Origin of the sequence: Synechococcus sp. W65.1, from assembly GCF_047461615.1 — a bacterium.
Lineage (GTDB): Bacteria > Cyanobacteriota > Cyanobacteriia > Thermostichales > Thermostichaceae > Thermostichus.
This window is the reverse complement of the sequence record NZ_JANSHI010000001.1, coordinates 1-93,432: the sequence shown is the minus strand read 5'-3', so window position 1 is coordinate 93,432 and position 93,432 is coordinate 1. Positions and strand designations below refer to the sequence as shown.

The window sequence follows — 93,432 nt, the reverse complement described above, 5'->3', positions numbered from 1 at the left end:
CAACCTGTGAGCCCTCTTTCCCTGACTCCTTTCATCGCTAGCTTTAACGCACCAAGTCCAGAAAGCCTCTATGGACTATTTTCAGCTCTTGTTGCCCCTGCGATCTCAATAATGCAGCTCCACCTTCTTGGGTCTAATCCTAAGCTACCATCCGCGATGAAAGCCAGATCATTACTTTCTTTATGAGTTTGATTAGCTTACTTAAAGTAAGCCAGGCCTTCCGCTGGCAACGGGATAGATTTCTTTGACTTTCTTCACATCTTCCTGGGAGAATCCCCCACCTAACGACACCAGCCCCCTTGGCAGGCAGCTGGGAAAGAGACTCCCTGGCAGCCAGGAGGACTAGGAAACGGTCGTCAGGGAAGGCTGCGGCTTCTTGGTGATTACCTGGTCGATGATGCCGTATTCTTTGGCCTGTTCTGGGGTCATAAAGTTGTCGCGGTCTGTATCGCGCTCGATACGCTCCAGCGGCTGGCCCGTGTGGTAGGCAAGCAGACTGTTGAGGCTGTTTTTGATAAAGAGGAGCTCCCTGGCCTGGATCTCAATGTCGGTCGCTGGACCCTGGGCTCCCCCCAGAGGTTGGTGAATCATAATGCGGGCGTGGGGAAGGGCAATGCGTTTGCCCTTGGCACCCCCTGCCAGCAAAAAGGCTCCCATGCTGGCGGCCAAGCCAATGCAGATGGTGGAGACGTCTGGCTGGATGTGCTGCATGGTGTCGTAAATGGCCATACCGGCATAGACAGAGCCGCCAGGAGAGTTGATGTAGAGGTAGATATCTTTCTCAGGGTCTTCGGATTCCAGGTAGAGCATCTGAGCCACAATTAGGTTGGCTACGTCGTCATCTATCGGCGTGCCCAAGAAGATAATCCGATCTCGTAGCAAACGCGAGTAAATATCAAAGGCGCGCTCGCCGCGTGCAGATTGCTCGATAACAGTGGGAATCATGCCAGTCCAAGCGATGGGTTGCTACCATAGTGTAGTTTAAGCCACGGGATAACTGCCCCCTGCAGAGGAGTTGCCTGGCTCTGCCTAGGTAGCCTGCCGCTGGGATCCTCATTATCAATCTATCAATCTGCGGAGATGAGGTGTAAATGGATGTGATCCCGGATGAACCCCTTGTGATCGCCGGATTGCTGGGTCTGGCTCTCCTGGGACTCTTGATCTTGGCCGGGGTAGGATGGGGGGCGGGCGACGGTGACTAGCAAGAGATTCAAGTTGACAGAGTTAAACCTGCCTCCTTACAATCAAGATCGCTTCGTTTGGAGATGCCCCCATCGTCTAGAGGCCTAGGACACATCCCTTTCACGGATGCGACAGGGGTTCGAATCCCCTTGGGGGTATAGAGGAGAGGTAGCGACGATGCGTAGTTTCGCCGGCGCATCTTCTGCCTTGACGTGGATTAACTAAGCCAGTAGATGAGCAGCTGCATTTCTTCGGCTAGGCACTTTGCCTAGGCTAAAGTCAGCTCCGTCTTTAGCCGGTGTGCTCGATCAAGAGCAAGGAGCAACTCCCCTCAGCTCGATGGGAAGTGACACCTGCGGAGATCCCTCTGGTGGGGTAGTGGAGGTGAACTCTGCTGCTAGCTATAGGTCGTGGAAGCAGGAAGAAAGGCTCAACCTGGAGCAAAAGTCTGCTTTTGTCCGAGGTTGTATAGGTCTTTCAGACGCGGATCAACGGCTATGGGCCAGAGCTTCTGCTGGTGCAGCGCTAGCAGCTAGATCGTCTTTGATTAGCTCTACCAGATCCTGAAGCTGACGAATGGCCTCCGCTCCTTCTAGTTTCATCAGCTCCCGCTCATCCCGCATCTCCGTCCAACTGATGGAGCACTCGGAGACTAAAAAGCGAATCAGATGCCCTTCCCGCAAGCTGACCATGAAGGAAGCGCTCTCAAAGGAGGTGCCGCAGGTGTAGCAGGAGGCCGGGTAGCCCCGCTTCTCCAAAGCAATGGCCAGCGCCTGCAAACTCATCACCAGATCCTGAACGTAGCTGCGGTATTGTTCCGCCAACCGTTTGAACATCACACTCCTCCTCACTCCTCGGCTCAGCCAGGCCCTCTTCTGGCCACAGACAAGCCGCTTAGTAATAAATACCTATGCTCGGCAGTTAAGTTCATATGTAGCACAGCAATCGGCAATCCTCAAGGAAGGAGCTCAGTCCAGGAACCAAAACTGCCCAGCGCCAAGCAGGATGATAGGCAAGGCCCAGGTGGTTCAGATGTCGTATTTAACACTCCTCTCAAAACAAACACCAAAGTTTACTCTAGTTCAAAACTCTTGCCTCTAGGGGGGGAGCGGATCCTCAGCTCAGGACGGGAAGGGGAATAGTTGCTTTTCGTGGTTGTTTTCCAATTCTCAGAAAGGCTTCTCTTATTTCCGAGGCCTCCTTATCTGCTCTTTCGAGCTGCCGAGAGTAACCCCATTTGTTGTCCGTGCCTTAGCACCACTCGTGAAGATTTCCTCGAGCAACTGCTGTGGCGCCTGATTGATCGGGGGTGCTGCCTCCAACCTACCTTGGCCTAAGCTAGCCGTTTGGCAAGCCCCCTTAGCAACCCCTTAAGAAAATATTAAAAACGGGATTAAAAATACAGAGACAGCGGCCTCCTAAGAGGAGAAGGAACTAGAATTGAAGTGGGCAAGGTGTATTGCAAACGCCTGAAAAAAGAAACATCAGAGTTGCTAAAAGTTCTCCCTTGCACCGGTGGCTAGATCGTCCCTTTGGCAAAGATGCCAGCAGCCCTTAGCAGTAGCTGAGGAGAGGTCTTGCTCTAGGTCTAGCCTGTTGCATAGCTGTCAGGCCGAATGGCCAGGGGGATTGCTATGGTAGTGAGCGCCCAGTCTTCTGTAGCTTTGCCTACAGAATTCACAAGTAAACAACATAGCTTGAGGGATTTCGTGCCTGGGCGGTGGCAGCGCTGCATCGACGTCCGAGATTTTATTCAGCGCAATTACACGCCTTACACGGGAGATGAAAGCTTCTTGGCGCCGGCCACCGAGCGCACGCAGCAGCTGTGGGCCAAAGTTCAAGATCTGATGGCCTTGGAGCGGAAGCGTGGGATCTTGGATGCCGACACCGACCTTCCTTCCAGCATCACTAGCCACCCGCCAGGCTACATCGACCGAGAGCTGGAGCAAATCGTAGGGCTACAAACAGATAAGCCCCTAAAGCGCGCCATCCTGCCCTTTGGCGGCATCCGTATGGTAGAAACGGCCCTCAAGGCCTATGGAGCTGGATCCCCGCGTTAAGGAAATCTTTACCAAGTATCGCAAGACCCACAACGACGGGGTTTTCGACGCCTACACGGAGGAGATGCGCCGCTGCCGCCGCTCTGGGATCATCACCGGCTTGCCGGACCCCATCATCGGTGACTACCGGCGGGTACCTCTCTATGGCGTGGATCGGCTGATTGAGGACAAGGAGGCGCAGAAGGCCAGCCTAGAGGTGGACACGATGGATGAAGAAACCATCCGCCTGCGGGAGGAGCTCTCAGAGCAGATCAAAGCCCTGTACGAGCTCAAGGAGATGGGGGCCAGCTACGGCTTTGATCTAGGCCGCCCCGCAACCAACGCCCGCGAGGCCATCCAGTGGCTGTACCTAGCCTACCTAACGGTGCATGACCTACATCCCCACCACTTCCGGGACGGGATCCAAGGTGACACCCTTTGTGGTGGTGACCAACGACCGGGTGGGGATCAAGTACCCCCTGGCGGACTACGCCCTCACCCCCAGCATGGCCATCGTGGATCCGGATCTCACCCTGAAGATGCCCAAGAAGCTAACCGCCTACAGCGGCATCGACGCCCTCACCCATGCTTTGGAAGCCTATGTCTCGGTGATGGCCAGCGAGTTTACCGACGGCCTGGCGCTGCAGGCGATTAAGCTGCTGATGACCTACCTGCCGCGGGCCTACGAGAGGGGGGCCGAAGATCCAGAAGCGCGGGAAAAGGTCCACTACGCTGCCACCATTGCCGGCATGGCCTTTGCCAACGCCTTTTTGGGGGTGTGCCACTCCCTGGCGCACAAGCTGGGATCCACCTTCCACCTGCCCCACGGCCTGGCCAACGCTTTGATGATTACCCACGTCATCCGCTACAACGCCACCGACGCTCCCTTCAAGCAGGCCATCTTTCCCCAATACCGCTACCCCAACGCCAAGCACCGCTATGCCGAGATTGCCGATTACCTGCAGTTGGGCGGGGCCAATGACGATGAAAAGGTCATGCGCCTCATTGAGGCCATCGAGGAGCTCAAGCGGAAGCTGGGGATCCCGGCCAGCATTCGCGAGGCCCTTAGCGAGAGCGAGCAGGCGTTCTACGACCGTCTGGAAGCGATGGCGGAGCAGGCTTTTGACGACCAATGCACCGGCGCCAACCCCCGCTACCCCCTCATCCAGGATATGAAGGAGCTGTACATCTTGGCCTATCGGGGCTGCCGGGTAGAGGCTGCTCTCTACCACCAGCCGGAGCCGGCTCTGGCCTAAGAGCCGCCTTTTTGCTCCCAGCCAAAACGTGACCCCCACCCTGGCAACGGCTATGGCTACGCTGCACCGCCCCGATCCCAGCCTCGACATCTGGAAGGCCAGATCCCACCCCTTAGCTCCCATTTTTCTGCCCCGCTCGGTGGCCGTGGTGGGGGCAACAGAGCGCGAGGGCAGTGTTGGGCGCACGGTGCTGTGGAACCTCATTAGCCATCCCTTTGGCGGCACTGTCTACCCGGTCAACCCCAAGCGGCACCAGGTGTTGGGCATCCGGGCCTACGAGCGGCTTTCCGCCTTGCCCGAGCCGGTGGATCTGGCCATCATCGCCATCCCGGCAGCCGGGGTGCCGGCGGTTATCCAAGAATGCGCCGAGGCCGGAGTCAAGGGGGCCATTGTCCTCTCGGCAGGCTTTAAGGAAATCGGCCCGGAGGGGTTGGCCCTGGAAAAGACCATCCAACAGGCCGCCCGCGGCAAGTTGCGCCTAATTGGCCCCAACTGCCTGGGGATCCAAAACCCCCACACTGGCTTGAATGCCACCTTTGCCGCCCAGATGGCCCGACCCGGCAACGTGGGGTTTATCAGCCAAAGCGGGGCCCTCTGCACTTCAATCCTGGACTGGAGCCTGCGGGAAAATGTGGGCTTTAGCGCCTTCATCTCCCTGGGATCAATGCTGGATGTGGGCTGGGGGGATCTGATCGACTACCTGGGCGAGGATCCCCATACCCACAGCATTGTCCTCTACATGGAATCCATTGGAGATGCCCGCTCCTTCTTATCGGCAGCCCGCGAGGTGGCGCTGAGCAAGCCCATCATCGTCATCAAGGCGGGACGCACCCAGGCAGCAGCCCAGGCAGCAGCCTCCCACACGGGATCCCTCACCGGCAGCGACGCGGTTTTGGATGCGGCCTTACGCCGTTGTGGTGTGCTGCGGGTGGATCGCATTGAAGATCTCTTCGACATGGCGGAGGTGCTGGCCAAACAGCCTCGTCCCCAAGGGCCCCACCTCACCATCCTCACCAATGCCGGCGGGCCGGGGGTGCTGGCCACCGACGCCCTCATCCGCGCCGGTGGATCCCTGGCCCAGCTTTCTCCCCAAACCCTGGAGCAGCTCAACCAGATCCTGCCGCCCCACTGGAGCCACGGCAACCCCATCGATATCCTGGGCGATGCCGGCCCGGAGCGCTTTGCCCAGGCGCTGGAGATCGTGCTGCGGGATCCCGCTAGCCAGGGCTGTTTGGTGATCCTCGCCCCCCAAGCCATGACGGATCCCACGGCCACGGCTGAGAAAGTGGTGGAGACCTGGCGGCGCAGCGGATCCCGCCAACCCATCCTGGCCAGTTGGATGGGGGGAGCCCTGGTGGATGCCGGCGAGCAGATCCTCAACCAGGCCGGGATCCCCACCTACCGCTACCCCGACCAGGCGGCGCGGGTGTTTAGCTACTTGTGGCGCTTTAGCGACAACCTCAAGGCCCTCTACGAAACTCCCACTTTGCCCCCTGCAAGAGCGGTCGAGCGGGATAGGGTGCACCAAATCCTCAGCCAAGCCCGGCAGCAAGGTCGCACGCTCTTAACCGAGGTCGAGTCCAAGGAGATCCTAGCCGCCTACGGGATCCCGGTGGTGCCCACACGGGTGGCAGCAAGTTCGAAAGCAGCGGTGGAAGCTGCTGAGGCCATAGGCTACCCGGTGGTGCTGAAGCTTTACTCCCACACTCTCACCCATAAGAGCGACGTAGGCGGCGTGCAGCTCAACCTGCCCGATGCCGAGGCAGTGCGGCGGGCCTACCAGCAGATCCAGACTAATGTTGCCGAAAAAGCCGGATCCCAGCACTTTCAAGGGGTGACGGTGCAGCCCATGGTTCCCACCAACGGCTACGAGCTGATCCTAGGCAGCAGCGAGGATCCCCAATTTGGGCCGGTGTTGCTGTTTGGCAGCGGTGGCCAACTGGTGGAGGTGTTCCGGGATCGCGCCATTGGCCTTCCCCCCCTCAACACCACCTTGGCGCGGCGCTTGATGGAGAATACCCTCATCTACAAGGGCCCTCAAAAGGGTGCGGGGACGCCGGGCCGTGGATCTGGAGGCACTGGAGCAGCTTTTGGTGCGCCTCAGCCAACTGGTGGCCGAGCAGCGGGAGATCAAAGAGATCGACATCAACCCGCTGTTGGTCTCTGGCGAGAAACTGCTGGCTTTGGATGCCCGCGTCATTTTGCGCTCGGACCAAGAACCACCTGTGCCGCTGGCTATCCGCCCCTACCGTAGCCAGTACAGTTGGACCTTCCGCGACGGCATCACCATCCGCCCCATCCGTGCCGAAGACGAGCCGCTGGTGCTCGAGTTTCACCGCCACGTCTCCGACTACAGCCTCTACCTGCGCTACTTCCACCCCATCCAATACAGCGCTCGCACCGCCCACGAGCGCTTGGTTCGCCTCTGCTTTAATGACTACGACCGCGAGATTGCCCTGGTGGCCGAGCGGCAAGACCCAGAACCCCAGCTCCTTGGCATCAGCCGCCTCTCCAAAAAACACGGCCTTCCTCAGGAAGCGGAGTTTGCCCTCTTGGTGGCGGATCCCTACCCAAGACAGGGGATCGGCACGGAGCTCTTGACCCGCCTCATTCAGGTGGCCCGCTGCGAAGGGATCCAGCGCCTGGCCGGCGAGGTGCTCAGCGAAAACGAGGGCATGCGCCGCCTGTGTAGGCGCTTGGGGTTCCAGTTGCTCCCCTCCCCAGAGGATCCCGGCCTCCTCAGGGCCACGTTGGATCTTGCTGCCGATGCAGCGCTCCCCACGCCCTGCCTAGGGAGCCCTGGCTCCAAAAACGGTTTACCGACCGGCTTACCGTAGAATAGATCCCTGACGCCCAACCTTCCCTCGTCTTCGGGGAGAGGGTTGAGGATGAGAAGCTTTTGGGGATGGCTGTGAACAGATTACCCATCGCGGTGGGCTGGTCGGCGAGAGTGGGGCGGTGGCTGGGGCTGGGATCCCTGGTTCTAGGACTTCTGCTGGGGCTGGGTGGCTGCGGCGGCGGGGCGGGATCCCAGGGGGAAGTGAGGATTCTGCTAGCTTCTTTTGCAGTGACCCGCGATGCCTACCGGCAGATCATCCCTGCCTTTGAGGCCCACTGGCTGGCCCAGACTGGACAACGGGTGCGTGTAGAAAGCAGCTACGCTGGCTCGGCAACGCAAGCGCGGGCGGTCATCGAGGGGCTGGATGCCGACGTAGTAGCCCTGGCCCTGGGCCTGGATGTGGAGCGCATTGTGGCTGCCGGCCTGATTCGGCCGGGTTGGGAAAGTCGCACACCCAACCAAGGGATCGTCACCCGTTCGGTGGTGGTGATGGTAACGCGGGAGGGCAACCCCCACGATATCCGCTCCTGGACGGATCTGGCTCGGCCTGGCTTGCAGGTGGTTACTGCCAACCCCAAAACCTCAGGGGGTGCCCGCTGGAACTTTTTGGCCCTCTGGAGCGCTGTCCCTGAGCCGCAGGCCCTAGCCTTCACTACTCAGGTCTACAAAAACGTCCGCGTCCTGCCGCGGGACTCGCGGGAGGCTACGGATGTCTTTTTCCAAAAAGGGCAGGGGGATGCCCTGCTCACCTACGAACATGAGGTGATCCTGGCGGGCTTGCGCGGCCAGCCCTTGCCCTACGTGGTGCCGGATCCCAACATTTCCATCGACAACCCGGTAGCGGTGGTGGATGCCAACGTAGACCGCAAGGGCACCCGCGCCGTGGCCGAAGCCTTTGTGGACTACCTCTTTACTCCCGAGGCGCAGCGGGCCTTTGCCGAGGTGGGTTTTCGGCCGGTGGAGCCCACGGTGGCGCAAGAGTTTGCCTGGCGTTACCCTCCTGTTGAGAAACTGGTAACCGTTGCCGACCTAGGCGGCTGGGAGACAATCCAAAACCGCTTCTTTGCCGATGGGGCTTTGTTTGACCGCATTCAAGCCGAGTTGTAGGGGGGCTCCCTTGTTTTGGATTCCCATTCAAGTTATTCTGGGAGCTGTATCAACGGTTTGTTGACAGGTTTACCGTAGATTAGGTGGGCGTTTAACTTCCCTCAACCTTTTGAGAAGACTCAGCCGGCAACCAATCCAGCAACTTCTCAGGCAAACCACTAGCTAGGCAGAGCCTATGGGCATCACCATTGCAGGGGTATCGAAGCGTTTCGGCGAGTTTCAGGCGCTCTACCCTACCGATCTCACCATCCCCACGGGATCCCTAGTGGCTTTGTTGGGGCCGTCGGGTTCTGGCAAATCTACCCTGCTGCGCCTGATTGCCGGCCTGGAGAAGCCAGACACGGGGCGGATTTTCCTCACCGGGCGGGATGCCACCCACGCCAGCGTCCAGGAGCGCAACGTCGGCTTTGTCTTCCAGCACTACGCCCTGTTTAAGCACATGACGGTGCGGCAGAACATTGCCTTTGGCCTGGAGATCCGCAGGCTGCCAAGAGCTGAAATTCGGGCACGGGTGGACGAGCTGCTGGAGCTGGTGCAACTGTCGGGGTTTGGGGATCACTACCCCTCCCAGCTTTCGGGGGGGCAGCGGCAGCGGGTGGCCCTGGCCCGTGCTCTGGCGGTGGAGCCGCAGGTGTTGCTTTTGGATGAGCCCTTTGGAGCCCTGGATGCCAGGGTGCGCAAGGAGCTGCGCCAGTGGCTGCGGCGCCTACACGACGAGGTGCATGTCACCACCGTCCTGGTTACCCACGACCAAGAAGAGGCTATGGAGGTGGCCGACCAAATTGTGGTCATGAACCAGGGGCGGATCGAACAGGTGGGATCCCCTGCCGAGATCTACGACCATCCGGCCACCCCCTTTGTCATGAGCTTTATTGGCCCGGTCAACGAGCTCTCGCCCCGCTCCGTATTATCCTGCCAGCTCCCTGAAGCGCAGGCCGGCCCGCATCGGCTTTTCTTGCGCCCCCATGATGTCCAAATCGAGCTCAGCCCCACCAGCAGCGGTGTCTCGGCTTGGGTCAAAGAGATCATCCACCTAGGGCGGGAGATCCAGGCGGAGCTGGTCTTGAGCGATGGCGGATCCCTTTGGGCCCACCTTAGCCGCGAGCAATACGCCAGCCAGCCCCTGCACATAGGGCAGCAGGTTTACGTGCGCCCCAGGGTAATCAAAGCCTTCCCCATCAAGAAAACGGAAATGACAGCCATGGCGGTGGGAGCTTAGGGAACCTTGCTGCAGGCGGTGTTTCCAGTGTCTTGGCCATGGTGGCTGACCCTGGGCTATCTCTTCCTGATGTTGGTCTTGCCACTAGCTGCCTTGGTTGCCAAGGCCAGCACCTTGGGTTGGGCAGAGTTTTGGCGAATTGCCACCGATCCCCTGGCCCTCTCTGCCTATGAGGTTACTTTTGTAACCGCCTTGCTGGCGGCCTTAGTGAACGGTGTGATGGGCACTCTGACCGCCTGGGTGTTGGTGCGCTACGCCTTCCCTGGGAAAAAGCTCCTCGAGGGGTTGATTGATCTGCCCTTTGCCCTGCCCACGGCTGTGGCCGGCCTCACCCTGGCGACCGTCTACAGCAGCAACGGCTGGATAGGATCCCTGCTGGCTCCCTTGGGAATCCGCATTGCCTTTACCCGCTGGGGGGTGGGGGTAGCAATGCTGTTTATCTCTTTTCCCTTTGTGGTGCGAACCGTGCAGCCGGTGCTGCAGGAACTGGAACCGGATGTGGAAGAAGCCGCCTGGAGCTTGGGCGCCTCCCGCTGGCAGACCTTTCGCCGAGTGGTGCTGCCGCAAATTCTGCCGTCTATCCTAACGGGGGTGGCGCTGGGGTTTTCTCGCGCTGTCGGTGAGTATGGCTCCATCGTCATTATTGCCGCCAGCATTCCCTTCCAGGATTTGATTGCAGCGGTGCTGGTCATCCAAAGACTGGAACAGTACGACTACGCCGGCGCCACGGTGATTGGGACGGTGATGCTGGTGATCTCCTTCCTGTCGCTGGCGGTGATTAACCTTCTGCAAGGCTGGGCAAGTCGCCATGAGACCTAAGGGAGTTGCCGAGGTTCAAGGGAAGCCACCCGCCAACCCTTGGCTGGCTGGCCTGCTGATTGGGATCGTCTTGCTCTATGTGGGGCTGCTCATCGGGATCCCCCTGGTGAATGTCTTCTACCAGGCGTTGCGGGAAGGGATCCCCAGTTTTTTTCAGCACCTGGGGGAGCGAGAGTTTCTCAGCGCAGCCCGCTTGACTTTGCTAACTGCCCTGGTTGTCGTGCCTCTCAATACTCTTTTTGGCCTCTGCGCTGCCATAGCGCTAGCACGCCGCCGCTTTCCAGGGCGGGCCTTGCTGCTTAGCCTCATTGACCTGCCCTTTTCCATTTCGCCGGTAGTAGCCGGCCTGATGCTGGTGCTGATCTTTGGCCGTCAAGGTTGGCTGGGATCCTGGAACCTGCGGGTCATTTTTGCGTTTCCAGGCATTGTGCTGGCCACGGCTTTCATCACCTTGCCCTTTGTGGTGCGGGAAGTATTGCCGGTGTTGGAAGAGGCCGGCACCGAGGAAGAAGAAGCCGCCAAAACTCTGGGGGCCAATTCCTGGCAGGTCTTCTGGCGGATTACCCTGCCCAACATCCGCTGGGGCCTCTTGTATGGAGTCATCCTCACCAATGCCCGCGCCATGGGGGAGTTTGGCGCTGTGGCGGTGGTCTCGGGCAACATCGTTGGGCGCACCCAAACCCTGCCTCTGTTTGTGGAAGATGCCTATCGCAGCTATGCCACAGGATCAGCCTATGCAGCCGCGGTGGTGCTTTCTTTGCTGGCGGTGGTGACCCTAGTGGCCAGGGAGCTGCTGGAGCGGGGATCCCCTTCCCGCCGCATCTTTTAGGTTCCCTCTCTCTCTAGGGAGCAAGGTCGGGGGTGAGGAGCTCCGGCAGCGGTACCCCAGTTCCCCCCAGGCCGCAGTAGCCGCGCGGGTTTTTGGCGAGGTACTGCTGGTGGTAGTCTTCGGCGTAGTAGAACTCTGGAGCCTCCAGGATCTCAGTAGTGATGGGGCCGTAGCCATGGGCGCTCAGGACTTGCTGGTAGAGGTCGCGGGTTTTTTCCGCCAGCTCCCGCTGGGTCTGGGAATAGACGTAGATGCCGGAGCGATACTGAGTGCCCACATCATTGCCCTGGCGCATCCCCTGGGTGGGATTGTGGTTTTCCCAAAACACTTTCAAGAGCTGGAGGTAGCTAATCTGGCTGGGATCGTAAACCACCCGCACCACCTCGTTGTGGCCAGTTAAGCCGGTGCAGACCTCTTCATAGGTGGGGTTGGGAGTATACCCGCCCGCATAGCCCACTGCAGTGGTATACACCCCAGGCAACTGCCAAAACCTGCGCTCCGCTCCCCAGAAGCAGCCCATGCCAAACATGGCTAGCTCCATCCCCTCGGGAAAAGGGGGCTTCAGGGGCGTGCCCTTGACGTAGTGCCGGTTAACGATTGCCATTGGCTCGGAGCGGCCCGGCAAAGCCTCCTCCGGGGTGGGCAGGGTCAGTTTCTTGCTCAGTTTGCCGAAACCAAAGAGCGCCATGGCGGCAGCCCGATACATTCGTTAACGTCTACCAGCCTAGCGTAGATAGCCGCTGTTGTCTCAAGGGAGCAGCTTAGGGTTTTAGACTGCCAGCTCCACAACCACAGGGGCATGGTCGCTGGGCTTTTCTGCCCGCCGCGGCTCGACGTCGATCCAGCAAGCCGTAGCTTTGTCCTGAAGCAGGGGGGAAAGGTAGAGGTGGTCAATGCGCCAGCCCCGATTCTTCTGGAACCCCCCGGCCCGGTAGTCCCACCAGCTAAAATGCCCAGGGTCCGGGTTAAACTTGCGAAAGGCATCCTCAAAGCCCAAAGCCAGGATCTCCCGTAGGGCCTGCCGCTCCGGCTCAGAGGCCATGATTTCTCCGGCTTTGCCGGGATCGCAGATATCCCGATCTTCCGGGGCGATGTTGAAGTCGCCACAGAGCAGAATAGGCTGCCCCTGGTCGAGGGCCACCTGGAGGTAGTCTTTCAGGCAGGCCAGCCAGCGCAACTTGTAGGCGTACTTGTCAGATCCCACCGCCTCGCCATTGGGCACGTAGAGGTTGAGGATGCGGATGCCGTGGTAGAGGCCGCCAATAAGCCGCTTTTGCTCATCCAGCTCTGCGGCTGCCGGCAGCAGGGCAGCAAAGCCCCGCTCCACCTTTTCCGGCACCTCCCGGCTGATGAGGGCAACGCCGTTGTAGGCTTTCTGCCCGTACACCTCCACATGAAAGCCCCGCTCCTCGAAGGGGGCACGGGGAAACTCCGCATCCACCACCTTGGTCTCCTGCAGGCAGAGCACATCCAGGGATCCCTGCTTGTCCAGCCAGGCCAAAACCTGGGGCAGGCGGCTGCGGATGGAGTTGACATTCCAGGTGGCTACTCGCATCCCAGAAGGTTCTCTCAAGCCACAAGCTTAGCTAGGCCCAGGGGGCGGATCCCTTGCGGCGAAACCTCGACCCGGTAGGGCAGCACCTCAACCCCCGCCTGCAGGGCCTGGTGAAACAGACGGGCATAGCGGGGATCCCGTTCTGCTCCGGGGGCAAACTCGGTGCAATCGGCGCGGTTAATCCAATACAGCAGCAGAGCCCGCTGACCCTGTCGGCGGATCTCCATCAAGTCTTCCAGGTGTTTTTGACCGCGAGTCGTCACGGTATCGGGAAAAAGGGCACAGGAGCCAACAGCCCAGGTTGTATTTTTAACCTCCAGGTAGGCACAGCCGCCCGGCCCCTCCAAAAGAAAGTCCACCCTGCTTTTGCCCCAGACCACTTCCCGCCGCCAGCGGGAAAACTGAGCCAGTTGGGGGAACCAGCCCTGCTGCAGCCCCCATTCCACTAGGCGATTGGGTAGGCCAGTGTTGATCCCTACCCACACCTCCCCCACTTGGATCATCTCCCAGGTGTAGGCCAGCTTGCGCCTGGGATCGGGGTGATAGGAGAGGCAAACGGGTGCCCCCACCTGGCAAACTCCCGTCATCGGGCCGGTGTTGGGGCAGTGGGCAGTTACCTGTTGCCCATTTTCCAGCTCCACCTCGGCAAAGAAGCGCTTGCAGCGGCCGCGCAACACGCCTTTGAGTAGGGGAATGGGGAAACGATAGGGTAGCGGGCCCTCCTGCCCAGGCATCTGCAAGTGCCCTCCAGCTAAGTATTTTTCTTTAGGATTTTGGAAGTCTTCCAGGGGGGAGCGATCTTCTACGCTAGGGTAATGGCGTAAGCTAGGGCTCTCATGGGCCGATGCCTTGCTCCCCTGATTTTAATATCCTACCTTTTCTATCCCTTGGCCAAAACTTGGAGAAGAAAACTCGAATGTTGCGTCTTGACCCTGACCCTGGCTTTCAGCTTCCGGAGCCTTTTCAGGACAACCGCGGGCGCGTAGCCATCTTCATTGACGGGGCCAACCTCTTCTACGCTGCCCTGCAGATGGGCATTGAGATTGACTACACCCGCCTCCTGAAGACGCTCACCGGCCGTTCTCCCCTTCTGCGCTCCTTTTTCTACACCGGCGTCGACCGCAACAACGAAAAGCAGCAGGGGTTTTTGCTCTGGATGCGCCGCAATGGCTTCCGTGTGGTTACCAAAGAGCTGACCCAACTCCCCGATGGATCCAAGCGGGCCAACCTAGATGTGGAGATTGCCGTGGACATGTTGTCGCTGGTGCGCTGGTATGAGACAGCGGTGCTGGTAAGCGGAGACGGGGACTTGGCCTATGCCGTCAATGCTGTCAGCTACCAGGGAGCACGGGTAGAGGTGGTTAGCCTGCGCTCCATGACCAGCGATCAGCTCATCAACTTGGCGGATCGCTACATCGACCTGGAGTCCATCAAGGACTACATCAAGAAAACCAATCGTTCTTCTTACCTCTACCGAGGGGGGGTTAGCAACGACGAGGAGGACGAGGGCTAGAGCCCTAGGAGGCCCACCACTTCCCAGCCCTCCTGCCATTCTAGGCAAATGCCCGCCTGGCTTCCTAGCCCCTCTGCTGGGAAGCTAGGTTACCTCCTAGACCCCCTGTCCATTTAGAAAGAAAGTTACAGTGGTACTTTTGGCTCATTAGTGCTCCAGAACCTCCCTTTCCATGAGCTACTTGGTTATTGACACCGAGGGCAACCCTAACCTCGAAGAGATTGCCATTGTCGACAGCAGCGGTAAGCTTGTTTACCACGCCCATACCCAGGAATACTCGCCTGGCCACCCCCAGCCCAAGCCTTTAGCCCAGATTGTTGCAGACCTGCGGCGTTTGGCCCAAGGTAAAACCCTCGTTTTCCACCGCGCAGAGCACGACCTAAAAATCCTTAAACAAGCCTTTGAGCAAGCTAACCAAGAGTGGCTTCCTAACCCCGTTTTTTGCACTTGGCTAGCTGCCAAGGAATGTTTCCCCAACCTCCCCAGCTACAGTCTAGAGTATCTTAGCAAACATCTTGGTATCCAACTGGAGAGCGGCTATTTCAACTCCAAACTGGCCCACGACGCCAGCTACGATGCTCTTTTTACCTATCACCTCTATCGCCACCTCACCCACGCTCAGCTCAAAGCTCAGAATATTCCCAACCCCTTTGCCAGCAGTAGAGTTGACAATCCCTTTCAGAGTTACCCCGACGAGGCTACCATCTATCAGTCTCAGTACCAGCAACTCACAGCCGTTCTCCAGGACATTCAACGGGATCCCAACCACCAGAGCCGGGGCGTTGTCCTACTGGGGGAACCTGGATCCGGCAAGACTCACCTAATCATGCGGGTGGCCCAAAACCTGCTGCGCCACAACCGTCTCCTGTTTATCCCTCAGCCCACCCATCCCGACAACATCTATCACCACATCTACAGCCACACCCTGGAATCCCTGCGAGAACAAGTTGATGCTCGTCACCATACTCAGCTTGATTATCTCGTTGCCAAAAGCTTTGTGGAAATCTTGAAAACTTCCCCCAAACTTCAAAAAAATGAGGAGCTTCTCTCTATTCTCACTGCGGATCCCCTTAATCTCTTTCATCGCCTAGGAGCAGAAGGCAGCGAGCGTCGTCGTCAGCAATGGCAAGCCATTGAAAAACTGGTTCTGCGCTGGTGGGCAGAGCAAAACTTCCTTACCGGTTCCACCGAAAACATTCTCAAGGGCATCATCAAATACTGCAGCTACAGGGATCCCAACCGCCGTCACCAGATCATCCGCTGGCTCAGCGGTACCGACCTGGATCCTGAAGAAACCAACTTGATTGGGTTGCCCCCTTGGAGTGCAGATCTGGATCGCAACACCTTTGCCCTAGAAGGGATGAAAGTCATCGGCAGGCTTTCGCTGCTCGACCAGCCCCTGATCATTGTCTTCGACCAATTGGAGGCTCTGGGCCGAGAGGAAAATCGAGATATCCTTCTCAACTTTGGCGATGCCCTGAAAGAGCTTTTTACCCGTATCCCCAACAGTCTGTTTATCCTCAATCTGTTCCCCGACCGTTGGCAACATTTCCAAACCCAATTTGACCGGGCCACCGTCGATCGCCTCTCCCAAACCGTCCTCTCCCTAGATCTCCCCTCTCTTCCCCAGCTTCAAGCCCTTCTCCAGAGCCGCCTGCCTTCAGGGATCCACCTCCAAGCTCTCTTTACCGCCGATGACCTCAGCGATATCCTCAGCCAACCCTCCATCCGCGCCATTCTCAACCGAGCCTCAGCCTACTACCGCCACTACATCAACGGGATCCCTCTCCCTCCCCAGGTGCAAGTTGTACCCACTGCCAGCAATCTAGCCGCCCGCGTCCAGCGCCTCGAGACTGAGCTGCAAACCCTCAAACAACTGCTCATCCCCCTTCTGCCTGCCCACGGCCCCTCCATCGTTCTATCTCCACCCCTTCGGGATCCCAGCCGATCTGCCGATCTTGTTGAGACGCTGGATCCCTATCTCCGCACCACTGAGGCTCAGCTCCGCGCCGCCTATCCTCAAGAGGCGATCATCGACAGCACAGCTGATATCGGCAAATTGCGCACCATCGTCAATGCCCTGCAAGGGATCCATCCTGTCCCCATGAGTGCCCTGAAGCTGGGCAAACGCAAGCTTCCAGATCACCTCTATTTCCCCAGCCAAAAGCGGGTGATTGCCTTTATCCAAGTGGCTGCTGGCAGCATGTATTGGCAGGTCAATAACTTCAACCAATTGGTGATTGCTCACCCTGGGCTTCAGTTTCTCTTGCTGCGGGACGCCCGCCTCAAGCCTCCTTCTCCAACAGCTACTGCCACCCAAGCGGCCTTGGCTGCCCTCAACAACAGCCCTAATGGCAAGTATAAGCTGCTCACCAAAGAGGATCGCATTCACCTGGAGCTGATGTACAGAATGATCACCGACATCCAAAACCGCGACTTGGAGCTGGACCTGACCTCAGCCGTTCGGTACTATCTTGAGCATAGGGATCCCCCCCTTATCGCCTGGATCCTAGGCCGTGCCTAAGCCTTCCCTGAACTCTCTCCCATTCAGTTGAGGGCTTAGTGGAACTTCGAGGTGGAAGGGATTGCTTGCAGCAGGTAAACGGGGTTAAGGGGGGAAAAGCGAGTGCCCTCAGCCAAGGCCGTGGAGCGGGAGATCTGGACATGTTCCACTCGCACCTGCCAGCCCTGTGAGCGCAGCCACTGCAGGGTTTCGCTGCAGGTTTCTAGGGTGGCGAAGTTGGCCACCAGGATCCCTCCAGGCCGTAGGCGGGGCGCCACTGTGGGCAGGAGCTGGGGGATCCCCTTTCCACCCCCTCCCAGCAACACCCGATCCGGATCCGGCAGGTCAGCCAGCACCTGAGGCGCTGCCCCTGGGATTACCTGCAGGTTTTCCAGACCAAAGCGTTGGCGGTTGCGCTGGATGAGACAAATGCCCATGGCGTTGCGCTCGATGGCATAGACCTGGAGCTGGGAAGAGAGGCGGGCGATCTCCACGGCCACTGAGCCCGTGCCAGCCCCGATATCCCACACCACCCCCTGTCGCGGCAATTGCAAGGCTCCCAGGGTGAGGAGGCGGATGGGCTGCTTGGTGATTAGGCCGGGCTGGTCGGGAAAGGTGTGGAACTGGTCGTCCGGGATCCCAACCAAAGGCCAGCGGCTGGGATCCGGTTCCGGCTCAACGCGCCGCAGCACCACCAGGTTAGGGCTGGGGAAGGCAGAGTTCTCCCCTTCCTGCAGGGGCACGATCTGCTCCTGGGGGGATCCCAGTTGGCTGCATACCCAGGCCTGGTAGCGCACTGGCAGCCGCAGGTCGGCAATGAACTGGGCCAAGCTGGCTGGTGTGTGCTCTGGATCGGTGAGCACTACAATCACAGGGGATCCCTGTTTGAGAACGGGTTCCAACTGCTCCATTCCCCGCCCATGTAGGCTGAGGATAGTGGCCTCCTGCCAGGGGATCTGTAGGCGGTTGAGGGCCAACTGTACCGAGCTCACCTGGGGATAAAAAGCCAACTGCTCCCTCGGGAAATACTGGGTCAGCAGGCGCCCAATCCCGAAAAACAGGGGATCCCCGCTGGCCAACAAGACCAGAGATCCCTGCGCTAGCTCCTGCTGCAGAAGCGGGATCCAACTTTCCACTGACCCGGTCAGCGGGATCTTGCGGGCTGGATGGTCAGCAAAGTGCTGGAGTAGGCTAGGAGGCCCGGCCAGGACTTTGGCCTGCGAAAGGGGTGGGATCCCCCAGGAAGCCACCGAGCCATCTCCGGCTACCCCTACAACTGCAAGCTGAGGCAACTGGCTCGCCATCTAGCGTTCGACAGGCGGGTGTACTGGCGTATGGGGTTTCCTGCATTTCTATCGCGGCGAGATTCCTGGATGGCCTTCCCAGCTCGTCCCCAATTCTAGTCCCGGCGGGCAGCCAGCAGCAGGGCATTGACAATGGCGGCAGCCACCGGGGATCCCCCTTTACGGCCCTCCACCCGAATCTGGGGAACCTCTGTCTGGGCCAAGGCTTGCTTTGCCTCTTCTACTGCCACAAAGCCCACCGGCACCCCAATCACCAGGCTGGGCCGGACCCGCTGCGCCCGAATCTCTTCCACCAGCGCCAGCAGGGCTGTGGGCGCGTTGCCGACAACAAAGATTGCCTCCGGGTGACGGCGGGCCACCTTGATCATCCCTTGAGCGGTGCGGGTTTGCCCCACCTCGAGGGGCTCTTCCACCCAGTCCAAGGCGCAGTGGAGCGGAATCCCCTGGGCCTGCAGACCAGCTTGGATCCCGGCGGCTACCATCCTCACATCCACCACCACTGGCCGTTTTTGCCGCAGAGCTGCCAGCCCCGCCTCAACCGCCGTGGGGCTGAACACAAAGCGATCCCGGAGCTCGAAGTCGGCCGTGGCGTGGATAGCGCGGCGCACGATCTCATAGGGGATCCCCTGCCAGGGGTGGGGGCCGATCTCTTGGTCAATCTGGCGAAAGCTGGCTGCTGTAATCGGGTCTATCCAGGCCGTCTCGTCGGTTTTCTCGCTCATCGAATCTGCAAGTAGAGCTCAAGCGAAGACTGCTGGCGGGCGGAAGCTGGGCGGAACCTCTAGTCCCCAAAACGCCCCGTTAGTCCACTCTAGACGCTCCGAAGAAGCCGCTGCGATTGGTCTATTCTGATGGAGGTGGGCTTGTTTACTCCTTCCTTGCACACACCCAGCTCCCTTTCTACTCCCTCTGTGCCCGGATCCCTGTCTCCCCCGTTCCATCTAGTCGACAGCAGGGATCCCCTCTCGGGCCTGCCTCGCTACGGCCACTCTCAAACCTGGCTTTGGCGCGGCTGGCCGGTTCACTTCACCTACACTCCTAGTCGCGCCCAAACTCCTGCAGGCCAGGTAAACTTGGTGGCAGCGCCGGCTCTTTTAATCCACGGCTTTGGCGCCTCCGTCGGCCACTGGCGCCACAACATCGTCCCTCTAGGATCCCAGCGCCCTGTCTACGCCCTTGACTTGCTGGGATTTGGCAAGAGCGCCAAGCCGGAGATCGCCTACAGCGTCGATCTCTGGGTGGAGCAGGTGTACGAGTTTTGGCGCGTCCACATCCGCCAGCCTGTGATCCTGGTTGGCCACTCCCTTGGCGGGTTGGTGGGGGTGATTGCGGCTGCCCGCTATCCCCAGATGGTGAGGGGCCTATGCTTGATTAGCTGCGCCGACGGACCCCATCCAGAAGAACTGCCCCCTCCCTGGGACGCCCTAGTGCGAGCTTTCTGCGAAGGGATCCTGGCGCTGCTGGGCCCTCACCTCTTTAATTGGCTGCGACAGACTAAGGTGCTGCGGGCTTGGATCAAGAACGTCTACAAGCGCGATGAGCAAGTGGACGATGAGCTGGTGCAGATCTTCCAAACGCCAGCTTTTGAGCCAGGAGCAGCCCACGTGTTCTTGGACAGCCTCAGGGCCATCCTCTGCCGCCCCTTCGATAGCCCCAAGCGCCTCCTGCCCACCCTCAAAATGCCCATTCTCCTCCTCTGGGGTCAAGAAGATCCGGCGGTACCTAGCTTTTTGGCGGATCAGTTCAAGCGCTGGCAGCCAGCTCTTACGTTGGTGAAGCTACCGGGGGTGGGTCACTGCGCCCACGACGAGCTGCCTCACTGGGTCAACACCCTCCTCGGCGAGTGGGCCGCCAGCCTGGAGACATGTACCAGACTGCCGCGCCGTCCGGCCAGGGATCCCTTCCTGGCCTAGCTAGATCACTGGGGGAGGATGTCAATCTTGCTGCTCGATGGGCAGCTGCAGAACTATCCTCCTGAAAGTGGGATGGCAAGAAGTATGTCAGGATGGAAGAGTGCAGCTTTGTAGCCTAGAGGAGGCCGCTTCCTTTTCCTGGAGCAGCAAGATGGCAGTTTACGAGGGGAATTTTACGCAGACAGGCGATCTGCGTCTAGCTATCGTCATCAGTCGGTTTAACGATTTGATTGTGGGCAAGTTGTTGGAGGGGTGCCAGGATGCTCTGAGGCGGCATGGCCTGGATGTCAGCCCCGAGAGTCGCCAGGTGGACTACTACTGGGTGCCTGGCAGCTTTGAGGTGCCGCTGGTGGCCCACCAACTGGCCCAGTCCCGCCGCTACGATGCCATCATCTGCCTGGGGGCGGTGATCCGAGGGCAGACCCCCCACTTTGACTATGTGTCGGCAGAGGTGGCCAAGGGGATCGCGGCAGCAGGCTTTCGCACTGGCGTGCCGGTCATTTTCGGGATCCTCACGGCGGACACCCTGCAGCAGGCGCTGGAGCGAGCCGGGATCAAAAACAACAAAGGCTGGGAGTACGCCATGAGCGCCCTGGAGATGGCTACGCTCATGCGTCAAGTGGCTCCCCTTCTCCAAGAAAGTAGAAACGGCGCTGGCCCTCGTCCCCCCTTGCCTGGGGCAGCAGAAGCCCTGCAAGCAGGGGCAAGCTGGGAGAGTGCTGCCTACTGACGGCGGGTAAGCCGCGTCAGCACCTCGTTAGAGCGCTGCACGAAAGCCCGCGCCGCTGCTGGGTCGAAGCTTTTCTGGGTAATCAGCGCTAGGTCATAGATGTGGTTGCAGATAAGATTGACCAGCTCCGGATCCCGGCCCTCCTCGGCTAAAGCTTGCAGGTTCTGAATGAGGGGATGGGCAGTGTTGACCACTAAGGTGTGTTCTTCCAAAAACTCCATCGGCTTCTGTTGCAGGATGGCATTGAGCTCCTGCAAGCGCCGCAGGGTTTCCGGCAGCAGGATCATCGCCGGCACAGACTCGGACTTAAGGGCCTCAGCCTTGATCTGCAGCTTTTCTTTCCCCAGCGCCTGACGGAAAAGATCTACTAGCTTTTCACTACGGGTTTTCTGAGTTAGGGGGTCGACAAGCTCAGCAGCTTTGTCTTTGTTGATCAGGGCTTCATCCAACTCCGAGTCCACCCGCTTAAATTGGATCCCCTCTTCGCGATACTCTCGCTCCAGGAAGCTGCTGAAATGGCTGTCGATCCAGCTATCTAGCATGATGACTTCTAGGCCCTGGGAGCGGTGCAGGTCAATGTAGGCGCTCTGGGCTGCCTCGTCCGTGGCGTAGTAAACCCGCTTGTTCTGTTTCTCTCGCGTGCGCTCTAGGTATTCCTTGAGGGTCACGTACTCGGGTTTGTCGGCAGGGGATCCGGCCACTCGGAAGATGAGAATGTCCTTAATCTGGGCAAAGAATTTGTCGCTATTCATTGCCCCAAACTTCATAAATAGGCTGATATCGGGCCAGACCCTGACGTACTTTTCGTAGTCTTCTCGGTAGAGCTCGTTGAGGCGATCCGCCACCTTTTTGGCTATGTGATCCCCAATGCGCCTGACAGTGCGGTCGTTCTGTAGGAAACTGCGGGAGACGTTGAGAGGAATATCAGGGCTGTCGATGGCACCGCGAAGGGGCAGGAGGAACTTAGGGATAACTTCCTCGCAGTTATCCTGGACAAAAACTTGGTTGCAAAACAGTTTAACTTGGCCCTTGGTGGGATCGATGTCCGGGCGCAGTTTGGGGAAGTAAAGGATCCCTTGCACAATGAAAGGATAGTCCGTGTTGATGTGAACCCAGAAGTGGGGATCTTCCTGGAAGGGATACAGGTAGCGGTAAAACTCCAGGTAGTCCTCGTCTTTGAGCTCTGAGGGAGAAATCTTCCAGAGGGGCTTTTGCCGGTTGATGACTTCTCCATTGAGCTTGATGGGAACGGGAATAAAATCGCAGTACTTGCGCACCAATTCGCGGATGCGACTTGGATCCAGGTACTCCTCGCTATCGGGGGTTAGGTACAGCGTGACGGTGGTGCCGATAGCAGAGCGCTGGGAATCCGAGAGGGTAAAATTGGGGCTGCCGTCACAGGACCATTTCACAGGGTTGCTGCCGGGCTGGTAGGAAAGGGTGTCGATCTCCACCCGCTGCGCCACCATAAAGGAAGAATAAAAACCTAGGCCAAAGTGGCCGATGATCACCTGGTCAGCACCCTTGTCTTTGTACTTTTGAATAAACTCTTCAGCGCTGGAAAAGGCCACTTGGTTGATATATTTTTTCACCTCTTCGGCAGTCATGCCGATGCCAGTGTCGCTTACGGAGAGAGTCTTTGCCTCTTTGTTGAGCGCAATAACAATCTCTGGTTCTGGAGGCTCCGTCACTTCGCCGGCCAGCTTGGCCATTTTCAGCTTGGCAATAGCGTCAGCAGCGTTAGAGATCAGCTCCCGCAAAAAGATCTCGCGATCCGAGTAGAGAAACTGCTTGATGATGGGAAAAATGTTCTCCGTGTGGACAGTGATGGCTCCTTGCTCCAAGACGGCCATAGGTAGCTTGTCACTCGAACCAGCTTAGTTCCAATTTACCAAGAAGACTGAGCCTCAAGCCTTGCCCACTACTATGCATGACCTTCGTAGGCCCCAGTAGAGCGGCCTTGTGCTCTGCCGTTTAGGGCAGCAGGGCAATAAATCTGCACTCAAACCAGCTGGCCCTAGAGGCTCTGAGCTTGGTTCCTACCGAGGGTAAGCTGCTCCGCCCAATCTCGACCTAGGCGAATGGTGACGTCGGAGTTGAGAACTCCCGTGGACTCCACCCGCACCTCTCCTAGCCCAATGGCAGCGCGAACCTGCCTAGCCCCCTCCCGGTCCCCACTTTGGGCAAGGATCTCGGTGCGCGGCAACACCTGGGGGCTATCCTCGACGGCAAAAGCTTGGGCATAGCCCTGTCTAACCAGTTCTTGCACCATGCGGCGGGCCATCCCCGGCTTGCCGGTAGCGTTTTGCACGGCTATGCGCAGGTGTTGCGGCGGGATGGGGGTCACTTCCGCCTCTAGGCCAAAATGGGTGGCGGCCACACGGCGGATCCCGGCCAGATCCGGCAGCCAGTAGCTGGTGGCAAATTCTCCCGCCTGGCTGAAGCGGCCCGGCAACAGCACCAGATCCATGCGATCCCCGCCGTAGGTGAGAAGGAATTTGGCCAAGCTCAAGACTTCTGCCCAGGTGAGGTTGGTATCCAAGTGGGTGCGGACAACCTGCAAAACCTTTGGGATGCGCGGCCAGACGGCGGGGGAGAGCAGTTCCCGGCTGAGGGCCCGCAGCAGCTCCTGTTGCCGTTGCACCCGGCCAATATCTCCTAACCCCAGCTGGTCGTGGCGAAAGCGGGCAAAGTGGTGGGCCTGTTTGCCGTTGAGGCGGTGCCAGCCGGGTTGTAGGGTAATGAACAACTGCTGCGTACGATCCACGTAGTGCATGGGCTCCGGCACGTAGACCTCTACGCCACCCACCGCGTCAATCAGCGCTTCCAGGGCTTCGGTATTGAGGCGGACGTAGCGGTCAATCGGGATCCCGCCCAGCAACTGGCTTACCACCTGAGCTGTTAGGGCGGGGCCTCCCACCACGTTGGCGGCGTTGATCTTGGCCACGCCGAAGCCGGGCAGGCGCACGCGGGTGTCGCGGGGGATCGACAACACGGTAATCCGCCGCGCCTGGGGGTCAAAGCGGGCCAGAAGAATGGTATCAGAGCGGGTGTTGAAGCGGTCCTGATCCCCTGTTCCCGAGAGGGCGGGATCTGGCCTGTCGAGGCCCAGAATGAGGATGTGCAAGGATCGATCTAGAGCAGCAGCGCGCAGGGCATCCGGTCGAAAGGCTGCCTGTTCCTCAGCACTTAGAGAAGGAGGAAGGATCGGGCGGGGCAGTATGGCCGCCAGGAAGGCCCCAGCGGAGCCGGACAAAATAGCCGTAAAGCCCAGCAACAGCCAGAGGATCCCTTGGCAAATGGCCTGTTGTCGAGCAGCGCGAACAGGGCCGGGGCGGGGTGGGTAGTGAAAGGAAGACATTAGCTCGAGCCGGGCCTTGGGAACACGTCTAAAGGAAGTACTGTCTAGGTGGTGTTGCCAACCACGCCAGCTCAAGGCCATGTTACCCCATTCGCAACCTCTCGAGCTGTCTAGGTCTCAAGAGGGTGGAAGGGTAAGATTGCGGCAGCCGCTGGTGGAGCTGGAAAAGCCGGAGATCCACCTGTGGCTACAGGCAGTGCCCCCTCTGGAGGTGTTGCTTCCTCGGCTTGAGCTGCTCTCCCTCGAGGAACGGCAGCGGGCGGGGCAATTGCAACTGGTGGGGGATCGGCGCCGTTTTCTGGCTGGCCGCTTGTTGCTGCGAACTTTGCTTAGCCACTATAGCGGCATTCCGCCTCAAGCCATCTCCCTCGACCGCACGGCTAACGGTAAGCCCTACTGGCGGGATCCACCTCTACCGCTGCAGTTTAACCTCAGCCACTCCCACCAGTGGATCCTGGTTGGCTTGGCGCTGCACCGTCGAATTGGCGTGGACTTGGAGCAGATCCGACCCGTGCCCCGCTGGCAGCGCATTGCCCGCCGCTACTTTTCTGCTGCCGAGCAAGCTTACCTCCTAGCCTGCCCACCGCCAGAGCGAGATGCGGTTTTTTTGCAGATGTGGACCCAAAGAGAGGCCCTCCTAAAAGCCATGGGTGTGGGCCTGGCTGGTGCCAAAAGGTTGGCCAGGGATCCCGGCTGGCTAACCTTGCCTCTGGGGGTTGCCGATGGCTACGTTGCAGCGGTAGCGGTGGAATGGGAGAGGGGAACAGCCGAAGAGGCGCCCCCAACTGTGCGGCTTGGTCAAGTACCCCCTGGCTAAAGTTGGGGGTTGCCTGCCCCGTTTTTCGTGAATTGCTATCTTAGGTTTCCAGGCGGAGTTTCCCTGTTGGGTATGCTGCGTGGGCTGCGCTATCTCCTGCTAGTGAGCTTTTGTCTGTGGATGTTGAGCAGCGGGATCTCCTGGCCGGCGTGGGGACGGGATCTGTCGCGGCAAACGCCCCAGGACAGGGCAGTCGAGCTGGGCACGGTTGACAACCAGTTGGTATTTGCGCCTAAGGAGCTCTTTTTTCGCAATGGCAACCTCTACCGATTGCGCTTGAGCAACCCCAGCCAATTGAAGCACTACTTCAGCGCCAAGGACTTTGCCGATGCTGTTTGGACACGCAAACTGGAAGTGGCTGGCGTGGAAATTAAAGGGCAGGTCCGAGAAATTGAGCTCAAGCCGGGCGCGTCGGTGGAGTGGCAGTTTATCCCCCTCAAATCTGGGGTCTACTCTCTGGCTTGCACCATCCCTGGTCACGCAGAAGCCGGCATGATTGGCCAGATCACCATTGGCGACTAGGCGGCTCCCTGGGCTGGCCGGTTAAAGGAGAGAAAGACGTTGCCGAGCAAATGATGAACAATCCTCTCCTGCCTAGAGTGCGACGCTGGATGCAACAACCGCAGGCGGCGTCTGCTCGCAAAGCCCAGCCCTCTCTTTCTGAGCAGCTCCCCTTCACAGCTGTCCACGGGATCTGCTGCTACAACGAGCCACAGTTGACGGTTGGCAGCCGCTCGCCGCAAACGTTTATCGCCCCTGCAGTGGAGGCGGTTGGCAAGAGGCCGGCCCCCTGCCCTACGTTTCGGTTCAGTTGCTCTCTCTGCCCACCCAGCTCTACCTGCGCCAACTACCGCCCGCAGATAGCAACGGGGCAGAGGGCCCTCTGCAACCCCTTGGCGGCTTAGCCATGGCGCAGCTCCTCCTCGACTGGCAGGCCAAACAAACGCTCATCGAGGCTTGCGAGAGCCCAACTCTGCCGCGGCCTAGATCCCGCTCCCTTCGACGGGATCTTCCTAGGCAAGCTGGGCATGTGGGGAACTGTCTAGCTCTGGGGGTTATCCCCCGATAGGATAGGGGATTAGCGCTTTGGTGGCGCGGAGCGGTGTTTCCGCGCTCCTGCTTAGGATTCTCCTCGATGTTTTTTGGATGGCCTGCTGAATGCCTCAGGGAACTCTTACTTCGTCCAACCATCCGCAAGCTTCGACAGTCCCTATTCAAATCCCGCCGCTCTCTCAGCCCACCTCTGTCCAGCTATCGCTGGTTGTTCCCACCTACAACGAGGCCTCCAGCATCTGCAGCCTGATCCGGCAGTTGTGTGCCCATCTGGACAAAATCCTACCTGGGGCCTACGAGCTGATCGTGGTGGATGACAATAGCCCCGATTACACCGCCAAAGTGGCCCAGGAACTGCAAGAGGAATTTCCCCAACTGCAGGTTATCTGCCGAGACCACGAACGGGGGCTGGCCACGGCGGTGTTGCGGGGATGGCAAGCAGCCCGCGGCGAGGTCCTGGGGGTGATGGATGGGGACTTGCAGCACCCGCCGGAGATTGTTCTCAAGCTGTGGCCTGCCATTCAAGAGGGAGTAGACCTGGTGGTGGGCAGCCGCTACGCGGAGTCGGGGGGAGTGAGCCACTGGAACCTGGGCCGGCGCCTCGTCTCCCGGGGGGCCCAGTGGATTGGGCTGATGCTACTTCCTGGGGTTTTTAGGCGGGTGTCGGATCCTCTCAGCGGGTTGTTTCTAGTTAGACGCCAGGCTATTGCCGGGATCCCGCTCAGCCCCAAAGGCTACAAGCTGCTAGTTGAGGTGCTGGCGCGGGGCCGGGTGAGGACCATTGCTGAAGTCGGCTACATCTTTCAGGAGCGCCAAAACGGTGAGAGCAAAATCCAACTGCAAACCTGCCTCCAGTATCTCCACCACCTCATTGCGCTGCGCTTTTCGCTAGGTCAAGTGGGATCCTTTTTGCGCTTCAGCATGGTTGGACTGTCCGGTACGTTTGTGGATATGACGTTGCTGTATCTGTTCCACGATCCCAACAACTTAGGGTGGGATCTGGCTATCAGCAAACTTATCGCCTCTGAGGTGGCCATCCTCAATAACTTCCTCTGGAACGACCTCTGGACCTTTCGCCATGTCACTCGGCTACAGCCAGGCCTCTGGAATCGTCTGCAGCGACTGGTCAAGTTTAATGTCATTTGTTTGATTGGCCTGCTGCTCAACTCTTTGTTGTTGATCTTGCTAAGCGAGCGCCTGGGCATTCACTATTTGCTCGCTAACTTGATCGCAATTGGTATTGTTGTATTTTGGAACTTTTATCTCAACGCTAAACTGAGCTGGCGGGTGGCAGCACCAAGGTCAGATGCCCATGGCAGCCAGTCCTGATCCCAGCCTTTTCCTATGGGGAATTGGGGCGGATCCCTTCTAGGGCAATGATCTCCTGGATCACCGAGCGAACCACGGGAGCTGCTGTCGTCGATCCAAAGGCATCTTCCCCCTTTGGCTCGTCGATCACAGCCAAAATCACATACTGAGGACGAAGGGCTGGGAAATAGGCCACAAAACTGGTGATGCGCTTGCCGGGCAAGTAGCCCCCTTGCGGCCCAACTTTCTGGGCTGTGCCCGTTTTACCGCCAATCTCATACCCCTCGATCTTGGCCGACTGCCCAGTGCCAAAGTCCACCACATCCCGCATCTGGATGCGCACTGCCAGCGTGGCCTCTTCCGAGAGCACCCGCACTGGCGCTGGCCGGGAGGGGCCCCAAACCAGGGTGTCGGTATCCCTCTCCACTAGGCCGCGCACCACATGGGGCCGCACCTTTAACCCGCCGTTGGCGATGATGCAGTGCAAGGTGGCTAGCTGCAGAGGAGTGAGGGCCAATCCCTGGCCAAAGGCGACGGTGGCCCGCTCCACTGGCACGGTTACAAATTGCCGCAGGGGCTTCAGGCGGCTGGGCGGCTCGAAGGGCAGATCGACACCGCTGCGCTCGTTCAATCCCAGCCGTAGGAGGGCATGGTGGTACTGGCGGGGATCCAGCTTTTGCATCAGGTGCACCATACCCACGTTGCTGGACAGGCGCAGAATCTCGGTAACGCTTAGCCAGCCATGGGCACCCCGCTGGCGGTAGTCGTGGTTTTGGATGGGCCAGCGGCCAATCCAGATCCGCCCTGCGTCGTAAACCCGCTCGTTGGCGGTGAAGGCCCCGGCATCGAGCCCAATGGCGATGTTGATAGGCTTGAAGGTGGATCCCGGCTCGTACAAGTCTGTAACGGCCCAGTTGCGAAAAAGGGCAGGGTCGTACTCGAAGTAGCGGTTGGGATCGTAGGTGGGCTCGCTCACCAAGGCGAGGATCTCGCCAGTGTGGGGCTGCAAAACAATCACCGTGCCCCGCAGCGCCTGAAACCGTTCCATCTGGGCTTTCAAAGCAGCGCGGGCAGCCCGCTGCAGGCGCATGTCTAAGGTCAGTTGCAGCACCGTCTCGCCGGATTGCAGCAGCCTTTCCGGCACCTCGGCAGCCAACAACTGGCCGTAGCCATCTCGGGGAATGGTAACTGGCTGAACTGTCCGCTCCAGCAGTGCCTGTTGAGAATATTCCACTCCTGCCTGGCCGCGGTGGTCTAAATCCACATAGCCCACCACCTCGGCAGCCATCTCCTTTTGGGGATAAACCCGCTGCCGCTCGCTCACCAGCTCCAGGCCGTCCAGGTACAGAGCCTGAATTTGCTCCGCCACTTCTGGCGCCAGCCAGCGCTCCAGCCGCACCGCATGGTTAGCCGACAACTGCTGGGTCAATTGCTCAACTGGCCGCCGCAGCAGAGGGGCTAGAGCCGTGGCAATCTCCTGCGGAGTGCGCCTGCCAAAAAGGCGGGGATGGGCCCAAAGGGTATAGGCAGGGCGATCTACGGCCAACAGCTCCGCCTGCTGCCGAGCTACGGAGTGGCGATCCACGATCGAACGGCGAGGGAGGAAGGGTCGGAGGTGGGCCCGCTGCTGAGCCTCGGCCCGCTGCTGTAGGGTTGGCCCTTGGTAGTGTTGCAAGTAAACCAAACGCGCCCCCGCTCCCAAGAAAGCGGCGGCCAAAGCCAAGCCCACCGTCGCAAGGCGAAAGTCCAGTTGTCGGGCCGTCGGGATCCGATCCTCCCAAAGCCACGCCAGCTGCCGTTCCTTAGCTCGGTGGCGGCGCCAGCGGGCAAGTTGCCGGCTGCTCTGGCTATTCTGTAAAGGCTGCCGGCCCAAGCCAGTCCTCGACTTGTCTTCCACTGCTGCCTTTGGGTAGATACCACCGTCAGTTTGACGCCCATCTCCTCCTCTGGCCAGCGTTTTACCGGGCGGGTGTCGGGATTAGGCCAGGGGGCTCTCGTTTGCAACACGGGTGCGGAGCACTTTGCTACTTTTGTGGCACACTGGACAGCGTTGCCAACAAATCTTCTGACTTAACGTGGAGTAGCTGAGCTAGTGGGCCGGCAGCTACCTCTCTTCGGTAGGTATTTTGCCTAAGCTAAGGTTGGCATCAAGAGCAAGGGGCAACTCCCGTCAGCTCGACAGGAAGTGACGTCTGTGGAGACCCCCCTAGCCGGCTGGTAGGTGTAGAGTTACTACCAGCTACAGGTCGTGGAAGCAGGAAGAAGGCAGAAACGCGGCAAGCAATGCCCTGCCATAAATTTTGTTATCGTTTCGCATTGTTATCGTTTCGCAGGTCTTTCAGGGCGGCGGAATACCATGCTCAAAGCCTACACCTCTGCTGGCCTGCGCCTTGGGGTTGCCGCTGCCTTGCTGCTGGGGAGCCTGGCCAGTTGGCACCAGGATCGCCTCTTGGCGGTGATGGGCCTGGCCAGCGCAGCGGCGATTTCTGCCTTTACTCGCCCGGCCATCTTGGCCTACAACCGCGCTCGCGAACGGTGGCTCAACCGGGATCTGCTAGGGGCCCTGCAGCAGCTTACCCTGGCGCTGCAACGGGATCCCCGTCTAGCCAACGCCTACCTCCTGCGGGGACAGATCCGCCTCGAACTGGGTCAGCTTGCCCAGGCCCTGGAAGACTTCGACCAGGCTGCCCAGTTGATCCCCCGTCGCTCGGAACCCTGTTTCTACCGCAGCCTCATTTACCAAGCGCGAGGGGATCTGCAGGGGACAACCGCCGAGTTGACCAAGCTAGTACAGCTGCATCCCAGCCCTACTTACCATCTCCGCCTAGCTGAGCTGTACCTGCAGCAGGGATCCCTACCTTCAGCGCTGGCTCACTTGGATGAGGCAGTTGCGCGGGATCCCACCTGGGCGCCCGCCTATACCTGCCGTGCTCAGGTGTACGGCTACCTGGGGGAGTGGGAGGCGGCTGTAGCCGACTGGTCCCAGGCCATCCGCTGGGATCCCTGCCCAGCCCATTACTACCGGCGGGGGATCGCCTACGCCTGGGCCGATCGCTACCTCGAAGCGATTGCCGACCTCAGCTGTAGCCTAGAGGCAGAGCCCGGCCAGCCCTGCGCTCTCTACCTCAGGGGCAATCTGCTCTACGAGCTGGGGGAGCTTAGGGCAGCCCTCGACGACTATGACCAGGCCTTTCGCCTGGAGGCCAGCGGCATTCCCCTTGACCTTGCCGACGAGTACGGCCTCTACGCGAGGGGACTGGCCTACCGGAATATGGGAGACCTCAAGACCGCCATTGCCAGCTGGCAAGCCGCCTTGCACCTTGGCCGCCAGCGCCACAACCGGGTTCTGCAAGAGCAGGTGCAGCGCGCTTTGCGCCAACTCCAGGATGAAGAGGGAGATCCTTAGCACGGCTGAGTTCAATTCGGCAAGGCTCGAGGATCCCTCCTGGCAGCTGCGGAATTGGCGTAAGATTTGTACAAGGCCATCGCCTACTTCCAGCCACTCTCCTCTGCGGTTGCCGTGAGACATACCCTTAGCGCTCTTGTGCAGGATCAGCCCGGCGTCTTAACCCGCATTGCCGGCATGTTTGCCCGCCGGGGCTTCAATATCGACAGCCTCACCGTTGGCCCTACTGAACGGCCTGGGATCTCCCGCATCACCATGGTGGTGCAGGGAGACGAGCACGATGTGGAGCAGCTAACCAAGCAGCTCTACAAGCTCATCGAGGTTCTGAAAGTAACGGATATTACCCACGTCCCCTGTGTAGAACGGGAGCTGATGCTGGTCAAGGTCAATGCCAGCATCGAAACTCGCTCTGCCATCATGGACGTGGCGCAGATGTTCCGGGCCCGCATCGTCGATGTGGCGGAAGAGTCTTTAACTTTGGAAGTCACCGGGGATCCGGGCAAAATGGCGGCCATCATCAAAATGTTGACTAGCTTTGGCATTCGCGAGATTGCCCGCACGGGTCTAGTGGCGCTCACCCGCGAGTCGGGAGTTAATACCGAATACCTAAAGCAGCATCCCAACGCTGCTATGGTCTAACAGACTTGGCCAAGCTGCCGGGAAGAGGAGATGCCTAGGGAGAGGGCCACGGCAAAAGCAGCAGGCAACTGTGGCAGGCGTTGTCTACTCAGCCTCCTGGCCCTTGCCCTGGTGGGGCTCCTAGCAGGCTGCGCTCCCCGGCCACCCCAGTCTGTTGTCCAACAGGCCCTGACCTACCAGATTGCTCACCTGTCGGGGCCGGTTGCCTCGCTGGTGGGCAGCGACCGCTTGGCAGCCCATCTGGAAGTGCAGGATGTCCGCATTCGCCGGGATCGCCGGGAGACGGGGCTGCGGGTAGCAACCGGGGAAAAACTAGAGATCCACCACCTCAGCGGCACCTATACTCTAAGGGTGAAGCCACCGGGATCCCGCCGCCCCTACCGCCGCAAAGGCGATCCCTTTCAGCTCACCTTGGCCCGCCAACAAGTCCAATCGGCGGGGTCTCAAGGCCTAACTGAGCGATGGCTGTTGGCCTCTAGCTCCCCCGATGGCAAGGGGTGGGAAGTCGTCGACTTCTTGCCCCCTGGGCAAGCAGAGGCACCCTCCCCTGCGTCAGCTGCGTCTCCAGCCGGTCAAACGGCGTCGCCTGCTGCCACTCCTGCCGTGCCTCAGAGGGAGCCAAACTAGGTGCCAGGGCGGGCAAAGCGTTGCCGCCAATTCAGCATGGGCCAGAGCGGCTCCCAACGCAGCCAGCCCCGGTTCCGCCAACCAGCTCGGGGTAACCCTGGCATGGGCAAGAGACCTTCCCACCTCTGGATTCCGACGTCCATTGCCAGAGCCCTGCCGAAAATGGCAGGGTGGAATGGGTGCGCTGCTCGGAGAAGGCCCCATGGAGTTGCTGCTGGCCGGAGATGTTGGGGGCACCAAGACCAGCCTCAGTCTGGTCAAGGCCGAGGATCCCGAGCACAGCCTCTACAGCCGCCGCTACGCCAGCCAAAATTACTCCAGCCTCACCCCCCTGGTGCAGGAGTTTCTGGCCCAAGCTCGGCAGGAGCTGGGGTGGGATCCGCAGCCGGCTGCTGCTTGTTTTGCCGTGGCCGGCCCAGTGGTGGAGGAGAAAAGCGGCGGACAAAGGGCCAAAATCACCAACCTGTCCTGGAGCTTGCACTCAAGCCAGTTGACGGCAGAACTGGGGATCCCGCGCCTGGCCTTGATCAACGACTTCAGCGCCGTAGGCTATGGCGTGCTAGCCCTGCACGATGCGGAGCTGGAGACTCTGCAAGCGGGGGAGCGGCAGCCGCGGGCACCCATTGGCGTCATAGGGGCGGGCACGGGGCTGGGGCAGGCTTACCTCACCTGGGGAGAAGGCGGCTACCAGGTCTATCCCAGCGAGGGAGGCCATGTGGATTTTCCCCCGCGCACTCCTCTGGAATGGGAGCTGCTGCAGTATTTGCAACAGCGATACGGGCGTGTCTCCACCGAGCGGGTGGTCTCCGGCCAGGGGATCGTAGCTATCTACCAGTTTTTGCGGGATAGTCGCCGGGCTCAGGGAGAGGAGCAAGGGTTAGCCCAGGTTGCCGCCTGGGAAAGAGGAGCCAGTGGGATTGATCCAGCCGCCCAAATTGCTCATGCCGCCCTCGAGGGAGGGGATCCTCTAGCTATGGAGTGTTTGCGGCTGTTCGTTAGCCTCTACGGAGCGGCTGTTGGCAATTTTGCCCTGCACCTATTGCCCCGGGGTGGGCTGTTCCTTGCCGGTGGGATTGCCCCCAAGCTCTTGCCCCTGTTGCGCCAGGGGGAGTTTCTAGCGGCGTTTTTGGACAAAGGGCGAATGCGGCCGCTGTTGGAACAGCTGTCGGTGCAGGTGGTGCTTAACGAGCAGGTGGGTTTGAGGGGGGCCGCCCGCCATGCTGCCACCTTGCTGTAGTCCTCCTCTTTCGCTGCGGGGGATTAGCTCCCAGCGGCACTGACCCCCTTTTCCGAGGCCAAAAACAGCTGAGCCCGCCAAAAGCAGGCAATGGATTTGCTGTCCAAATCGAGGCCAAAACGAGCTTTCTCTGTAAGTTCAGCCGGGGAAAACTCGACAACAGTAATGTCTTCGTCTTCATCCCTTGCCGGAGGAGAGTCCAGCACTTCCAGATCCCGCGCCAGATAGGCGTACATAATCTCGCTGGAATAGCCGGGGCAGAGATAAAACTGGCCAAGTGAATCCCAGCGGTGGGCCCGCAGACCGGTTTCTTCCTCCAGCTCGCGGCGAATGGTTTCGTCCGGATGTTCTCCCGGCTCGACCGTACCCGCTGGAAATTCATAAAGGTAGGAGGCGACGGCAAAGCGATACTGGCGAATGCAGACAAACTTGCCCTCGGCAGTCACTGGCACAGCCACCACGCCCCCGGGGTGGATGAGGTACTCCCGCTCCCCCTCTGTGCCGTTGGGAAAGCGCAGACGCTGGCTGACGAAGGTGTACTTGTGGCCCTGAAAGCGCAGGCGCTCGCGGAGGACTTGCGATGGGATTTGCATGGCCAAGATTTCCCAAGAGTAGAGCCGCTCCTAGCTTAGTGGTTTCCGGCCCTGTTGCCAGGGATCCACTGTGGGATACAGTCGGGGAAAGCAGGGATCCCACCTGGCAAGCCATGATTTACCCTCCCCTGAAAGAGTTTCTTGCCCTCACGGGTCAGGGCAACTTCATCCCGGTGTACCAGGAATGGGTGGCGGATTTGGAAACGCCTGTCTCTGCCTGGTACCGCGTCTGCGCCGGGCAGCCCTACAACTTTCTGCTGGAATCCGTGGAGGGAGGGGAACAGGTGGCCCGCTACAGCTTCCTCGGCTGCGATCCCCAGTGGGTGCTGGAGGTGCGCGGGGATCAGGCTTGGCAAATCCACCGCGATGGGCATCGGGAGCAGCATCGGGGGGATCCCTTTGCCATCTTGGCCCGCTGCCTAGAGCCCTATGAGCCGGTGCACCTGCCGGAGTTGCCCAGCAGCATTGGCGGGCTCTTTGGCTACTGGGGCTATGAGCTCATCCGCTGGATTGAGCCCAAGGTGCCCATCTATCCCCTGCAGCCGGGGGATCCTCCCGACGCCATCCTGATGCAGGTGGACAGCATCCTCATCTTCGACCAGGTCAAGCGCAAGATCTGGGTGGTGGCCTTTGCCGACACGCGCCAGCAGCCAGCGGAGCAGGCCTACGCCCAAGCCTGCCAGCGGGTGGAAAAGTTGGTGCAGCAGCTCAGCGCCCCCCTGGCGCTATCCCACCTCAGCCTCAACTGGAAGCCCCACTTGCCGGATCAGATCCCTCCCAGCACGCTCAGCCGCGACGCCTACTGCCAGGCCGTGGAGCGGGCCAAAGAATACATCCGCGCCGGCGAGATCTTTCAGGTTGTGCTCTCGCAGCGCTTCACCACTCCCTTTGCCGGCGATCCCTTCCGGCTTTATCGCTCCCTGCGGCTCATTAACCCCTCTCCCTACATGGCATTTCTGCAGTTTGGCGATCTTTGCCTTGTCGGCTCCAGCCCAGAGGTGATGGTCAAGCTCAGCCGCGTTGGGGAAGAGCGCCTTGCCACCGTTCGTCCCATTGCCGGCACCCGCCCTCGCGGCGCTACCCCTGCCGAAGACCGCCAGTTGGAGCAGGAGCTGTTGGCGGATCCCAAGGAGCGGGCGGAACATGTGATGCTGGTGGACTTGGCCCGCAACGACCTAGGCCGGGTCTGCCGCCTGGGATCCGTGCAGGTGGACGACCTAATGCAGATTGAGCGCTACAGCCACGTGATGCACATTGTCAGCAACGTGGTGGGGCAGTTGGATCCCCACTACAGCGCCTGGGATCTGCTGCGGGCCACCTTTCCTGCGGGCACGGTTACCGGCGCTCCTAAGATCCGCGCCATGCAGATTATCCACGAACTGGAAGGGTGCCGCCGCGGCCCCTACGCTGGCGCCTACGGCTACTACGACTTTGCCGGCCAACTGAACACCGCCATCACCATCCGCACCCTCCTGGTTCACCGCGGCCAGGTGAGTGTGCAGGCGGGGGCGGGCATCGTGGCCGACTCGGAGCCGGAGCGGGAGTACCAAGAATGTTTGAACAAAGCGCGGGGCATGCTCATGGCTGTAGCCAGTTTGCAGGAAAGCCAGGGTGGCGCAGGGCCGCTTTAGCGCTGCTGTTAAGCGCAAGGGCGAGAAACCCAAGCCAAGTACTCCTCCTTCACCTCCAGCCAGCCACCGCCGGGGTAGTCGGGGCTGCGGCTGCGGCGACCTGCTTTGAGGAGCCGAACCCCGGCTTCCACCTGCTCAAAGGTGGGGTGATGGGGGAGCAGCAAGGACAAGAACTGAAACAGGACTTGCCGCTGCAGCGCAAGGGGAGCAGCTCGCAAGGGATCCCGCCGCAACCCCGGCAGGGCCGGCTCATACACCTGCGGCCATAGCTGGGCGGCTTGGGCTACCACCAGTTCATGTTCTGCTTGTAACAAGATGGCGGCCCGGTTCAGGGCTTTTTCCACCTGGGGATTGAGGTGCCGCTTGAGATAGGGTATCACCTCCAGGCGGAGCCGGTTGCGTCCGTGCGCCAAATCTTGATTGCTGCGATCCGGCCAGACCGGCAGCTGGTACTGCCGGCAAAACTCCTCTGTTTCCCACCGGAAAAGGCCTAGGAGAGGCCGCACCAGCCAGGCGGAGAAGGGATCCCGCTCGTCCAAACGCCGCCGCCAATCCAGACTAGCTAGCCCAGCTGCCCCTGTGCCCCGCAGCAGGTTCCACAAGAACGTCTCCGCGCGGTCACTGGCGGTGTGTCCCGTAACCACTGCCTCGCAATTCCAGGTGCGCGCCCATTTGTCCAGCTGTTGGTAGCGCCAAACTCGGGCCCCCGCCTCATCCCAGCGGATGGGATCGGCAGTTTCAATGGCATGAGGCAGGCCCTGCTGCTGCAGCCACTCTTGCAAGAAGCAAGCACACGCCGTTTCATCCTCCGACCAGCGGTGGTTACAGTGCAGGACAAAGATCTGCCAGTTCCAGCGCCGCTGCAGATCGCGCAGGATCTGGAGCAGACAGAAAGAATCTTGCCCGCCGGAAAAGGCCACTAGCAGCCGCTGGCCGGGGCGCAGCAGTTGCCGCTCGCGGATGGCACACTGAACGCGTAGGTGAAGAGGGGAGAGTCTGGCCACGGTGGGCGATTGCTCTTGGGAACTTGCACCTAGACTTCCTAGGCCAGAGCCCGCGTGAGATGGGAGGCCACCGTCTGCACTGCCGCAATGCTCCGCTCGTAGGCCATCCGCGTTGGCCCCAGCACGGTAACCGTCCCCAGCGGCGCCGAGCGACGGCGGTAGACTGAGGCGATAACCGTGCAGTGGCGCAGAGACTCTAGCGGATTCTCGCTGCCAATGTAGATGACCACGGGGATGGTGTGGAAGGGATCGCCAGAGGAGGGCGGGGCAGAAGGAGTAGCCTCGCTAGAGATCTGGCCATCTGGGGGGCTGGTAGTATAGAGCCCAATCATCCCTTGCAGTTGCTCGGATCCCGCCTCAATCAACTGGGCCACCGCTTGCACCCGTTGGGTCTGAGAAAACTCTGGCTGCCGCATCAGCTCTGTCATGCCTGCGCTAAACACAGGCCCCAAAGAGGGCCGCAGGTAGCGCTGGACCACTGAGCGCAGCAGTTGCTGCAGCCACTGGCTGTAGGCGCGAAACTCTTCGTCCAGCTTTAGCCAGCTCAGATCCTGCAGCTCGGCAAAAGTCTTGCCCCGCAGCTTGAGGGTGAGAAAGTTGCTCAGTAGCTGCAGCTCGTCTTCCAAATCCTCATAGCGGCTGTCGGGCCATGCCGGTGGGCTGACCAGGGCTGAATGGGCTTGGTAGGAATCGGTAACCACCACCACCATCACCCGTCCCGGCCCTACCGACAGCAGCTGCACGTGGTGAATGGCTACAAGGGGCCCCTGAGGTGGGGTGATGAGGGCAATGCAGCCGCTCACGTGGGCCAGAAGCTGCGCCACCCTCTGGAGGAAACTGTCGAGGTCGTCTCCCAGCTCGCGACTAACCTGATCCAACAGCCGCTGCAGCGCAGGGTGGGGCTCTGGCTGGGGAGCGTCGTCGGGGATCCCCTCCATGCCGACGGAGGTCAACAAATCGTTGACATAAACCCGATAGCCAAAGTCGGAAGGGATCCGACCGGCAGAGGTGTGGGGCTGGAACAGCAACCCCGCCTGCTCAAGAGTGGCTAAGTCGTTGCGAATGGTGGCTGTGCTTACCCCAAAGTTATACGACTGAGCCAAAGTCTTGGAACCGACAGGTTCAGCCGTTGCAATGTAGCTGCGCACTGTCGCCCAGAGAATCTTCCGCTGGCGGGGAGTCAGTTCAAGTTTCATGGCCGCTCAAAAGAATCTAGTTAACCCGTATCTCAAAGCAGACTGCCAAGCAACCGGTAGATTCCTGTTGAGGACTGAGATACCAATCTAAATGAACCTTTAGTCTACCTAACGCTTCGTATTGATGAATTGATAATTTTTGACTTTTTGACAATTTAATTAACCTCGCTGGGGTGGACTGCCTGGCAAGGAAAGCTGCAAAATACCGACAGAGGCGTTGGGTTCGCCCTAAGCTTTCCCCAGAGCTGCTACTTCTGGGGCAACAGGGCTTACCTTTATCCCCTTTGTAACCTTTTGTTCTGAGGTTGCTCCAGGAGCTGAGAGTTCGCCTAGCTGCTCTGAGGGTAGCCGTTTTGGGGGGCAGGGGAAGATTCCGTTGATAAGCAAAGGCCTGGGAGTATCGAGCTCCGCTAGAGGCTTGGGGGATCCCCCTGCTCCTTGCTAGCGCAACTGGGCCACGGTTACGCCGCTTCCTCCCTCCTGGGGAGCCGCCGCGGCAAAACTCTGAACGCGCGGGTGATTTTGGAGATAGGCCCGGATACCCGCCCTGAGGCGACCTGTGCCGTGGCCGTGGACGATCCAAAGGGGACCAGGAGGTGCCTGGGCCAAGTGCGCTTCGAGAATAGCCTCGGCCTCAGCCACGGTTTTCCCCCTTAGATCAAGGGTGTTGTGGCTGGTGCGCAGGTTAAGGGGGGCGGTGGCTGGTGGCGGGGGAGGTGGAGCCTTGGGGCGTTGGCGCTGCTTAGCCTGGTGTTCATCGAGGGGATCCAACTGGGCCCTTGGCACGGTGAACTTGAGGAGGCCGCTGCGCACCACATACACCTCTCCTTCGACGGCAATGACCTCTCCCGTTTGTCCCAGCCCCCGCAGCCGCACCCGGTCCCCCACCTCCGGCACAAACTCCGTGTCCACAGGTTGAGGCGCCGGCAAGTAGCGCTTGCGGATTTGCTCGAGATGGGCGGCTACCTGTTGAGGAGCGTCCCCCTGTTGCAGCTTGCGAATGGCGGCAGCCACTTCTTGGCGGGCAGTAGCTAGCAGAGTTTCCAGCCCCTGGCGCTGCTGGTATTCCAGTTGGGCCTCCCGCTCGGCCAGCCGCCGGCTGCGCTCTTGCATTTGGCGGTAGAGGGTCTCTAGCTCTTGGTGCAGGGATCCCACCTGGGCTGCCCGCTCTTCCAATTGAGCCCGCTGCGCTTCCAACCCAGCGATGACCTTATCCACTTGGCTTTCTCCCTGCAGACGCCGCTGGGCCCGCCGCAGGATCTCCGGATCCAACTGCAGCCGCTGGGCAATGGTCAAGGCGTTGGAGCGGCCCGGGATCCCCCACAACAGGCGATAGGTAGGAGCCAGGGTGGCCTCGTCAAACTCCACCGAGGCATTTTCAAAGCCGGGGTGCTGGTACTTGAGGGCCTTCAGCTCGCCGTAGTGGGTGGTGGCCAGGGTCAGCAGGGCCTTTTCCGAGAGATACTCCAATAGCCCAGCCGCTAGGGCAGCGCCTTCGGTGGGATCCGTGCCCGCCCCCACCTCGTCCAGCAGAACAAGGGCCGGCGCTGGCCTGGATTGCAGAGCTTGCACAATGCGGCTAATCCGATGGATGTGGCCCGAGAAAGTGGAGAGGTTTTGCTCCAGCGATTGCTCGTCACCGATGTCGGCATAGACCCCGTCAAACCAAGGCAGTTGGGGCGGATCTTGAGCTGGCAAGAAGATCCCTGCTTTGGCCATCAGCACCAACAGGCCCAGCGTCTTCAAGGCAACGGTTTTGCCACCGGTGTTAGGGCCAGTGATGACCACAGCACGAATAGACTCGGGGAGGGTGAAATCGATGGGCACCACTTCTAGGCCCTTGCCCTCTTGACGGGCCTGCCACCACAGCAAAGGGTGTCTAACCCGGCGCAGGCGCAATCCACCGGCAACAAACTGCGGACGGTTGCCCTCCAACCAAAGGCTATAGCGGGCGCGGGCCAGGGCTACCTCCAGCCTCACCATCACCGCTTGCAGGTGCTCCAAGTCGGCAGCCACGGCTCCCACCTGGGCCGAGAGCGCCGCCAAGATTCGCTCCTCCTCCGCCCGGAGGCGAGCCTCGGTTTCTCGCAAGCGGTTGCCCAGCTCCACCACCGCATAAGGCTCTACATAGAGGGTAGCCCCACTGGCAGAGCTGTCGTGGACAAGGCCGCGGATGAGATCCCGGTGGGTGGCCTTCACCATCAGCACAAAACGTCCCTGCCGCTGGCCAATCAGGGTATCCTGCAGCGCCTGTGGGCACTGGCTCATCACCTCTTGCAGGCGTTCCTGGATCTGGCTGCGAAAAAGGCGGTGCTGACGGCGCAGGTCGGCAAGGGCTGGGCTGGCGCTATCTCTCACCTCGCCGTGCTCGTCCAGACAGCGGAAGATCTCCTGCTCCAGCTCAGGGTAGGTGCGCAGGCTGCTCACCCACTCCTGCAGGCGGGGTAGGTGCTCCTGCTCATCGATGAGGCGACGAAGGCGGCGAGCAGTTCCCAGGGTTGTGGCAATCTGGATCAGCTCTTCCCCGCTCAGGACACCCCCTCGTTCGACCCGTTCCAGGGCCGGCAGCAAGTTGTGGATCCCCTCCAGGGAAACCCCTCCCGGCTGGCTGCGATCCAGCCGTATAGCTTCCTCGGTCTGGTCAAGGTAGGCCTCGCTCTCCTCGCGGCTACGCCAGGGATCCAGCTCCAGACAGGCGCGACGGCCCAGAGGTGTAGCCGCAAAAGTGGCTAGCTGCTGACAGAGGCGGGGCCACTCCAACAGTTCCAAGGTTTCCTGGCGGAGGGAAGAGTCGGGGCAAGAAGAGACCGAAGGGATAGCCGTAGGCATTACCTAGCGATTTGAAGAATACCGAAGACGCAGTCGCTCCATCTCGCGTAAAAATTGCCGCTGGTAGTTGAGAAAAGCGGTGTGCCACTCGCGGAAGCGCCGTTCGCCATCGCGCACCAACATCTGTCGGTAGTGCTCGGAGTTGAGGCGGGGCCGGGCTGAGTCCATGGGGTTCAAAGAACGCTCTGCTCCTATTGTGGCAGGCTCCGGGGTACCTCTTGGAGCTTCCAACCGGAGAGGTTCTACCCCTGCAGGAAGAGGCCTTGCCATACTGAAAAGCGAGGCTTCCTGGCCAATGCTCAACCCACAGTCTGAGATTCCGTGCGCAAACGAGTAACGTTGATCTTCCCGCGGCACTTGGTGAATGTGCCTGTTACCTACCGCCTGGCCAAAGACTTCGACGTGGCGGCCAACATCCTGCGCGCTAGGGTCAGTCCCAATGAAGTGGGCACCCTCGTGGTGGAGCTCTCCGGGGATATCGACCAAGTGGAAGCAGGGCTGGAGTGGGTGCAGTCGCTGGGGATCGAGGTGGCTGACCAGACCAAGGAAATTCAGATTGACCCGGATTTGTGTGTAGACTGCGGCTTGTGCACGGGAGTCTGCCCTACCGAAGCCCTGAAGATTTCAGCTCCTGACTGGAAGCTAGAGTTCCGGCGCAACCGCTGCGTCATGTGCGAACAGTGCATTCCCACCTGCCCGGTTGGGGCCATTAGCGCCAGCCTGTAGGCAGCCTTGAGCTGGCGACCTCTCCCAAGAGTAGAATGGGCAGTACTAGGTTCTGGGGCAAGCTCACCGTGGCTTCTACCACCTGGCTAGTTTGGGCAACTTATGGTGCTCTAGCAGCTCTTTACCTGCTGGTGCTGCCGTTTTTGTCTTTGGTGTACGTGGACAAGCGCTGGAACTGCAGCGGCGCCTGGGAAAAGGTGTTGATGTTTTTCCTGGTCTTGTTTTTCTTCCCCGGCATGGTGTTGGTAGCCCCCTTCATGACGTTTCGGCCTAAGCCGCGTTCCCTCTAGAGCCCTCGAGCTATGCGCAGACGAGATATCCTCAGCATTGGCCTGGCCCTGCTGCTGGGGGGAGGCGTTCTTTACGGTCTGTTGCTTTGGGCCGGCCTAGACACGGGAACGGCACAGCAGGTGTCGAGTGCGGCGTTTATGCTGGGGTGCCTGGGCTGGACGGTGAGTTACCTGAGGCGGGTTCTAAGCGGCGAGATGACTCTGAAGGCCCAGTGGGCCAGTTTCGAGAGGCAGCAAATTGAAGAGAAACTCCGCTCTTTCTCGCCGGAGGAGTGGCAGGCCCTGCAGGCCGAACTGGAATCCGAAACCGAAGGGGAAGTTAGCTGGCCTGGGCCGGACAGGCGCTAGAGCTGCTTTCGCAAGGTAGAAGAGGGGCACGGCGCCTGTATACCCAGCTACTACTTTCTCCCTTTGGCAAGGCTATTCTGCACTGCAAGCAGGGCTAGGAAAGCAAGCTAAGTGGTACAGGTTTTGACTTCCCATTTTGCTTACGTATTCCCCCTTGCCGTGACTAAGACCGTCCTGGTAGCTCAGGGCCAGCCCTTCCAAGCGCAGCTCTGGAAGTTGGCGCTGGAGTCTCAGCAGCATAGGGTGGTGCTCATTTCGCCGCGGCCAGATCTGGCGGAAGTGGCAGCAACGCAATGCCAGCCCCTAGACTTGATGGTAGTGGATATAACAACGGGACTCTTTAACCCCTACGCCTTCTGCCGAGAGTGCCGGAGCAGGCTCCCGGCTGTCCCTGTGATCCTCACCCACCATCCTCGGCGCCCCATCGAACCTGCTGAGCGACGTTGGGCCATCTCCCAGGGAGCAGCAGAGATGATCCCAGGCTTGGCAGAGGCGGACGACATCCTCCCTTCCCTTGAGCAAGTGTACAAAGCCGCCGGCTGGCCTCTTCCCATCGATGTGCAAGCCCTCTATACCGCTCTCGAGCAGGCAGGTCTGGGGAGTGGCAAGCCCGTTTCTTCTCTGCCTGAGGCAGCAGAAGAACGCCAAGAGCAAAAGGCTGAGACCCAGCCGGCAAAGTACCGGTTGACGTATCGGGGCCGCCCCGTCGAGTAGTTGCAAGCGCTCCGCCCTGCTAATGCGAAGCGGGGGACTACCTCGGGCAGGGTTGGAGATCAGGGCAGCACCAGGGCCAGAGTCGTGCCTTGGGATCCCGTCTCCACCAGCCGCAGGTCTCCTCCGTGAGCCTCCAGGATGCGCTTGGCAATGTAGAGTCCCAGGCCTCCCAAGCCAGTTGGATAGTGCTGACCGGCAATGGAAATGGTCTGGGCAATGTAGGGCTGGGCCAGATCTTCTAGGGGAGCTGGCAGGCCGGGTCCGTCATCCCGCACCTGGATCTGGCGGGGGCCGACGGTCAGCACCACCGCGCGGCGGGCATAGCGCAGGGCATTGTCCACCAGATTCACCAGCGCCCGCTCCAGCTCGGCCTCATCGGCGTTGCCCCAGCCTTCTCCCTCCACGCCCAGGTCGATCCCCCGCTCTCGCGCCAGGGATCCCATGCGGTTGGCCACCCGCCGAGCCAGGGATCCGAGATCGCAGGGCCGGAGATGCAGGGCAATCTCCCCCCGCTCCAGGCGGTAGACCTCCACCATTTTTTGCACCAGCGCCAGGTTGCGTTGGTTTTCCTCCAGCATGCGATCCAGCAGGGCTTGCCGCTCCTGACAACTCAAGGGCAGCTCCTGCTTGAGGGCGCCTAGCAGATGCCCAAAGGCGATGAGGGGAGTCTTTAGATCGTGCACCAGAGTGGCGGTGAAGGCCTCCCGCTGTCTTTGATTGCTTTGAATCTGGCGCAGCAGGTGGGCAAGGGCTTGCCGCAGGATCAAAACCTCTTGAGGATCCCCTGGGCGGAGCAGCAAAGTCCAGCGGTCTGGCTGGTTAATCAAGGTTTCTAGGTGAGCTAGCTCACGAGCCAGCAAGGTCAGGGGCCGCAAGAGCATGGAAGACAAGGCATAGCCCGCCAGCGCCGATAGCACCGCCAGCAAAGGGATCCACAGCAGCAGCAGGGCGGATCCCTCACTGCTGAGCTGCCTATCGGCCAGGATCCACGGCACCGACAGGATGAAAACCAGGTTGGGGACAAAGGAAAGGCTGGCAATGACCAGCGCCACCTGAGTGCGCAGGTTGTGGGGAAAGCGACGTCGCCAGAAGTATCTCAAGGGAGAAGGGGAGAGAGGTTTGCCTTGAATTAGGCCAGAGACGAGCAAACCGGTCAAGAGGGCTGGCAAAAGACATCCCCAAACTCCGGGAAAGCTTTCCAGGTCTCCTCAAGTTGCGCCAAGAGCTGTCTGGCTAGGCAGGCTTTTTGACCAAGCAGGGCAAGAGAACCAAAAACACCCCTGGGGTTTAAAGGCTAGAGCTTCGCGGGTCGAGGTGTGGGTTCAGAGGTCATGAAAAAACCCCTGGGTGTCTGTCCGTGTTTCGACCCCAGAGGCTTCTTCTCTTCACTCCTCACCGCCTTTGAGCGTACCCGCCCTCTGAAGGATTGTCAAGCATTTTCCCGCTGGGGTTGGCGAGTGGGAAAACGCACCAGGGTGGCGCTGCCGGAGAGGATCATCTGCTGAGGCTGGAGGCACACCCGATCTACCTGCAGCTTGCTCCCTTGCAAGGCCAGTCGGTCCAAATCCAGGAGCGCATTCAGGTGGTCGACCAAAGCGCGGCTTAGGAGGCGCTCCTCTTCTGTATCGCCCTCAAAGAACGGATCGGCTAAGCAGATGCGGCGGCGCTCCATCACCTCAACGCGGGCGGAGAAGCCCACCCGAAAAACCCTGCTTTCTCCTTGCTGCACCTTGGCCCGCACTTGCAACCGCTGCTCGGGGGTGATGCGCACTTCTACCTGGTGAAACGACAGGGGCTGGCCTTCCTGCCCCGCCTGGGCCAGCTTGTTCAGCACAAACGGGGTGTTGAGGGATTGCGCCAGATCCGCCTCGCTCAGCACCACCCGCATCCTAGCCTGCACCGGCTGGCGCAGTCTAATCCGCCCTTGCCAGATTTGGCTGAAATCGATGGCCACGGCATTGCAAAATAGCTCCAGAAGCGAAAGCCGCAGGCCGTTGTACATCTGCAAGTTCTGGCCCACCAGCTCGAAGCTGTCGATGCGCCCTTGCAGCAATTTGGCCATCGGCTCTGCTCGCACCCGTGCCTCCAGCCGCCCGGCTTGCTTAAAAAGGGCACGAATGGCAGCGCTCACCCCTCGGCTGACCCAGTCAGTGAGCATGGAATGGGGCAGAGAGAGCTCTGGCAGGAGTCCTGTGACCATAGGGCAAGGTGAGGAGGGCCTACAGGGATCATAGCCAAGGCCATTAAGAAAAGTTACAAGCACGGCTCCCCTAGGGAGAGCTACGTTCCTCTCGAAGGGCCGAGCGGGCTACGGCTGCAATCCTCTGGTCAGTGGCCCGGGGGAGGTGGAAGTAGCGTCCGCCCGCCAGGCCCGCCAGCTCAGCGCCAAAGCCAGTTGCAGCGAAGCGGCTTTGCGAGTCGATTAAGAGCAACTTTAGCCCCAAGGCGCGGATGCGCAGGGCAATCTCCCGCAACTCTTGTTTGATGTCAACAGGCTCGCCCTCCCTCCGTCCCAGCGAGCGGCTGAGGGGAATGTTGGCCCGGCCATCGGTAAGGGCCACCAGCAGCACCTCTCCCACGTCGCCGCTGGAGCGGGCGTTCACCCCCAAGCGCACCGCTTGGGTGAGGGCATGGGCCAGGGGGGATCCCCCGCCACAGGGCAGGGATTCCAGGCGACGGCGGGCCAGCTCAATGGAGCGGGTGGGGGGCAGCAGCACTTCGGCGGTTTCCCCACGAAAGGCGATGAGGGCGACCTTGTCCCGGTTTTGGTAGGCCTCGGTCAGCAGGCGCAGGGCAGCGCCTTTGGCCGCTTGCATGCGGTTGAGGGCCATGGAGCCAGAGGCGTCCACCACGAAGATTACAAGGGCCCCGGCCTTGCGCACCAGTTTCTTGGCGCGGATGTCGCCAGGTTCCACAATAACGGTTCGCCCTGGCTGCCGCTGGCGGCGGCTTTTTTGGTGGGGAGCAGCAGCCCGCAGGGTGGCGTCGACGGCAATGCGGGGGTTGGCCCCCCGGGGCAGGATGGGCTTGACGTAGCGGCCCCGGTCGGTGCTGAACACCAGGCTGCGGGAGCCCGTTTTCCCCTGTTGGGTGAGGGACTGGGCAAAGGCCAAGAGGCGTGGGTCGAGGGCCACCTGCTCGGGGTCGAAGAAAAACTCCTGCGGCAGGCTGGGGCTTTGCGGCTGGGGATCCGTCTCCTCTGGGTCGCTGTTATCGGAGGAGCTGGGTGGGGGATCCGGCTGTTGGGATTGGGGTGGAGGGGGAGGTGGCGGATCGGGGTTATAGCGGGCCCGGGGCAGCAGCACCAGTTGCACGGCCTGTTGCAAATCCTCAGCCACCAGGCGATCCCGCCCCTCCAGAGCCGCCAGGGCGCAGGCAGCCCGCAGGGCAAACTGCTCCCCTCGATGCCCTTGGACGTTGCCGCGGAGGGCCTCTTGCACCAGGTAGTGGATCTGTTCCCGCTGCGGCTTGACCTGGGGCAGCCACTCCCGCGCCAGGAGGATGCGGGTGCGGATCTCTTCCAGTTCTGGCTGGTGCTTGGCTAAGAAAGGCTCGGGAGCATCGACAAATTGCGTTGCCCGCTGGACAATTTCCCCGCGTTCTTCCAGGCTCAGCTCCTGCCCCACCGGCACCACCAGCGCCAGGCGATCTAGCAGGTGGGGGCGCAGGGATCCCTCTTCGGGGTTGTAGGTGGCCACCAAAAGAGGCCGGCAGGGGTGCTGCAGGCTCAGCCCTTCCCGCTCCAGGCGGTTTACCCCGTCCCCCACCACCGCCAGCAGCAGGTTGACGATGGCCTCATCCAAGAGGTGGATGTCGTCTACGTAGAGCACGCCCCGGTGGGCGGCAGCCAAGAGCCCCGGCTGAAAAACCGTTTCCCCCTGCCTTACCGAGGCCTCCACATCTACCGATCCCAGCAGCCGATCCTCCGTCACCCCCAAAGGCACCTGGACAAAGGGAGGAGCTATCACCTGGGTAGGGGGCGTCGTTCCCTGGGGGTAGCGGGTCTTGGCCCAGTCCGACCACGTCTCGGGCCGTGCCGGATCGTCGTTGCAGTAGGAGCCGGCAATGACCTCAATGGGGGGTAGGAGGGCGTGAATGCCTCGGGCCAAGACGGACTTAGCTGTGCCGCGCGGCCCCACCAGCACCACTCCTCCCAAGCTGGGATCCACCGCCGCCAACAACAGAGCTAGCTTGGCGGTTTGCTGGCCGACTACGGCAGTGAGAGGGAAAGTGCGGGGAGGGGCTAGGGTTGCGGATCCTGGGGTTGAGAAGTAGGACGTGGCCATTGGCAACGGAGAACAGGGGGTGCAATACACCCAAGTCTATCGCTTGGAGGAGTTCCCCAAGGCATGGCCAACCGGCTGCCGCTAGCCTCTTCCTCGAACGAGATTTCAGCCAGTAGCAATCATCACATGCTTGGTCGCTTGATACTCTCGCACGGCCTCTGCCGAGAGATCCTTGCCAAAGCCCGACTGCTTGAAGCCGCCGTGGGGAGCCTCTGAGGCTATGGGCAGGTGGTCGTTAATCCAGACGGTGCCCACCTCCAGCTCGGCGGCTAGTTTCAGGGCTCGTCCGATGTCCTGAGTCCACACAGAAGCCGCCAGCCCGTATAGGACGTCATTGCCCAGGCGTAGCGCTTCCTCGTCCTCGCGGAACGAGCTGAGGGTGAGGACTGGCCCAAAAACCTCGCTCTGCACAATCTCCGCTTTTTGATCGACATGGGTAATCACCGTGGGTTGGTAGAAGTATCCCCGATCCAGGAGGGAAGGGATCCGCCCGCCGGTCAGCACCTTAGCTCCCTCGGCTTTGGCCCGCTCCACGAATCCCATCACCCGCTCCCGCTGGGCTGCCGAGATCAAGGGTCCCATCTCCACTCCCGGCTCAAAGGGGGATCCCAGCTTGACGTTGCGCATGGCCTCGACAATGGCCTCTTGAAGCTGCGCCAGCTTGCTCTCGTGCACATAGACGCGGGTGGCTGCTGTGCAGTCCTGGCCGCTGTTGAAGGTGGCGGCAAAAGCAGCCTTGGCGGCCACCGTTTCCACGTCGGCATCCTCGAAAACCAAAAACGGGGCCTTGCCCCCCAGTTCCAGATGCACCCGCTTGAGGGTGTGGGCAGCCGTGCGCATTACCTGCTTGCCGGTGGCGGTGGAGCCAGTAAAGCTGACCATGCGCACCAAGGGATGCTCCACCAAGGCCTGACCCGTGGCATTGCCCCCGGTAACGATGTTAACCACGCCTGGCGGGATCCCGGCCTCGGCAATCAGTTCCGCCAGCTTCAGGGTGGTCAAGGGAGTAGCAGGGGCGGGCTTGAGCACCACCGTACAGCCAGCTGCCAGCGCAGGGCCAAGTTTCCAGATGGCCATCAGCAGGGGGTAGTTCCAGGGGGTAATTTGCGCGCACACGCCCACCGGCTCTTTGCGAAAGAGCGAGGTGTAGCCCTTGGCATAGTCCCCGGCGCTGAGGCCATGGGCGTCGCGGGCGGCAGTGGCAAAGAAACGCAAGTTATCTACCGCAAAGGGCAGATCCGCCCCCAAACTGACAGCCTCGTAGGGCTTGCCAGTGTTTTCCGACTCCAGACGCGCCAGTTCGGCGGCGTGAGCTTCGAGGAGATCGGCCAGTTTCCAGAGGGCCAGGGATCGCTCGCTAGGGGTGAGTTTGGACCAACGGCCATCGGAGAAAGCGGCGTGGGCAGCCTGCACGGCCCGATCCACATCAGCAGGGCTGGCGTCCACCACCTCCGCCAATTTCTCGCCAGTGGCCGGGTTTTCGATGACCATTAGGTCTCCCCCTTGGCTGTCGACCCATTGGCCATTGATCCAGAGTTTATGGGCCATGGCCGCTTCTCAACTGCTTGCTAGAAACACTTTTTCCCATTGTGCCCAATCTTGCCCAGCTTGGGAGGCGTTGCCTCCCTCTCTGCTATCTCCTCTGATAAGGCCAGAAGGGGGTAGACAACAGCAGGCAGAAAGACTCACAATACTCAAGCAAGCTACCCAACACTCCTAGTCCCATGCTGCTGGGCTTTAAAACCCAGTTGGCCCTCAACAACAAGCAGCGAACCCTGGCAGCCCGGCATGCTGGGGTGGCTCGCCACGCCTACAACTGGGGCTTGGCTATCTGCAAGCAAGCTGTTGAGGCCAAGCAAAAACTGCCTACAGCTAAAGTGCTCCGCACCGCTGCCGCGAACGACCTACATAAGCGCTTAGTGGCAGAGGTCAAGAAAGCCAACCCTTGGCACTGCGAGGTTTCTAAGTGTGCCCCACAGCAGGCTCTCCGCAACTTGGAGCAAGCTCTCAAACGCTGGCGGAGCGGGCAGGGTAGGTTTCCCCGCTTTAAGCGTAAGGGGGTGCGAGACAGCTTCTACTTGGAGGGCAGCATCCGCATTTCCGGCAACCGCATCAAGGTACCTATCCTCGGTTGGTTGCGCTGTGCGGAAATTCTCCCCACTGCCACCCCCAAGAACGTTGTAATCAGCCTGCGGGCTGGGCGGTGGTACATTTCCTTCAAGTACGAGGCCCCACTTCTGCAGGTGGAGAAGACTGGAGACGTGGTGGGAGTGGACTTGGGCGTGAACCGGTTGGCCACCTGCTCCAGCGGGGAAATGTTTGCGCTCCGCGCCGCTAGCGCGAACGACAACCCCAAGCCTTACCGCAAAGCCCAGAAGCGCTTGGTGAGGCTGCAACGGCGGGTGAGCCGTAAACAGAAGGGCTCTGCCAACCGCAAGAAGGCGGTAATGCAGCTTGCTAGGGCCCACAAGCGGGTAGCGGATATCCGCCTGGACAACTTGCACAAGTTGACCAGCTATCTCGCCAAGAAGTACCGGGTGGTGGTGATTGAGGACTTGCAGGTGCAAAACCTCCTCAAGAACTACCGCCTGGCCGGATCTTTGGCTGTTCGCGTAAGCGGGACGGAGTCCTTTTGTGGGTTTTATGAGTTCAGGCGACAGCTAGAGTACAAGGCCCAACTCTACGGCTGTCAGTTGGTTGCAGCGGATAGGTTTTACCCGTCCAGCCAACTGTGCTCTCGATGTGGGCACCGACAGAAGATGCTCCTTCACCAGCGGGTGTTTCGGTGTGAAAGGTGTGGTCTGGAGCTAGACCGCGACCTGAACGCTGCCCTCGACCTGGTCCAGTGGTATCTGGCTACCTGCAGCTCGCGGGGAAGTGACGCCTGTGGAGATCCCTCTGGCGGGGTGGTAGGGGTGAACTCTGCCACTAGTCATGGGTCGCAGAAGCAGGAAGAAAGCAGAGACGCGACAAACACTGCCCTATCGCAAATAGGAGTGTTTGTGAGCGTTTCGTAGGTCTTTCAGAGCGGCTTTCTGCACAGGCAAGGTTGGCCCATGTCTCCTGTGCTGTGGCAAGCCATTGGGTACGCCTGCGGGATCTCGGTGGGGATCCTGGGACTGGTTGCCCTTGTCAACTTTCTCTGGCAGCGCCTAGAGCAGCAGGCCAAAGAAGCCACAGCCCAGCCAGCCGAACCGCCAGCAGCTCCAGAACCCCGCAGCACCTCGGAGGAGGGATCCCTGTCGACATGAGTAACACCGTTCGCGTTCACGTCTGGATCAGTGGGCAAGTGCAGGGAGTGGGGTTTCGGGCTTACACGGAGGCCATGGCTCGCAAGGCCGGTGTTGGCGGCTGGGTGCGCAATTTGCGGGATGGCCGGGTGGAGGCGGTTTTCGAGGGATCCCCGGCGGCGGTGGAGGCAATGCTGCGCTGGTGCCAGCAGGGCAGCCCCGGCTCGGTTGTAGAGGCCATCGAGCAACAGCCCGAGCTGCCGGAAGGCTTATCTACCTTCGAGATCCGCCCCACCGTCTAATCCCAGCAGCAAGCGATCTCCCACTAGAATGGGGAAACCCACTTTTCTCGTTTGGCCATGACGGTTGCCGCTCCTGCCAAAGTGCAATACGAGGCGGTGATTGGGCTGGAGGTGCACTGCCAGCTCAGCACTCGCTCCAAGATCTTCTCCAGCAGCGCAACGGCCTTCGGCGCTCCCCCGAACACCCAAATCGACCCTGTCTGCATGGGCCTGCCCGGCACCCTGCCAGTGCTCAACGAAAAGGTACTCGAGTACGCCGTCAAAGCCGCTTTGGCTTTGAATTGCACCATTGCCCCCTACAGCAAGTTTGACCGCAAGCAGTACTTCTACCCCGACTTGCCCAAGAACTACCAAATCTCTCAGTACGACCTACCCCTTGCTACCCACGGCTGGGTCGAGATCCAGCTCAGCGACGGCCGCACCAAGCGCATTGGCATCACCCGCTTGCACATCGAAGAAGATGCGGGCAAATTGGTGCATGCCGGCAGCGATCGCCTGGCGGGATCCAGCTATTCCCTAGTGGATTTCAACCGGGCGGGGGTTCCCCTCATCGAGATCGTCAGCGAGCCAGACATCCGCAGTGGCGAGGAAGCAGCGGAATACGTACAGGAGCTGCGCCGCATCCTGCGCTATGCCGGCCTGTGCGATGGCAACCTGCAGGAGGGATCCCTGCGCTGCGACGTCAACATCTCGGTGCGCCCCCTGGGAAGTCAAACCTTTGGCACGAAGGTGGAAATTAAAAACATGAACTCCTTCAACGCCATCCAGCGGGCCATTGAGTACGAGTTCAACCGCCAAGTTAAGGCTTTGGAAGCGGGCGAGCTTATCGTCCAGGAGACCCGCCTCTGGGAGGAAAACAGCCAGCGCACCATCAGCATGCGCAGGAAGGAGGGATCCAGCGACTACCGCTACTTCCCCGAGCCGGATCTGCCGCCCATTCGCATTACTGAAGCGCAAAAAGCCCGCTGGCAAGCTGAGCTGCCGGAACTCCCCGCCCTGAAGCGGCGCCGCTACCAAGAAGTCTACGGCCTCTCGGTATACGACTCCCGCTACCTCACCGATGAGCGCACCACTGCCGAGTACTTTGAGGCCGTGGTTGCGGCTGGCGCTAGCCCGAAGGCGGCCGCCAACTGGATGATGAGCGATATCGCCAGCTACCTCAACACCCACAAGCTGGACTACCCCGACATTGCCCTCAAGCCGGAAACCCTAGCTGAGCTCATTGGCCTCATTGAGCAGGGGGTCATTTCCAGCAAAATTGCTAAGGAAATCCTGCCAGAGCTACTGGAAAAAGGCGGCTCAGCCCGGGCCCTAGTGGAGGCTAAGGGCCTAACCCAAATCTCCGACAGCCGCCTACTGGAGCAGCTCGTTGCCGAGGTGCTGGCGGAAAACCCCGAGCAACTGCAGCAGTATCGGGGAGGCAAAACCAAGCTCTTTGGCTACTTTGTTGGACAGTTGATGAAAAAAACCCAAGGACGGGCCGATCCTAAGCTGGCCAACGAGCTGCTCAAGCGGCATCTAGACGGCTAATTCCAGGCTGCAGTGAGGGAATAGCCCAACTCCTGCAGCATGCGTCGCAACAGGGGAAGGCTTAGCCCAATTACGTTGCCTGGGCATCCTTCGATCCGCTCCACGAACAGGCTACCACGGCCATCGATGGCGAAACAGCCGGCACAGTTCAGGGGCTCGCCGGTGGCTACGTAGGTGCGGATCTCCTCGTCGCTGGGCTTGGCAAAAAACACCCGCGTTACGGCGTAGTGGACGAGGCGGCGGTTTTGCTTCAGGTCAATCAAGGCATGGCCGGTGTAAAGTTCTCCCACCTCGCCCCGCATTTGGCGTAGACGCCGCTCTGCCTCCAGGGCATTGGCCGGCTTACCCAGGATCTCCCCATTGAGGTAGAGGACGGAGTCCGCTCCGATAACCAAGACAGGCTCCCGTTGCTGGGCTGCCACCACTTCTGCTTTTGCCAAGGCCAGCTTCTGGACGAGCTCCACCGGATCTGAGCTCTTGATTTGGCTTTCGTCAAAGTAGCTGGGTTGAACGCGAAAAGGAATCCGGGCAGCTTCCAGCAGTTGGCGGCGGGCAGGAGATTGCGAAGCCAGGACGATGGGCGGCAACATCGATTCAAAACTCAAGCCTAGAGTTTGCAGGATCAAAGTTCGCTCTACTACTAGTTTCCCTTAGCCTAGGCAAGGTAGGCCCGCTAGGCGTTGACAGGAAGCAACTGGATCCAGCTCTCCCCGCCCCTCCTCAAGCCGAGCTTGTCCCTGCTTCCTCCGCAGGTGCGCCTTGGCCTAAAGCTGCTGATGGTGCTGAGGATCTCGAGGGTCGTGGCCCTCCTCCCTTGGCAGGTGGGAGAGCTAAAACCGGCACTGCAGGAGGCCTGCCCAGGCTGTGGCCTCTCCCAGCACGATGGGGATGCCCAGTTTTGTAAGCGCTGGGGCACGCTGCTCTACTCTCAGGCCGCTGGCCCATCTCCCCGTTGGGGGCAAAGCCAGGATAGGCTAGGACGGGATCCAGAGAACCTGCAATGTTAGCCATCCCTGGCAAGCTCAATGTAAAGGCAGGAGTGGTGATGCTGCTGGCAGCCATCGTCCTGGGCCTCATCCTCAGCCAAGTGCAGCCGTTGCCGCTGGCTCCGCCGGAGGCGTCAGGGATCCCTGCCCGGCCCCTCTCCTGGCAGGAGGTGCCCAAACAAAAGTACGCCTGGCACATTTGCTACGCCTTTTTGGGCAACATGGGGCTAGTCAACATTGGCGGCGGACTGGCCCTGGTGGCGCTGGGATCCCGCTTTACGGCTGGGCGACTGCTTTCCCAAATTCTCCTCTTGGGGGGAATGCTGCACCCTGCTTCTTGGGCCTTGGTGGCTCTGACGGGATTGGAGGGGTGGAATTGGCTGGGCAATATTGGGGCAGCCGCCGTGGCGCTGGTCGTGGTAACCCTGTTTGTTCACCTGCTCTGGGCCACCTACTGCTCAGGGCAAGCCCTTCAACGGCAAACCCGATCCCGCCTCTCCCGCTAACTTTCCGGGCAGTTGGGAAAAGCTGAGAAGCTGTTTAAGATTGTTAGAGTCGTCCCTGTTAACACTCAACTAGGCTAGGCATGGCTATCAAAGAGGAGGTTTTCTTCGAAGGCGGGCCTCATATAGGCGATCTAGTGCTGAACTCCTTTATCGGCCTTACCGTTGTTGGCTTGCCTCTATTTGTGGGGGCGCTAGTGCGCAGGCTGTGGGTTCACTACCGGATTACCAATCGCCGCATTACCGTCATTGGCGGCTGGGGGGGCAAGGAGCGCTCTGATGTCATTTACAAAGAAATTGCCAAGGTGGTAACGGTGCCACGGGGCCTGGGCACATGGGGCGATATGGTGCTCACCCTTAAAGATGGCAGCCGCCTAGAGATGCGGGCAGTGCCGCGCTTCCGGGAGATCTACGCCTACATTAGCGAGCGGCTGGACGAAAAAGCCAGACAGGTCAGCGGGCCCATTGGCAAAAGGCCTCCCGCCGCCTCCTAACCATGCCTGCTGGGGATCCCGCTTGGCCACAGCGCCTAGCGTTGGTGCATGAGTACCTCATCTGGCCAGGGGGCTCGGAAAAGGTTTTGCAGGAGCTATTGGCCTTTGCCCCGCAAGCCCCTCTCTACGTCAGCCTCTTCTCGGCGCACACGCTGCCGCCGAGCTGGCGGGAGCGGCCAATCTACACCTCGTTTTTGCAAAGCTGGGCCAAGGGGCTAGGGGTGTTGCGCCGCAACTACCATGGGCGCCTTAAGTACCTCCTGCCCTGGATGCCCCTGGCCTATGAGAGCTTCGATTTCTCCGCCTATGACTGCGTCATCTCCAGCAGCCATGCTTTCGCCAAAGGGATCCTGACAGGGCCTTCCACCCTGCACCTAAGCTACATCCACAGCCCGCCCCGCTACCTCTGGGAAAACCGGGAGCTCTATCTTGAGCGAGAAGGGTTGACAGGGATCCGCCCCCTTGCCGCCCTCAGCCGGTGGCTGATGCACCGCCTGCGCCAGTGGGACTTTGTGGCAGCCCAGCGGCCAGATCTCTTGATTGCCAACTCGCAGCACATCCGCAGGCGCATTGCCAAGCTCTACCGCCGCGAGGCCGTGGTTATCTATCCGCCGGTGCCGCTCCAGGGATTTGAGCCGGTGGCCGCTCCCACAGCCGATTACGACCTGGTGGTGGGCCGGCTGGTGCCCTACAAGCGGGTGGATTTGGCCATTGCTGCCTGCAAGCAACTGGGCCGCCGTCTGGTGGTGGTGGGGGAAGGGCCGGAGCTGCCACGGCTAAAGCAACTGGCGGGGCCACAGGTGGAGTTTTTGCCCCACCAGCCTCTAGAGCGTCTCCAGGAACTGCTGGCCCATTGCCGGCTGCTGCTAGTTCCCTGGGAGGAAGATTTTGGCCTGGTGGTAGTAGAGGCCCAAGCGTGTGGTCGACCTGTCGTTGCCCTCAACCGAGGGGGCACTCGCGAGACCGTCCGCCACGGCCAGACTGGGATCCTCATCCCTGAAGCCAGTGTGGAAGCCCTGGTGGAAGGGCTGCGCCAAGCGGATCGCCGGGAATGGGATCCGCAGCAGATTCGCGCCCATGCTCTGCAGTTTGCGCCGGAGCGGTTTCATGCCCAACTGGGATCCCTGCTGCGCTGGGCCTGGCCTCGTTTTCAAGCTGGGGAGCCGCTGGATCCGCGAGGCTGGAGCGCTCAGTAGAGCCGTCGCTGCACAAAAGTTGGCAACTCGATGCGGCTGCGCTCACCACCTTCTCCGCTGCCGCGGCCAGTGGCCAAGAGAGAGCGCTTCAGCAGTCTCTCTGTCCGATCCTCCCCTTCCTTGAGGGTAAGGGGTGGGATCCCGCCGACGGGCGTTCTCTCCCTGGGGGACTCACCGCTGGTGGAGACGGCGGCCACTTTTGGAGAGAGAGCGGGCTGGGCAGGGAGGGCTTGCAGCCGTTCCTGATGGCGCCAGCAATGCGCAGCCCCAGTTGGATGGCTCGACCTGAGCTCGACCCCTGCCCGGCTTGGAGCCGACTGGCGCAGGGCAGCCAGTTGCTCCTCCAGCTCCCGGTTGCGCTGCTGCAACAGAGCCACCTCCTTTTCTTGCGCCTGCGCGTAGGCTTGAATTTGCGCACACTGAGCTTGTAGGGCCGCCACCTGCTGCTGCAGCTTCTCAATCTCCTTTTGGCCGAGTAGATAGCGGGCCTCCGCCACCTCCCGCGCCCGCTGGGCTTCTTCCAGCTCTTCTTTCGCCGGTCGCTGGGCCAGCTCTTGGAGGAGGTGATCCCGCTCAGCCCGCAGGGTGTCCACCTCACGGGAGAGAGCCTGCACCTGCTCCTCCAGGGCAAGATCTCTACCGCTGCCGGGTTCAGCTGGCGGCTGTTCAGAGCGCAGAGCCTGTAGCTGGGCCTCCAGTTGGGCAATTTGCTGAGCCTGCTCTGCCTGTTGCTGCCGGCTCTGCTGCAGTTCTTCCAGCAAGCTAGCCCGCTCCGCCTTGGCAAAGGAGGCCTGTTGGCGCAGATGCTCCAACTGGCGAAGCTGTTGCCAGGCCTTGTTCAGCTCAGCCTCGAGGTGGGCTTTTTCGCTCTCTAGCTGCGTCTTCAGGCTTTGCCATTCTGCCTCGGCCTGGCGGTGGGCAGCTTCCAGCTCCGCCCGCCGGGTTTCCAACTCCTGCACCTGCGCCTGTAACTGCCCCTTTTCTTTCTCCAGCTCCTGGATGCGGAGCTGGAATTGGGCTTGCAAAAGCTGCACCTGAGGCAACTTGGCGGCGTATTCTCCCAGCTGGTTGGCTTGCTGTTTTAGCTCCCAGAGCTCCTGCTGCAGTTGATAGAACCGAGCTGGCTCGATGCGCCGCTGCAATTCTGCCTTGAGGGTTTCGATTTCCGCTTGGCTGGTTTGCAACTGCTGCTGCAGGAGCTGGTAGTGCTCTAGGGTGGGGCGACGCTCCATCTCCCAGAGGAGATTTTGGAGCTCCTCAATGTGCTGCTGCTGTTGCTGAAAAGCTTCCAGGGTAGGACGTTGTTCCAGCCGAGCCTTCTCTTCCTGACACACTTGCAACGCTCGCTCTTGCTCCTGCAGCTGCCGTTCCAGGCGCTGGATGCACCCAATCTGCTGCAGCGACAGCGCCTCTGACTCGGCCACGGCCCGCTCCAAGTCACGCACGCGCGCCCGCAAGGTTTCTAGCTCCCCTTCCATAGCCGGGCTGCTCGAGAGGTTATGGGCCCTACTGTAGCAGATGCTGTGGGGGAAGATCCAGTGTAACCACCACATATAGCGTAAAAACTTTTGAGTTCTCGAGAACTGGCGCTAGAGATGTCCAGCTTGCCGCCTATACTGGGAGAGGGATTTTCAGGGGAAAGTCCAGTGGGATCCAAACTTTGGCAACTGACGTTGGCCCTGCTGGGAGTAGCCGTAGGGGGTTGCAGCAGCGCAGCTCTGGCTCCTAGCACCCCCCTGCCACCGCTAATCCTTAGCAGCGACATTCCTTCTGTAATCAGTCGAAGCGGATTTTTGGAGGTGGGGGTTGCGGTGTCAGTGCCAGGGCGGCTCCCGGCAGAGCTGGCGTTTCAGCTCTCGTGGTCCGGGATCGAGGTGCAAACCCTCTCGGCAGCCCAGGTAAACTGTGTTGCTGGCGAGGTATCCTGCACCACTCGCTTCCGGCTCCGCCCGCCTTCGAATCTAGCGCCCGGCTCGTACCTGCTCAGTTTGCGGGTCTTCGACCGGCTGGGACAAAGTACTGCTGTGAGCAAACCGGTGCTGCTGCGCGATTCCTAGGAGGGTCGGGACTGGCCTTTACTGCACTGCCTGGGCAAGGGCCTGGATCCCCGCCTGCAGGCGTTCGGCAATCTCATCTTCCAGCCGCAGGGTGCCGTCTGCCTCAAACTGAATCTGCGAGCTGAGGATGTAGATCCCTTTCAAAATGTGGGTTGCGCCCATCACAGCCAGCACTGGCTTCATGGCAAAGTCGATGGCCAGTAGGTGGGCCAGCGTTCCGCCAGTGGCGATGGGGAGAATCACTTTGCCAACAAAGGCATCCTGATCCAGTAAGTCCAGCAGCGCCTTGAACACGCCGGGATAGGAAGCCTTGTACACAGGAGCCGAGAGGACGATCCCAGCGGCTTGGGCCACCTTCTCTTGGATCTGCTTTAGGTGAGGGCTCTCAAAGTTAACCCGCACCAGGTCCTCCGCCGGCAAATCCCGCACCGAAGCAAACTCGCTGCTTAGCCCCAACTGGGATAGGATCCCGGCAACGTAGTGCAAAATTGCTTCCGACCGCGGCGGTGGGCCAGCAGACTCTCGAGGAACAGGGCTACCGGAGAGCAGAAGGATAGAGGGCATCGGCCAAAGGCAGAACGCTGCTTCTGTTGTACCAGGGATCCCGTCCAGAAAGTGCTAGTATAGTGTCTAGTGTTAACTGCGGGCGTAGTTCAGCGGTAGAACGCCAGCTTCCCAAGCTGGATGTCGTGAGTTCGAGTCTCATCGCCCGCTTCTTGAGAGCAACGAGCAGACTCCTTTGCTTCTCCCCTGGGTCCGAGGCGGTGTTTGCTCAGGTAAAGACTCTGTCCCGCTGGCGCAAGCAGGATGAAAAGTCCGCCTTTTAGGGCGGATAAGTTTGCCCTGAGGCGCAGCCTTTTTTGCGGCAAGGGAGGAGAGCCTTTTCGGCGGGACAAGCTAAGGTGCTAGCATCCCACTGCTATGGGGAGAACGTTGAGGATGCTGGCCAAGCTCTTCCCTGCGGTAGCAGCTCTGTTCTGCCTAGGTCTAGCTCCAACCGCCCTGGCCCAGACCTTCTCTGCCCAGCAGACGGTGCTCCTCGACAGCAAACAGAACAGCGCCACCGCTCTCCAAAGCAATGTCCTGCAAAACCTCGTCTTCGTCGTGCCCAATCCCCCAACGCAGCACTTCGCTAGCAGGTGGGGTTGGCACAGCAGCCCCTTAACGCCCCCTGCTGCCATCACAATTCTAATTCTCAACTCCCAAGCCAACCTGTCCGCCGAGCAGGTCGAGTCCCAGAGCTGTGGCCAGCGCTGCCAGGGATCCCTGCGCCTGCCCTGAGGAAAAAGCTGACCAAGGTCTGCAATCCGGCCTGCGGCAAGGCTCGGATCCGCTAGGGAGGGAGTTGATATAATTCAGGCCAATTGTTCACGGCGGAGCGGAATCTTTTTCTCCTTGGGGTGTGAGGGATGAGGAACCGTTCCAGGCAACTCGGGCTCCAGCTTACTGCCGCGCTCACTTGGGGGATGAGCCTGCTGGCGGGAACTGCAGCTTGGGCGCAACCCCAGCCGGGCACCCTGGATCTGCACACCGGTGGCACCACGCCCGCCCCACCCTCCCCCACCCCTACCCCCGCTGCCAGCGAGCCAGAAGTTTTAGTGGCAGAGGTGGTGGTTGAAGGAACCGATGACCCAGAGTTGATCGAGCAGGTTTACAAAGTCATTCGCACCCGCGCCGGCGAGGTCTCCACTCGATCCCAGTTGCGGGAAGACATCAACGCCGTGTTTGCCACCGGTTTCTTTGCCGATGTGCGGGCTGTGCCCTCCGATACCCCCTTGGGAGTGCGGGTTACCTTTGAGGTCAAGCCCAACCCCGTCCTCAAAGCCGTGCGCACAGAAGGGACAAAAGTGTTGGATCTGGAGGTGCTCCGGAAGGCTTTTGCTGAGCAAGAAGGACGGGTGCTCAACTTTGGCAAACTGCAGGCGGCAGTGGAGGAGATCGAGCAATGGTACGCCGACAAAGGCTACGTGCTAGCCAAAGTTATTGATGTACGCACTTCCGAAGACGGCACCCTCACCCTGGAAATTGCTGAAGGGGAGATCGAGGACATTCGCGTGCAGGGCAACACCAAAACCCGCGACTTCATCATCACCCGCGAGCTCAAGACCAAGCCGGGGGATGTGTTTAACCGCAACCAGATCCAGGAAGATCTGCAGGCGGTTTTCAACCTTAACCTCTTTCAGGACGTGAATGTGGGCCTCAACCCTGGGCGGGATCCCAACAAAGTCGTGGTGGTGGTGAATGTTGAAGAGCGGCGCACCGGCACTTTGAGCGGGACCCTTGGCGTCAGCTCGGCCACAGGGGTCTTTGCCGGTCTTAGTGTCTCGGAAGAAAACTTGGGCGGCAACAACCAAAAGGCCAGCTTCAATGTGCAGGTGGGCACCAACGAAACTCTGTTCGACCTCAACTTCACCGACCCGCGCATTGCCACCCTGGAGATCCCCACCTCCTACAGTGTCAACATCTCCAACCAGCAGAGCTCCAGCTTTGTTTTCAACGAGGGATTGACTCTGCCCAACGGGGATCCTGTGCGCATCAACCGGCTGGGCGGCAGCATCACCTTCTCGCGCCCCCTTGGAGGGAATTGGCGGGCCAGCTTGGGTGCCCGCGTCCAATTTGTGGAAGCCCGAAACAGCAAAGGCGAGCAGGAGCGCTTTGATGTGCTGGGCAACCCGATTACCTTCAGCGCAAGCGGCCAAGACAGCTATACCAGCCTGCGGTTGGGCCTCATCCACGACACTCGCGACAACCTCAACACCCCCAGCCAGGGATCCGTCTTTCGCCTCTTCACCGAGCAGTCGGTACGTCTGTTCCAGAACGGCCTGAACGCCAACCGCCTCGAGGCCAGCTACAGTCAGTTCATTCCCGTCAAGCTCTTTGAAACGCGCAGCGAGCGGCCCCAAGTGCTGGCTTTTGACGTGCGGGCGGGTACTACCCTTGGCGACTTGGCTCCCTACGACGCTTTCCCTATTGGCGGAGGCAACTCGGTGCGGGGATTTTTTGAGGGCGGCATCGGCTCCGGCCGCAGCTTTGCCACTGCGACGGCGGAATTGCGCTTTCCCCTTTTCGACCCGGTGGGGGTAGTGGTTTTTGCCGACTACGGCACCGATCTGGGCAGCGGCGCGGCGGTCATCGGCAATCCGGCGGCGGTGCGCAACAAGCCCGGCAGTGGCCTAGGGCTGGGGGCTGGTATCCGCATCCAATCTCCCCTGGGGCCGCTGCGGATCGACTACGCTGTTGGGCAAGGAGAGGCCGGCCGGGCTCAACTGCACTTTGGCATCGGGGAGAAGTTCTAGCTAAAGGCTTGCTATGGTGGGAGCAGCACTTGTGGGGAAAAATCCATGCGCGGCTCCTTAGTTCTCTTGCTCTGCCTCAGCCTAGCCCTAGGTGGGTGTAGCCAGTTGGCACGGCTTGGCCTTGGCATAACCCCCATTGCCCAGATTGAGCAGGATCCCTCCCGCTACGCCAATGTCTACGTCCGTGGCCGGGTGGTCAACCAGATAGGGGTGTTCGGCCAGGGTGTGTACGAGATCCAAGACCACAGCGGCTCCCTCTGGGTCCTCACGGACAAGGGGCTGCCAGCTATGAACAGCACGGTAACCGTGCGCGGCAAGGCCCAGGAAGGGATCCTGTTGGCAGGGCGCCGCTTTGGGGTGTCGCTGGTGGAAGTCGAGCGCTTCTAGCCGGCCCCGAGAGCTACCATGGAAACTCGGCCCGCCAAGGCTTTGGCAATCTGCTGGAGCGCCTGGGCTGAGGCAGACTCGGGCTGGCCAACAACAATAGGCTTGCCCGCATCTCCCCCCTGGCGCAGAGCAATCTCCAACGGGATCCGTCCCAGCAGCGGAACCCCCAGCTCGCGGGCGGTGGTCTCTCCCCCTGCCGAGCCAAAGATATCGTACCGGCGATCCGGCAGGTCGGGGGGAATGAAGTAGCTCATGTTCTCCACAATGCCGAGGATGGGCACCCCCAGCTGCCGGAACATGTTCAAGCCCTTGCGGCTGTCGAGGAGGGCAACCGACTGGGGGGTGGTGACGATGACAGCGCCCGCTAGCGGCACCGCTTGGGCCAAAGTCAACTGGGCATCGCCAGTGCCGGGGGGCATGTCCACGAGGAGATAGTCCAACTCGCCCCACTGCACCTGGTAGAGAAACTGCCGGATGATGCCGTTGAGCATTGGCCCCCGCCAGATTACTGGCTGATCCCGTCCCACCAGGAGGCCCATCGACACCATCTTGACGCCGTAATTTTCTAGGGGAAGGATCTCTTCGCTGCCGTCTTCCCGTTTGCGCACCACCAGAGACCGATCCTGCAGCCCCAGCATCAGCGGCACATTGGGGCCGTAGATATCCGCATCCAGCAGCCCCACCTGCGCTCCGCTCTGGGCAAGGGCGACAGCTACATTGACCGCTACCGAGGTTTTGCCCACCCCTCCCTTGCCGCTGGAGATGGCGATGATGTTGCGCACGCCTGGGATGGGCTGCCGATTGGGCAGAGAGGGCGAGCGGGGGGTTTCTGCCGTAACGGTAACCTCGATGGTTTCAACGGGAGCCAGGCGGCGGATAGCAGCCTTGCACTCCTCGACGAGGAACTCCCGCAAGGGGCAGGCTGGCGTTGTCAGCACCAGAGTAAAGGCCACCCGCTCCGGCTCGACGCGGATATCCCGGATCATGTTCAGTTCCACCAGGCTGCGGCGTAGCTCCGGATCTTGAACCGGGCGCAAGGCTTCAAGGATAGCAGCAGCATCAAGGGTGGAGGTCGTCATGGGAGCTGAGGAGGTTGCTTCATCTTCTTCACTCTAATCGGTTTTTCCAGCTCTTCTCGGCTAGCCCTCGGCCAACTGGCTGACCCAGGTCAGTTCTAGCTGTAGTCTGTTCTCGTGCCGGTATCTCAAGTTGTGAGGCTAGAAGGTATGGAAATCCGCCCTGCCAGGCCTGAAGATGCGCCCGCTTTGTTTAACCTCATCTGCGCCCTAGCCGAGTACGAGAAGCTGAGCCACTTGGTAACGGGATCCGCTGATCTATTGCGGCACCATTTGTTTGGCCCCGAAGCCTTTGCCTCGGCGTTGTTGGCAGAAGTGGAGGGGCAAGCGGTGGGGTTTGCTCTTTACTTTCGTCATTTTTCCACCTTCCTCACCCGGCCCGGACTCTACCTGGAAGATCTGTTTGTGCTGCCCGAATTCCGCGGCAGGGGCATTGGCAAGGCGCTCTTGGCACGGGTGGCTCAGGAGGCGGTGGCCAAAGGATACGGGCGGCTGGAGTGGATGGGATGGTTTTGGACTGGAACCAGCCGGCAATGGAGTTCTATCGGCGCTTGGGCGCCAAACAGCACCCTGAGTGGATTCTCCACCGTCTCAGCGGCTCTGACCTGGAAGCGCTCGCCCAGGCAGCTGCGCCCCCTCTCCCTTCTGCTGGGGGATCAATTTACCGGATCCCTGAGTCCAAGGGAGGCCAAGACTTCTATACTTGCGGCTGAGCTGTTTGCGTCAGCGGGCTGAAGCCCTTGGTTAAACAGAACATGAGTTCACCCCAAACCCTCACCCCCCAAGGGGCCGAAATCCTCTGTGTTGGCACCGAGTTGCTTTTGGGAGAGATTGCCAACACCAACGCCCAATATCTGGCAGCCGAGCTGGCCAAGCTCGGGATCCCGCACTACTACCAAACGGTGGTGGGGGATAACGAAACCCGCATCCACCAGGCCCTGGAGGTGGCCTGCCAGCGCTCCAGCCTGCTGTTAATCACAGGAGGCCTGGGGCCAACCCCGGATGATCTGACCCATGCGGCGCTGGCTTCCTTTTTTGGAGTGGAGATGGTGGAGCACCCCCAGCTCTGGGAGGAGATTCTGCGAAAATACGGCCAGCGCGGCCTTGTGCCCTCGCCTAGCAACCGCAAGCAGGCCTTTCTGCCCCGGGGAGCCGCCATCCTGCCCAACCCCCTCGGCAGCGCCTGTGGCCTCATTTGGCAGCCCCGCCCCAACCTGCATGTTCTCACCTTTCCCGGCGTGCCGCAGGAGATGCAGCGCATGTGGCAGGAGACGGCTGTACCCTATTTGCGCTCCCTCGGCTGGGGCAAGGAGGTCTTCTACAGCCGCGTGCTGCGCTACTGGGGCATCCCCGAATCGACCTTGGCCGAGCGGGTGGCCCCCTGGCTGGCCGGGGAAAATCCCACGGTCGCTCCCTACGCCAGCCAAGGGGAGGTGCGCCTGCGAGTTACTGGACGCGCTCCCACGCGCGAGGCGGCGGAGGCCCTGATTGCTCCAGTGGTGGAGCAGATTTTGCAGATTTCTGGAGAAGACTACTTTGGCAGCGATGAGGCCACCTTGGCCAGCGTGGTGGGGGAGCTGCTCCTGCAGCGGCGGCAGACCCTGGCGGTAGCCGAATCCTGCACCGGCGGGCTACTGGGGCAGTTGGTAACCGGGATCCCGGGCAGCTCGCGCTATTTCCTGGGCGGCATCGTTGCCTACGACAACCGCTTCAAGGAGCAGCTTTTGCGGGTAGATCCCAAGACGCTGCAGCAGCATGGAGCAGTTAGTGAGCCGGTAGCTGCCCAGATGGCCCTGGGGGCCAAGCAGGTTTTTGGCTCCGACTGGGCCCTGAGCATTACTGGCATTGCCGGCCCGGAGGGGGGCACTGCTGCCAAGCCGGTTGGCTTGGTCTATCTGGGCTTAGCCGACCCGGAGGGGGAAGTGGAAGTGCTGGAGTACCGCTTGGGTAGCCTGCGCGGCCGAGAGGGCGTGCGCTGGTGGAGCGCCCAAGCGGCGCTGGACTGTCTGCGGCGGCGCTTGCTCCGCTACCCCCTTTCGGGGGGATCCCCAGAGCCTAAGCTAGAGGAGCAGGCAGATCTCGGAGCAGGCTGATGACTCCCGCGGAGGCGGGCAAGGAGGCCCTACGGCAGGGCCGCTTTCAAGAAGCTATCCAACTTCTTGAGGACTATTTGGCCCAGGTTCATCACGGGGGCCAGGGAGGGGGGATCCCAGCAAGTAGGCAAGTCCTGGAAGCCCAGATGAATTTGGTGCGGGCCTACCATCAGCTAGGCCAAGCAGAGAAGGCGCGGGCGCTTTGTCTAAAACTGCTGCAGCATCCGGATCCTCAGGCGCGAGACTGGGCCCAAAAAATCCTGTCCCGTCTGCCCCAAACGGCGGAAAAACCCGCTGCTTCCCCCTCCTCCAGCCGCCAACGGGCCAGTCAAGTAGGCTTAAGGATCCCCTTGCCGGCGGAGGCCGGTTCTCTAGGATGGGCCAAGTGGGGATCCCTGGCTGTGGGCCTCCTCTTCCTCTGGTGGCTGAGTTTTGGGCTGGTGGGCAGCCACCTGGATTTTGGGCGGCTGAGTTTTCCACGGCAGCTTTGGTTTTTGCAGGGGTTGCTGCCCTGGCTGCGCAACGGCTTACGCTGGCTGGTGGCTGGCAGCCTGGCGGTTAACTTTGGCGTAGGCCTGCTCTTTTTTGCCCCCTGGCTCCTGGATCACCTGCACCAGCGGCTGCACAAGTTGCGCTGGGCCAGCCTGGGAGAACTCGAGCGCCATAGCCCCGAGGCAGCTCGCCTGCTGCAGCGCCTCTGCGCCCAGAAGCACCTCAAACTGCCGCGCCTGGGGGTGATTCCAGAAGGGGGACCGCTGGCCTTTGTCTACGGCACTTTTCCCGATGGCGGCCGCATCGTGGTCACCCAGGCCCTCTTGCAGCGGCTTGCTCCTGATGAGATTGCCGCCGTCTACGCCCAGGCCCTGGGGCGGATCGTTAACGGCGACATCCTGCTCATGACCCTGCTAGGATCCCCCCTGCAGTTGGTTTACCTAGCCCTGGAGCAAGTAAGCCACCTGGGGAGCCAACGGCGGGATCTCATTGGACACGCGGCTCCCCTGCTCTACCTGATCTACACGGTGCTTTCCTACCCCCTGTTTTTCCTCTCCCGCCTGGGCACCTACCACGCCGATCACTTCGCGGTCGAGGCCACGGGCAACCCCAACGGGCTAATGGCCGCCCTGCTCAAGTCGGCTGCCGGCCTGCAGGAGGTTCACAAAAACGACCGCCGCCCCTCCTCGCTGTTGCACTGCACCCGCCTCTTCAGCTTCCTGGACTTCAAAACTACCGCTGCCGCCACTGCCGCTGTCCGCTTGCGGGATCCCGCCCAAGCCGGCCAGGTCTTCCGCTGGGAGCAGCTCAACCCCTGGGCCCGCTGGATGCAGCTGAATTCCAGCCATCCCCTGCTGGGACAGCGCTTTCAGGTTTTGGGGAAATACGCGCAGCGGCTGCGCCTTTTGCCGGAGCTGAGCCTAGTCAGGACAAAGGAGGGAGGGGCTCCTCAAAAGGCTCGCTTCTGGGTGGACCTGGCCATCTACGCTGCCGAGGTGGTCGGCATGGTTATAGGCTGGCTGGTGGGGCTAATCCTCTACTTAGGGCTGCAAGATCGCCTTGATCCCAAGATCATTGCCGCGGCTGCGGTGGTGGGCTATGGGATGGGCCTGTGGGCCAAGGCAGGGCTCATGTACCGAGGACCTCTGTTGCCCCAGCCCACTGCGGTGCTCGGCTTGCTGGCCGATCCGGACGCGGATCCCTGCCGCAGTCAGCCGGTGGAGCTGGAAGGCGAGCTGCTGGGATTGGGACCAACTGGCTATCAACTGGGAGCAGAGCTCAAGCTCCAGGATGCCACCGGCCTGATCCCCCTGCGCTTCACCTCTCCCCTGGGACCGCTGGGCAATGTCTTTTCCGGCCTAAAGCCCCTCCGCGCCCTCATGGGCCGGCAGGTCAAGGTGGTGGGCTGGTTCCGCCGCGGCAACACTGCCTGGGTGGATTTGGCCTATGTCCAAACAGAAGCAGCTCGTCTCCACAGCCGTCCCCGCCTGTGGCTGCTGCTCCTTGGCCTGGGGTTTGTCCTCCTCGGCCTTTGGGGCGCTTTCTATTTCCCCAACTTACGCTTTTACCTCTAGCGGCGAGAGGGCGCCAACTGGGCCTTGCGCAGTCGCACCGACTGAGGGGTGACCTCCACCAGCTCGTCCTCACCAATGTATTCCAGGGCTCGCTCCAGAGTCATCTCCACCGGCGCCTGTAGCTGCACTAGCTCTTCTCCCGTTGAGGCGCGATGGTTGGTTAGGTGTTTGGTCTTGCAGACGTTTAGCTCCAGATCCTGGGGTCGGTTGTGCTCACCCACAATCATGCCCTTGTAAACGCGGGTGCCCGGCTTAATGAAGAACACGCCGCGGTCCTCCGCATTCTTCAGGGCATAGGTGGTGGCCACTCCCTCTTCAAAGGCAATGAGCACGCCGTTGCGGCGAGTCTCTAGCCCTGAGGTGAGAGGACGGTACTCCAAAAAGCTATGGCTCATGATCCCTTCGCCGCGGGTGATGCGGACAAACTCGCTGCGAAAGCCAATGAGCCCCCTCGCCGGGATGACGAACTCCAACTGGGCCCGACCGTCCGCGCCCACTCTCATGTTCTGCATCTCTCCTCGCCGCTCTCCCAGCCGTTCGATGCAGGCGCCCACTGCCGCTTCCGGCACATCCAACACCAAAAGCTCATAGGGCTCGTAGGGCTGGCCGTTGACTTCGCGGAAGATCACCTTCGGCTGGCCAACCTGGAACTCGTAGCCCTCCCGCCGCATGGTTTCCAGCAAAATGCCCAGGTGCAGTTCGCCTCGCCCCGACACCAAAAAGCAATCTGGGGACTCGGTCTCCTCCACCCGTAGCGCCACGTTGGTTTCCAGCTCCCGCATCAGGCGCTCCCGCAATTGCCGCGAAGTAACAAAGGTGCCCTCCTGGCCGGCAAAGGGAGAGTCGTTGACGCAGATCCTCACCTGCAGCGTTGGCTCGTCCACCTTGATCAGCGGCAGGGCCTGGGGGTTTTCGGGAGAGGTGAGGGTGTGGCCAATGTGGGCCTCGGCAAACCCCGCCACCGCCACAATATTGCCGGCAGTGGCTTCTGTTAGCTCAATGCGCTCCAACCCCCGGAAGCCAAACAGCTTGGTTACCTTGCCCTTGGCAATCGACCCGTCTTCTTTGACCACCGCCAACTGATCCCCAACCCGAATGGTGCCGTTGTGGATCTTGCCAATCACAATCCGGCCCAGGTATTCCGAGTGCTCTAGCGTCGTGACTTGCAGTTGCAGGGGCTTGGCGGGATCCCCCACTGGCGGCGGCACGTATTTGAGGATGGCCTCAAAGAGAGGCCTCATGTCGAGAGGGCCGCTGTAGTTGCCTGCAAGGAAAGCTTTGAGGTCAGCTTCTTCCAGGGCAAAACCCCGTAGTCCCGAGGCAAATAGGTAGGGGAAGTCGCACTGGTCTTCGTCAGCGCCTAGCTCCAGAAACAGATCCAACACTTTGTCGATGACCTTGTAGGGCTCGGCCTGAGGCCGATCAATTTTGTTGACCACCACGATTGGGCGCAAGCCCTTCTCCAAGGCCTTACGCAACACAAAGCGGGTCTGAGGCATCGGGCCCTCGTTGGCATCCACAATCAGCAGACAGCCTTCCACCATGCCCAGCACCCGCTCCACCTCCCCGCCAAAGTCGGCGTGGCCGGGAGTATCGACGATGTTGATCAGGGTTTCGCCATAGCGAACGGCGGTGTTCTTTGCCAGGATGGTGATGCCCCGCTCCCGCTCTAGGGCGTTGCAATCCAGCACGCAGGCGGGAATGTCTCCTTCCGCCCGCAAGGCTCCTGCCTGGCGCAACAGGGCATCCACGAGGGTGGTTTTGCCGTGGTCAACGTGGGCAATGATGGCAATGTTGCGGATAGGGATCGGCATAGCCCTCAATCCGTAGAAAAACTTACCCCCAGCCTTTCCTGGGGGTGCCTCTACAACTCTAGCGCAAAGAAGTGTTACATCGCAGAGAGAGTTGCCCTGCCAGCGCTACCGGGCAACCCTTGCCTCACATATCAGCCCCGCGCAGGTAAAGCACCAAAATGACCGCCGGCCCTGCCAAGACAATCAAGGCAAGCAGCGCCAACTGCACGAACACTTCGTATTGCCCGAACATAGCCCCAAATCCCGTAGCCTACTTGTGTATCCTAAGGTCCGCTGTGGCCTGAAGATGAGGGGACTGTTGCAATTCTTTAAAACCTAGCGCTCCTGCTGGGCCTGAAAGGGCATGGGATCGAGGTTAAAGAGTTCCTGCAGAATTTGCATCGCCTTCCGTCGGGCCTCGATGTCCCGTTTGGCCCGCAGTTGCACCATAGGGTCATGCAGGATTTTGTTGACGATGCCACGGGTGAGGGCGTCGATGACCTCCAGGTGCTTCTCGGCAAAGTCCTTGCCCAGCCGGGAGAGAGCTTTCTCCATCTCCTGCTCGCGGATAGACTCCACCTTGTGGCGCAGGCTGGAAATGGTGGGCACTGTTTCCAGAGAACGCCACCACTCCATGAACTGCTCCACCTCTTCTTCGATCAAGGCCTCGGCAGCCAGGGCCAGCTTTTGCCGTTGGGCGCGGTTTTCTTCCACGACGCGAGAGAGGTGATCTACGTTGAACAGCCGCACCCCTCTAAGCTTTTCTACCTCGGGCTCGATGTTGCGGGGCACGGAGATATCCACCAACAGCAGCGGCTGATCCGGCTGCAGCACTTCCACTAGTTGGGCGTAGGTAAGGATGGGCTGGGTGGCGCTGGTGCTGGTGAAGACCAGATTGGACTCCGCCACGCTGTTGAGCAACGACTCCCAAGGCAGGACTTGGATTGGTTGCTCAAATTGCTGGGCTAGCGCTTCTGCCCGCTCTAAGGAGCGGTTGACTAGGGTAATATCCACCGCTCCCTTGGCCAGAAGATGCTGCAGCAAGAGGCGGGCCATCCTCCCCGCTCCCACGACGGTAACCTTGCCCTGGGAAAGCGATCCCTGCTCTTGCAGGGCCAGCTCCACGGCTGCCGAGCTAATGGACATGGCGCCGGTGCCGATCCCCGTCTCCGCGCGGACGCGCTTGCCGGCAGTGATGGCTGCCTTGAAGAGGCGGTTGAGGATGCGATCCGTGCCGTTGCATGCCTGGCCCAGTTGTTGAGCCTTTTTCACTTGCGCCAAGATCTGCCCTTCTCCCAGCACCAAGCTCTCCAGTCCGGCCGCCACCCGCATCAAGTGGGTTACCGCATCTTGGTAGAGCAGGGTAAACAGGTGGGGACGCAGTTGGGGCAGGGGGATCCCCTTTGCCTCCGCCAAAAACTGCATCGTCTGCCGCACCCCGCTTTCGGTTTCTGGCGTAACGATGTAGACCTCCAGCCGGTTACAGGTGCTGAGGATTGCTGCTTCCTCAATGTGGGGGTGGGCACGGAGCTGCTGGATCCTCTCTCCCACCTCCGCCTCCCCAATGCTGAGGCGCTCCCGGATCTCCACAGGAGCTGTGCGATGGCTAAGACCGACAACCGCGATAAACATGCCTCTCCGTCGTCTATAGACCACTGATTGTTAAATCTCTAAACAAAGGCAAACCTTGCCCGAAACAAGAATAGGCCAGAGCCTAAGCAAAGCGTCTTACCTGTCTTGGCTGCAGCAAGCTTAGGTAACTTTTCTCAGACTACCTAAACCCTAAGACCAGTATCGGATCGGTTTTGCCAGATTTTGCTGAAGAGTTATTACGTTTTTTCGGGGTCGGCCTTGATAGATTTTTTAACGTTCTCCCAAGCAGAAGGGCGACCTTCCCCAGGGAAAGCCGCCCTCGTCACTGGGAAGAGCTAGGAGGGGATCCGTCAGCGCAGTTGCAGGGCGGGGGGCTGCTGGCCCTCCTTCAGGTGGATGGTGTCCACAAAGCGCACGGTGCGGGATTGGCTAGAAATCACCAGCGTTTCCGTACGCGCTCCACCCCCGAAGAAGCGCACTCCCCGTACCAGATCCCCATCGGTGATACCGGTGGCCGCAAAGAGCAGCTCTTTGCCGCTGGCTAGCTCCTCACACTCCCATACCTTATCGGGATCCTCAATGCCCTTTTCTTTCAGTTCTCGCCGGGTCTCTTCTACCGGTGGCAGGTAGGTGCCCGCCTGCACCACTTCGGGATCGTAGATGAGCCGCCCTTGGAAGTGAGCGCCCAGACAGCGCAGCGCCGCTGCCGAGATCACTCCCTCGGGAGCCGCTCCAATCCCCATCAGGGCATGGATACCTGTGCCGCTGAACGCCACTGCCAGAGCTGCCGAGAGGTCGCCGTCGGTAATTAGCTTCACCCGCGCCCCTGCCTCACGGATTTGGCGGATGAGATCGGTGTGGCGCTTGCGATCCATGACCACTACCGTTAGGTCCGCCACTTCCCGACCCAGGCTCTCGGCAATGATCTTGAGGTTCTTTTCTGGCGGATAGTCCAGGTGGACTTTGCCCTTGGCCTGGGGCGGGGCCGCTAGTTTTTGCATGTAGATGTCCGGGGCGTTGAGAAGGCCGCCTTTCTCGGAGATGGCCAGCACCGCCATGGATCCGTTCTGGCCTTTGGCTACCAGGTTGGTGCCCTCGCAGGGATCCACAGCAATATCGATCTCCACTAGCTCTTCCACGCGACAGAACTGCTCGGCGTCGGGACGGGTGCAGATCCCCACTTCCTCCCCGATGTAGAGCATGGGGGCCTCGTCGCGGGTTCCCTCCCCAATGACGATTCGACCGCGCATGGGGATCTGGTTGAGTTTCTCCCGCATGGCTTCTACGGCTGCTTGGTCAGCGGCCTTGTTGTCCCCCTTGCCCATCCAGCGGGCGGCAGCAATGGCAGCCTGTTCCACCACTTCGATGATCTCGAGCCCCAACTTGTTGTCCACGGTATGCCCCCCTCTCGGAACGATGAAGGCCAACTTCAGTAAGGATCTCTTCAAACTCTCTCCCAGTTTACCAGGGCAGGCTTCTTCTCGAGATCTTTATCCCCACCTTGAATAACCTGAGAGAACAAATCGCCAAAAGTCAAGCGCAAAGAGCGATCCCCGTCCCAGCCGCTGGCTATTGTCGGCTGGGGATCAAGGATGATAGCCTGTCCTAAAGGCAATAAGTTTTTCTTAAGGGAATTAAAAAACAGCAATGAAAAGATACGTTTATGTCAACCGCTCTGGCCGGGTTCAGGTAATCCGGACGATCCCTGGCCACTGGGAGCGCACCCTCTTCCCGGGCCAGTATGCCACTTTCGAGGCAGAGCCCGACGACTACCTAGAAGTCTATAGCTACTGCTGCGCCACTACCATCTTGGAAGAGCGCCGCCCCTGCCGCTGGCTGCTGGATTCTTCCCTTCCTGAAGTAGAAGCCCATCCTTGGCTGCCCCCCCATTTGGATACCTTGGCAGATGCTGTAAATGGGTGAGGGACAAGAGGTTGTCGGGTCGGTTTAGCTTGCCTAACCCGCAAGACAAACTCATTATGAGTATGGTATGTTGATTTTAGTTTACATTTGCACCTTACCGGAAGGAGGGTCGACCTCATGTCTCAGCAAGGATGTCTGCGGGTGGGGCAGCTAGCTCCCGATTTTTCGGCCACGGCCGTTTACGACATGGAATTCAAGACGGTGAGGCTCTCCGACTACAGGGGCAAGAAGTATGTGGTGCTGCTCTTTTACCCCCTGGACTTTACCTTTGTCTGCCCGACCGAGATCACGGCTTTCAGCGATCGCTACGACGAGTTTGCCAAGTTGGACACGGAGATCCTCGGCATCTCGGTGGATAGCGAGTACTCTCACCTGGCCTGGATGCAAACCGACCGCAAAGCTGGCGGGGTGGGCGAGCTGAGGTATCCGCTGGTCTCCGACCTGAAGAAAGAGATCAGCGCCGCCTACAATGTCCTGGATCCGGCAACAGGGGTGGCGCTGCGCGGCCTGTTTATCATCGACAAGGAAGGGATCCTTCAGCACGCCACCATCAACAACCTGGCCTTTGGCCGCAGCGTGGATGAGACCCTGCGCACCCTGCAGGCTATCCAGTATGTCCAATCCCACCCCGATGAAGTTTGCCCAGCCAACTGGCAGCCCGGCCAGAGAACCCTAAAGCCCGACCCGGTCAAATCCAAGGAGTTCTTCGCGGCAGTTGCCAAGTAGACCAGGAATGCCAGACCTTGCGGCTCCGGCTCCAAGTGAGCTGGAGCTTTTTTAAAGAGGTGCAGACAGACAAAAGGGATCCCCTGAGCCTGGCAGGGGATCGGACAAGACCAAGGCTGCCAACCAAATTAGTCCCAGGGCTTGCCGTCGGTGAACTTGTAGGTAACGGGCTCGCGGTTTTTGCCGATGCTGTGATCTACCTTGCCGACGGGCTGGCGACCCTCGTTAACTTTTTCAGGGAAGACGCCATCTTTGGGATGCACCAGCTCCGGCTGTCCCCCTGCCGGAATGCGGAAGATCTGGTAGTCGTTGATCTTGTATTCAGATCTCAGCTGGGCCCCAAGAGCCAGGCACTGCTCCTTGCGGGCGAAGGTGAGGTAGTTCTTACCCTCCACCATCTCAGCAGCCCCGCCCGTGGGCATCTCAAACACCTGCCCTGGCTTGCCAGTCCAGGTGATGACGTATTTCTCTTCGGTCTCGGCTGCGCTCAACAGCCCTCCGGTAGATCCCCCGAAGAGGGGGAGCTTAGCGCCCTGCCGGGGATCGCCTTCCATCACAGCCATAGCCTCCCTTCTCGTTGTAGTTAGCGTTGTTTGGGCCGCGCTTGGGATAGCGCGCAGCACTTTGAATCTACCACTGACTTGATCTTTGACCTCAGAGCCGGCCAGGAACTGTAATTTTTCGTAGCAGAGCTAGCTTCGCTGAAGATAATTAGCTCCCCTGAGCCAGCTCCAGAAAAGCTCCCATACGGCGAAACTTTTGGTAACGCTCTTCCCGCAACTCCCGCCCGCTCAGCCTGGAAAGCTCCTTGAGGTGTCTTAGGAGAGCCTCTTTGAGGGTTTGGGCAGCTTCCAAAGGAGCGCGGTGGGCACCTCCCACTGGCTCTGGCAGGATCTCGTCAATGACCTCCAGTTGCAGCAGATCTTGGGCAGTAATGCGCAGGGCTGCTGCCGCCTGGGGTGCTTTTTTGGCGTCTTTCCAAAGAATGGCTGCACAGCCCTCCGGCGAGATCACCGAATAGACAGCGTGTTCAAACATCAAGATGCGGTTGCCCACCCCAATGGCCAAGGCACCCCCGGATCCCCCTTCGCCAATCACCGTACAGATAATGGGGATCTCCAGCTGAAACAGCGTCCGCAAGTTGGTGGCAATGGCCTCCCCCTGGCCCTCAGCCTCGGCCTTAACTCCTGGGTAGGCCCCTGGCGTGTCGATAAAGGTCAAAAGGGGCAGACCAAAGCGGTGGGCATGCTCCATGAGCCGCAGGGCTTTGCGGTAGCCGGCAGGGTTGGGCATGCCGAAGTTGCGGTGGATGTTGTCTTTGGTGTCGCGGCCCTTTTGGTGGCCGAGGATCATCACCGGCTGATCCTCCAGCTTGGCTAGGCCGCCGACAATGGCCGGATCGTCCTGGCCGTGGCGATCCCCGTGCAGCTCAAACCAATCGTCGCAGATGGTCTGCACATAGTCCAAGGTGGTAGGGCGACGGGGATGGCGAGCCACCTGCAGCCGCTCGACAGGTGTGAGCTGCCTGAAAATCTCGCGGCGCAGCTCTTCGGCTTTGGCCTCCAGTTGGCGAATCTGCTCAGAAGCATCAATGTCGTTTTCTTCAGCCAAGGCCCGAATCTCCTGGATGCGCTGCTCGAGAGCGGCAACAGGCTGCTCAAACTCCAGCAGCAAGCGGTCGCTAGACTTGCTCATACCGTGTTGGCTAAACCTCGGGAGTCTGCTCAGAGATGGGGAGGTCAGGCTTTGATCTTCTCACATGCAGATCGGGTAGGCTAGAGGGAGTTACCCTGGGGGATCCTTTTGAATGGGAAAGGATCCCTTGGGTTGGCGGGTTCTCTTCCCATGAAGGCTGTTGTCAGAGATGGGGAATCAACAGGCTGCCTTGGAGAGCAGTCTTTGCCAACTCGGATGCCTCTCCTGCTAGCGCCGGCGGGGGACTGGGAGTGTGCCAAGGCAGCGGTGGAAAACGGGGCCGACGCCATCTACTTCGGACTGGAACGGTTCAATGCTCGCCTGCGCGCCCGCAACTTTACGGAGGCGGACCTACCAGAACTAATGGCCTGGCTGCACCAGCGCGGGGTGCGGGGCTACGTCACTTTGAATACCTTGGTCTTTCCTGAAGAGCTGGAGGAGGCGGAACGGTACATCCGCGCGATGACGGCAGCAGGGGTAGACGCGGTCATCGTGCAGGATGTCGGCATTGCGCGCCTGGTTCGACATCTTTCTCCCGACCTGCCCATCCACGCCTCAACGCAGATGACTATTACCAGCGGCGTGGGAGCGGAGTTTGCTGCCGAGCTGGGCTGTGAGGTGGTGGTGCTGGCGCGGGAGTGTTCCCTCAAGGAAATAGCCAAGATCCGCGCCCATCTGGAAGAGAGGGGATCCCCCATTGCTCTGGAGGTGTTTGTCCATGGGGCCCTGTGCGTGGCCTACTCCGGGCAATGCCTAACCAGCGAGGCGCTGGGGAGACGCTCGGCCAACCGCGGGGAGTGCGCCCAGGCCTGTCGCCTGCCCTACGAGCTGGTGGTGGACGGGGTTCGCCGCGATCTGGGAGAGAAGCGGTATCTACTTAGCCCCCAGGATTTGGCTGGCTTGGAGGTGTTGCCGGAGCTAGTCAAGCTAGGGATCCACTGCTTGAAAATTGAGGGCCGACTGAAATCCCCAGAGTATGTAGCCAGCGTAACGCGCATCTATCGGCGGGCCTTGGACGCCTTGGGGGCAGGGGAAGCGTGGCAGCCCTCAGACCAGGAATGGTATGAGCTGGAGATGAGCTTTTCCCGCGGCCTGTACACCGGCTGGCTGCGAGGCATCAACAACCAAAAGCTGGTGCATGCCCGTTTTGGCAAAAAGCGCGGCGTTTACCTGGGGCAGGTGGTGAGGATCGAGGGGGATCAAGTGGGAGTGCGCCTAGAGGCCCCCCTCAAGGCAGGGGATGGCGTGGTGTTTGACCAGGGGGAGCCGGAGCTGCCGGAGCAGGGGGGACGAGTTTACCGCGTGCAAGAGAAGCAGGGATTGGCCTGGCTGAGCTTTGCCCAGGGGGCAATTGACCTCAAACGCCTGCGGGTAGGGGATCGCCTCTGGAAAACCAGCGACCCGGAGCTGGAAAAGCGCCTGCGCCAGAGCTATGCCGGGGATCAGCCCCGCTTCCGCCGCCCCGTCCACCTGGAAGTCCATGGCCAGGCCGGACTGCCCCTGACCCTCATCCTGCGCGATGAAGAGGGCCACGTGGTGCAGGTGGATTCCCCCATGCCTTTGCAGCCTGCTCGCCAGCAGCCCCTCACCGACGAGAAGCTGCGACAGCAACTGGGCCGCCTGGGAGGTACGCCCTTCCGGCTGGGATCCCTGCACAATGCCCTGGAGGGGGAGGTGATGCTGCCGGTCAGCGTCCTCAACCAGATGCGGCGCCAGGCAGTGGAGCAGTTGCAAGCGCTGCGAGCCCGGCCCCGCCGCTGGCAGCTCAATCCTGACGCCCACTGGCAAGACCTGCTGCCTCCCCTAGAGCCAGCCGAGCCGGGATTGCCCCAGCTGGTGGTGTTGGTGCGGGAGCCGGCCCAGTTGTCGGCGGCAATTGCCTGTGGCATCCGCCAGATCTACCTGGAGTTTGAGGATCCCCGCCGCTACCGGGAAGTTATCCGCGTTACCAAAGCTTCTCACCCCGAGGTGGAGCTGTGGGCGGCCCCGCCCCGCATTACTAAGCCGGGGGACACTTGGATTCTAAAACAGGTGCTGGCGGCAGGAGCCGATGGCTATCTGGTGCGAAACTACGACCACCTACGCTTTTTCGCCAACCAGCGCTGCATCGGCGATTTTTCCCTGAACGTGGCCAATCCCCTCACCGCCCACTATTTCAAAAGCCGCTACCGCCTGGAGCGCCTGACGGTCTCCTATGACCTCAACCATGAGCAACTGGGATCCCTGCTGCAGGCTGGCCCTGCCCATTGGTACGAGGTTACTATCCACCAGCACATGCCCATGTTCCACATGGAGCACTGCGTCTTCTGCGCCTTTTTGTCCAGTGGCACGGATTACACCAACTGTGGCCGCCCCTGCGAAAAGCACGAAGTAAGGCTGAGGGACAGGGCCAATGTGGAGCACATTTTGAAAGCCGATGCTGGCTGCCGCAACACCCTCTACAATGGCAAAGCCCAAACTGGGGCAGAATATGTGTCGCAGCTCCTGGCGCTGGGGTTGCGATATCTGCGCATTGAGTTCTTGCAGGAGTCTGCCGAGCAGGTTCAGCAAACCCTACGCTGCTATCAACAGCTCCTCCAGGGCCAGATGAGTGGCTCTCAACTGTGGCGGGAGCTAAAGCTGTACAGCCAGTTGGGGGTAACAAGGGGCTCTCTGGAAAGTTGAGGTCAACCTATGCCCTTTTGGCCGCCGCAGATCCTCCCCTCTGCCCTCTACCCCCTTCTGCAGCAGGGCCTCAAGACCCTTTTTCCTGAGGCTCTCTGGGACTTACCGCCAGATCCTCAGAAGCGACAGGTGGCCCTTACCTTTGACGATGGCCCTCACCCTGAATACACGCCGACCCTGTTGCAAGTTTTACAGGAGTTTCAGGTACCAGCCACCTTCTTTGTGTTGGGGGAACGGGTGCAGCGCTGGCCCCACCTGGCCCGGAAAATCCGCCAACAGAGCCACGGCATTGGCCTGCACGGCTGGCAGCACCGCTCGTTTACCCAGCTTAGCCGCGGTGAACTGCTACAGAGCTTGCGACGCAGCCAGGATACCCTCGTGGCTGCCTGTGGCGGCACCCCAGAAGAGTATCGGGCTGTGCGCCCCCCCAACGGTCTCTTCTGGCCCCAGACGCTGACCGACTTGCGCTCCTGGGGGTATTTACCGGTGATGTGGAGTGTGGTGCCGGAGGATTGGCTCTGCCCGCCGGTGGCCGTGGTGGTGGAGCGGGTGCTCAACCAAGTGCGGCCCGGCTCCCTGATTGTGCTCCACGACGGCATCCAGGGGGGATCCCAGGTAGCCGAGGTAGTCCGCCGTTTGATCCCGGCCTTGGGGGAGCAAGGGTTTGACTTTGTCCGCCTGCCCCTTTCTGGCAATCTTCCCAGTTGCAGAGGAGATTGAATACAGTGAAAGGCAGCGATAGGGAGGGCAAGCCATGGGCGTGCGCAAGATCATCTACGGCATTTTCGGGCAGCGAGCCGGCAGCCTCATCGTGGGCACGTGGAATTGGCTTTGGGGGCTGCCGGTGGAAAAAGGCGGGGCAGAGGCAGTGGCGGTGGCCGAAGAATCGGTGCGAACCATGCAGGAGACTGTGCAGCGTCTCACCGAAGCCGTCGCCACCCAGGTAGCTGCCTACCAGCGGGCCGAGCAAAAGTACGTGCAAAAGGTGCGGGAGTACCAGGCGCTGGAGAACAAGGCTCGCCTGGCTATGCAACGGGGGGATCAAGAAGCCGCTCGCCTAGCTATGGCCGAAGCCCTGCGCATTGAGGCCGCTCTTGGCCCGCTCAAGGAACAAGTGGAAACTGCTGAGCGCTATGTCAAGGCTGCCAAGGAAAAGCTGGCCCGGGAAAAAGAGCGTCTGGCCCTCTACAAGCGCGAGCTGAGCAACCTCAAAGACATCTACGAGGTGAACAAAGCCCTTGAACAGATGACCCGCGTTAACAACGCCTATAGCATTGACTCGGCCAAGTCCCAATTTGAGGCGGCCAAGAACGCCATCCAGGCTCGCCAGCTCAAGGTCCACGCCCTCAGCGAGCTCTCCGAGGATCGCAGCGAGCAACTTTCCGCCCAGCTTGACGAAATGGCTCTTGAGGACGAGATCTCCCGCCGCCTAGCTATGCTCAGTGGCCAGGAAGACAGCCCCGCCAAGCTGCCCTTGCCGGATCTGGACTTCGAGAAGCGCTCTTGATCACGTGTCCTACGAGGCTTTGCTTTATTCGTGGGTAAAGTCGGCTTCTGGCACCTGGCTTGTCTCGGAACCAGCAGCCACTGCTTGCAGGGGCACTGCCTGCGGCACTTGTACGATCTGGGGTGTAAAGACAAAGAGGTTGTACACGGTGTTGCGGCGGATGTTGTCCAGCATCTCCAGGAACAGCTCGTAGCCCTCGTTCTTGTATTCGATAAGGGGATCCCGCTGGCCATAGCCGCGCAGGCCCACCGCTTCCCGCAGCGCCTCCATCTGTTGCAAGTGCTCCCGCCAGAGGGTATCCACCTGCTGCAACAGGAAAAAGCGCTCAGCCTTCCGCATCAGGCCAGGCTCAAAGGTATCCAAGAAGGCCTCTTTGGCCTCGTAGGCCATCTCCGCCTGTTTGATCAGGTAGTCGAGGATTTCCTGATAGGAGAGATCCCGTAAGTCCTCAACCTTGAGGTTGTCTTTGAGCAGGGGAATGAACTCCTGCATCTTGGCCGTCAGCTTGTCGATTTCCCACTCCTCCGGCGGCAGCTCTGGGTTGACGTGGGCTTGCACGATCTCCTCAACGGTCTTGCGCACGTAGTCCAGGATCTTGGGTTTGAGGTTCTCCCCTTCCAGAATGCGCCGCCGCTCCGAGTAGATAGCCCGTCGCTGGTTGTTGAGAACCTCGTCGTATTCAAACACCTGCTTACGCAGGTCAAAGTAGTACACCTCCACCTTGCGCTGGGCATTTTCCAGGCTTTTCGACAGGAGCGGGTGCTCGATGGGCATGTCTTCGTCTACCCGGAACATGTCCATCAGCTTGGCCACCCGCTCGCCACCGAAGATCTTGAGTAGGTTGTCTTCCAGGCTGAGGAAAAACCGCGAGGAGCCAGGGTCTCCTTGCCGTCCAGCGCGGCCGCGCAGCTGGTTGTCGATGCGGCGGGACTCGTGGCGCTCCGTGCCAATGACATGCAAGCCCCCCAGCCGCACCACCTCCTCGTGCTCGGCCTCCGTGACCTTTTCGTACTCGGCCTTGATGCTGTTGTAGACCTCTCGCAGTTGCAAGATCAAGGGATCCTGCACCGGCGCCTTCTCCGAGGCCACTGCGATGAGATCTTCCACCACCAGCTCCGGCAGGCGGTTTAACCCATACTTGGCCACTGCAGCGGCCACCACCTCCTCCAAAGCCTGGCTGGTGCGAGCTGAGAGCTCACAGGGGTAAAAGTTGGGGGAGACCACCGTCCAGGACTTTTTCGGCTTGGGCGAGGCTGGGCCAAACCCTTGACCGCCGCCGCGGCTTGTCGTGGAGGCCGATCCCAGGGGGTTGTCGGGATCCAGCTGCACCAGCTTGGGCATCAGCCGTTCCCGCAGCTTGAGGCGGGCCATGTATTCCGCGTTGCCACCCAAGATGATGTCCGTGCCCCGCCCAGCCATGTTGGTAGCAATGGTTACGGCACCTTTGCGACCCGCCTGAGCAATGATTTCCGCCTCCCGCTCCACGTTCTCCGGCTTGGCGTTGAGGAGGTTGTGGGGGATCCCTCTTTCCTTGAGCATGGCCGAGAGGCGTTCAGATTTTTCCACACTGGTGGTTCCCACCAAAACAGGACGCCCCTTGGCGTGCATGTAGGCAATCTCCTCGACCACCGCCTTCCACTTGGCGTTTTCAGTCTTGTACACCAGGTCAGGGGCATCTATGCGGCGAATGGGCCGGTTGGTGGGGATAACAGTCACTTCGAGGTTGTAGGTTTTAACAAACTCTGCTTCCTCAGTGCGAGCCGTGCCCGTCATGCCGGCAAGCTTGGGATAGAGGCGGAAGAGGTTTTGGTAAGTAACGGTGGCTAGGGTTTGGCTCTCGCTTTGAATGGGCACCCCCTCTTTGGCTTCAATGGCCTGGTGCAGGCCATCCGACCAGCGGCGACCAGGGAGCACCCGCCCGGTGAACTCGTCCACGATCACCACCTCCTGGTTGCGGACGATGTAGTGGACATCCCGGATGAAGAGCTCCTTGGCCTTCACGGCGTTAAAGACAAAGTGCGCCCAGGGATCTTTGGGATCAAATAGATCTGAAACCCCCAGCAACCGCTCGGCAGCCTCAAAACCTTCGTCGGTGAGGATGATGTTGCGGGCTTTTTCGTCCACCTCGTAGTGCTCGTCGCGGATCAGCTCCCGGGCCACCTGGGCTGCTTTGAGGTACTTCTCGGAGGGACGGGACACCTGGCCAGAGATGATCAAGGGGGTGCGGGCCTCGTCGATGAGGATGGAGTCCACCTCGTCAATAATGCAGTAGTTAAAGGGCCGCTGCATCACTTCTCTGATATCGGTGGCCAGGTTGTCCCGCAGGTAGTCAAAGCCCAGTTCGCTGTTGGTGCAGTAAGTAATGTCGCAGTGGTAGCTGCGCCGCTTCTCGTCGGTGGACATGCCCTCTTGCACCAAGCCAACCGTCAGGCCCAGGAAGCGGTGCACCTGGCCCATCCACTCCGAGTCTCGCCGGGCCAAATAGCCGTTGACAGTAACGATGTGAACCCCCTTCCCCGTCAGGCCGTTTAAGTAGGCCGGTAGGGTGGCCACCAGGGTCTTCCCCTCCCCCGTTTTCATCTCGGCAATCTGGCCCTCGTGCAGCACCATGCCACCAATGAGCTGCACGTCGTAGTGGCGCATGTTGAGAACCCGCTTGGCCGCCTCTCGCACCACTGCAAAAGCCTCGGGCAGGAGTTCGTCGAGGGACTCTCCTCTGTCTAGGCGTTGGCGAAACTCGGTGGTCTTGGCCCTGAGCTCCGCATCGGAAAGGGAGGCAATCTCGATCTCCAGCGAGTTGATCAGCTTGACAACAGGCAGGTACTTGCGGATCTTGCGCTCGTTGGGATCCCCGAGAAGCTTCTGTAGGGCTTGGAGCATGGGAAGCCTAGGCCAATAGAACGGGTATAGCGCAATTTTATCATTCCCCTCCCCTGGGCTTGGGCGGCCGGAAAGGGCCTAACCTGGTAGCCCAGCCAAGACGGCAGCGGCAGTTTGCTGCAGCAGAGGCAAAAGCGCTTGCGGACAAAGGCAAGAAGATGTCAGGCTAGGGAAGCAAAGCGATCCCAGGGCTTATGAATTTCTTGGGCGTCGGACTGCCGGAAATGCTGGTTATCTTTGCAGTGGCTCTCTTGGTGTTTGGGCCACGCAAGCTGCCAGAGATTGGTCGTGCCCTAGCCAAAACCTTGCGCAGCTTACAGGATGCTGCCAGAGAGTTTGAGGCCCAGCTAAATCAGGAAGTCCAGGAGCTGGAAAAAGCCGCCCACGCCTCTAGTCCGCGGACAGCCCCTGCAGCCCCGTTCAAAACCGACCCAGTTGCCACAGCCGATATGCCCACAAAGCCGGCTGTGGAGGCAGAGCCCAGGGCCGCCGCATCCCTGTCCGAGGGATCTTCAAGCGTGGATGCTGCCTAGCCAATGCCCCGCTTCGACCCGCTCTGTCTCGGCATAAGGACAATCCTAACTATGCCCTGACGAATGCAAAAGCCTGGCTGCAGCAGCACGGCCAAAACCCCTCGAGTTATTCTCAGGAGCTGTCCCTCGCCGACTCCTCAGCGGTGATGTAATTCCCATCAACTTCAGGCGTTGGGACAGCCAGCCGGGGGGTTCTGGGTTGTTGCAAGAGCTCAAGACTGAAACCCCCTGGCCAGGGGCGCTTGCCCTCAGACCAATCCAAGTCCTAGGGTAAAGGGGCGAGCTCTTTGCACTTCTATGCCCACGGCCACCCTACTGGTGTCCTGTCCCGATCAAAAAGGCCTGGTAGCCAAGCTCTCCAACTTCATCTACAGCTACGACGGCAACATTCTTCACGCTGACCACCACACGGATCTCGAGGCAGGGTTGTTCCTAAGCCGCATCGAGTGGGATTTAGAGGGCTTTCGCCTGGAACGGTGGGAGATCGTCCCTGCCTTCTCCGGCATTGCCCGCGGGATCCAGGCCAACTGGGAGCTGCATTTTTCCGATACGCGCCGGCGCATTGCGGTGTGGGTTAGCAAGCAACCCCACTGTCTGTTGGATCTCATCTGGCGGCAGAGGGCTGGGGAGCTGCCGGCGGAGATCCCTCTGATCATCAGCAACCACCCCGACTTGGAGCCGCTGGCCCGCTCTTTTGGCATCGACTACTACCACATCCCCGTTTCTCCAGAAAACAGAGCCGAGGCAGAGGCCCGACAACTTGCCTTGCTGCAAGAATATCGCATTGACTTGGTGGTGCTGGCCAAATACATGCAGGTCTTGAGCGGGTGGCTGCTCCGCCAGGCGCCCCCGGTGATCAACATTCACCACTCTACGCTGCCTGCTTTTGCCGGTGCTAACCCCTACCAGCGTGCCCACCAGCGGGGCGTCAAGATCATCGGCGCCACCGCCCACTACGCCACCGAGGAGCTGGATGAAGGGCCAATCATCGAGCAGGACGTAGTGCGGGTGAGTCACCGCGACACGGTAGCTGACCTCATCCGCAAGGGCCGCGACGTGGAGCGCCTAGTCCTAGCCCGGGCCGTGCGCTATCACCTAGAAAATCGCGTCCTGGTGTACTGCAACAAAACGGTGGTGTTTGCCTAGGGAAACTGTCCCTTCCTCTTTGGGTGCAAAGGCCGAGTTCTGGAAAAGAAGCTGCTTTGCCAAACTGGAAAAAAGTCAGGCTAGAGGTGGGATTATGGCCTTTGATTGGTTTCGCCGTCGCTACACCGACTCCAAGGGTGAAGCAGAGTCCTCTCCCCAAAAGGCCGAGTCGGCAACTCCCCCAGCGGCAGAGCCGGCTGCCATGTCGCCAGAGGACTATTTGGCCTTTGCTAAAGCCGCCTATGCCAACCTAAAAGCGCGGGCTGCCGCCAAAGCTACTCAAGCAGAGGTTGTCTCCCCAGCCGCCCCAGAACCCCCTGCAAGCGAGGGATCCCAGCCCTCTGCTCCAGCAGCTACAGCACCTGAAGCCGCCTCTCCCTCATCGTCTCCTGAGCAGCCGGCTGCTGTCCCCTCCTTTTTTGATCTGGCTCCTCGCGCTGCCGAGCGCCTGCAGGCCCTAAAGGCAAGCGCCGTGGAGGAAGCAGAGCCGATCCCTGCCAGCGTTGTTGCTCCTGCTGCCCCACCTCCAGAGTCGGCAGAGTCGGCGGCGGAAGAGCTGGTTTTCGACGAGGGCTTCCGCTGGTCAGCCGAGATCCTGGCGGCCCAAGGACGCAAGCCCGAAGAGATCTCCGTAGAAGAGATCTCCTGGCTGCAGAAGCTGCGGCGAAGTCTGGGCAAAACCCGCCTCAACCTGATCAACCAATTAAAGGCTCTGATGGGCCGGGGGCCTCTTGATCGGGAGGCGGTCGAAACCATTGAGACGATGCTGCTGCAGGCGGATGTGGGCGTTGAGGCCACCGAGCAGATCCTCCAGGCCCTGCAAAAACGCATGCGGGAGGAGGTGGTGCCCCCAGAGGAGGCGGTGAAGTACCTCAAGCAGCAGATGCGGCAGATGCTGACGGTAGGGGATCCCACCTTTGCGCCGCAGCGGGGCACGCTCAACATCTGGCTGATCGTGGGCGTGAATGGGGTGGGCAAGACCACCACCATCGGCAAAATTGCCCATGTGGCCCGCCAGTCCGGCTACCAGTGTCTAATTGCTGCTGCCGACACCTTCCGCGCTGCCGCCATAGAGCAGCTCAAGATCTGGGCAGAGCGGGCGGGGGTGGAGGTCATCGCCAACCCTTCCCCTAACGCTGACCCGGCCGCCGTGGTGTTTGATGCCATCACCGCCGCCAAGGCCAGAGGCACCGAGTTGCTCTTGGTAGATACAGCAGGCCGCCTGCAGAACAAGAAGAACCTGATGGAGGAGCTGGCCAAGATCCGCCGCATCATCGACAAGAAAGCTCCCGAAGCCAAGGTGGAAAGCCTCTTGGTTTTGGATGCTACCCAAGGGCAAAACGGCCTGCGCCAGGCCCAGGTGTTTGCCGAAGTGGCCAAGCTAACCGGCGTCATCCTCACCAAGCTGGACAGCACCGCCAAAGGAGGGATCGCCCTAGCTATTACCCAGCAGATGAACCTGCCTATCCGCTTTATTGGAGCTGGCGAGGGGTTGGAGGATCTAAGGCCTTTTTCCAGCTACGAGTTTGTGGAGGCTCTTCTTAGCGAATATTGAGCTCCTATTGGGTAAGGTGGTGGGGGGAGAGGAGATGGGTTTAGCCGCAAACGCTGCCAAGCCTCGCTCTCAAGTTTGGCTTTGGAGTGCGGTGGGGGTGGTGGCAGGTCTAGCCTGGGCAGGGGGGGCGCACCGCTGGATCCAAGCCGGCTTGGCGTTGGCTCTTGCCCAACCCGTTCAGCAGCCAGGAGCGCTGCAGGAGTTTGTGGTCACCTTGGCCGAGGTGCTGTCGGGGATGCTGGGCTTTACCCTCTCAGTGGTGGCCATTGTGGTGCAGTTGAGTGCTGATCGCTTCACCCCCAAAGTTACCGAGTTGTTTCTGCGGGAGAAGACCAATTTCTACCTCTTCTCGTTTTTGATTTTGGCGAATGTGGTCAGTTTGTGGAGCTCGGTGGCCCTGGGTTTCTACGAGGATCCCCAGCTCCTGATTGGGCTAAACCTACTGCTGGGTACTGCCTCGTTTTTGGTGCTCATCCCCTACTTCAGCTTTGTGTTTCACTTCCTACAGCCGACTTCGATTATTCGCCGCATTGAGCAGCAGGTGCAGCAGGCGATCTTGGGATCCCTTGCCTCCAAATCCTCACGATCCAGATTAGAACAGCGGCAGCCCTCTGCCCTACAACCTTGCGCTGCCGCCCATCAGCGCTGCCTATCGGCCTTGGATGAAATCAAAAGTATTGCCATCAGCGCCCTGCGCCAACGGGAGGAGGTCATCCTCCTGGAAGCCTTGGATAGCCTAAAGGCCCTGTGGATGTTCTATGCCCAGCACAAGGCACACCTACCCCGCTCCTGGTTTCTCTTGACGCCAGCGCTGTGGCGAGATCCCGACTTTGCCTCAGTGGATGAGGGGCTGTTGCGCCAAATCGAAGCGGAGGGATCCTGGCTGGAGCTGAAGATCCTGCGGCAGTATCAGGCCCTGTTTACTGAGGGCCTCAATGGCCTGCGGCAAGCAAGTACTCTGGTGGCCATTCACACGCGGGAGCTGGGGATCCGCGCCCTGCAAAGCCGAGAGCTCCGGCTGGTCGGCTGGGTGATCAAGTTCTTCAACACCTACCTGCGGGCGGTGATCAACGCACGGGATATCCGCAGCGGCTACAACCTGCTCAAGCAGTACCGTTTGCTGGCCGAGGCCGCTTTGCGCCATCAGCAGTCGGCGTTGGTCTTGGAGATGGTCGGCCATTTTCGCTACTACAGCCTAGTGGCCTACAAGGCCGGCTTACTTTTCCTTTCTGAAACCTTTGGCTTTGACCTAGGGGTGCTGGCCCAACTCAGCTGCGCGCTGCAGTCAGAGACAACGGAGGCCATCCTACAAGTCCTGCTCCACCTGGACCAAGACCCGGAAAGCGAGCAGCAGGAAATGACCCTGCGCGGGATCCGGAAAACCCAGGCGCGGCTAGCAGCCTATTTCCTCAGCCGTGGGCGGGAGGATTTGGCCAGGCTGATCTATGAGGATATGAAACAGGAGCCTTTGGCCCGACTGCAGATCATCCGCCAGGAACTCTACTGCACTGCTTCTGAGTTTTGGGAGTTTACGGATCGGGCGGAGAACTTCTACTACCTGGAGCCTGCCCTTCGACCTTATGCCGAGCAGTTTTTCAGCTGGTTTCAGGGACTAACCTCTCTGCCAGCCAGCCTGGAGGGCGTTCCTGGATCCCTGGAGCTTCCGTAAAAAGAAAAGGCCAGATCTCCTTCTGCAGAGTCTAGTCTGGTTAGAGCCGCCACTTGGTGCCGTTCCAGAGGGCTTGTTCATGCGTCCCTTCGGCAACCCCAACCGTTTGGGCAGTGCTCCTCGCCGGGGATCCCTGCCCCCAGCCAGTTCTTTTGTGCAGTTTCGCCGCGACCCGCATCTGTTTTCCTTTTGGGCTTTGAGCCTATTGATCGTGGGCCTGGCAGTGCCGCTGTTTGTGCTCTCGGGAGCGGATCCCAGTTTGGCTGGTTGTGACGAGAGCTTTTACGCCCAGATGGCTCGCGAGCTGCTGCGGGGAGGCAACTGGCTGGGGCCAACTTTTCTGGGAGAGCCTTTTTTTGAGAAGCCTCCCCTACTTACCTGGAGCGTGGCCCTCAGCTTTGCCCTTTATGGCGTAAACGAGTGGGCGGCGCGGCTGCCCGGGATCCTGGCGGCTTTGCTTTCCATCCCCCTCATCGGCTGGATTGGGCGGGCCTTTTTGCCAAGCCGGGCGGCCCTCTTGGGAATGGCAGTTTTGCCCCTGTGCTACCTCTGGGTGCAGCAGGGGCGGCTGGTGGGTCAGGATGTGCCTCTAACCTGCCTGGAGCTCCTGGGGATCCTAGGCCTAGTGAACGGCATCCGCGGCCACCGGCGCTGGTTCTGGTTGGCGGGAGTGGCCTTTGGGCTGGGCCTTTTGATGAAGAGCGCCATGATCCTGCTGCCGGCGGTGGCTTTGATCCCCTACCTGTGGCAGCAGCGGCGGCACTGGCTGGGATCTGCCCAATTTTGGCTGGCAATTGGCCTGGGCTTGGGGATCTTTGGCCTGTGGCTAGTGCCGGCTGTAGGGGTGCACGGCCCAAAGGTGTTAGCTGCTTTGGTGGGGAAGGTGTGGGATCTGGGGCAAGAACCCTTCCATGCCGATGCCACCGGCTGGTATTACTTTTGGCACATCCCGATCCATGGCTTCCCCTGGACGGTTTTGGCCTTGGTGGGAGGCTGGCTGCTGCTGCGGCAAAAGCCGGGATCCACCCTGCTGGTTTGGTCTTTCCCCCTGCTGTTGTTTTTGCTCTTGCAGCTCTATCCCACCAAAACGCCCTACTACACGGTACAGCTCTATCCCTGGCTAGCTCTCCTAGCGGGGGTGGTTCTGGATCAAGCTCTGCCCTTTCCGCTCCGCTCCGCCTTGCCGGCAACAGTAGGACGAGGCTCTCGCCGCGACAGACCCCATGTGGCCCAGGTGCTCTCTTGGGGGCTGGCGGCGGTGGGAACCCTGCTTTTGGGTTTGGGGCTGGTCCTCAAGCGGGACGTCGAGGGACTGGGTCTGCTCCAACCCCACGCTTGGCCATTGATGGCGATCGGCCTGTTGTATCTGCTCTTGCCAGCGATCTGGAGCTGGCGGCGGGTGCTGCACTATGCCGGCGAACTCTGGGTGGGCACGCTTCTAGCTGCCAGCATCCTCACCATGGTCAGCATTGTTCTGCGGCCTGACTTCGGCAATTTCAATCCCGCCTTTGCCCAGATGGACTGGAAACAGATGCTGGGCTCTGCAGACCCTGATTTTCCCACGGTGGACATTGGCCGCAGCGGCCTAGCGGACGTCTGTCAGGCCCAGGCCCTTGCCTTCTACACCCCCAACCCAGGACGGTGGGTGGATAACCAGGCCCTGCAAGCAGGGAAACATGGGGATTACCTGTGGGTCTCTCCTGTCCAAGCTCAGCAGATATCGATCCAGAATCTGGGGCTGCAGCCTTTGGCCGAGGTGGATGGCTGGCAACTGGTGCGCCGCTTGGAGCAAGCCAGTGGCGAGCTTTGATCCCTGAGGAAGAGGGGAGGTGAGGAGAGCACTCCACGCCCGACGGGAAGTAACACCTGTGGAGATCTTGCTAGGGGGGTAGTGGAGGTGAACTCTGCTGCTAGCTGCAGGTCGTGGAAGCAGGCAGGTCACTTTGCCATGGGCAAGGTCGGATTCGAACCGACACGGTTTCCCGCCGCATTTTGAGTGCGGTGCGTCTACCAGTTCCGCCACTCGCCCAGCTAGATCCATTATCGTACTGAAGGGACAGAGGCCCGTCAACTTTGCTGCCCCAACCCGGCTGACAACTGGGAGCCAACGGGATCCATGCCCCTAGAGACCTGTTGAGGTTGCTCTTACTTTCTTCGTGGGGAGAGGGCTCCTAGCCTTCTGATACTCGTCGCTCTTTTGGGGCATTCTAGGTCTAGAACTAGCGGTTTGCCAGGGATCCCCTATGATTCGACTTTTGGTGGCTGCTGCCGCGGTGCTGGTGGGCTTTCTGCTGGTCAACCGCCTCTACCGCAACCCCTTGAGCTCGGAGCCAAGGCCGGAACAGGCCAGTCCCGAGGCCGCCCAGCAAGGGATCCCGCAGGGAGGGCCGCTGCAGATCTACCAGTCGCGGGATCAACTGCAACAAACCCTCAACCAAGGAGCCACCGCTACCCAGCAGCAAGTGGAAGCCATTGAGCAGTCCTTGGGCAATTGAACTGGGGCTTGCGAAGAGAAAGCAGCCAGGACAGGAGGGTGGAAGGCTTGGGCAGATCTCCCAAACGCGCTAAAGTCGAGAATGCGGCAATTGCTATAGACCGTCCATGCGGATCCCTCCTGTTACTCCAGAGAAAGCCGACAAGCAACTGCAGAAGGTTTACGAAAGCCTGGAAAAAACCTACGGCACTGCCCTGAACCCCTTGCAGGTAATGGCCCACAAGCCTCAACTGATGCGGGCGGTGATGAACCTCTATGGGGCGCTGCACACGCAAAATCCCAACCTGCCTGAGGAGCTAAAAGAACTGATCAGCATCCGCATTGCCCAGATCAACGGCTGCCGCCACTACTGCCTGCCCTACCACACCCTGCAGGCGCAAAAACTGGGGGTCCCCCCAGCCAAAATTGCAGCGGTGGCGCAGGCCCGCACCAGCTCCCTCTACACTGAAGCCGAGAAGCTAGCCATCGAGTACGCCGAGCGCATGACCGTGCCCAGCATGGTGGTGACCGACAGCTTCTTTGCCCGCCTCAAAGCTATTTGGTCAGACGAAGATCTGGTGGAGCTCTCGGCCTGGATTGGCTTCATGAACTTCTGGACCAAGGTCATCGCCGCTTTGGATGTGCCTCTGGATCCCGTTTTTGCCGAGCAACTCCAGGCCTCCTAGCTGGCCGCTAGAAGTCTCCCCTAAGCCCAATCGTCTCGGGTGGTAAAGCTGCGGTCGTACACCTGGCCGAGGGCGTGGATTTGGCGAGTGCGGGCGAATAGATCTTCTTCGCTGAGGCCCCACCGCTCCAGGATCTGATCCAAATCTCGCTGTAGATCCCAGGCACCGGGGAAGCCATAGTAACGGATGCGCAGACGGGCCACTTCCGCTAGCGCCCAATCGGAGGGAGGGCCCTCCTGGGCCATCAGCTCGTTGAGGAGAGCTCGATCGATGTGGTATTGCGGGTGTTGCTGCTCGCGTCGAGAGGAGCGACTGGTAGGAGAACCGGTCATCGCCCTCCCTCCTTTTTCACCACTTTAGCCAAGGCCAATGGCGAGGATTGGGATCCTTGATGTCTAAAGCCATCGAGGAAAAACGGGAAAGCCGCTATACTGCAATTGTTGCAGAGTATAAACTTCATTGCGGAGGTGGTGGCCATGCCCATGCCTATGATCGAGACTCGTACCGATCGGATGCTGCTCAACTTTGGGCCGCACCACCCTTCCATGCACGGGGTCTTGCGCCTGCTGGTCACCCTCGATGGTGAAAACATCGTCGACTGCGAGCCCGTGATTGGCTATCTGCACCGCGGCATGGAAAAAATTGCCGAAAACCGCACCGTGGTGCAATACCTGCCCTACGTCTCCCGCTGGGACTATGGGGCTGGCATGTTCAACGAGGCCATTACTGTCAACGCCGTCGAGAAGCTGGCCGGGATCAGCGTGCCCAAGCGGGCTAGCTACCTGCGGGTGATCATGCTGGAGCTAACCCGCATCACCAATCACCTACTTTGGTTTGGCCCTTTCTTGGCGGACTTGGGCGCCCAAACCCCCTTCCTCTACGCCATGCGGGAGCGGGAGTGGATTCTAGACCTGTTTGAAGCCGTCACCGGCATGCGCCTCATCAACAACAACTACTTCCGCGTCGGGGGCGTGGCGGTGGACTTGCCCTACGGCTGGACGGAAAAGTGTTTGGACTTTTGCGAGTACTTCCTGCCCAAAGTGGATGAGTACGAACGACTGGTTACCGACAACCCCATCTTCCGGCGGCGGCTGGAAGGGGTAGGGGTCATTTCCAAGGAGGATGCCATCAACTGGGGCCTCTCTGGACCCATGCTGCGGGCCTGCGGCGTCAACTGGGATCTGCGCAAAGTAGACCACTACGAGTGCTACGACGACTTCGACTGGGAGGTGGCCGTTTACCCCGAAGGGGACTGCCTGGCCCGCTATCGGGTGCGCATGAAGGAGATGCGCGAGTCCTGCAAAATTGTCCAGCAGGCAGTGAAAGCCCTGCCCGGCGGCCCCTTTGAAAATCTGGAAGCCAAACGCATGCTGGAGGGGCCAAAGTCGGAGTGGAATCAACTGGACTACCAGTTCATCAGCAAGAAGCCCTCGGCCAACTTCAAGATCCCCAAAGGGGAGGCCTACGTGCGGGTGGAGAGCGCCAAAGGGGAGCTGGGGATTTACATTGTTGGCGACGACAATGTCTGTCCTTGGCGCTGGAAGATTCGTCCGCCTGGCTTTGTCAACCTCCAGGTGTTGCCTCAGCTGGTTCGCGGCATGAAGGTGGCCGATATGATTGCCATTCTGGGCAGCATCGACATCATCATGGGGGAGGTGGATCGCTAAGATACTCTAGGAAAGCGAGGACAAAGGCGATGGCCTGGGCGATCTTGGTTCTGCCGCTTTTAATTGTTGTAACCATTGCCGCAATTATTGGCCCCAAGCAATGGGCCAAGTACCAAGAAGAAAGGCGTCGCCGTGCCGAAGAGTTATCCGATGCCCGCCTCCAGGCCATCATTCAACAGGAGCTACGCCGCCGCCACCGCCCTCCCCAGTCGGATCCCAACGGCAAGACCTAATTAGCAGTATTTGCAATCCACTGTCTTTAGGGAGCTACTTGACTCCATGACCACTGCTGGCATCGACTTGCAGCACAGCTTTGAGATGGCCCTACAAAACTTGGGCCTGAGCCCAGGCGCTGCCCACGCTCTATGGGTACCTCTGCCCATGGTGCTCATGGTTATCGCCGCCACCTTGGGAGTGATGGTCATGACCTGGCTGGAGCGCAAGATCTCGGCGGCGGCCCAACAGCGGATTGGCCCCAACATGGCTGGGCCCCACGGGGTACTGATCCCGATTGCCGATGGCATCAAGCTCTTAACGAAGGAAGATGTACTGCCCAGCCTAGCTGACCCAGTTTTGTTCACGCTGGGTCCCATCCTGGTTTTTCTGCCCGTCTTTCTGTGCTATCTGGTGGTTCCCTTCGGCCAAAACCTACTGATCTCCAACATCGCCATCGGCGTCCTTTTTCTGATCGCCACCTCCAGCGTGCAGCCCATTGGCTTGTTGATGTCCGGCTACGGCTCCAACAACAAGTATTCCCTGCTGGGGGGTCTGCGGGCGGCGGCCCAATCGATTAGCTACGAGCTGCCCTTGGCCCTGTCGGTGCTGGCGGTGGTGCTGATGAGCAACGGCCTAGACACCGTGGGGATCGTGGAGCAGCAAAGTGGCCTGGGGATCCTTAGTTGGAACGTCTGGCGGCAGCCGATTGGCTTTGTCATTTTCTTGATCTCGGCGCTGGCAGAGACGGAGCGGATTCCCTTTGACCTACCGGAGGCCGAGGAAGAGCTGGTGGCTGGCTACCACACCGAGTACTCCGGCATCAAGTTTGCCCTGTTTTATCTAGGCTCCTACGCCAACCTGCTGCTGGCTTCTCTAATTGCGGCAGTGCTGTACCTGGGGGGCTGGTCCTTCGTGGTGCCGGTAGAAGCTATTGCAGCGTGGATGGGGATCCCGCTAGACAATCCCTTTTTGCAGATTGCAGCCGCAGCCTTGGGCATTGTTATGACGATGGTCAAGGCCTTTATCTTTGTGTTTTTGGCTATCCTCTTGCGCTGGACCGTGCCGCGGGTGCGCATTGACCAGCTCTTGGACTTGGGGTGGAAGTTTTTGCTGCCCGTCTCGTTTGTCAATCTGCTGTTGACGGCAGCTTTGAAGCTGGCCTTCCCAAGCTTTTTCGGGGGTTAATGAAAGTAGAAGCAGCAAGGGAGAAGGAATAGGTCATGACTTTTCTAAAGCGCGTTGGCGAATACGTAAGCGATGCCTTCAAGGCTGCTAAGTACATTGGTCAGGGGATGGGGGTCGTCTTCGACCACATGAACCGCCGGCCCGTGACTGTTCAGTACCCCTTTGAGAAGCTGATCCCCTCTGAGCGCTTTCGGGGACGTATCCATTTTGAGTTTGATAAGTGTATTGCCTGTGAAATCTGTGTTCGGGTTTGCCCCATCGACCTGCCCGTGGTGGACTGGGTCTATAACACCGAGCTGAAGAAAAAAGAGCTCTACAGCTACAGCATCGATTTTGGAGTGTGCATTTTCTGCGCCAACTGCGTAGAGTTTTGCCCCACCAATTGCCTCTCGGTTACCGAAGATTATGAGCTAGCCACCTACGACCGCCACGAGCTGAACTACCATCAGGTGGCGCTAGGTCGCCTGCCTTCCAAAGTAACAGAGGATCCAATGGTGACACCTCTACGGGAGTTTGCCTACCTGCCTAAGGGGGTGATCGATCCCCACGATCTGCCTGCCGGATCCCAGCGAGCTGGGAAGCGACCCGAAGAGATTTTGGCAGAGATGAGAGCGGCTAAAGCAGCAGAAGCAAAAGAGGACAAAACTGCTGCAGAGCAGTCTAACTAATAGGCATAGGCAGCTCTCTTGAGTAGTTGACAAGACGCCTTCTTCACTCCAAGAGGCTTGGGCCCAGGCTAATTCCCTCTCTTTGTTGCCGTTCTTGTTTGTGCTGCGGGCGCAGATTGCAAACGGCAACACTTCATCCTTGACGGCGACCGAGGTCTTCACCCCCTCTCTAGGAGACAGAAATCGTCAGCAAAAGCCGGTAAGAAAGGCGACCGGCTGCCACCTAGCGCCTTCTAAGTGGAAATCGAGTGCCCTTCTGGAGCCAACCCCAAGCTAGTTCACCGAAATGGCAGGGCCGAGGTTGAAGTAGGTGGTGCTGCCAGGGTTAATGGTGTTGTCGAAGATTGTAAGGGTAGTACCGCCGACCCTGATCGGCCCAGGTGAAGGAATGGCGGGAGTCACTCGAACCTGGCCACCAAAGGGGATGGTAAAGGAAGTGGGGAAGATAGCCACATCTCCAGACACCGAGGTGGAGGTGGCAATCACCGTACCATCCGCTTGTCGAATGGTCACCGTGGCCCCTGCCGGCAAGCCCGGGATCGTAATCCGCGGGCCAGCAGGAGTTGGCGTTAGCGTCGGCGTGGGCTCCCTGAAGAGGGTATCTAAGTGCGGCTGCGTGACGCTGACACCGCTGAGCTTCAGGGTGGTGGCAAGGAAGGAATTGATCTTACTGGCCGTCGGCGGAAGACCTGTTGAAATTGCCGCAAACAAAACCGCCGCATCCTTGCAGTCCACCACCCCGTCGTCAGTAAAGTCGGAAACAG

General features: G+C 60.2%; 84 protein-coding genes, 3 tRNA genes and 3 pseudogenes. 57 read left to right on the top strand and 33 right to left on the bottom strand.

Translation table 11 applies throughout. From position 1 onward, the window contains the following. Positions 1–342: 342 nt before the first annotated feature. Positions 343–945, bottom strand: a complete 603-nt coding sequence (gene clpP, locus NW806_RS00450) for an ATP-dependent Clp endopeptidase proteolytic subunit ClpP (RefSeq protein WP_414405445.1) — start codon at positions 943–945, stop codon at positions 343–345. 322 nt (positions 946–1,267) lie between these two features. Between clpP and NW806_RS00445 the strand changes: the two genes are divergently transcribed. Further along, a tRNA-Glu gene (locus NW806_RS00445) sits at positions 1,268–1,340 on the top strand. Between the two features lie 330 nt (positions 1,341–1,670). Here NW806_RS00445 and NW806_RS00440 read toward each other — a convergent pair. Next, positions 1,671–2,018: a DUF1815 family protein gene (locus NW806_RS00440; RefSeq protein ID WP_414393445.1), complete on the bottom strand. Its 348-nt coding sequence runs from the start codon at positions 2,016–2,018 to the stop codon at positions 1,671–1,673. A 780-nt stretch (positions 2,019–2,798) separates the two neighbouring features. Here NW806_RS00440 and NW806_RS00435 point away from each other — a divergent pair. The 8 genes and pseudogenes from NW806_RS00435 to cysW form a co-directional block, all read left to right on the top strand. Further along, positions 2,799–3,555: pseudogene (locus NW806_RS00435) on the top strand (pyruvate formate lyase family protein); the annotation flags it as partial. A gap of 94 nt (positions 3,556–3,649) precedes the next feature. After that, positions 3,650–4,477, top strand: a complete 828-nt coding sequence (locus NW806_RS00430; protein WP_414409604.1) for an iron-containing alcohol dehydrogenase — start codon at positions 3,650–3,652, stop codon at positions 4,475–4,477. Between the two features lie 52 nt (positions 4,478–4,529). After that, positions 4,530–6,449 (top strand): annotated as a pseudogene (locus NW806_RS00425) (acetate--CoA ligase family protein); the annotation flags it as partial. Positions 6,450–6,570: 121 nt separating this feature from the next. Continuing rightward, entirely contained in the window at positions 6,571–7,314 is a 744-nt protein-coding gene (locus NW806_RS00420) for a GNAT family N-acetyltransferase (RefSeq protein WP_414409716.1), read from the top strand. A gap of 68 nt (positions 7,315–7,382) precedes the next feature. Further along, positions 7,383–8,423 (top strand): sulfate ABC transporter substrate-binding protein, encoded by a 1,041-nt coding sequence (locus tag NW806_RS00415; protein ID WP_414409603.1) that lies wholly within the window; start codon positions 7,383–7,385, stop codon positions 8,421–8,423. Positions 8,424–8,598: 175 nt separating this feature from the next. Continuing rightward, positions 8,599–9,642, top strand: coding sequence for a sulfate/molybdate ABC transporter ATP-binding protein (locus NW806_RS00410; RefSeq protein WP_011429377.1), 1,044 nt, complete (start codon positions 8,599–8,601; stop codon positions 9,640–9,642). Positions 9,643–9,648: 6 nt separating this feature from the next. Continuing rightward, on the top strand, positions 9,649–10,461 hold the full coding sequence (cysT, locus tag NW806_RS00405; protein WP_414409602.1) for a sulfate ABC transporter permease subunit CysT: 813 nt from the start codon (positions 9,649–9,651) through the stop codon (positions 10,459–10,461). Then, positions 10,451–11,290, top strand: coding sequence for a sulfate ABC transporter permease subunit CysW (gene cysW, locus NW806_RS00400; RefSeq protein ID WP_011429375.1), 840 nt, complete (start codon positions 10,451–10,453; stop codon positions 11,288–11,290). The genes cysT and cysW overlap by 11 nt, the downstream gene beginning before the upstream one ends. 13 nt (positions 11,291–11,303) lie before the next feature. Here the strand turns inward: cysW and msrA are convergent, their stop codons facing one another. The 3 genes from msrA to sfsA form a co-directional block, all read right to left on the bottom strand. Continuing rightward, positions 11,304–11,978: a peptide-methionine (S)-S-oxide reductase MsrA gene (msrA, locus tag NW806_RS00395; RefSeq protein WP_414409715.1), complete on the bottom strand. Its 675-nt coding sequence runs from the start codon at positions 11,976–11,978 to the stop codon at positions 11,304–11,306. 81 nt (positions 11,979–12,059) lie between these two features. Then, complete coding sequence (gene xth / locus NW806_RS00390) at positions 12,060–12,845, bottom strand: exodeoxyribonuclease III (RefSeq protein ID WP_414409601.1); 786 nt, start codon at positions 12,843–12,845, stop codon at positions 12,060–12,062. A gap of 14 nt (positions 12,846–12,859) precedes the next feature. Further along, positions 12,860–13,579 (bottom strand): DNA/RNA nuclease SfsA, encoded by a 720-nt coding sequence (gene sfsA / locus NW806_RS00385; RefSeq protein WP_414409600.1) that lies wholly within the window; start codon positions 13,577–13,579, stop codon positions 12,860–12,862. 182 nt (positions 13,580–13,761) lie between these two features. On the opposite strand from sfsA, the gene NW806_RS00380 reads away from it, so the two are divergent. Both NW806_RS00380 and NW806_RS00375 read left to right on the top strand, forming a co-directional pair. Continuing rightward, positions 13,762–14,358, top strand: coding sequence for an NYN domain-containing protein (locus NW806_RS00380; RefSeq protein WP_414393469.1), 597 nt, complete (start codon positions 13,762–13,764; stop codon positions 14,356–14,358). Positions 14,359–14,530: 172 nt separating this feature from the next. After that, the gene (locus NW806_RS00375) at positions 14,531–16,882 is read left to right on the top strand and encodes an AAA family ATPase (RefSeq protein WP_414409599.1); all 2,352 of its coding nucleotides are present in this window, start codon (positions 14,531–14,533) and stop codon (positions 16,880–16,882) included. A 35-nt stretch (positions 16,883–16,917) separates the two neighbouring features. Here the strand turns inward: NW806_RS00375 and cbiE are convergent, their stop codons facing one another. Next, positions 16,918–18,153 carry a precorrin-6y C5,15-methyltransferase (decarboxylating) subunit CbiE gene (gene cbiE / locus NW806_RS00370; RefSeq protein ID WP_414409598.1) on the bottom strand — a complete coding sequence of 412 codons (1,236 nt, stop codon included), beginning with the start codon at positions 18,151–18,153 and terminating at the stop codon, positions 16,918–16,920. A gap of 107 nt (positions 18,154–18,260) precedes the next feature. Continuing rightward, a complete protein-coding gene (locus NW806_RS00365) occupies positions 18,261–18,887 on the bottom strand; it encodes a cobalt-precorrin-8X methylmutase (protein WP_414409597.1) in 627 nt (208 codons plus the stop codon). A gap of 141 nt (positions 18,888–19,028) precedes the next feature. Here NW806_RS00365 and NW806_RS00360 point away from each other — a divergent pair, with 141 nt between their 5' ends. Both NW806_RS00360 and ribH read left to right on the top strand, forming a co-directional pair. After that, on the top strand, positions 19,029–20,078 hold the full coding sequence (locus NW806_RS00360) for an alpha/beta fold hydrolase (RefSeq protein WP_414409596.1): 1,050 nt from the start codon (positions 19,029–19,031) through the stop codon (positions 20,076–20,078). A gap of 151 nt (positions 20,079–20,229) precedes the next feature. Next, positions 20,230–20,808, top strand: coding sequence for a 6,7-dimethyl-8-ribityllumazine synthase (ribH, locus tag NW806_RS00355; protein WP_414393477.1), 579 nt, complete (start codon positions 20,230–20,232; stop codon positions 20,806–20,808). On the opposite strand, the gene htpG is transcribed toward ribH, so the two are convergent. Beyond that, the gene (gene htpG / locus NW806_RS00350) at positions 20,802–22,661 is read right to left on the bottom strand and encodes a molecular chaperone HtpG (protein WP_414409595.1); all 1,860 of its coding nucleotides are present in this window, start codon (positions 22,659–22,661) and stop codon (positions 20,802–20,804) included. The two genes, ribH and htpG, sit on opposite strands and share 7 nt — an antisense overlap. Positions 22,662–22,825: 164 nt before the next feature. Continuing rightward, positions 22,826–24,169, bottom strand: a complete 1,344-nt coding sequence (locus NW806_RS00345) for an LCP family protein (protein WP_414409594.1) — start codon at positions 24,167–24,169, stop codon at positions 22,826–22,828. Between the two features lie 139 nt (positions 24,170–24,308). Between NW806_RS00345 and NW806_RS00340 the strand changes: the two genes are divergently transcribed. The 3 genes from NW806_RS00340 (at position 24,309) to NW806_RS00330 (ending at position 27,368) form a co-directional block, all read left to right on the top strand. After that, positions 24,309–24,986 carry a 4'-phosphopantetheinyl transferase family protein gene (locus NW806_RS00340; protein ID WP_414409593.1) on the top strand — a complete coding sequence of 226 codons (678 nt, stop codon included), beginning with the start codon at positions 24,309–24,311 and terminating at the stop codon, positions 24,984–24,986. Between the two features lie 72 nt (positions 24,987–25,058). After that, on the top strand, positions 25,059–25,508 hold the full coding sequence (locus NW806_RS00335) for a sulfocyanin-like copper-binding protein (protein WP_414405532.1): 450 nt from the start codon (positions 25,059–25,061) through the stop codon (positions 25,506–25,508). A gap of 636 nt (positions 25,509–26,144) precedes the next feature. Next, a complete protein-coding gene (locus tag NW806_RS00330) occupies positions 26,145–27,368 on the top strand; it encodes a glycosyltransferase (protein WP_414409592.1) in 1,224 nt (407 codons plus the stop codon). Between the two features lie 13 nt (positions 27,369–27,381). On the opposite strand, the gene NW806_RS00325 is transcribed toward NW806_RS00330, so the two are convergent. Beyond that, positions 27,382–29,244 carry a peptidoglycan D,D-transpeptidase FtsI family protein gene (locus tag NW806_RS00325; RefSeq protein WP_414409591.1) on the bottom strand — a complete coding sequence of 621 codons (1,863 nt, stop codon included), beginning with the start codon at positions 29,242–29,244 and terminating at the stop codon, positions 27,382–27,384. Between the two features lie 459 nt (positions 29,245–29,703). Here NW806_RS00325 and NW806_RS00320 point away from each other — a divergent pair, with 459 nt between their 5' ends. The 4 genes from NW806_RS00320 to NW806_RS00305 all read left to right on the top strand — a co-directional run bounded on the left by NW806_RS00320 (position 29,704) and on the right by NW806_RS00305 (position 33,256). After that, entirely contained in the window at positions 29,704–30,753 is a 1,050-nt protein-coding gene (locus tag NW806_RS00320) for a tetratricopeptide repeat protein (RefSeq protein WP_414409590.1), read from the top strand. Positions 30,754–30,867: 114 nt separating this feature from the next. Continuing rightward, on the top strand, positions 30,868–31,392 hold the full coding sequence (ilvN, locus tag NW806_RS00315) for an acetolactate synthase small subunit (protein ID WP_414405579.1): 525 nt from the start codon (positions 30,868–30,870) through the stop codon (positions 31,390–31,392). 30 nt (positions 31,393–31,422) lie between these two features. Beyond that, positions 31,423–32,019, top strand: a complete 597-nt coding sequence (locus NW806_RS00310) for a hypothetical protein (protein WP_414409589.1) — start codon at positions 31,423–31,425, stop codon at positions 32,017–32,019. A gap of 202 nt (positions 32,020–32,221) precedes the next feature. After that, entirely contained in the window at positions 32,222–33,256 is a 1,035-nt protein-coding gene (locus NW806_RS00305) for a glucokinase (protein WP_414409714.1), read from the top strand. Positions 33,257–33,279: 23 nt separating this feature from the next. Here NW806_RS00305 and NW806_RS00300 read toward each other — a convergent pair whose 3' ends face one another. Then, complete coding sequence (locus NW806_RS00300; protein ID WP_414405538.1) at positions 33,280–33,849, bottom strand: NUDIX hydrolase; 570 nt, start codon at positions 33,847–33,849, stop codon at positions 33,280–33,282. 113 nt (positions 33,850–33,962) lie between these two features. Here NW806_RS00300 and trpE point away from each other — a divergent pair, with 113 nt between their 5' ends. Beyond that, positions 33,963–35,480, top strand: a complete 1,518-nt coding sequence (gene trpE, locus NW806_RS00295) for an anthranilate synthase component I (RefSeq protein WP_414409588.1) — start codon at positions 33,963–33,965, stop codon at positions 35,478–35,480. 8 nt (positions 35,481–35,488) lie between these two features. Here trpE and tilS read toward each other — a convergent pair whose 3' ends face one another. The 4 genes from tilS to NW806_RS00275 all read right to left on the bottom strand — a co-directional run bounded on the left by tilS (position 35,489) and on the right by NW806_RS00275 (position 40,677). Continuing rightward, positions 35,489–36,484, bottom strand: coding sequence for a tRNA lysidine(34) synthetase TilS (gene tilS, locus NW806_RS00290; protein ID WP_414409587.1), 996 nt, complete (start codon positions 36,482–36,484; stop codon positions 35,489–35,491). Between the two features lie 38 nt (positions 36,485–36,522). After that, a complete protein-coding gene (hrcA, locus tag NW806_RS00285) occupies positions 36,523–37,680 on the bottom strand; it encodes a heat-inducible transcriptional repressor HrcA (protein ID WP_414409586.1) in 1,158 nt (385 codons plus the stop codon). Positions 37,681–38,121: 441 nt separating this feature from the next. Then, the gene (locus NW806_RS00280) at positions 38,122–40,509 is read right to left on the bottom strand and encodes an endonuclease MutS2 (protein ID WP_414409585.1); all 2,388 of its coding nucleotides are present in this window, start codon (positions 40,507–40,509) and stop codon (positions 38,122–38,124) included. A gap of 3 nt (positions 40,510–40,512) precedes the next feature. Continuing rightward, a complete protein-coding gene (locus NW806_RS00275) occupies positions 40,513–40,677 on the bottom strand; it encodes a hypothetical protein (protein ID WP_414409584.1) in 165 nt (54 codons plus the stop codon). 153 nt (positions 40,678–40,830) lie between these two features. Here NW806_RS00275 and NW806_RS00270 point away from each other — a divergent pair, with 153 nt between their 5' ends. The 4 genes from NW806_RS00270 to NW806_RS00255 all read left to right on the top strand — a co-directional run bounded on the left by NW806_RS00270 (position 40,831) and on the right by NW806_RS00255 (position 42,587). Continuing rightward, positions 40,831–41,235 (top strand): NIL domain-containing protein, encoded by a 405-nt coding sequence (locus NW806_RS00270; protein WP_414393509.1) that lies wholly within the window; start codon positions 40,831–40,833, stop codon positions 41,233–41,235. 35 nt (positions 41,236–41,270) lie between these two features. Next, positions 41,271–41,525 carry an NAD(P)H-quinone oxidoreductase subunit L gene (gene ndhL / locus NW806_RS00265; protein WP_414409583.1) on the top strand — a complete coding sequence of 85 codons (255 nt, stop codon included), beginning with the start codon at positions 41,271–41,273 and terminating at the stop codon, positions 41,523–41,525. 12 nt (positions 41,526–41,537) lie between these two features. Next, positions 41,538–41,873 carry a DUF3007 family protein gene (locus NW806_RS00260; protein ID WP_414393513.1) on the top strand — a complete coding sequence of 112 codons (336 nt, stop codon included), beginning with the start codon at positions 41,538–41,540 and terminating at the stop codon, positions 41,871–41,873. A 111-nt stretch (positions 41,874–41,984) separates the two neighbouring features. Then, entirely contained in the window at positions 41,985–42,587 is a 603-nt protein-coding gene (locus NW806_RS00255) for a response regulator (protein WP_414409582.1), read from the top strand. A gap of 59 nt (positions 42,588–42,646) precedes the next feature. Here NW806_RS00255 and NW806_RS00250 read toward each other — a convergent pair whose 3' ends face one another. From NW806_RS00250 to NW806_RS00235, 4 genes are all read right to left on the bottom strand, one after another. Next, positions 42,647–43,756: a sensor histidine kinase gene (locus NW806_RS00250; protein WP_414409581.1), complete on the bottom strand. Its 1,110-nt coding sequence runs from the start codon at positions 43,754–43,756 to the stop codon at positions 42,647–42,649. Between the two features lie 260 nt (positions 43,757–44,016). After that, positions 44,017–44,787 (bottom strand): DUF2993 domain-containing protein, encoded by a 771-nt coding sequence (locus tag NW806_RS00245; RefSeq protein WP_414409580.1) that lies wholly within the window; start codon positions 44,785–44,787, stop codon positions 44,017–44,019. A 70-nt stretch (positions 44,788–44,857) separates the two neighbouring features. After that, positions 44,858–46,873 carry a magnesium chelatase ATPase subunit D gene (bchD, locus tag NW806_RS00240; RefSeq protein ID WP_414409579.1) on the bottom strand — a complete coding sequence of 672 codons (2,016 nt, stop codon included), beginning with the start codon at positions 46,871–46,873 and terminating at the stop codon, positions 44,858–44,860. A 105-nt stretch (positions 46,874–46,978) separates the two neighbouring features. After that, complete coding sequence (locus NW806_RS00235) at positions 46,979–48,421, bottom strand: gamma-aminobutyraldehyde dehydrogenase (RefSeq protein ID WP_414409578.1); 1,443 nt, start codon at positions 48,419–48,421, stop codon at positions 46,979–46,981. 176 nt (positions 48,422–48,597) lie between these two features. Here NW806_RS00235 and NW806_RS00230 point away from each other — a divergent pair, with 176 nt between their 5' ends. From NW806_RS00230 to gatB, 4 genes are read left to right on the top strand one after another with little or no spacing between them, the layout of a single operon-like run. Then, positions 48,598–49,890 (top strand): RNA-guided endonuclease InsQ/TnpB family protein, encoded by a 1,293-nt coding sequence (locus tag NW806_RS00230; protein ID WP_414409577.1) that lies wholly within the window; start codon positions 48,598–48,600, stop codon positions 49,888–49,890. 39 nt (positions 49,891–49,929) lie between these two features. Next, on the top strand, positions 49,930–50,124 hold the full coding sequence (locus NW806_RS00225) for a hypothetical protein (protein ID WP_414393524.1): 195 nt from the start codon (positions 49,930–49,932) through the stop codon (positions 50,122–50,124). Next, the gene (locus tag NW806_RS00220) at positions 50,121–50,405 is read left to right on the top strand and encodes an acylphosphatase (RefSeq protein ID WP_414409576.1); all 285 of its coding nucleotides are present in this window, start codon (positions 50,121–50,123) and stop codon (positions 50,403–50,405) included. The genes NW806_RS00225 and NW806_RS00220 overlap by 4 nt, the downstream gene beginning before the upstream one ends. A gap of 57 nt (positions 50,406–50,462) precedes the next feature. Then, a complete protein-coding gene (gene gatB, locus NW806_RS00215; RefSeq protein ID WP_414409713.1) occupies positions 50,463–51,935 on the top strand; it encodes an Asp-tRNA(Asn)/Glu-tRNA(Gln) amidotransferase subunit GatB in 1,473 nt (490 codons plus the stop codon). On the opposite strand, the gene NW806_RS00210 is transcribed toward gatB, so the two are convergent. After that, positions 51,932–52,525: a nucleoside triphosphate pyrophosphatase gene (locus tag NW806_RS00210; protein ID WP_414409712.1), complete on the bottom strand. Its 594-nt coding sequence runs from the start codon at positions 52,523–52,525 to the stop codon at positions 51,932–51,934. The genes gatB and NW806_RS00210 overlap by 4 nt on opposite strands. Before the next feature lie 141 nt (positions 52,526–52,666). Between NW806_RS00210 and NW806_RS00205 the strand changes: the two genes are divergently transcribed. The 4 genes from NW806_RS00205 to NW806_RS00190 all read left to right on the top strand — a co-directional run bounded on the left by NW806_RS00205 (position 52,667) and on the right by NW806_RS00190 (position 55,114). Next, on the top strand, positions 52,667–52,942 hold the full coding sequence (locus tag NW806_RS00205; protein ID WP_414409575.1) for a hypothetical protein: 276 nt from the start codon (positions 52,667–52,669) through the stop codon (positions 52,940–52,942). Continuing rightward, entirely contained in the window at positions 52,936–53,427 is a 492-nt protein-coding gene (locus tag NW806_RS00200) for a hypothetical protein (RefSeq protein WP_414409574.1), read from the top strand. The genes NW806_RS00205 and NW806_RS00200 overlap by 7 nt, the downstream gene beginning before the upstream one ends. An 80-nt stretch (positions 53,428–53,507) precedes the next feature. Next, positions 53,508–53,918 carry a PH domain-containing protein gene (locus tag NW806_RS00195; protein ID WP_414393531.1) on the top strand — a complete coding sequence of 137 codons (411 nt, stop codon included), beginning with the start codon at positions 53,508–53,510 and terminating at the stop codon, positions 53,916–53,918. A 2-nt stretch (positions 53,919–53,920) separates the two neighbouring features. Continuing rightward, the gene (locus NW806_RS00190) at positions 53,921–55,114 is read left to right on the top strand and encodes a glycosyltransferase (RefSeq protein WP_414409573.1); all 1,194 of its coding nucleotides are present in this window, start codon (positions 53,921–53,923) and stop codon (positions 55,112–55,114) included. Here the strand turns inward: NW806_RS00190 and NW806_RS00185 are convergent. Continuing rightward, positions 55,108–56,592: a hypothetical protein gene (locus tag NW806_RS00185; RefSeq protein ID WP_414409572.1), complete on the bottom strand. Its 1,485-nt coding sequence runs from the start codon at positions 56,590–56,592 to the stop codon at positions 55,108–55,110. The genes NW806_RS00190 and NW806_RS00185 overlap by 7 nt on opposite strands. Before the next feature lie 90 nt (positions 56,593–56,682). On the opposite strand from NW806_RS00185, the gene NW806_RS00180 reads away from it, so the two are divergent. Then, entirely contained in the window at positions 56,683–57,171 is a 489-nt protein-coding gene (locus NW806_RS00180; RefSeq protein WP_414409571.1) for a hypothetical protein, read from the top strand. A gap of 18 nt (positions 57,172–57,189) precedes the next feature. On the opposite strand, the gene ssuE is transcribed toward NW806_RS00180, so the two are convergent. Then, complete coding sequence (gene ssuE, locus NW806_RS00175; RefSeq protein WP_414409570.1) at positions 57,190–57,735, bottom strand: NADPH-dependent FMN reductase; 546 nt, start codon at positions 57,733–57,735, stop codon at positions 57,190–57,192. Positions 57,736–57,813: 78 nt separating this feature from the next. Here ssuE and NW806_RS00170 point away from each other — a divergent pair. The 4 genes from NW806_RS00170 (at position 57,814) to NW806_RS00155 (ending at position 60,854) form a co-directional block, all read left to right on the top strand. Beyond that, positions 57,814–57,885, top strand: a tRNA-Gly gene (locus NW806_RS00170). Positions 57,886–58,110: 225 nt separating this feature from the next. Next, positions 58,111–58,452, top strand: a complete 342-nt coding sequence (locus tag NW806_RS00165; RefSeq protein ID WP_414409569.1) for a hypothetical protein — start codon at positions 58,111–58,113, stop codon at positions 58,450–58,452. A 185-nt stretch (positions 58,453–58,637) separates the two neighbouring features. Next, on the top strand, positions 58,638–60,467 hold the full coding sequence (locus NW806_RS00160) for a BamA/TamA family outer membrane protein (protein WP_414409568.1): 1,830 nt from the start codon (positions 58,638–58,640) through the stop codon (positions 60,465–60,467). Between the two features lie 45 nt (positions 60,468–60,512). Continuing rightward, positions 60,513–60,854, top strand: coding sequence for a hypothetical protein (locus tag NW806_RS00155; RefSeq protein ID WP_414409567.1), 342 nt, complete (start codon positions 60,513–60,515; stop codon positions 60,852–60,854). On the opposite strand, the gene NW806_RS00150 is transcribed toward NW806_RS00155, so the two are convergent. Continuing rightward, on the bottom strand, positions 60,851–61,933 hold the full coding sequence (locus NW806_RS00150) for an Mrp/NBP35 family ATP-binding protein (RefSeq protein WP_414409566.1): 1,083 nt from the start codon (positions 61,931–61,933) through the stop codon (positions 60,851–60,853). The two genes, NW806_RS00155 and NW806_RS00150, sit on opposite strands and share 4 nt — an antisense overlap. Before the next feature lie 147 nt (positions 61,934–62,080). Between NW806_RS00150 and NW806_RS00145 the strand changes: the two genes are divergently transcribed. Genes NW806_RS00145 through NW806_RS00135 form a run of 3 tightly spaced genes read left to right on the top strand, consistent with a single transcriptional unit; the run spans position 62,081 to position 66,089 of the window. Next, positions 62,081–62,665, top strand: coding sequence for an N-acetyltransferase family protein (locus NW806_RS00145; RefSeq protein WP_414409565.1), 585 nt, complete (start codon positions 62,081–62,083; stop codon positions 62,663–62,665). 20 nt (positions 62,666–62,685) lie between these two features. Beyond that, a complete protein-coding gene (locus NW806_RS00140) occupies positions 62,686–64,023 on the top strand; it encodes a competence/damage-inducible protein A (protein ID WP_414409564.1) in 1,338 nt (445 codons plus the stop codon). Continuing rightward, complete coding sequence (locus tag NW806_RS00135) at positions 64,023–66,089, top strand: M48 family metalloprotease (RefSeq protein ID WP_414409563.1); 2,067 nt, start codon at positions 64,023–64,025, stop codon at positions 66,087–66,089. The genes NW806_RS00140 and NW806_RS00135 overlap by 1 nt, the downstream gene beginning before the upstream one ends. Here NW806_RS00135 and typA read toward each other — a convergent pair. The 4 genes from typA to glpX form a co-directional block, all read right to left on the bottom strand. Continuing rightward, a complete protein-coding gene (gene typA / locus NW806_RS00130; RefSeq protein WP_414409562.1) occupies positions 66,086–67,903 on the bottom strand; it encodes a translational GTPase TypA in 1,818 nt (605 codons plus the stop codon). The two genes, NW806_RS00135 and typA, sit on opposite strands and share 4 nt — an antisense overlap. A 124-nt stretch (positions 67,904–68,027) precedes the next feature. Continuing rightward, positions 68,028–68,135, bottom strand: coding sequence for a photosystem II reaction center protein Ycf12/Psb30 (gene psb30, locus NW806_RS00125; protein WP_099812430.1), 108 nt, complete (start codon positions 68,133–68,135; stop codon positions 68,028–68,030). An 83-nt stretch (positions 68,136–68,218) separates the two neighbouring features. Beyond that, complete coding sequence (locus NW806_RS00120) at positions 68,219–69,514, bottom strand: glutamyl-tRNA reductase (protein ID WP_414409561.1); 1,296 nt, start codon at positions 69,512–69,514, stop codon at positions 68,219–68,221. A 311-nt stretch (positions 69,515–69,825) separates the two neighbouring features. After that, positions 69,826–70,869 carry a class II fructose-bisphosphatase gene (gene glpX, locus NW806_RS00115; RefSeq protein WP_414393558.1) on the bottom strand — a complete coding sequence of 348 codons (1,044 nt, stop codon included), beginning with the start codon at positions 70,867–70,869 and terminating at the stop codon, positions 69,826–69,828. 253 nt (positions 70,870–71,122) lie between these two features. Between glpX and NW806_RS00110 the strand changes: the two genes are divergently transcribed. Then, entirely contained in the window at positions 71,123–71,398 is a 276-nt protein-coding gene (locus tag NW806_RS00110; RefSeq protein WP_414409560.1) for a DUF1830 domain-containing protein, read from the top strand. Between the two features lie 117 nt (positions 71,399–71,515). Beyond that, positions 71,516–72,124 carry a peroxiredoxin gene (locus NW806_RS00105; RefSeq protein ID WP_414393562.1) on the top strand — a complete coding sequence of 203 codons (609 nt, stop codon included), beginning with the start codon at positions 71,516–71,518 and terminating at the stop codon, positions 72,122–72,124. Positions 72,125–72,252: 128 nt separating this feature from the next. Here the strand turns inward: NW806_RS00105 and NW806_RS00100 are convergent, their stop codons facing one another. Both NW806_RS00100 and NW806_RS00095 read right to left on the bottom strand, forming a co-directional pair. After that, entirely contained in the window at positions 72,253–72,687 is a 435-nt protein-coding gene (locus NW806_RS00100; RefSeq protein WP_414393564.1) for a photosystem I reaction center subunit II PsaD, read from the bottom strand. A 148-nt stretch (positions 72,688–72,835) separates the two neighbouring features. After that, positions 72,836–73,819 (bottom strand): acetyl-CoA carboxylase carboxyltransferase subunit alpha, encoded by a 984-nt coding sequence (locus NW806_RS00095; RefSeq protein ID WP_414409559.1) that lies wholly within the window; start codon positions 73,817–73,819, stop codon positions 72,836–72,838. Between the two features lie 216 nt (positions 73,820–74,035). Here NW806_RS00095 and NW806_RS00090 point away from each other — a divergent pair, with 216 nt between their 5' ends. The 3 genes from NW806_RS00090 to NW806_RS00080 are packed head-to-tail and all read left to right on the top strand — an operon-like array spanning position 74,036 to position 77,990. Continuing rightward, positions 74,036–76,483, top strand: coding sequence for a DUF3656 domain-containing U32 family peptidase (locus NW806_RS00090; protein ID WP_414409558.1), 2,448 nt, complete (start codon positions 74,036–74,038; stop codon positions 76,481–76,483). A gap of 9 nt (positions 76,484–76,492) precedes the next feature. Further along, entirely contained in the window at positions 76,493–77,203 is a 711-nt protein-coding gene (locus NW806_RS00085; RefSeq protein ID WP_414409557.1) for a polysaccharide deacetylase family protein, read from the top strand. A 34-nt stretch (positions 77,204–77,237) separates the two neighbouring features. Beyond that, positions 77,238–77,990 (top strand): PspA/IM30 family protein, encoded by a 753-nt coding sequence (locus NW806_RS00080; protein ID WP_414409556.1) that lies wholly within the window; start codon positions 77,238–77,240, stop codon positions 77,988–77,990. Positions 77,991–78,014: 24 nt separating this feature from the next. Here NW806_RS00080 and secA read toward each other — a convergent pair whose 3' ends face one another. Continuing rightward, a complete protein-coding gene (secA, locus tag NW806_RS00075; RefSeq protein WP_414409555.1) occupies positions 78,015–80,870 on the bottom strand; it encodes a preprotein translocase subunit SecA in 2,856 nt (951 codons plus the stop codon). Positions 80,871–81,064: 194 nt separating this feature from the next. On the opposite strand from secA, the gene NW806_RS00070 reads away from it, so the two are divergent. From NW806_RS00070 to NW806_RS00050, 5 genes are all read left to right on the top strand, one after another. Then, complete coding sequence (locus NW806_RS00070) at positions 81,065–81,403, top strand: TatA/E family twin arginine-targeting protein translocase (protein ID WP_414409554.1); 339 nt, start codon at positions 81,065–81,067, stop codon at positions 81,401–81,403. Between the two features lie 297 nt (positions 81,404–81,700). Next, the gene (gene purU, locus NW806_RS00065; RefSeq protein ID WP_414409553.1) at positions 81,701–82,549 is read left to right on the top strand and encodes a formyltetrahydrofolate deformylase; all 849 of its coding nucleotides are present in this window, start codon (positions 81,701–81,703) and stop codon (positions 82,547–82,549) included. A gap of 94 nt (positions 82,550–82,643) precedes the next feature. Further along, a complete protein-coding gene (gene ftsY, locus NW806_RS00060) occupies positions 82,644–84,104 on the top strand; it encodes a signal recognition particle-docking protein FtsY (protein ID WP_414409552.1) in 1,461 nt (486 codons plus the stop codon). Between the two features lie 34 nt (positions 84,105–84,138). After that, on the top strand, positions 84,139–85,773 hold the full coding sequence (locus tag NW806_RS00055) for a DUF2254 family protein (RefSeq protein ID WP_414409551.1): 1,635 nt from the start codon (positions 84,139–84,141) through the stop codon (positions 85,771–85,773). Positions 85,774–85,852: 79 nt separating this feature from the next. Beyond that, entirely contained in the window at positions 85,853–87,583 is a 1,731-nt protein-coding gene (locus tag NW806_RS00050; protein WP_414409550.1) for an ArnT family glycosyltransferase, read from the top strand. Positions 87,584–87,722: 139 nt separating this feature from the next. On the opposite strand, the gene NW806_RS00045 is transcribed toward NW806_RS00050, so the two are convergent. Beyond that, positions 87,723–87,802, bottom strand: a tRNA-Leu gene (locus tag NW806_RS00045). A gap of 214 nt (positions 87,803–88,016) precedes the next feature. Between NW806_RS00045 and NW806_RS00040 the strand changes: the two genes are divergently transcribed. Both NW806_RS00040 and NW806_RS00035 read left to right on the top strand, forming a co-directional pair. Then, positions 88,017–88,268, top strand: coding sequence for a hypothetical protein (locus tag NW806_RS00040; protein ID WP_414405574.1), 252 nt, complete (start codon positions 88,017–88,019; stop codon positions 88,266–88,268). A gap of 106 nt (positions 88,269–88,374) precedes the next feature. Continuing rightward, the gene (locus NW806_RS00035) at positions 88,375–88,932 is read left to right on the top strand and encodes a carboxymuconolactone decarboxylase family protein (RefSeq protein ID WP_414393582.1); all 558 of its coding nucleotides are present in this window, start codon (positions 88,375–88,377) and stop codon (positions 88,930–88,932) included. A 20-nt stretch (positions 88,933–88,952) separates the two neighbouring features. On the opposite strand, the gene NW806_RS00030 is transcribed toward NW806_RS00035, so the two are convergent. Further along, positions 88,953–89,264 (bottom strand): DUF3288 family protein, encoded by a 312-nt coding sequence (locus NW806_RS00030; protein WP_414409549.1) that lies wholly within the window; start codon positions 89,262–89,264, stop codon positions 88,953–88,955. Positions 89,265–89,414: 150 nt separating this feature from the next. Here NW806_RS00030 and NW806_RS00025 point away from each other — a divergent pair, with 150 nt between their 5' ends. Genes NW806_RS00025 through ndhI form a run of 4 tightly spaced genes read left to right on the top strand, consistent with a single transcriptional unit; the run spans position 89,415 to position 92,668 of the window. Continuing rightward, positions 89,415–90,599 (top strand): NAD(P)H-quinone oxidoreductase subunit H, encoded by a 1,185-nt coding sequence (locus NW806_RS00025; protein WP_414393799.1) that lies wholly within the window; start codon positions 89,415–89,417, stop codon positions 90,597–90,599. Between the two features lie 29 nt (positions 90,600–90,628). Further along, complete coding sequence (locus tag NW806_RS00020) at positions 90,629–90,832, top strand: hypothetical protein (protein ID WP_414393585.1); 204 nt, start codon at positions 90,629–90,631, stop codon at positions 90,830–90,832. Positions 90,833–90,878: 46 nt separating this feature from the next. Next, positions 90,879–92,000: an NADH-quinone oxidoreductase subunit NuoH gene (gene nuoH / locus NW806_RS00015; protein ID WP_414409548.1), complete on the top strand. Its 1,122-nt coding sequence runs from the start codon at positions 90,879–90,881 to the stop codon at positions 91,998–92,000. A gap of 35 nt (positions 92,001–92,035) precedes the next feature. Beyond that, positions 92,036–92,668: an NAD(P)H-quinone oxidoreductase subunit I gene (gene ndhI / locus NW806_RS00010; RefSeq protein ID WP_414405577.1), complete on the top strand. Its 633-nt coding sequence runs from the start codon at positions 92,036–92,038 to the stop codon at positions 92,666–92,668. Between the two features lie 273 nt (positions 92,669–92,941). On the opposite strand, the pseudogene NW806_RS00005 reads toward ndhI, so the two are convergent. Continuing rightward, a pseudogene (locus NW806_RS00005) lies at positions 92,942–93,432 on the bottom strand (hypothetical protein); the annotation flags it as partial.

What these genes read in the sequence shown, in the direction of transcription:
- NW806_RS00380 (WP_414393469.1), top strand. Translation starts at nt 13,762, where the DNA reads ATGTTGCGTCTTGACCCTGACCCTGGCTTTCAGCTTCCGGAGCCTTTT.
- gatB (WP_414409713.1), top strand. Translation starts at nt 50,463, where the DNA reads ATGACGGTTGCCGCTCCTGCCAAAGTGCAATACGAGGCGGTGATTGGG.
- NW806_RS00300 (WP_414405538.1), bottom strand. Translation starts at nt 33,849, where the DNA reads ATGCAAATCCCATCGCAAGTCCTCCGCGAGCGCCTGCGCTTTCAGGGC.
- bchD (WP_414409579.1), bottom strand. Translation starts at nt 46,873, where the DNA reads ATGGCCACGTCCTACTTCTCAACCCCAGGATCCGCAACCCTAGCCCCT.
- htpG (WP_414409595.1), bottom strand. Translation starts at nt 22,661, where the DNA reads ATGGCCGTCTTGGAGCAAGGAGCCATCACTGTCCACACGGAGAACATT.
- cysW (WP_011429375.1), top strand. Translation starts at nt 10,451, where the DNA reads ATGAGACCTAAGGGAGTTGCCGAGGTTCAAGGGAAGCCACCCGCCAAC.
- NW806_RS00235 (WP_414409578.1), bottom strand. Translation starts at nt 48,421, where the DNA reads ATGGCCCATAAACTCTGGATCAATGGCCAATGGGTCGACAGCCAAGGG.
- NW806_RS00230 (WP_414409577.1), top strand. Translation starts at nt 48,598, where the DNA reads ATGCTGCTGGGCTTTAAAACCCAGTTGGCCCTCAACAACAAGCAGCGA.
- NW806_RS00190 (WP_414409573.1), top strand. Translation starts at nt 53,921, where the DNA reads ATGCCTGCTGGGGATCCCGCTTGGCCACAGCGCCTAGCGTTGGTGCAT.
- NW806_RS00345 (WP_414409594.1), bottom strand. Translation starts at nt 24,169, where the DNA reads ATGTCTTCCTTTCACTACCCACCCCGCCCCGGCCCTGTTCGCGCTGCT.
- ndhL (WP_414409583.1), top strand. Translation starts at nt 41,271, where the DNA reads ATGGGCAGTACTAGGTTCTGGGGCAAGCTCACCGTGGCTTCTACCACC.
- clpP (WP_414405445.1), bottom strand. Translation starts at nt 945, where the DNA reads ATGATTCCCACTGTTATCGAGCAATCTGCACGCGGCGAGCGCGCCTTT.
- NW806_RS00220 (WP_414409576.1), top strand. Translation starts at nt 50,121, where the DNA reads ATGAGTAACACCGTTCGCGTTCACGTCTGGATCAGTGGGCAAGTGCAG.
- NW806_RS00185 (WP_414409572.1), bottom strand. Translation starts at nt 56,592, where the DNA reads ATGGAAGGGGAGCTAGAAACCTTGCGGGCGCGCGTGCGTGACTTGGAG.
- NW806_RS00030 (WP_414409549.1), bottom strand. Translation starts at nt 89,264, where the DNA reads ATGACCGGTTCTCCTACCAGTCGCTCCTCTCGACGCGAGCAGCAACAC.
- NW806_RS00105 (WP_414393562.1), top strand. Translation starts at nt 71,516, where the DNA reads ATGTCTCAGCAAGGATGTCTGCGGGTGGGGCAGCTAGCTCCCGATTTT.
- secA (WP_414409555.1), bottom strand. Translation starts at nt 80,870, where the DNA reads ATGCTCCAAGCCCTACAGAAGCTTCTCGGGGATCCCAACGAGCGCAAG.
- NW806_RS00415 (WP_414409603.1), top strand. Translation starts at nt 7,383, where the DNA reads ATGGCTGTGAACAGATTACCCATCGCGGTGGGCTGGTCGGCGAGAGTG.
- NW806_RS00165 (WP_414409569.1), top strand. Translation starts at nt 58,111, where the DNA reads ATGCTGGCCAAGCTCTTCCCTGCGGTAGCAGCTCTGTTCTGCCTAGGT.
- NW806_RS00085 (WP_414409557.1), top strand. Translation starts at nt 76,493, where the DNA reads ATGCCCTTTTGGCCGCCGCAGATCCTCCCCTCTGCCCTCTACCCCCTT.
- NW806_RS00280 (WP_414409585.1), bottom strand. Translation starts at nt 40,509, where the DNA reads ATGCCTACGGCTATCCCTTCGGTCTCTTCTTGCCCCGACTCTTCCCTC.
- NW806_RS00310 (WP_414409589.1), top strand. Translation starts at nt 31,423, where the DNA reads ATGCCTAGGGAGAGGGCCACGGCAAAAGCAGCAGGCAACTGTGGCAGG.
- NW806_RS00145 (WP_414409565.1), top strand. Translation starts at nt 62,081, where the DNA reads ATGGAAATCCGCCCTGCCAGGCCTGAAGATGCGCCCGCTTTGTTTAAC.
- NW806_RS00110 (WP_414409560.1), top strand. Translation starts at nt 71,123, where the DNA reads ATGAAAAGATACGTTTATGTCAACCGCTCTGGCCGGGTTCAGGTAATC.
- NW806_RS00195 (WP_414393531.1), top strand. Translation starts at nt 53,508, where the DNA reads ATGGCTATCAAAGAGGAGGTTTTCTTCGAAGGCGGGCCTCATATAGGC.
- xth (WP_414409601.1), bottom strand. Translation starts at nt 12,845, where the DNA reads ATGCGAGTAGCCACCTGGAATGTCAACTCCATCCGCAGCCGCCTGCCC.
- NW806_RS00210 (WP_414409712.1), bottom strand. Translation starts at nt 52,525, where the DNA reads ATGTTGCCGCCCATCGTCCTGGCTTCGCAATCTCCTGCCCGCCGCCAA.
- NW806_RS00305 (WP_414409714.1), top strand. Translation starts at nt 32,222, where the DNA reads ATGGAGTTGCTGCTGGCCGGAGATGTTGGGGGCACCAAGACCAGCCTC.
- NW806_RS00410 (WP_011429377.1), top strand. Translation starts at nt 8,599, where the DNA reads ATGGGCATCACCATTGCAGGGGTATCGAAGCGTTTCGGCGAGTTTCAG.
- NW806_RS00155 (WP_414409567.1), top strand. Translation starts at nt 60,513, where the DNA reads ATGCGCGGCTCCTTAGTTCTCTTGCTCTGCCTCAGCCTAGCCCTAGGT.
- NW806_RS00275 (WP_414409584.1), bottom strand. Translation starts at nt 40,677, where the DNA reads ATGGACTCAGCCCGGCCCCGCCTCAACTCCGAGCACTACCGACAGATG.
- purU (WP_414409553.1), top strand. Translation starts at nt 81,701, where the DNA reads ATGCCCACGGCCACCCTACTGGTGTCCTGTCCCGATCAAAAAGGCCTG.
- NW806_RS00440 (WP_414393445.1), bottom strand. Translation starts at nt 2,018, where the DNA reads ATGTTCAAACGGTTGGCGGAACAATACCGCAGCTACGTTCAGGATCTG.
- msrA (WP_414409715.1), bottom strand. Translation starts at nt 11,978, where the DNA reads ATGGCGCTCTTTGGTTTCGGCAAACTGAGCAAGAAACTGACCCTGCCC.
- hrcA (WP_414409586.1), bottom strand. Translation starts at nt 37,680, where the DNA reads ATGAAACTTGAACTGACTCCCCGCCAGCGGAAGATTCTCTGGGCGACA.
- NW806_RS00375 (WP_414409599.1), top strand. Translation starts at nt 14,531, where the DNA reads ATGAGCTACTTGGTTATTGACACCGAGGGCAACCCTAACCTCGAAGAG.
- NW806_RS00025 (WP_414393799.1), top strand. Translation starts at nt 89,415, where the DNA reads ATGCCTATGATCGAGACTCGTACCGATCGGATGCTGCTCAACTTTGGG.
- NW806_RS00080 (WP_414409556.1), top strand. Translation starts at nt 77,238, where the DNA reads ATGGGCGTGCGCAAGATCATCTACGGCATTTTCGGGCAGCGAGCCGGC.
- NW806_RS00245 (WP_414409580.1), bottom strand. Translation starts at nt 44,787, where the DNA reads ATGGTCACAGGACTCCTGCCAGAGCTCTCTCTGCCCCATTCCATGCTC.
- NW806_RS00225 (WP_414393524.1), top strand. Translation starts at nt 49,930, where the DNA reads ATGTCTCCTGTGCTGTGGCAAGCCATTGGGTACGCCTGCGGGATCTCG.
- NW806_RS00260 (WP_414393513.1), top strand. Translation starts at nt 41,538, where the DNA reads ATGCGCAGACGAGATATCCTCAGCATTGGCCTGGCCCTGCTGCTGGGG.
- trpE (WP_414409588.1), top strand. Translation starts at nt 33,963, where the DNA reads ATGATTTACCCTCCCCTGAAAGAGTTTCTTGCCCTCACGGGTCAGGGC.
- NW806_RS00335 (WP_414405532.1), top strand. Translation starts at nt 25,059, where the DNA reads ATGCTGCGTGGGCTGCGCTATCTCCTGCTAGTGAGCTTTTGTCTGTGG.
- NW806_RS00150 (WP_414409566.1), bottom strand. Translation starts at nt 61,933, where the DNA reads ATGACGACCTCCACCCTTGATGCTGCTGCTATCCTTGAAGCCTTGCGC.
- NW806_RS00055 (WP_414409551.1), top strand. Translation starts at nt 84,139, where the DNA reads ATGGGTTTAGCCGCAAACGCTGCCAAGCCTCGCTCTCAAGTTTGGCTT.
- NW806_RS00330 (WP_414409592.1), top strand. Translation starts at nt 26,145, where the DNA reads ATGCCTCAGGGAACTCTTACTTCGTCCAACCATCCGCAAGCTTCGACA.
- NW806_RS00040 (WP_414405574.1), top strand. Translation starts at nt 88,017, where the DNA reads ATGATTCGACTTTTGGTGGCTGCTGCCGCGGTGCTGGTGGGCTTTCTG.
- ftsY (WP_414409552.1), top strand. Translation starts at nt 82,644, where the DNA reads ATGGCCTTTGATTGGTTTCGCCGTCGCTACACCGACTCCAAGGGTGAA.
- typA (WP_414409562.1), bottom strand. Translation starts at nt 67,903, where the DNA reads ATGCCGATCCCTATCCGCAACATTGCCATCATTGCCCACGTTGACCAC.
- sfsA (WP_414409600.1), bottom strand. Translation starts at nt 13,579, where the DNA reads ATGCCTGGGCAGGAGGGCCCGCTACCCTATCGTTTCCCCATTCCCCTA.
- NW806_RS00140 (WP_414409564.1), top strand. Translation starts at nt 62,686, where the DNA reads ATGAGTTCACCCCAAACCCTCACCCCCCAAGGGGCCGAAATCCTCTGT.
- NW806_RS00120 (WP_414409561.1), bottom strand. Translation starts at nt 69,514, where the DNA reads ATGTTTATCGCGGTTGTCGGTCTTAGCCATCGCACAGCTCCTGTGGAG.
- NW806_RS00090 (WP_414409558.1), top strand. Translation starts at nt 74,036, where the DNA reads ATGCCTCTCCTGCTAGCGCCGGCGGGGGACTGGGAGTGTGCCAAGGCA.
- NW806_RS00200 (WP_414409574.1), top strand. Translation starts at nt 52,936, where the DNA reads ATGTTAGCCATCCCTGGCAAGCTCAATGTAAAGGCAGGAGTGGTGATG.
- NW806_RS00070 (WP_414409554.1), top strand. Translation starts at nt 81,065, where the DNA reads ATGAATTTCTTGGGCGTCGGACTGCCGGAAATGCTGGTTATCTTTGCA.
- NW806_RS00050 (WP_414409550.1), top strand. Translation starts at nt 85,853, where the DNA reads ATGCGTCCCTTCGGCAACCCCAACCGTTTGGGCAGTGCTCCTCGCCGG.
- nuoH (WP_414409548.1), top strand. Translation starts at nt 90,879, where the DNA reads ATGACCACTGCTGGCATCGACTTGCAGCACAGCTTTGAGATGGCCCTA.
- psb30 (WP_099812430.1), bottom strand. Translation starts at nt 68,135, where the DNA reads ATGTTCGGGCAATACGAAGTGTTCGTGCAGTTGGCGCTGCTTGCCTTG.
- NW806_RS00365 (WP_414409597.1), bottom strand. Translation starts at nt 18,887, where the DNA reads ATGAGCGAGAAAACCGACGAGACGGCCTGGATAGACCCGATTACAGCA.
- NW806_RS00095 (WP_414409559.1), bottom strand. Translation starts at nt 73,819, where the DNA reads ATGAGCAAGTCTAGCGACCGCTTGCTGCTGGAGTTTGAGCAGCCTGTT.
- ribH (WP_414393477.1), top strand. Translation starts at nt 20,230, where the DNA reads ATGGCAGTTTACGAGGGGAATTTTACGCAGACAGGCGATCTGCGTCTA.
- NW806_RS00320 (WP_414409590.1), top strand. Translation starts at nt 29,704, where the DNA reads ATGCTCAAAGCCTACACCTCTGCTGGCCTGCGCCTTGGGGTTGCCGCT.
- NW806_RS00100 (WP_414393564.1), bottom strand. Translation starts at nt 72,687, where the DNA reads ATGGCTGTGATGGAAGGCGATCCCCGGCAGGGCGCTAAGCTCCCCCTC.
- NW806_RS00020 (WP_414393585.1), top strand. Translation starts at nt 90,629, where the DNA reads ATGGCCTGGGCGATCTTGGTTCTGCCGCTTTTAATTGTTGTAACCATT.
- NW806_RS00160 (WP_414409568.1), top strand. Translation starts at nt 58,638, where the DNA reads ATGAGCCTGCTGGCGGGAACTGCAGCTTGGGCGCAACCCCAGCCGGGC.
- ssuE (WP_414409570.1), bottom strand. Translation starts at nt 57,735, where the DNA reads ATGCCCTCTATCCTTCTGCTCTCCGGTAGCCCTGTTCCTCGAGAGTCT.
- ndhI (WP_414405577.1), top strand. Translation starts at nt 92,036, where the DNA reads ATGACTTTTCTAAAGCGCGTTGGCGAATACGTAAGCGATGCCTTCAAG.
- NW806_RS00135 (WP_414409563.1), top strand. Translation starts at nt 64,023, where the DNA reads ATGACTCCCGCGGAGGCGGGCAAGGAGGCCCTACGGCAGGGCCGCTTT.
- NW806_RS00035 (WP_414393582.1), top strand. Translation starts at nt 88,375, where the DNA reads ATGCGGATCCCTCCTGTTACTCCAGAGAAAGCCGACAAGCAACTGCAG.